This is a genomic window from Rhodococcoides kyotonense, assembly GCF_001645385.1.
Classification (GTDB): Bacteria; Actinomycetota; Actinomycetes; order Mycobacteriales; family Mycobacteriaceae; genus Rhodococcoides; species Rhodococcoides kyotonensis_B.
On record NZ_LVHI01000011.1, the window covers coordinates 1 to 102,716 of the forward strand.

Here is a 102,716-nt window from a genome sequence, read left to right on the forward strand (position 1 = left end):
CCCCCGAACCCGCGCCTACCGCGACAAACGACTCGCCCAAGGCAAAAGCAAACGCGACATCATCCGCTGCCTCAAACGAGCCGTCGCCCGCGAAATGTTCCAACTACTCACACAGAAAATCCGCAGTTGACACTCATAGGAGCATCACGGGTGGCGCAGCCGCACCAAGGAGAGACATGAGCACCGAAAAAATCGCCGACGCAATCAAATTCGCCTATTGGGTCCCGAACGTCAGTGGCGGACTGGTCACCAGCGACATCGAGCAGCGCACCAGCTGGGACTACGAATACAACAAGAAGCTGGCGCAGACCGCGGAGAACAACGGCTTCGAGTACGCGCTGAGTCAGGTGCGCTACGAGGCGAGTTACGGCGCCGAATATCAGCACGAATCGACGAGTTTCAGCCTCGCGCTGTTGCTCGCCACGGAACGGCTCAAGGTCATCGCCGCCGTCCATCCGGGACTGTGGCAGCCGGGCGTTCTCGCCAAGCTCGGTGCGACGGCGGACCATCTGTCCGGTGGGCGCTTCGCCGTGAACGTCGTGAGTGGCTGGTTCAAGGACGAATTCACTCACCTCGGCGAGCCCTGGCTCGAACACGACGAGCGGTACCGGCGCAGCGCCGAATTCCTCCAGGTGCTGCGCAAGATCTGGACCGAGGACGACGTCGACTTCCGCGGCGACTTCTACCGGATCCACGACTTCACGTTGAAGCCGAAACCGCTGAACACGCCGGAGCGGCCCAATCCCGAACTGTTCCAGGGCGGCAATTCGACTGCAGCGCAGGAGAACGCGGGACGCTACTCCGACTGGTACTTCAGCAACGGTAAGGATTTCGACGGCGTCACCGAGCAACTCGACAACATTCGACGCGTCGCTCGCGAACATGATCGCGAGGTCAAGTTCGGCCTCAACGGATTCATCATCGCTCGCGACACGGAGAAGGAAGCGAAGGACACTCTGCGGGAAATCGTCGACAAGGCGAACCGCCCCGCGGTCGAAGGCTTCAGAAATGCTGTGCAGCAAGCGGGTTCGTCGACGTCCGACGGCAAGGGGATGTGGTCGGACTCGTCGTTCGACGATCTCGTGCAGTACAACGACGGATTCCGCAGTCAGTTGATCGGGACGCCGGAACAGGTGGCGGAACGCATCGTCGAATATCGCCGACGCGGAGTCGACCTGATTCTGGGCGGTTTCCTGCACTTTCAGGAAGAGATCGAGTACTTCGGAGCGAAAGTTCTGCCGTTGGTACGAGAGTTGGAGAAGGCGTCGACCTTGGTGGATGCGCACTGACTTCTCGACGGCGATACACCGTGTCGGGTCCGTAGACTAGTTTGGTCTACGGACCCGATCTTTCGTTTTCGAGGAGTGTGTCATGACTTATTCACCCGAGGGCCCAGGCTCTGGTGGCGCCGGTTCACCCGGATACGGATCGGGTGGATACGGCGGCTACGGATCGACGCCGGGTTCGACGCCTCAGCAGAACACGCCGGAATCCCAGCACGGCCAGTCCCCGTACGGCCAGCAGTCCCCGTATTCACCGCCTTCCTACGGGCAGTCGCAGCAGCCCGGGCAGGGGCAGTACTCGCAGAACCCGTACGCGCAGGGTCAGTACCCGGGTCAGCCGGGGCAACAGAATCAGACCGGCCAGCCGTCGCAGCCGTCGCAGCCCGGGTCGTACAACCCAGTTCTCGCCGCAGCCAAGGCGTCGCCGCTGCCGCGCATCCTGACCCTCGTGGTCGTTGCGTTCGGCATCGTCAACCTGTTCGCGGGTCTCGCGGGGCAGTACTCGGCGTTCGACATCGCGAACAACTTCTTCCTTCCGGGCAACGGTGATCCGACGTCAATCGCGTTGCTGCTCGCGTCCGGCCTCGTCGCCGCCGTCGGACTGCTGCCGAAGCAGCCGAACACGCTGGGCATCGCGACGGCATTGGCATTCTCCGGGTGGCTCGTCCTGGTGTTCCAGGCCTTCAATGTCGACACCGGCAGTGGCGTCGGCAGCTCCATCGGTCTCGGGGCAGGCGCGATCACCGTGCTGGTGTTCGGCTTCCTGCAGACCGCCGCTGCTCTCGCCGCAACTCTGTTCGCGGCGGACATCCTGAAAGCGCCTGCGGCCAAGCCTGTTTCGTACGGCCAACAGAATCCGTTCCAGGGATACGGTCAGCAGAATCAAGGTCAGAACCCTCAGCCGCAGAATCCGCAGGGCTACGGCTACGGTCAGGCGCCTCAGTCCTACGGCTCGTCGAGCCAGGGTGGCGGGTACACCCCGCCGACCTACAGCGGTCCGTCCGGCACGCAGAACGCCACGGGCGGCCTCGGCTATCCGGTCGGCCAGTCGAAGAGCGAGTCCGGGTCAAGCGGGCTCACCGGACCTGCGGGACAGAATTCCCCGTACAGCCAATACCAGTACGGCCAGCCGCCGGTCGGCGCATCCGGCCAGGGTGCAGCTCAGCATGCGGTTCCGTCGGAGTCGCACACCGAGCGCGAGGAGGAGTCGTCCTCCGAGCAGGCTCCGTACAGTGCCCCGACTCAGGCATTCGGGACCACACCGGACAAGGACGACCAGAAGTAGGCGGGAGTGGAGCCTGCAGGAACGACCAGAAGTAGGCGGGAGTGGAGCCTGCAGAAACGACCAGAGGTGGGCGGCAGAACAGGTAGGTGTCGGCGCGCCTGAGTGACCGGCTCGTCGGTTGGTGCAACGCTCGTATGCGATGAGCGCTCTACTGAACGACGAGAAGCGGCGGGCCCCTCGTACGCCCCGCGCGCCCAAGCGGGCACCGCTGCTGACACCGGACGAATCCCGGCTGCTGGTGCGGATCGGCTTCCGAAAGCCCGGGGTACTGATCGCAGTGATCGCTGCGGTGGTTCTGATCACGCTGGTGTCCGCCAACAGCGAGTTGACGGGCACGTTCGGTGCCATTGCGGGCATGTGGTTCGCGGTCCACCAGGTTCCGATGACCATCGGAGGTACTGCGCTCGGGGTGCTGCCCCTGTTGCCGACGCTCGTGCTCATGACGACCGTGGCGCGCGGCGTCGCTGCGGCGGTCGGCGAGTCGACGTCGCGCCGGACACTGTCGATGATCGGCGGTGCCGCCGTTCTGGGGCCGGTGTCGGTCACGGCGGTAGCACTCGCCGTCGCAGCCGACGCGTCGAGAACCATCGGGCTGTCGAGCCCGAATGCGCTACTCGCGTTCGTCTGGGTCGCGGCCGTCCACGGAATCGCCGCGGGCATCGGCATCGCCATGGGAACGTGGCACCTCGACGTCACCGGCGCGCTTCCCGAATGGGTTCGAAGCACACTGCGCCCGATGCTGCGCGCGGCGATGGTTCTGGTCGCAGGCGCGGCCGGCATCGTGCTCGCGTCGATGCTGGCGTCGTGGTCGACGACCGAGATGCTGTTGACCGCGGGCAACGGATTCGTCGGTGTCCTCGGCCTGACCGTCCTGTCGATTCTCTATCTTCCGAACGTCGTACTGGGCGCGCTTGCCGTCGCGGTCGGATCCGAAGCGCAAGTCGGCGACGTCGTCGTCAGCTTCTTCGCCACGACCGGGGGACCGGTTCCGCCTTTGCCGGTGCTGTCCGTCCTGCCCGAGGGACCTGCGCAGAGCATCTGGTTCCTGATGCTGGTGGTGCCGCTGACGGCGGGAATTCTGCTCGGCAGGGATTGTGCGCACCGGACCGTCGACCTGCACTACGCACTGTCGTCAGTGTGGCTCGGGTCGGCGGTCGTCGGCGTCGCGACGCTTCTGCTCGGGGTTGCGGCGGGCGGCAGTCTCGGAACGTTCGGGACGGTGCAGGTCACCGTCTGGTCGCTCGGTTTGCTGACGTTCGCCTGGCTCGCCGTCGTCGGTTCGGTGTCCGCGGCGATCACCGCCTGGCGTGGCGGCTCGAAGCAGCCGGCCGTCGACGCCGAGCCCGAGCCGGCGCGCACGGACGAGCCGGTTGCCGCCATCGCCGCCCCCGTCGTCCACGAGGAACGCGCGGTCGATGCCGAGGTCGTTGCGGAAGCCGACGCAGTTCCGTCGAAGGACACCGCCTTGTCGAAAGACGCAGCCTCGTCGCAGGACGAGGAGAACGTCGTCGAAGCAGAGGTCGTCGAGGCCGAAGTCTTCGAAGAGCGGGCCGCGGAGGAGACTCCCGAGCAGGCTTCGGAGGACCCCGTTGCCGCCGATCCCGAGGTCGTGGAGGCGGAGACGACCGAGGATGTGGACGCGCCGTCGAGCTCGGACGTACCCGAGAAGTGAGCGTCGACGAAACCCGACCTGCCTGAGAACGCTGCATACCGCAGCGACTACGCTCCTGAGTGGCCCCGGTACCGACACGACCGGGCGTCCCCCGACGAAACCCAGGAGAACTGCGCTGACAGCCACACGCGTGCACCCAGCACGAGTCGTCGTCCTCGCCTCGGGGACGGGCTCGCTGTTGAAGGCACTCATCGACGCGGCGCAGGGCGACTACCCGGCACGGATCGTGGCCGTCGGCGTCGACCGTGATTGCGACGCGGCCCGGCACGCGCACACCGCTGGAATCGAGCATGTCCGCGTCGGCCTACGCGACTACGCGGACCGCGCCGAATGGGACGCGGCCCTCGCGGAGATCGTCGCGAAGTACGAGCCGGATCTGGTCGTCACCGCAGGTTTCATGAAGATTCTCGGACCGCGATTTCTCGACGCGTTCGCCGGCCGCATCGTCAACACGCACCCGGCGTTGCTGCCGTCGTTCCCGGGCGCGCACGCGGTACGTGACGCGCTGGAGCACGGCGTCAAACTGACCGGGTCGACGGTCCACCTGGTCGATGCCGGTGTCGATACCGGGCCCATCCTGGCTCAGGAAGCCGTGCCCGTGCAGGAGGGCGACGACGAAGCGTCGCTGCACGAGCGAATCAAGACTGTGGAACGCAGGTTGTTGGTCGAGGTGATCGCGGCCGTCGCTACCCGAGGTGTTGTCTCCGATGGACGAAAGGCTCAGATAAGGCGATGAGTGAACGTAAAGCAGTGCGGCGTGCGCTGGTCAGTGTCTACGACAAGACGGGACTGATCGAGCTCGCCACCGGCTTGCACGAGGCGGGCGTCGCTCTGGTCTCCACCGGATCGACGGCGTCGAAGATCGCCGACGCGGGCATCCCGGTCACCAAGGTCGAGGATCTCACCGGTTTCCCGGAGACGCTCGACGGCCGCGTCAAGACGCTGCACCCGCGCGTGCATGCGGGCGTGCTGGCGGACACGCGTCGTCCGGAGCATCTGCAGCAGCTCGAGGAGCTGGGTGTCGAGGCGTTCGAACTCGTCGTCGTCAACCTGTACCCGTTCACGGAGACGGTCGCCAGTGGCGCGACGCCCGACGAGTGCGTCGAGCAGATCGACATCGGCGGTCCGTCGATGGTGCGTGCCGCCGCGAAGAACCACCCGTCGGTGGCCGTCGTCGTCGACCCTGCTCGGTACGCCGATGTGCTGGACGCCGTCAAGGGTGGCGGTTTCACGCTGGCCGAGCGCACTTCGCTTGCGGCACAGGCTTTTCAGCACACCGCCTCCTACGACGTTGCCGTGGCCTCGTGGATGAGCAGCACTCTCGTCGAATCCGATTCGCAGTTCCCCGAGTGGCTCGGCGGAACCTGGGAGCGCTCGGCAGTGCTGCGGTACGGCGAGAACCCGCATCAGGCTGCCGCGCTGTACGTTTCACCGTCGAACGACGGCATCGCGCAGGCCGAGCAGTTGCACGGTAAAGAGATGTCGTACAACAACTTCACCGATGCCGACGCCGCATGGCGCGCCGCGTTCGATCACGACGCTCCCGCTGTCGCGATCATCAAGCACGCCAACCCCTGTGGCATCGCCGTCGGCGCGGACATCGCCGAGGCGCACCGCAAGGCGCACGCATGCGACCCCGTCAGTGCCTACGGCGGCGTCATCGCGGCCAACCGCGAGATCACCGTCGAGATGGCCGAACAGGTCGCCGAGATCTTCACCGAGGTCGTCGTCGCCCCGGCGTACGCCGACGGTGCACTCGGAGTTCTGCAGCGCAAGAAGAACGTTCGCGTTCTGCTGGCCACGCCGCCGTCCGCCGGTGGAGTCGAGCTCAAGCCGATCTCGGGTGGCACCCTGCTGCAGGAGCGGGACGCGATCGACGCCGACGGAGACAACCCCGCGAACTGGACCCTCGCTGCCGGCGAGCCCGCGGACGCCGAGACCCTGAAGGATCTCGAATTCGCTTGGCGCGCAGGACGAGCCGTCAAGTCGAACGCTATTCTGTTGGCGAAGGACGGCGCCTCGGTCGGCGTCGGTATGGGTCAGGTCAACCGCGTCGACGCCGCTCACCTGGCTGTCCAGCGCGCGGGTGATCGGGTGGCAGGCTCGGTTGCGTCGTCGGACGCGTTCTTCCCGTTCCCCGACGGCCTCCAGGTGCTGCTGACCGCAGGCGTCAAGGCCGTCGTTCAGCCCGGCGGATCCGTCCGCGACAACGAGGTCATCGCAGCAGCGCAGGATGCCGGTGTGACGCTGTACCTCACGGGTTCGCGGCACTTCGCGCACTAGGTTTCACGCCGAGTCCGCACTCATGCAGCCGAATACACCATATTCTTCTGCATAAGTGCGGATTCGCCTGTTTGTGGATAACTGATCGCGCTATCCACATTCTTTCTCCGGCGCGTTTTCGAGACCATTTCGTTGACATCGTCGGCGAGTGCAACTCGACCATCCATTCCGGGGATCCCAGGCTGTTCGCGACGGTCTCCTGACGCGTCACGCGCTCGCCGCCGACTTCCAGCGCGTCTACCGCGATGTGTACGTTCCGAAGGCAGTCGAGATCGACGCGGTCGTCAAAGCCCGTGCAGCACAGGTGTTCGCGGGCGACGACGCAATAATCTGCGGACTGTCGGCGTCTGCAGTGCACGGGGCGAAATGGATCGATGCGCGCGAACCGGCGGAACTGATCTGGCCCCGGCGAAAGCGGCAGCTCGACGGGATTCTCGTTCGCTACGATTCGCTCGCGGATGCCGACGTCACGTCACTCGGCGACATGACGCTGACCACCGTTCCTCGCACGATGTTCGATCTTGCACGTCGGTTGCCCCGACTCCGCGCTCTCCAGTCGGTCGACGCGTTGGCGAATGCGAGTGGTGTTTCGGTCGGCGAAGCACAAGAGCTGGTCCGGACGAATCCGGGAGTACGGGGCGTCACCCGCGCGGCGGAGGTGCTGAGCCTGGCCGACGGGGGTGCGGAGTCTCCCCAGGAGACCCGGGTCCGACTGTTGCTTCTCGATGCAGGACTCCCACGGCCGGAAACCCGTGTCCGCATTCGTGACGAGTTCGGTCACGTGTTCGCGTGCTGCGACCTGGGGTGGAGTCGGTGGAAGGTCGCGGTGGTGTACGACGGTTCACCCCACCGGACGCGGGAGCGGATCGACCGAATCGACGAGGTCGACTGGGCCGTCGTGCGCGTCGACTCCGATCAGCTGAAGTTGCGGCCGTTCGCCGTTGTCGAGCGGGTCCGGGCGACGCTGCGCGCAGCAGGGGCACCGGTATGACGACCGGCGTACTTTGAAGAAGTGACCTCTACCAAACCTGGCATCACTACCGTCGGCGAGTTGCGCGCGTCCGGACACGTGCAGCGTTCGGTCAAGGAAGAACTCCGGGACAATCTGCTCGAGGCGCTTCGGGAGGGCAAGAACGCGTGGCCGGGAATCCTCGGATTCGACAGGACGGTCCTGCCCCAGCTCGAGCGAGCCATTCTTGCTGGTCACGATGTCGTGCTGCTCGGTGAACGCGGGCAGGGCAAGACGAGGCTGCTCAGAACACTCAACCTTCTGCTCGACGAGTGGGCACCCGTCATCGCGGGCTCGGAACTCGGTGAGCATCCCTACGATCCCATCACCCCGGCCAGCATCCGCCGGGCGCGAGAGCTGGGCGACGACCTCGACGTCGAGTGGCGTCACCGCAGCGAGCGCTATGCCGAGAAATTGGCGACGCCCGACACGTCGGTGGCCGACCTGGTCGGCGACGTGGACCCGGTGAAGGTGGCGGAAGGCCGCAGCCTGGGTGATCCCGAGACCATCCACTTCGGCCTCGTGCCGCGCAGCCACCGTGGCATCGTGGCGATCAACGAGTTGCCCGACCTGGCCGAACGCATTCAGGTGTCGTTGCTCAACGTCATGGAGGAGCGCGACATCCAGGTCCGCGGCTACACGCTGCGACTTCCGCTCGACGTGGTTCTCGTCGCCAGCGCCAATCCCGAGGACTACACCAACCGCGGACGCATCATCACCCCGCTGAAGGATCGATTCGGCGCCGAGATCCGTACCCACTACCCACACGCGTTGGACGACGAGGTCTCCGTCATCGAGCAGGAGGCGAACCTCCCGGCGACCGTGCCGTCGTATCTGCTCGAGGTGTTGGCCCGATTCACCCGATTGGTGCGCGAGTCGCCGTCGGTCGATCAGCGGTCCGGTGTGTCGGCTCGCTTCGCGATCGCGGCCGCCGAGACCATCGCCGCCGCTGCCGTGCATCGCTCCGCAGTCCTCGGCGAAGCCGACGCCGTGGCGCGACCTGTCGACCTCGGCACCGTCATCGAGGTGTTGCGCGGCAAGGTCGAATTCGAATCCGGAGAAGAAGGCCGCGAGGTCGAGGTGCTCGAGCATCTGCTGCGACGCGCGACTGCGGATACCGTCCGCGACCGGCTCGGCGGAATCAATCTGGCGCCCTTGGTCACCGCGATCGAGGACGGTGAGCCCGTCGTCACCGGTGATCGCATCGCGGCCAAGACGTTGATCGCCGAACTGCCCGACCTCGAGGTGCTGCAGGAGATCGACGAGCGCCTCCACGCGAAATCCGACGGCGAACGGGCGTCGGCCACCGAATTGGCGTTGGAGGGGCTGTATTTGGCGCGCCGAATCGCGAAAGATCCCGACGACGACGGACAGACGGTGTACAGCTGATGCCCGCCAGCAGATACGGGAGATACCACGGGGGCCCTGATCCGCTGGCCCCACCGGTGGATCTACGCGAGGCGCTCGACGCGATCGGTAACGACGTGCTCGAGGGGTCGTCGCCGCGTCGGGCGATGCAGGAGATGCTCCGACGCGGCACTCAGAACATGCGCGGACTCGACGATCTCGCGGCAGATGCGCACCGTCGTCGACGAGATCTGTTGCGCAAGAACAATCTCGACGGAACCTTGCAGGAAGTCCGTGAGTTGCTCGACAAGGCGGTACTCGAAGAACGCAAGGCCCTCGCGCGGGCACTCGACGACGACGCACGGTTCCAGGAGATGCAGATCGGCGATCTGTCGCCGTCGACAGCGCAAGCGGTGCAGGAGCTTTCGGACTACGAGTGGCGGTCGTCGGAGGCTCGCGAGAACTACGAGAAGATCAAGGACCTGCTCGGACGCGAGATGCTGGACCAGCGCTTCGCGGGAATGAAGAAGGCGCTCGAAGGGGCGACGGACGAAGACCGTCAAGCCATCAGCGACATGCTGAAAGACTTGAATTCGCTTCTCGACGCGCACAATAGGGGCGAGGACACCGACCGGCAGTTCGACGATTTCATGCGCAAACACGGTCAGCATTTCCCGGAAAATCCATCGAGCATCGACGAGCTTCTCGACGCGTTGGCCCAGCGCGCGGCAGCAGCTCAGCGGCTGCGAAATTCCCTGAGCCCCGAGCAGCGGGCCGAGCTGGATGCGTTGGCGCAGCAGGCCTTCGGAGACGCCGACCTGCTGAGCCAGCTCGACCAATTGGATCAGAACCTGCAGCAGGCACGTCCCGGTGAGGACTGGGACGGTTCGCAGAACTTCCGCGGCGAGAACGGCATGGGACTCGGTGACGGCACCGGCGCACTGCAGGACATCGCGGAGCTCGAGAACCTCGGCAACCAGTTGTCGCAGCAGTACAACGGGGCCGCGCTCGACGACATCGACGCGGAGTCGCTCCTCCGTCAGCTGGGGCCGGAGGCCGCGGCCGATGCGAAGATGCTGTCCGATCTCGAAAAGGCGCTGCAGCAGCAGGGTTTCATGGACAAGGGCAGCGACGGTCAGTGGCGACTGTCCCCGAAGGCGATGCGTCAACTCGGCCAGTCCGCACTGCGTGACGTCGCCGGCAAGATTTCCCGACGCGGCGGCGAGCGAGACACACGCAAGGCCGGCGCGATGGGAGAGCCGACGGGGGCGTCGCGGACGTGGGAGTTCGGGGACACCGAACCGTGGGACGTGACGCGGACGGTGGGCAACGCGGTGCTCAGGACGGCCGCGGAGGGTTCGACGTTCCCGGTTCGGTTGCAGGTCACCGACGTCGAGATCAGCGAAACCGAGACGCGCACGCAGGCAGCCGTGGCGTTGCTCGTCGACACGTCGTTCTCGATGGTCATGGACGGACGTTGGGTGCCGATGAAGCGCACTGCGCTGGCATTGAATCACCTTGTCGGTACCCGCTTTCGGGGTGACGATCTTCAGCTGATCGGATTCGGCAGGCACGCGCAGAAGCTGACGGCGTCGGAGTTGGCCGGTCTCGACGGCGCCTATGACCAGGGCACAAATCTGCATCATGCCCTGCTGCTCGCGGGTAGGCATCTGCGTCGCCATCCGAATGCGCAACCCGTCGTGTTGATCGTGACCGACGGGGAGCCGACGGCCCACCTCGAGCCGGACGGTCACGCGTTCTTCGACTATCCGCCGCATCCACGGACGCTCGGGCTGACGGTGCGGGAGCTCGATACCATCGCGAAACTCGGTGCGCAGGTGACGATCTTCCGGCTCGGCGACGATCCGGGGCTCGCGCGAGTGGTCGACCGAATGGCCGAGCGCGTGGGCGGACGCGTCATCGCACCGGATCTCGACGGGCTCGGTGCCGCCGTGGTCAGCGACTACCTGAAGCGGCGGAGGAAGTCGTGACGCGTCAGTCCTCGACCTTGATCTCGACGCCACCCCAGAACGCGAAACCGGTGACGACGACGAGCGGCGCACCGGGCTGACCGACCTGGCTGAGGTGGTCGAAGCCGCCCATGATCCCAGCCCCGCGGACCTCGACGCGGATGGTCGACGGCACGGTGATCTCGATACCGCCCATGATGGCGATGCAGTTGATGGTCGCCTCGGGGGCGCTGAACCGCGCTCGTCGCAGGTCTATTTCACCGCCGCCCCAGAATGCGACGGCGTCGACGCGTCTCGCCACGGTCCATTCGCCCTTGCGGGTGAAGCCGCTCATGATGGCGATGGCGCGGTCGTTCTCGGGGCCGTCCACCGGGCTCGGCGTCGTCAACGCGAGGTCGCCCGTCAGTACGTCAAGCTCGCCGTATGTCTTGGCCTTGTACGCGGCCGCGGTGCGTGCGTCGTACTCGGACAGGGAGAGTTGACCGTCGGCCAAGGCGTCGCTCAGAAGCTTGGCGACCAGAGCTCGGTCGGCGTCGGCCGCACGAACAGTGGCTCGGTGGTTGTCCGGGAGCTCATCGGTCACGACGAGCAGTTTACTCAGGCTGCGTTGACCACCGCTCGGTCACCGAGTGGCGATTGCAGCGTCATCTGCATGGTTCCGTAGACGGCGACCATGATGCACGACTTGTCTGCTGCCTCTGGAAGGGTGCCGGTCCGCAGAGCGATGACCACATGTGAGTCGGTCTCGGTGACCTGGGCTTCGGCGCCGTAGCACTCGGGAGTGCCCGTGACGAAATGGATGGCGATGGTGTTGGGGGAGACCTGACTCCACGACTCGAACGGCGTGGCCGTCGCGCGCACCAGACCGGGCGTCGAATCGAACATCGTGCCCACCTCGCCGACGGGGACCTCGATCGGAACCGGTGGTGCACTGGGGCTGTGCATGAGTCCTGCGGGTGCATTCGTGGGCCCGTCGGCATCCGCGTCGTCGGAGACCGCCTGGCTGCTACAGCCGCCGAGCAGGACGCACAGCATCAGTCCTGCAGCCACTTTCCTCATGCCACCAAGGTAGCGCCGAGAGCTGAGTACAACCTTTGAGCATGCATAAAGTCTGCTCAGGCAAGCAGTGCCGTCACGAGCGCGATGACCGGGATGGAGACGAGCGTCGTGACGAAGGCGGTATCCCTGGCCAGTACGACACCGCGGTTGTAACGGTGAGCGAAGACGAACACGTTCTGCGCGGTGGGAAGTGCAGAAATGACGGTGATCGCGAACAGCTCGTGGCCTTCGAGGCCCATGGCCAGAGCCATCAGGAACCCGAGCAGCGGCTGCAGAATCATCTTGAGCGACGACGCGATCACGACGTCGCGCCTAGGGCTGCTGCCCTTCTCCAGCACTCGTGTTCCGTACAGCGACAGTCCGAACGCCAGGAGCGCTCCGGGCACCGCGGCACCGCCGACGAGATCGAACGGCTGCATCAGCGCTTCCGGCAGCTCGATTCCGAAGACGGACAGCAGCAGGCCGGCAGCGCCCGCGAGGACGATGGGGTTCTTGAACGGCGTGACCACGATGTTCCGGATCGACGCCTTCTTGCCCATCGTCGACAGATCCAGAATCGTCAACGCGAGCGGCGAATACACCATGATCTGGAACAGCAGCAGCGGCGCGACGAAATTCGCGTCGCCGAGCACGAAGACCGCGATCGGAATTCCGAGGTTCGCGGCATTGACGTACGACGACGCAAGCCCGCCGATCGTCGCCTCGGGCACGTCACGTTTCAACACGAACTTGGCGACGACGAAGTAGATCGCGCCGACGGCGAGAGCTGTCACGCCCGCGACGACGAGAATCGGCGACAGGATGACCGACAGGTCCGACGTGGCGAGCGTGACGAACAGCAGCGACGGAGTGGCGACGTAGAAGACGAGCCGGCTGAGCACGAACTGACCGTGTGGGCCGAGAACCCCGAGACGCGCGAGCAGGTAGCCGAGCGCGATGACGATGAAGATGACCGTGAAACCCTCGAGTACTCCGGACATGAGGGCTACGGATCTCGTTTCTTCGCTTCGTCTACAGTGCGAGCCAACTCTAGTGCTTACACAGAAAGGCCACGCACCCGAGGAGGGTGCGTGGCCTTTCCGGTGTGAACGATCTAGCGGCTGGTGAAGGGCAGCAGTGCCATCTCACGAGCATTCTTGACCGCGACGGCAACCTGACGCTGCTGCTGCGGGGTCAGGCCGGTGACGCGGCGGCTGCGGATCTTGCCGCGGTCGGAGATGAACTGACGAAGGAGGTTGATGTCCTTGTAGTCCACCGTGGTGACCTTGGCGGCGTTCAGCGGGTTCTTCTTGGGTCGACGGCCTGCCTCGGCGCGGACCTTCTTCGACGGTGCTCTCTTGACTGCCATCTCTACCTTTTCCCTTACCAGCTCGACTTGTGGACGCCTGGCAGCTCCCCCCGGTGAGCCATCTCGCGCACCTTCACGCGTGACAGTCCGAATTTCCGGAGGTGACCGCGCGGACGTCCATCCGCAGCGTCACGATTGCGCAATCGTACCGGACTCGCGTCGCGTGGTAGACGCTGCAGTGCCGCCTGGGCCTCCGCGCGCTCGGAATCGGGTGTCGACGGCTTCCTGATCAGCTCCTTGAGCTCGGCGCGTCGGGCCGCGTAGCGGGCGACGACGAGCTTGCGCTGCTCGTTCTTCTCGATCTTCGACTTCTTCGCCATCGCTATCGCTCTTCCCTGAAGTCGACGTGCTTGCGGACGACCGGGTCGTACTTCTTCAGCACGACGCGGTCGGGATCGTTGCGACGGTTCTTCCTGGTCACGTACGTGTATCCGGTCCCGGCCGTCGACTTGAGCTTGATGATCGGGCGGACGTCTGTGCTCTTGCCCATCAGAGTTTCTCCCCTCGTGCGACCAGCTTGGCGACGACCGCGTCGATGCCGTCACGGTCGATCGTCTTGATGCCTTTCGCCGACAACGTCAGCGTGACGCGTCGGCCCAGGCTCGGAACGAAGTACGTCTTCTTCTGGATGTTCGGGTCCCAGCGGCGGCTGGTCCTGACGTGGGAGTGCGAGACGGACTTACCGAATCCCGGCTTTCTCCCCGTCACCTGGCAGTGCGCGGACATGCGCGCTCCTCTCTTGCCGTTTATGACAATCGTTTTCGACAAAGCGTTGATTCGAATGTAGCGTGCAGCGAGAAGAAATGACAATCGTTGTCGAAAGAAGGGGTCTGCTCGTGGACGGTCGCACGCCACTCGTGCTCGTGTCCGGTTGGACGGGAGCCATGGAGGATGTGACGACGGCACTACTCGCGCCAGGAACCGTCGCCGTCCGTCACGACCTCGGCCGGGTCTACGAGGGCGTCGTCCGTCGCACTCTCTACGCGGCAGGGGAGGCTCCGCGTGAGACGATTCTCGAACTGGCACACGGCTGCGTGTCGTGCACGTTGCGCGAGGACCTGCTGCCGCTGCTGCGCGCCTTGTCCGCCCGCAGCTCGGTGCAGCGCATCGTGCTGGCGATGGATCCGGCGCTCGAACCGGAGGCGCTGTGCTGGGCGATCGAGAACGTCGTCGTCGCAGGCGTCGTCGGACAGATCGACGGACCTGCCGCGCGGGACGTGCGTATCTCCGCGGTCGTCGACTGTCTGGATGCCGCGACGTGGCTCGCCGACGCGACCGGTGACGACGCGCTGGCCGACCGGGGCATCGTCGCGAGCGGGGACGACGACCGTACCGTCGCGCAGGTGGTCGTCGGACAGGTCGATTACGCCGACGCGCTGGTCGTCTCGGCAGGCCCGGAGGTCGACGGCTGGGAACGCGCGAAACTGGCGGCCGTCCTCGCGCGTCTCGCACCCGGCGCACCGGTCGCGTGGGTCGGGCCGGGGGACACGCTCGACGTCGAAGCGCTCCTCACAGCGGTGCCGTTCGACGCGCGACGCGGAGAGATCACCGACGCCCATTCGCCGCTGCTACGCGGACAGCCGCCGCTGACGGCCGACTGCGGAGTCACGCTCGTCGAATTCGCTGCGACGCGCCCGTTCCATCCCGAACGTCTGCACGAGGCGATCGACGTTCTGCTCGACGGCGTCGTCACCGCCCGCGGGCGAGCCTGGGTCGCAACGCAACCCGACGAAGCGCTGTGGATCGAATCCGCGGGCGGGGGTCTGCGCGTCGCGAGTGCCGGAAAGTGGCTCGCCGCAATGACTCCCGAGGAACAGGAACAGGTCGGCACGATGCGTCGTGCGATGGCGGCGCTGCGGTGGGACGACGAGAACGGCGATCGCGACACCTCGCTCGTCGTGCTGGTGCATGCCGCCGACCCGTCGGAGATCGATCGAACTCTGCAGTGGGCTCTGGTGTCCGACGACGAGATGACCTCGCCCGACGAGTGGTCGTCCTGGACCGATCCGTTCGGGCAATTCCACGAGGACCCATGCGAGACAACAGAATCTCCGTACTCGGAGCAATCGAGAGAGGCGAAGGAATGAAGCAGGGAATTCACCCCGACTACCACCCGGTGGTCTTTCAGGACGCGGGCACGGGAAGTAAATTCCTGACCCGGTCCACCATCACGTCCACCCGCGAGATCGAATGGGAAGACGGCAACACCTACCCGCTCGTGATCGTCGACGTCACCAGCGAATCGCACCCCTTCTGGACCGGCGCCGCGCGCATCATGGACACCCAGGGTCGCGTCGAGAAGTTCGAGAAGCGCTACGGGCGCCGCACCCGAAAGGAAGCCTGAGCCATGGCCGTTCCGAAGAGAAAGATGTCCCGCTCCAACACGAGGAGCCGTCGGGCGCAGTGGAAAGCCGTCGCACCGGATCTCGTCACCGTCCGGGTAGGTGGGCAGGAGTTCAGGGTTCCTCGTCGATTGGTGAAGGCCGTGCAGACGGGTGTGTATACGCCGTAGTTTCGCCCGCCGGCCCCCCCTTTTTCGGCCCGCCCGCCCGCCCGGCCCGCCCCCTTTCGGACCGAAGGTGACATCTGGTCACTCCGAGTGACCGAGGGGCGCCCTCGCTGGAATCCGGGACCGGGCGCCGACCGGACCGAGGGCCTCCCTGGCTCACTTGGAGTGAGCAAGGGAGGCCTTCGGTCGTTCGCGGGTGTCCCGCCTGGGTACGTTGAGCGCTATGGCCGAACCTTCCGCGAAGGATGTCAAGAGGTGGCGACGCTATCTCGCCGACGAGCGTGCGGAGGCCGCCGTCTATCGCGACCTCGCGAGCCGACGCACCGGCGAGGAACGTGAGATCCTGCTCGCGCTGGCCGATGCCGAGGGTCGTCACGAGGAACATTGGCGACGGTTGCTCGGCGATCGCGTCGGGAAGTCGCAGCCGGGTAGTCGACGTACGCGACTTCTCGGCCTGCTGGCCAGGCGATTCGGTTCGGTGTTCGTGCTCGCGTTGGCGCAGCGCGCCGAGACACGGTCGCCGTACGCGTCGGATTCCGACGCCACCGACGCCATGACGGCCGACGAGCAGATTCACGCCGAGGTGGTGCGCGCGCTGGCGGCGCGTGGTCGCAACCGGCTGTCGGGAACGTTCCGCGCCGCGGTGTTCGGCGCGAACGACGGGCTCGTCAGCAACCTCGCGCTGGTGTTGGGCATCAGTGGAAGCGGAGTGTCGAACCATATCGTGCTGGTCACCGGCCTTGCCGGTCTGCTCGCCGGTGCACTGTCGATGGGCGCGGGCGAGTACGTATCCGTCCGCTCGCAGCGGGAGTTGTTGGAGGCGTCGTCGCCGGATCGGTCGGCGCGTGAAGCCGTCCAGCATCTCGACGTCGACGCGAACGAGCTCGCGCTGGTGTATCGCGCACGAGGAATGACGCCCGACGAGGCCGAAGCTCGCGCGTCCGAAGTGCTCAGGAATCTCGGTCCCGACGACGAGATGCAGTCGTCGGTCGATGCGCACGAAGCCGTCGGAACCGGCCTCGGGGCCGCGTCGGCCAGCTTCTGTTTCTTTGCATCGGGTGCAGTGATTCCGGTGCTTCCGTACCTGTTCGGCCTGGAAGGCTATGTGGCGCTGGTGGTTGCATCGGTGTTGGTGGGCATTGCTCTGTTGGGGACGGGAGCGGTGGTCGGTCTGTTGAGTGGAGGCCCGCCGGTCAAGCGTGCGTTGCGTCAGCTCGCGATCGGCTACGGAGCTGCTGGCGCGACCTATCTGCTGGGCATGGTGTTCGGCGGCGGTGCCGGATAACAAATCACGCGCCTTTTCGGGTCGACGCGCGTTACTGTCATTGCCATGTCGACTCTCTCTCGTTCGCTCGTCGCTGTCTGCGCGACCGCATCTCTGGTGTTCGCCGGGGCCACTACCGCATTCGCGGACGAGGTCGATCGGACGCCGGGCACCGTCGTCGCGGTCGAGGAGTTGGCACCGGAACTGTGGCTTCCCGGCACTGCCGAGGCCAAGCGCATCACGTACTGGACCGTCGGGTCGGACAATCGGCCCGCACTGAGCACCGGTGCGTTCTTCGTCCCCGAAGGCACTGCGCCCGAGGGTGGTTGGCCTGTCATCGGATGGGCGCATGGCACCTCGGGTGTCGACGACGCGTGCGCGCCCTCGTTGGTCGGCCCTGCCGATCCCGAGCGTGACCGACAGTACCTGGGGGCCTGGCTCGGACAGGGGTACGCCATCGCGGCGACGGATTACGTCGGCCTCGGGACACCGGGCATCATGCCGTATCTCGATGGCAAGGTCTCCGCGCACAGCGTCGTCGATTCGGTGAAGGCATCGCGAGCGGTCGACGCGTCCCTGTCCGACAAGTGGGTCGTCGTCGGCCAGTCGCAGGGCGGTGGCGCAGCGATCACAACGGCCCGCTACGCGACGGAATACGGTGGCCCCGAACTGGATTACCGCGGCGCCGTCGGCACCGGTGTTCCGGCGAACATCGAATTGGCATTGCTGCCACTGGGGCCCGGTGTGCTGCCGGTATCGGCCAGCAAAGCGCTGACGACGTATCTGCTGTACATCCTGTCCGGGCTGCGCGAGGCGCATCCGGAGGTCGACATCGACTCGTACCTCACCGAGGAAGGAAGGCGAGCAGTCGACAAGGCCGAAACGTTGTGCGTCATCGAGGCCGAGGAAGAGTTCGATGGCCTGGTGTCGGGTGATCTGTTCTCGAGACCGCTCAACCAGATTCCCAACTATTACGGCCTGCTCAACGACTACATGGGTGTGCCGACGAGTGGCTACGACCGACCGGTCTTCATCGGCCAAGGTCTGACCGACGTGGATGTGCCTGCGCCGGCGGCGCTTTCGCTTGTCGCCCAGATGAGACTGAACGGCCAAGACGTCCGTCTTCACACCTATCCCACCGACCACAGCGGTGCACTACTTCAGTCACAGGCGGATTCCATCCCGTTCGTGAAGCAACTGTTCGAATAGCGCCTCCTCCTCCGAGGGGGCTGAAAGGAAACATCATGCCCCCGAAGAAGGTGGGCTCGAAGCTGCTCAACTGGGCTTCCCACATCGAGGACAACACGCTTGCGCAGGCGCGGGAGACCGCGTCCATGCCCTTCGTGCATCCGCACGTCGCCCTGATGCCCGACGCGCACAGCGGTATGGGCAGTGCCGTCGGCACGGTCATCCCGACGCTCGGCGCGGTCATACCAGCGGCCGTCGGTGTCGACATCGGCTGCGGAATGATCGGTGTACGAACGGGATTCACCAAGTCAGACCTCGGGGACCGCAACCTCGCCGACCTCCGGGCGGCGATCGAGCGGGCTATCCCTGTGTCCATGGGCAACTACAACCGTGGATTCGACGTATGGGACTTCACCGCCTCGAAGCTCGCGGAGTTGGAGGGACTTGCCGAGGCCAACGGCGTCGATCTGTCGCACTCGCCGAAGTGGCGTGAGCAGCTTGGATCGTTGGGATCGGGCAACCACTTCCTCGAATTGTGTTTGGACACAACTGATTCTGTGTGGCTCTTTCTGCACAGCGGATCCAGGGGTGTCGGGAACAAGATCGCGAAGAAGCACATCGCGATTGCGCAGCGGTTGTGCAAGCAGTGGTGGATCGATCTGCCGAACAAGGACCTCGCCTACATTCCCGAGGGAGTGCCCGAATTCGGCCGGTACATCGAGGATTTGAAGTGGGCGCAGCGGTTCGCCTACCTCAACCGGGCCGAGATGATGGACCGGTTCGCTGTCGTCTTCGCCCAGTGGATGGGTGTCGACGATCACCACGAACTCGAGCGAATAAACTGCCATCACAACTACACCGTGAAGGAGAAGCACGGAAACAAGGACGTGTGGCTGACGCGTAAGGGCGCCGTCGATGCGCACGAGGGCGTCAAGGCGATGATCCCCGGCTCGATGGGGACGAGGTCGTACGTCGTCGTCGGCAAGGGGAGTGCCGCAGGTCTGTGCTCGGCGCCGCACGGCGCCGGACGGAGGTTCTCGCGGACCGAGGCGAGGAGGCGCTACACCGTCGAGGATCTGCGGAAGCGAATGGTAGGCATCGAATTTCGCGACGGCGAAGAGTTCGTTGACGAAATCCCCGACGCCTACAAGGACATCGACATCGTCATGGCCGACGCGGTCGATCTCGTCGACATCGAGCACGAGTTGCGGCAGATCCTGAATGTGAAGGGGACATAGCGCTTGAAAGCTCGGCGTCGGGCCGTCGCAAATTTACCCTCCTGTTGTGTGGCTTTCGGTGCTCGAACCGCACAATAGGAGGGTGAATTTTGCTCGGCGGGGCGTCACAACCATTTCTGACGCTTGAACACGAGGTACAGCACGCCGGAGCAGGCGAGCATCGTCAGCAATGCGAGCGGATAGCCGATGTGCCACTTCAGTTCTGGCATGTAGTCGAAGTTCATCCCGTAGATCGCAGCGATCAGCGACGGTGCGAACAATATCGCGCCCCACGACGAGATCTTCTTTGTCTGCTCCGTCTGATCTAAGCTGACCTGCGTCATCGCGCGCATCTCGTCGTTCTGTTGTTGCGCAACGAGAGTCGCGTTCGTCTGCAACGCATTTTGCAGGTTGACGCGGAACGCTTCCACACGTTCTGCGATGCGCACACAATGGTCGAGCACATCGCGGAGATTACGCTGGAGTTCGATGTCGACGTCGTACTTGTCTTCACCACGCTTGAGCGATTCGATCATGGCCACCAAGGGTGCGGCGGCGCGTTGGAATTCGGTTACCTCGCGCGAGAGGGTGTAGATGCGTCGGGATACCGAGGGATCGCGGGAGAAGAGCTGGTCCTCGATTTCGTCGATGTCGTTCTGCAGCCCCACCACGACGGGTTCGTACTCGTCGACGACCTGGTCGAGAATGGCGTAGAGGACGGCTTGCGTTCCCTGCCGTAACAGGTCGGGTGTCTCTTCGAGTCGTTTGCGGACCGTCCCCAGCTCGGGGGACTCGGCGTGGCGGATGGTGACGACGAAGTCCGGACCGAGGAACACATGGAGTTCGCCGAATTCGACCTTTTCGGTCTCGTCGATGTAGCGAGCGGGCCGCAGCACTACGAACAGCTGGTCGCCGTAGCGTTCGAGCTTGGGCCGCTGATGTGCTGCGATTGCGTCCTCGACAGCAAGGTGGTGCAGACCGAATTCGGCTGCGATGGAAGCGATCTCATCGTCGCCGGGTCGATAAAGGCCGATCCAGGCCATGCCGTTGCGCTCGCGCATCGCCTCGTAGGTGTGGTCGAGGCTGTCGGGGTCCGCGGTGCGCACGCCGTCGACGTAGACAGCGTTGTCGACGATCGGCAACGTTCCTCACTCTGGTCTGTGGGAGTTCGTACAGTGCAAAGCCTGCCAGACCGGTGCGTCAGCCGTCAGAATGGGTGGATGGATCAGCGCATTCACTTCACGACGCTTGCGACCCCTGACCTCGACGCTGCCCGCGCCTTCTACCGCGATGGCCTCGGCTGGACCGCCCTGTTGGACGTCCCCGGCGAAATCCTGTTCTTTCAGATCGGCCCAGGGCTGGTCATGGGGTTGTTCGACGCGCAGAGGTTCACGGAGGACCTCGGGCACGATGGCGGCCCGGCCAAGGTCAGCGGGTTGACGTTGTCGCATAACGTCGACGGTCCCGCCGAGGTCGACGAGATCGTCGACCGCGCTGTCAAGGCCGGCGCGACGCTGGTGAAGCCGCCCCAGCAAGCGGCATTCGGTGGGTATCACGGGCATTTTTCCGACCCGAACGGTGTGCTGTGGGAAATCTGCCACAACCCGGGCTTCTCCATCGCCGACGACGGGACCGTTCGGCTGCAAGAGCTGTAGCCGCCCCCCCAAGCGCGCAGGTTGCAGTGACTGCGCGGGTTGCAACGTGCGCGCCGGCTGGAAGGTGCGCGGGGGGTGGGGCGGGTCGAATCCTCACCCCGATTCCCAATCCTCAGCCCATGCATCGAGTGAGAATTCGAGTTTCGCATGAGCCTGCGGTGCCCCGGTCGTTCATAGCCGGGAGCGGAGCTACCTCGGGCCCTGCGCCGAGATTCCCGACGCGTTCTCCCGATCGGTATCTGCAGTGTCGGTAAAGAACTTCCTGAATACCGCTTGCATGGCCATGACAACGTCGATGTGACTTTGCAGCACGTCGACAAGGTTGTTCGGGCCGCCTGCTGCTTTCTCGGAGAAACGTGTCGCAAGACTAATTCCGGATGGAAGGCTGCCGAGCCCCTTCACGTCTGCTAGCAGACCCGCTTCAAGTTGGTGGTCGGAGAGCTTGGAGAGGAAGTCGGTGCACGCGTAATCACACTTTCGAGCCGCCTCTGGCGACAAGTACAGTTGCCCGGACTCCGCGGCTTCTGATAGCGAATTCCAATATGCGACAGCGGGACCCACTGAATTCATTGCGGCTCATCTCGTATGGGGCGGGAAGGAGGCCAACAGGTCAGTTGCATGCGCGAGCAGTACCGTGCATGGGTCGAGCTTTGCGCGCTCGCTGCCTATGACATCGACCGAGGTTTTGATTGTTCCGTCTACCGATGCCATTGCAAGGTTGCAGTTCTCAGGCTGACCACGGATGTTCGTTTGGTAGCGAACTGCCTGTCGCTCTTGCACAGCTACGTCGATAACGTCTGAGTATGTCGAGTCCGCACGGGCATCGTCGAGAGTGTAGTCATTTGAGAATCGCACACTGAAGAAGTACCAAGGTGTGCTAATCGGGCCCCGCCAAGCGCACATGGTCCAGTCGTCAACGACCACACCATCGGACCACGTTTTCTGGCTGGCCGGATCCAACCCCGTCCCCGCGATGGCGTCTGCGGGGATGCTGCAGGGATCCCAACGCTCCTGAGGGACCCCCGTGACCTCGACCCCATCTACGCCGCTCCCACATCCGGCGGTCAAAAAGGTAACAGCAGCGATCACCGCCCACTGTTTTCGCATCGGCCCCCCTCGTCGCTGTCGAGGGTTTAGACGCAGAGGCAGGCGGCGCGGTTCCATGACGTAGTCGGCCGATAAGCCGCATCCGGCCCTGAACGACCACTATGGCCAACGACGGCAGCTCTCAGTCGCTCGGTACCAACAAGATCACCGTCGTGTCCTCGTCGGCCAAGGTTCCAGCTCGGGGCGTCGTACCGGCGACCAGACCTGTCGCATCGGGGGAGCTGGCGATCACATTGTCGAAACCGGCCTCGCTGAGTCTTTCCGTCGCACCGAACACCGACATCCCCGTCACGTTGGGTACCCGGATCAGCTCACCAGCCTGTGCGACCCCGGCCGCACCGAACGATACGGCTCCCGCGACCACCACACCCGCCACTACCTTTCTCATCGAAGTTCTCATGTCCCCATCGTCATCTGCACCTGGGACGGCCGGCAGCGTTCGAGGTACCAAGCCCATACCGATCGACTCCCGGAGGTCACGGCCGAATCAAGTGCGACCATTACCCCGTGCTCGTAGATGTCCTCGGTTCTGTCGGTATCGCCGCGTTCGCGGCCTCCGGTGCGTTGATCGGTGTCCGGAAACGCCTGGACCTGTTCGGCGTGTGCGTCGTCGGCATCACGACGGGCATCGGCGGCGGCATCATCCGCGACCTTCTACTGGGCATTCATCCGCCGACGTCGCTCGACCAGTGGCCCAACATCGCGGTGGCGTTGGCGTCGTCGCTACTGGTGTTCGTCGCGCATCCCGCCATGAGCCGGGTACGTCGAGGCGTCCTGATCTTCGACGCATTCGGAATGGGCCTGTTCGCGTCGACGGGTGCAACGATCGCCCTCGACACCGGCGGCAGCTCACTGGCTGCCTGCCTCATCGGTGCGACGACGGCCGTCGCCGGTGGCGTCATCCGTGACGTCCTGGTCAACGAGGTTCCGTTGTTGCTTCGTCGCGACCTCTATGCGGTGCCCGCGTTGCTCGGCTCGACGACGGTAGCGGCCGTCGTGGGCTTCGGGTGGCCCGTGAACATCGGACTGATCGCGGGGACCGTCATCGCGACCGGCCTGCGCCTTCTTGCGCTGTGGCGACGCTGGAATCTACCCATTGCCCGACGTTTGCCCGCCGAAGACTAGGACCCTCTCAGACATATCTCAGTCCGTCGGGCCAAACTGTAACGATGCGCATCCTGGTTGTCGACGACGATCGAGCCGTCCGAGACTCGCTTCGGCGGTCCCTCACCTTCAACGGTTACACGGTCGAACTCGCTGTCGACGGCTTGGATGCACTCGAGAAGATCGCGGCGGCTCGCCCCGACGCGTTGGTTCTCGACGTCATGATGCCCCGCCTCGACGGCCTCGAAGTGTGCCGCCGGCTGCGCAGCACCGGCGACGACCTTCCGATCCTCGTCCTAACCGCCCGCGACTCGGTGTCCGAGCGCGTGGCAGGCCTCGACGCGGGTGCCGACGACTATCTGCCGAAGCCTTTCGCGCTCGAAGAACTTCTCGCGCGACTCCGCGCCCTTCTTCGTCGCACGGCGATGGAAGCAGGCGAAGAATCGGAAGCGATGGAATTCGCCGACCTCTCGCTGGACCCGGTGACGCGCGAAGTCACACGCGGCGGTCGGTCGATCAGCCTGACCCGCACCGAGTTCTCCCTGATGGAGATGCTCATGATGAACCCACGTCGGGTTCTGACGCGCAGCCGCATCCTCGAAGAGGTGTGGGGCTACGACTTCCCGACGTCGGGCAATGCGCTCGAGGTGTACGTGGGGTATCTGCGTCGCAAGACCGAGGCCGACGGTGAGCCGCGCCTGATCCACACTGTCCGTGGTGTCGGATACGTTCTCCGCGAAACGCCTCCGTGATGGTCGCTCCTTTCGCTCGACGGCCTCCTGGCCCACTCACCACCGACTCGTCGATGCGTCCCCCGATGCCGTTGACCCGGTCGGTGTCGCTGCGTTGGCGCGTGACGCTCCTCGCGGCGTCGGTGGTGGCCATCGCCGTCGCGGTGATGGCGATCGCGGCCTACGCGGTGGTGTCCCGCGCCCTGTACGGCGACGTCGACAACCAATTGCGGAGTCGCGCAGACGCGTTGATCAACAGCAACGTCGTCACGTTCGACCCGCGGTATGTGGCCGGTGCGACGCTGTACAGCACCGATGTGTCCGTCGCACTGATCTTCCCGGACCTCACCAAGTACGTCCCGCCTGGCTCGAAGGTGCCGATCGGCGAGGACGAGATCGCCGTCGCCGAGGGCAAGGTCGACAGTTCGCTGCGCACGGTCGACGGACAACGCGTTCTCAGTCAGCGTGCGATGGACGGCAGCGCGATCGTCATCGCCCAAAGACTCTCTCCCACAGGACAAGTGCTCGACCGGCTCGCGTGGGTTCTGCTCATCGTGGGTGGCTGCGGTGTCGTACTCGCAGCAGGGGCGGGAATGGCCGTCGGCAGAACAGGTCTGAGGCCGATCGCGCGACTGACCGCGGCCGCCGAACGCGTCGCGCGTACCGACGACTTGACGCCTATTCCAGTAACCGGCGACGACGAATTGGCCCGGCTCACCGAGAGTTTCAACACGATGCTTCGGGCTCTGGCCGAATCCCGCGGGAGGCAAAGCCGTCTCGTCGCCGACGCCGGTCACGAACTCCGGACGCCGTTGACGTCGCTGCGCACGAACATGGAGCTGCTGATCGCGTCGGGACGTCCTGGGGCGCCGTCGATTCCGGACGAAGACATGGCAGAACTGCGATCCGACGTCGTCGCACAGATTCAGGAATTGTCGACGCTCGTCGGCGATCTCGTCGACCTGGCCCGTGAGGATGCGCCCGAGACGGTGTTCGAGCGGGTCGATCTTGCCGACGCCGTCGAACGCAGTCTCGAGCGTGCGCGACGTCGCCGCAACGAGATCGAGTTCAAAGCCGTCCTCGAACCGTGGTTCGTGTACGGCGATCAGGCGGGACTGTCACGCGCCGTACTGAATATTCTGGACAATGCGGCCAAATGGAGTCCCAGTGGCGGTGAAGTGCGCGTCATCATGCGTCAGATCGGCAATGGGCTCATGGAATTGACCGTCGACGACGCGGGCCCGGGCATTCCGGAAGAAGACCGCGAGCTGGTGTTCGAGCGCTTCTACCGTTCGACGGCGTCTCGCTCGATGCCGGGCTCCGGGCTGGGACTCGCGATCGTGCGTCAGGTCGTCATCAAGCACGGTGGGACTATCGGCGTCGAGGTCTCGGACCGTGGTGGGGCTCTGATTCGGGTCGTCTTGCCTGGTGAAAGTGGTATCGACCCGTCTGGAACAGTCTCGGCAAACTGATAGCTCTGTCTCAGCGCGCTCTCAGTCCCGCACGGCAAAGTAGTCGTTAACAAGGCGGGCGACCTCGTTCTCAGGGCGAGGTTTCTACTGAAAGAAGCGACAAGCCGATGACCGACGATCGTAGAGACTCCGAGCAGAACGACTCCGAGTCGACGCAGCAGCATCCGACCCAACAGAATTCGGCACAGCAGAATTCGACCCAGCAGTTCCCGACGCAGCAGCACGCGCCGCAGGGTGGGTACGGCCAGCAGGCCGGACAATACGGTCATTCCGCCTACGGCCACAACGCTTATCAGCAGCCGAACTACGGCTACAACCAGCAACACGCTGCGCCGCAGAATCACCAGCCGTCGCAGCAGGCCCCGGCAGCCGTCAAGAGTCGGCCGGGCCGCACCACTCTCGTGGCCGGAGCAATCGCTCTGGTTCTCGTCGGTGGCGGAATCGGCGGTGCGGTAGGCGCTTTGGCGACCAATGGTGCCAATGGCACTGGCGCGGCCACCAATTCGCTGAACTCCACTGTCACTGCAGCGCAGCCGGCCGCAAACATTCCGGACGGCTCGATCCAGGCCGTCGCGAACAAGGTGCTGCCGAGCGTCGTGCAGATCCAGGTCAAGGGCAGCCAAGCAGAGGGCGAGGGCTCCGGCGTCATTCTGTCGTCCGACGGCCTGATCCTCACCAACAACCACGTGGCGACGGGTGCGGGTGCCAACGGCAAGTTGACCGTGGCCTTCTCGGACGGATCGATTGCCGACGCAACGCTCGTCGGCGCCGACGCGGTCTCCGACATGGCCGTCATCAAGGTCGAAGGCAAGACCGATCTGACGCCGATCGAGCTCGGGACGTCATCGAATCTGCAAGTGGGACAACAGGTCGTCGCGATCGGTTCTCCGCTCGGACTCGCCGGAACCGTCACCACGGGCATCGTCTCCTCGCTGAATCGTCCGGTGTCGACGAGTGGCGAGTCGGGCAACCAGAACTCGGTCATCGACGCGATCCAGACCGACGCAGCCATCAACCCGGGTAACTCGGGTGGTGCGCTCGTGAACACCGACGGTCAGTTGATCGGTATCAACACCGCCATCGCGACGCTCGGCGGCAGCGAGTCCTCTGGCACGCAGAGCGGTTCGATCGGCCTCGGCTTCGCGATCCCGGTCGATCAGGCCAAGCGGATCGCCGACGAGCTGAGCACGACCGGCAAGGCGACGCAGGCCATGATCGGCGTCCAGGTCCCGTCGCAGGACGACGCCAACGGCGCGACGGTCGTCGAGGTCACCGACGGCGGTCCGGCGGCGTCGGCAGGTATTCCGAAGGGCGCGGTCATCACCAAGGTCGATGACCGCGTGGTCTCGAGCGGTGACGCCCTCATTGCCGCCGTGCGGTCGCACGCACCCGGCGACTCGGTGAAGATCACCTACACCGAAGGTGGCAGCGAGAAGACCGTGGACGTGACGCTGGGAACTGCCGAGCCGCAGACCGCGTCGGTGCAGACGCCGTCCTCGGGCTCGCAGTCGCCGTTCGAGATCCCTGGCTTCCCCGGAGGCCGCTGATGCTGTCGGACATCGACCGCCTGGCGACCGTTGCAACGATTTACGCACAGCGTGAGACCGAGCAGAGGGCTACTACTACGGTGAGCAGTATGGAACTCGAGACCCCTCTGGCTGGCCGAGCGTTGGTCGTGATCGTCGACGACCGCACCGCGCACAGTAATGGACAGGATTCGACCGGCCCGCTGGTGACGGAACTCCTCACCGAAGCAGGTTTTCTGGTGGACGGAGTCGTGGCTGTCACGTCGGATGAGGTGGATGTTCGCAACGCTCTGAACACCGCGGTGATCGGCGGGGTCGACCTCGTCGTGTCGGTCGGAGGCACCGGTGTGTCTCCGCGCGACGTCACCCCGGACGTGACCGCCGAGATACTCGACCGTGAGATTCCTGGCATCAGCGAGGCGCTGCGTTCGTCCGGACTTGCCGCTGGAGCGATGGATGCCGGTCTGTCTCGGGGGCTCGTAGGAGTGTCGGGAAGCACCCTCGTCGTGAATCTCGCGTCGTCGCGCGCGGCGATTCGCGACGGGATGGCCACCCTGACCCCGCTGGCGAGCCAAGTGATCGCAGAACTGTCCGGGCTCGATGCTTGACCGCACCTGACATGACAGAGAAGAACAACGACGAGAGCCGGGCCCGTATCGATCGGGCCCGGCTCGCTCGCATCTTCGGGGACGTTCTGCCCGACACCACGAGCGATGAGCGCTCGCGCCGCGACGAGGGCACGACGGACGATTGGTTCGATCGAGAGCGTCCTCCGCACCACTTGTGATGTGATCCACAACACATTTGGGAATGTAAATCACATCCGTGTTGGGTGAACGTTTACCTGGTGTTAGCGGGACGTCGCCCGCGGTGCCGCGCTGTCGGGTTCGAATCACGATGAGCGGAAGTGCATCCCAGAAGACCGATTGATCCGCTTCCGGTTCGTCCGCTGCTATGTCTGCCCATTTCAGAGCCGTTTCAACTAACAGTGAGGTTTGTAACGGAACGGCAACGACGCCTTGTGTGTGACGTAGGTTACCCGCAAGTATGGTGTGAAAGCCGTTCACACACAGGAAACACATCACGATTCGGCCATGTTTGGCGCCCAATCGTAGGGATTGTCACGATCCGGCAACTCCTCTAATGTTCCCCTCAGCTTCGGCAGCAAGGGCGTGGAACACACGCTCCGAGCCCTTGTGTCGGGACTACTTACGAACGTGATCCCAGGATCTAGTTCTGCTCGGGAACCTTCGGCACCATGCCGACTGGCCTCGAGGGTGCAAGCCACAAGCTTCCCGTGCGAACGCGCTTGGGACTGAACATGATGAGGATTTAAATGACGGAGATCCAGAAGCCGCGGCGTAGCCGTGGACTGAAGTCCATTGCAGCAACGGTTGTCGCTGGCGCTTCGGTTGCCGGCCTGGTGCTCGGCACGGGTACCGCGTCCGCAGCAGTCGACAGCTCCAACACGGTCGTCGACGCCAACGGCAACACCATCACCGTGACGCTGTCCGACACGTTCCTCAACAGCGTTCCTCCGCTGGACGGCAACCCGCTCACCCGTGAGTGGTTCGCCAACGGCGTTGCAGGCTGGGAAGTTACCGGACCCGACGCTGACGACTTCGAGGGCACGGTTGCCATCGGTTACCAGGTTGGCTACCCGGCCAGCCTCGGCGGTTCTGTGTCCGTGTCGTGGGCGACGCCTAGCCTGTCGCTTGGTTTCGGTACCTCGCCCGACGCCGAGGATGTTACTGGCCTCATCGGCAACATCGACCTGATCCCGCAGGCAACTGCAGAGCTTGAGATCGCTCCGGGGCCTGGCATCGTTGACGCCACCGCTGCATCGGGCAACATTCAGGGAACTGAAGGCGACGCGGCTGGCGCTTCGGGCACCATCCAGGTTGCAAACGCTCACGGCACCGCAACCGGCATCCTCGGTAACGTTCGCGTTCGCCCGTACGTCTCGGTCACCAGCTCCACCGGTGATGTTGCTGTCACCTACGGTGTCCCGTGGACCTTCAACTGATCTCAATCGGTTGATCTGAGCTTCACCCCGCGCGTACGCGCTGGCTATGATCGGGCCCGTCCGGAATTCTCCGGGCGGGCCCGATTTGTTTGTTCCCCACTATTGTTCCGAAACCGCATGCCGACGCGGGTTGGCGTCGAGCATGCGAGAAATGGCTGAGACTTCATGCGCTTCACACTGATTCCTGTAGTAGCTGCTTCGGCTCTGCTCGCGCTCGCCGGTTGCAGCAGCGACTCGGGTAGTGGCTCGGGTTCGGGTGCCAATGCCGACGTGTGTACGCAGTTCGCTGCCGCACACGACGAATTGACCGAACTGGTCAAAGCCGGCCCGACCGGTGGCGAAGTCGACGCATGGACCGCGGACAAGAATGCTGCCGTCGCGAAGTTTGCGCCGTTGGGTGACCAGGCCGAAGGTGACGTCAAGGCGAAGATTCAGGCTTTGGTGACTGCTCTTCCGGCCGATTCACTCGCGCTGACCGAACCGGACAGCGAGTCGGGGCAGGCGTTTGTCGATAACTCAGCTGATGTTGCCTCAGCTTGCGAAGCGGATGGCACCGCAGTCGCTCTGGCTGAGTTTCCCCTGCAGAAGTTCTAAGGCATTAGCAAACGCGAGCTTCCCCTCCAGCGTGGTGTGATCCGCATTACACTTGATGGTTTCCCGAAGTTTGGAAGGCGGAAACCGACTATAGGGGGCGGCGATGTGGAAGAAAAGTGTTCTTGTGATCGGGGCGGCAGGGTTGCTGACGTTGGGCGCGACCGGGGTGGCACAGGCTGTGCCCACCGGGCCGCCGCCGTACGTCGTCGGTATGGAACTCGATGACGCAATCGGCGTGCTGGCGGTGGCCGACTACGAAGGCGTTGTGAGCACGCGAGTGGGCGGCGGTGATGAGTGCACGGTTTTGAGTCAGTCTCCGACGACGCGGCCCCCCGATTTCGAGAATAATTTCGAAGGCGAGTTCACCATTCTGCTGGGCGTTCGATGCGGCATCGAAGAGGACGACTGAACCCCGCAGCAAAGAATTCCGAACGAAAAGCCCGCTTTCCCGGTGATTACGGGAAAGCGGGCTTTTTGGATTCCGTCGAAAGTTATGGCTTCGCGTGCTGGCCGCTGGGTGCCGAACCGTCGGTGTCGCCGATTGCCTCGCCGCTGCCGCCGGTGTCGTCGGCGGGCGTCGACAGTTTCCGTCCGACGTCGGTGCCGCCGGCCAGGATGTCGCGGATCTGGACGAGGACGTCGACGTCACTCAGTTCCTTCTCGGGCTGGCTGACGAAGCGCTTCTTCGCGGTGTTGACCGGAAGGATGAGGACGAAGTAGACGACGGCGGCGATGATGATGAAGTTGATCGCCGCGGTCACGACTGCGCCGACGTTGATGAAAGTCTCTGGGCTGGAAGTGATCTGGAAGCCCCAGCCGTATTCGTTCGACCCGCCGATCGCTGCGACGAGCGGGTTGACGATGTTGTTGGTGAACGCGGTGACGATGGCCGTGAACGCTGCACCGACGACCACTGCGACGGCGAGGTCGACGACGTTTCCGCGAAGCAGAAAATCCTTGAACCCCTTGAGCATGAACCCTCCCGGATGTCGATGGTGCGGACGAGATGTTGACGCTCCCCACGAGGCTAGCCCACGTGAGGGTGCTTGAAAATGTATGTATTTCCCGGATACAGCAAAATTAATGGACTCTTGTCAATGACTGTGAGGCATTCGTCCCGTATCCTTCCCCGGGAGAATGTGCCTCGTTTCTCGGTTCGAGGTAGTCGGAGTCGTGCTTTTAAGGGGAACCATGGGAAAGTCTCGTTCGTCGGCGCTGCGCAGGTTCGGCCGCCTGGCCTCGATCGGTGCGGCAGCGGCAGTAGCCGTCGGATTGATGTCGCCGGGTGCGGCCAATGCCGAAACCTTCGTCCCGCTGCCGGGTGGTGAGAAGGTCGCGGGTCCGTACAAGATCGCCCGGTTCGACGAGTCCGCCAAGGTCGCCCCGCAGATCGCGTTCAACGGTCTGAACCGCAACGCATGGGCAACGGGCACCGCTCTCGCCGAGGTCCCCGCAGGCTCGACGGGCACGCTGAAGACCGGCTACCTCGTCGGCTGCCAGCTCGACATGACCGACCTCGAACTCGGCCTCGAAGCGGGCGCGGGCATCGAAGGCGGCAACACCAACATCGTCACGCTGTTCCCGATCCCGTTCCTCATCGGCGGCGCCGGCTGGACCGAGAACACCATCGAAGGCGGCGCGGAGTTCAACATCCCGCTGCAGGACCGTGAGGTCGCAGCCGTCGAGATCGCGTCGAAGGACGTCACCGGCCCCACGACGGCCATCCAGTACCAGGACGTCGGCATCTCCGTGCAGAACTGCGGCGGATACGCACAGGCTCGTGCGTACACCACGCTCGAGCTGACCGGAAACTACCGCTACAAGGGCACGCTGTACGGCCAGCCGTTCAGCATCGGCTGATCGATGCGCTCCCCAGACTTCGCACGAACCTCACGACGGGATGGAAAGACGTTGAAGAACAACAAGACTGCGGCTGTTCGTATGGCAGCCGTCGGTGCGGTGGGTGCCGTCGCTATCGGTTTCTGGTCCGCGGGTGCGGCCAGCGCCGACACGTTCGTACCGCTGCCGGACAACGAGATCAGCAAGACCCTGATCGACGGCACGACCGTCACGGTCAAGGGCTTCGGCCAGAGCGGACTCATCTCGCCGTCGATGAGCGCGACCCCGACACAGCGGAACGTCTGGGTCACGGGTAACTACACGGTCGAGACGTCCAACGCGACAGGCGGAAAGATCGAGCCGGGATTCCTCGTCGGATGCCAGGTCGACTTCGGTGCAGGCATCGGCGGCGGCGCCGGCGCATCGTTCGGACAGGGCAACACCGTGGAGATGGATCCCGGAAACCCGTTGTCGCTCAGCATCGACCGCACCCAGCCGAACACCTACAACATCGGTGCAGGCGTCTACCTCGACCTCGCTCCCGGTCAGCTGAACGACGTCAAACTGGTCGGCGACGAGACCACGGCCACGATCGACGGCGTCGACGTCGCCACCCAGGTCGACAACTCCTTCTCGTTCGACGGCAACGGCGGCGGATTCACCTACGCCGACGAGACGCTGAGCGTCGCAGGCTGTGCCGGGTTCGCCGAAGCCCGCTCGTACGTCGATGTCACCATCGAGACGCCGACCGTGACGTCGACCGTCACGCTGTGGGGACAGCCCTTCAGCATCGGCTGATCAGTGCAGTGTCACGGTCAGTGAGCTGACCAACGACGCGGCGGCCACGGTCGTCGCGTCGTCGGGACGCATCGCGATCAGCACGACGCGATCGCTGCCGCGTTCGCGGGCGTCCTTCGGTGACACGAGTACGACGACCGATCGCGTCGCCAGAATCCGTGCTGCCTGATCCTCGGTGCTGCCGACGGTCAGGACGTCGACGGTGTCGCCCTCACGCAGCAGATCCGTCACGCCTGCGTCGGTGAGTCGGATCGGAACGATCCTGGCGTCGGCTGTGCCCAGCGCGGCCCCGGCGAGCCGGGAACCGAGCAGTCGGACGTCGGTGAGTGGTTCGCCGGCACGAATGGGACCTGCGACGGTGTGATCCGTCGCGTCGGCGATGTTGCTGAGAGCGCCGGACGGCGTCGAACTCGGGTCGAATTCGGCGATACGGACGTCGGCTTCGGTCAGCGGCTCACCCGGCGCGAGATCGCGAGCGGCGACGACGACGGCCGCCCGATCGCTCGCGGACGCGTCTTTCACGAACAGGACAACCCCGACGAGCGCGAGTAATCCCGCGACGATGCGACGAGCCGTCGCAGTCCGAGTCCAGCCAGGTCGGAGCAGAAGCCGATCGAGCAGAGTGGCGTCGAGTCGCGATGATCGCTGAGGCATGGCGTCACGCTAGCGGGGGAGCGGACCCCCAAGAGCCGCCACAGGCCCCGGCTGTGGATAGCCGGGGCCTGTGGACAAAGCCGAAAATCTACGAGCTGGCAGCAGCTGTGGACGTCGTCGACGAGGACGAACTCGACGACGTGCTCGATGTCGAGGAAGTGCTGGTGGACGTCGTCGACTCGGTCTTGGTGCTCGACTTGTCGCTCTTGGACTCGCCTGCACTCTCGCTGGCCGTGCTCGATCCGCCGCGGCTGTCGGTCCGGTAGAAGCCGCTGCCCTTGAACACGATGCCGACCGAGTTGAAGAGCTTGCGCAGCTTGCCGCTGCACTGCGGGCAGACGGTCAGCGAGTCGTCGCTGAACGACTGCACGATGTCGAATCGGTTGTCGCACTCGGTGCAGGCGTACGAATAGGTGGGCATCGATGTTCCTCCGCGCTGGTCCACTGGTCACCAAGGAGACGTCGCCTTACTCGGTCGAGACCATGGTGTGCCGAAAAACTGCTGAAAACTGCAAGAGCATTAGCACTCTACAGTCAAGACTGCCAACACAGCGATTCGGTCGGCTATTCCTTGCTCAACGTCACGAGTCCACGCGACGGCGTGAGCGCATGCGTCGCGCGACGATCGTGCGGTTCCTCCGGCAATTCGTCGACCAACTCCCCGTCTCGGACTACCGCCACGATCGGAACGCCCGGTCCGACGAGGTCGAGCGTCCTGTCGTAGAACCCCGCGCCCCGGCCCAAGCGAACGCCCCGAAGATCGACCGCCAGAGCGGGCACGAACACGACATCGCACCTGCTCACCGACCCTGGGTCCAGTATTTCTCCGGTCGGTTCGAGCAATCCGTACCGAGCGGATCTGAGGCTGTCTCGGCCTGTGTACTCTGCCCAGTGAAGCGGCCCAGGTTCACGTGCGACCGGCACCAGAACCTCATTCGATTCCCGGCGCAACGCGTCGAGCAGATCGACTGAACCGGGCTCGCTGCCGACCGGCACGTAGGCCGCCACCGCGGTGGTTCGTCGCGCCGAATCGGCTGCGGCATGACAAAGTTTCAATGATTCTGCGACGCGAACGTCGGCTTCGACAGTGCGGCGAGAGGCCAGTATTCGGCTGCGCCATTCCTGTTTCGAAATCGGCGTCACGGGGTCTCCAGAGACATGGATTCGAGTTTAGGCAAGCAGGGAAGCGTCAGAACATGCGGAGCAGATCCGCAGGGACCATGGATAGGGTGGGCAGCATGACAGAAGCCGCGACAGCAGCAGCACGCCATTTTCGGACGGCGATCGTTCCCGCAGCAGGAATGGGAACTCGCTTTCTGCCTGCAACGAAAACGGTTCCGAAAGAATTGCTGCCGGTCGTCGACACACCGGGAATCGAACTCGTCGCCGGTGAAGCCGCCGACTCCGGTGCCGGACGCCTCGTGATCGTCACCTCGCCGGGCAAGGACGGCGTCGTCGCGCACTTCGTCGAAGACCTCGTTCTCGAAACCAAGCTCGAGGCCAGCGGCAAGCTCAAGATGCTCGAGAAGGTACGCGTCGCACCCGCGTTGCTCGACGTCCAATCCGTCGTGCAGAACGAGCCCCTCGGACTCGGTCACGCCGTCGCCTGCGCCGAGGAAGTCCTCGACGACGACGAGGATGCCGTCGCCGTTCTGCTTCCCGACGACCTGGTTCTCCCACGCGGCGTCCTCGACGTCATGTCGCGCGTGCGTGCCAAGCGCGGCGGAACTGTGCTGTGCGCGTTCGAGGTTCCCGAGGAGAACGTCTCGTCGTACGGCGTCTTCTCCGTCGAGACGGTTCCGGACGCCGTCAACCCCAACGTGCTCAAGGTCACCGGCATGGTCGAGAAGCCGAAGCGCGAGGAGGCGCCGTCGCTGTTCGCCGCAGCGGGTCGCTACCTGCTCGATCGAGCCATCTTCGACGCGTTGCGACGCATCGAGCCCGGCGCGGGCGGCGAGCTGCAGCTGACCGACGCCATCGCGCTGCTGATCTCCGAGGGCCACCCGGTTCACGTCGTCGTGCATCGAGGATCCCGACACGACCTCGGAAATCCCGGGGGATATCTTCGTGCTGCGGTTGACTTTGCTCTCGAACGTGACGATTACGGGCCTGCGTTGCGTGAGTGGCTGACCGAGCGTCTGAGCGACGATTGGGCGCCGCAGCTCACCAGCTACGAGTAGGCCCGACGTATGACCGGATAGAGGAAGGGCCACATTGCGCTCGGTTGAGGATCAGCAGACCCGGGTGACCGCTGCGGCGGTAGCTCCACGACCGGTTCGGGTGGCGATCTCCGAAGCGCAAGGTCTCCTCTGTGCGGAAGAAGTGGTCACCGAGCGGCCGCTGCCCGGGTTCGATCAGGCTGCAATCGACGGTTATGCGGTCCGCAGCGTCGACGTGTCGGCCGCAGGCACCGATCTGCGCAACGAGGACGACGAGCGCATCGACCTGACGTTGCCTGTCGTCGGCGAGGTCACCGCGGGTTCGCGGCAACCGATTCGGTTGCAGCCGCGTCAGGCAGTGCGCGTCGACACCGGCGCCCCGCTGCCCACGCTCGCCGACGCGGTTCTGCCGCTCGATCGGACCGACGGCGGCCATGCGCGCGTCAAGGTGTTCCGGCCGGTGCGATCGGGCGACTACGTCCGCAAGGTCGGTGACGACGTCCAGCCCGGCGACGTCGCAGTGCGGTCGGGAACCATCATCGGTGCGGCGCAGGTGGGTCTGCTCGCCGCCGTCGGCCGGGACAAGGTGCTCGTGCACCCGAGGCCGAGGCTGTCGGTCATCTCGGTGGGCGGCGAGCTCGTCGACATCGATCGCACGCCCGGCGCGGGCCAGGTCTACGACGTCAATTCCTATGCACTCGCCGCAGCAGCCCGTGACGCCGGTGCCGACGTCAACCGCGTCGGCATCGTCAGTACCGATCCGAAGCGGCTGCGCGAGGTCGTCGAAGGTCAGTTGATCCGGTCCGAGATCGTCGTCATCGCAGGCGCTGTCGGCGGAGGCGCGTCCGACGGTGTCCGAGAAGCACTCTCGGACCTCGGCGATCTCGAAGTCGAGCGCGTCGCGATGCATCCCGGATCCGTGCAGGGCTTCGGCCAACTGGGTCGCGACGAAGTGCCGACGTTTCTGTTGCCCGCGAACCCCGTCAGCGCGCTCGTCGTGTTCGAGGTGATGGTGCGTCCACTGATCCGAATCGCGCTCGGACGTCGACAGCCAATGCGCCGCATCGTCACTGCGCGAACCGTCGCGCCCATCACGTCGATCGAGGACCGCAAGGGCTTCCTCCGCGGACAGCTCATGCGCGACGAGGCCACCGGCGAATATCTCGTCCAAGCACTCGGCGGGGCGCCCGGGGCGTCGTCGCACCTGCTCGCGACGCTCGCCGAAGCGAACTGTCTCGTCGTCATCGACCCGGACGTCACCGAAGTGCGTACGGGCGAGGAAGTGGACGTGTCCTTCCTGGCGCAGCGGGGGTAGGCGACTGCGTCGCACGTGCGCGCGAATGTGTAGCGGGCTATACATTTCTGCGCACGTGGGCGGAACGCCTAATATCGACTGATGCCGCGCACGTGGTCGAGCCACCCTGGTTGGCCCGCGAAACTTGGACCCCTCACCGTTGCTGCGGGCGTCGTCACCGTGCGTCCCGTACGTCTGCGCGACGCGGCCGCCTGGAGTCGCCTGCGGCTCGGCGACCGCGAACACCTCGAGCCGTGGGAACCGACCGGCGAGGGCTCGTGGGAAGCGCGCCACCACATTTCGTCGTGGCCCGCATTGTGTTCCGGGCTGAAGTCCGAAGCACGTAAGGGACACATGATCCCGATGGCCATCGAGATCGACGGCGAGTTCTGCGGACAGATCACCGTCGGCAACATCGTGCGCGGCGCGTTACGTTCGGCGTGGATCGGGTACTGGGTCGCCAAGGAAGTCAACGGGCGCGGCGTTGCGACAGCAGCTTTGGCGCTCGGGCTCGACCATTGCTTCGGTGCCGTCGGACTGCACCGCGTCGAAGCGACGGTGCGTCCCGAGAACCTGGCCAGCCAGGCCGTACTGCGCAACGTGGGCTTTCGCGAGGAAGGACTGCTGCGCAGGTACCTCGACGTCGACGGCCAGTGGCGGGATCATCTTCTCGTCGCGATGACCGTCGACGAGGTTCAGGCCACCGTCGCGGATCGCTTGGTGCGCACGGGCAGAGCTGCCTGGGCCTGACGTCCCACCAGCGACCGCGTCGTCAGGAATTCCACCTCTGCGGCGCCCGAGTGGGACACGACGCCCACTGGGCGCCGCCTGACACTGCAGGCTCGAGACTGATGTGACTAAAGTGACGTGAGTGTAGTTCTGGTCGGCGCGTCTACCCGGTTCCGCCGGTGTAGCCGCCTAGCCTGATCAGGTCACCGTTGTCGCAGCCGACGAACAGGAAGGAACGCCGGAATGCCCAACTCGATCATCTGGATCGGTCTGGTCGCCATCTGGCTGTTCGTGCTGCTCCCGATGATGATGAGCAAGCGGCCGCGCATCATGCAGACGTCCGACGCGGCGCTCGCCACACGGGTTCTGCATCGCGGCGGCAGCAAGAAGCCCGCCCGCGGTCCCGCCGTAGGGCATGCGAGCGACCCAGATTGGCGACCCGAATACGACGAGCGAGTGTCGGCGCCCGCCAGCGTCGTCTTCGGGCGCACCGTACCGAGAATCGACGCGGAGGACCCGATGGACACTCACGCAGAAGCCGAGGACACCGATCGGGGCGACGTGGACGAGCGTGCCTACGTTCCGAACCGCCGCGGACGCGGTGGATTCGACCCCGAAGCCGACGCGATCGCCCGGGCCGCCAGATACTCGTTCCGCCAACGTGCCGTTCTCGGACTGGTTTTCGCGATCATCGCGTCGGGGGCCCTGGCCGTCATCGTCTCGTCGATGTTGTGGTGGGTGTGCGGATTGACCGTCGTCGCCCTCGCCGGATACATGTACTACCTCCGTCGCCAGGTGCAGATCGAACAGGAGATCCGCCGTCGACGTATGAACCGAATGGGTCGATCGCGCCTCGGCGTGGAGTCTCGCACCGACGAGGAACTCAGGCTCGTGCCGCAGCGTCTGCGTCGGCCAGGGGCCGTCGTTCTCGAAATCGACGACGAGGACCCGCAATTCGACCACCTCGATCACTACGAGGAGCCGTTCCAGCAGTCCGCTCCGGTGCACGACGACATCCGCCGCGCATCGGGGGCGTGATTCCGGTAGGAGTGCCGTCGCTACGTCGACGAAGGCAACCCCGGGTTTCGTGGATCGAGCAGTGCTTTGGTACTGTTGCGCAGCGCGGTTCACCGACCGCGAGGGGCTGTGGCGCAGTTGGTAGCGCGTCTCGTTCGCATCGAGAAGGTCAGGGGTTCGATTCCCCTCAGCTCCACCACACAGAACAAGGCCCGGTCGACACTGTCGACCGGGCCTTGTTTCGTTCGGTGTGCAGGATCAGGAAGCGGATCCCGATCCGAGGGCGCCGAGGAGCTCGATCAGAGGAATGTCGGAAGCGGAGCTTCCCGTGGTGCTTCCGGTGGACAGAATGCTGGAGATGAAGGTTGCGAGATCCATTTCGGAAAACCCCTTGTTTCGGTGGAGGGAGTGTGCAAACCGGTTGTGCCCGACAGTGCTGCTCAACCACAGGTATTGATACCGGACCGAAGAAGACTGCGTCAGAGGTTTTCGGGTGAATTCTTGACGATTGGGACATAGCACTACGTCCAAAGAAACCTCTGGTGGTGTATCCCAGGACTAGGGCGGCGCGCGACGAGCCAACGCCGACGGCCACCAGATCGCCCGGCCGATGTCGTAGGACAGCGCGGGCACCAGAATGCTGCGCACGACGATGGTGTCCAGCAGAACGCCGAACGCCACCGCGAACCCGATCTCGGCCAGGAAGACCAGCGGAAGTACCCCGAGCACGGCGAACGTCGCCGCCAGGACGACGCCCGCAGACGTGATCACCCCACCCGTCACTGCGAGTCCGCGAAGGATGCCGGGCCGCGTGCCGTGCCCGAGGGTCTCCTCGCGCACACGCGTCATCAGGAAGATGTTGTAGTCGATGCCGAGTGCGACGAGAAAGACGAACGCGAACAACGGGAACGACTGGTCCGCGCCCGCGAAGTGGAACACGTGCGAGAACATCCACCCGCTGACGCCGAGGGTCGCCGCGAACGACAGCACGACCGTCGCGATGAGAATCAGCGGAATCAGCAACGCGCGCAACAGGATCGACAGCACGACGAAGATGACGACGAGCACGATGGGAATGATCAGATTGCGGTCGTGCACCGACGCCGCCTGCACGTCGACCGTCGCAGCCGAATTGCCGCCCACGAGAGTCTCGTCGATCCCGTGGAGATTCGCCCGCAGTCGTTCGACGGTGTCCAAGGCCGCGGGGGAATCGGGCGCGTCGGCGAGCGTCGCGTTGATCAGAATTCGTCCGTCGACCGGTTGTACCTGCAGAGACGGGGGCGGACACCCCGTCTGGCCGGCCAGTGCCGCCGGACCGACCGTCGCGATCAGATCGGCCAGCTTCGCGAAATCGACTTGCACACAGACGGATCCGGGTTCCTGCGCAACGCCCTGAGTGCGTTCTGCGGCACGGATGACGTCGTCGGCCGAATCCTGGGAGGTGACGATCACTGCGGGCGCGCCGGTGCCTGGGTCGAACTTCGACGTGTACAGCTGCTGACCGACGACGGCCTCGGGCTCGTTGGTGAAGTTCTCGGTCGTCGTCAGGCCGTCGGTGTCGAGGCTGGTGATGCCCACGAGGCACAGTAGAAGCAGAACCGTCGCGCCGATCCAAGCCGGCCGGTGTCTGCGTTCGACCGCGGCGGCGACGCGTCCCCACAGCCCGTGCGTCGCGAGATCGGTCCTGTCGTCGACGTCGGGGCGGCGGGGCCAGAACACCCACCGGCCGCACAGGGACAGCGCGACCGGCAGGAACGTCATCATCACCAGGACGGTGCACGCGATGCCGATCGCCGCGACGGGTCCGAGGCTCTTGTTGGAGTTCAACTCGGAGAACATCAGGCACAGCAGGCCGATGATCACCGTTCCCGCCGACGCGAGAATCGCGGGCGCCGACTCCTTCCACGCCCTGGCCATCGCGTCGAACCTGCTCGGATACGCGTGTAGTTCTTCTCGATACCGCGCGATCAGCAGCAGCGCGTAGTCGGTCCCCGCGCCGATCACGAGGACGAAGAGAATGCCCTGGCTCTGGCCCGTCAGCGTCAGGACGTCGTGCTTGGCCAAGTAGTAGATGATCACCGACGCCAACCCGACCGCGAGCACAGCCGACAGGATCGGAAAGACCCAGAGCACGGGCGAGCGATAGACCACCAGCAGGATCAGCACAACGACCAGGAGAGCCGCACCGAGCAGGGCGCCGTCGAGCCCGGCGAACGCGTCGATGAACGCCACGAGCAGGCCACCGGGGCCGGCCGGAAGGACGTCGACGCCGTCGGGGACGGCCCCGCGGGCAGTGTCGACGACGGTTTCCTCGGTGGCGGCCAGGGCGTCGCCGCTGACGTCGACGCCGTCGGCCTTGGCCACCAGCGGCACGTAGAGCGCGGCGGTCTGTCCGTCCGCGGAGTACTGGGGAGGCGTCATGCCCTTGCCGTCGACCCCGTCGATGCCCGAGATCTGCCGACGCGCGTCCTCGATCGCGCGCTTGTCGTCGTCGGTCAGTCCGGAATCACGATCGAACAGGACGAATCCGGGGATGGATTGAACCGACAGGAATGCCGTCGACTCATTCGCGACGACGGTGGATTCGGCCGACCCCGGAAGGTACGACGCGTTGTCGTTCTTCTGTACCTCGCCGAGCTTGCCTTGGTAGGTGCCGCCGAATGCGCCGAGCAGCAGGGCCGCGACCGCGAGTGCGACGACGGTGAAGACCGGCCACCGGGAGAGAAGCTTCGCCGTCTGACCCATCGTCGTTCTCCTCGGATGCCTGATGCACACGAAAAAGTCGCTGGCCAAGTAGACCACGGTGACATCGCGCGGGTGATGGGAACGACGGGGTGAGCATCCCGGTAGCATTCGTGAGAAGTACGCAACTGGCCGCTACGTGGAGTGTGAATGGCTTTCGAGATTGTCGACCTCGAGGAAACGTGGGTCGCCGGTCTTCCGGTTCGTAGCCCCAAGCGGGCTCTGGGAAGACTCAACGATCCGAATTTGGATGCGGCGTGGTCGTCGGTGTTGAACCAGGAGATCCCGGGACCGCTGGCGTCGATCTACACGGACTTCGCGCCCGGAATCGGTTCGTACAACACGCAGATCGTCGGCTATCGATGTTCTGCGCTGAGCCAGGTGACGCGTGGGCATCTCGTCGCCAAGGTTCCGCGTGCCAAGTACGCAAAGTTCTCGTCGGTCGGCCACTTCCCCGACATCATGACGCGATTGTGGAAGCAGATCGATCACGCAGAGGAGGAGGGCGAGATCACCCGTACCTTCACCGCGGACTACGAGTACTACCCGCACGCGTACAAGATCGATCTGTACCTGTCGATCGAGCAGACAGGATTCAACGCGTGACGCACCGAGTGACCGCGCGGTCCGCGGAGTTGTTCGGCGGCCTGGTCGCGCCACGCATCACCCCCGGCGCCGAGGTGAGCAACAGCGAGTTGATCCGATTCCTCCGTGAGCGCATCCGCGAGCGTTCGGCCGACGACATCGTGGTCAGCACCGTCTTCGTGCCCGACGCACACGGCGTCTACAACGCGGTCGTGGCGGTCAAGCATCTGTCTCCCGGCGACGTGCCCATCGGTGACGTCTTCGTTGAGGTCCCGAGCGGCGTGTACGCCGTCTTCTCTCCGAGTGGCACCCTGCGCGACCCGATCCAGGACGTGTGGGCGCAGGCCGAGGAAGCGACGGAATCGGGTGCGATATTCCGCGCGTACAAAGAGGACATCGAGGTCGTTACAAATTCCGGCGAAGTGGAACTTTTTATTTCGATCGTTATGTGAAGCGGCGATTATGCCGACCGAATGTCACTTCTGGATCACGAAGAGTGGTTCGTTGCAGTTAGTATTATCTCGCGCAACCGGACAGACGGTAGGTGCGGCGAAGTTCGAGCCCACGGATTCGCCCAGGCCACCACTGATCACAGCTGGTCGGCGTCGGTGTCAAACAGGCAACTGAGCAGGGGTGAAGCTACATGGTTAGGCAATTGAGGGCAGAAGCGACACGTGCGGCAGCGCTGCGCGCGGCAGCCGATCTCTTTCTCGAAGTAGGTCATGCAAATGCGACATTGAGTCAGGTGTCCGCGCAGTCCGGTGTCACCAAGGGTGCGCTGTATTTCCATTTCGCGTCCAAGGAAGAACTGGCCAAGGCGATCGTCGACGAGGGACACGAGCGTGTCTCGACGGCATGCGCGGGCCTGGTCGACAGCCGCTCGCCTGCTCTCGAATCGGTCATCGGCATCTCGTACTCGGTGCTGGAACTGGCCGCCTCCGACCCCCTCGTGCGCGTCATGTACCGCTTGCAGATGGAGATCGACGGGTCCGAGACCGCGCGGGGCAGCGTGTTCGGAACGTGGGGGAACATCTTCGAGCACCTCTTCGACCGTGCCATCGAACACGGTGACGTCGCCGATCACCTCGACTCCTCCAATGCTGCACTGCTCGTCTGCGAGATGCTCGCCGGCGTGCTGATGGTGTCCGAGGCTCAGTCGACGCTCGAGACGGCTCCGTCGCGCATGGAGAAGGTCTGGCACACCGTGCTGCCGTCGCTCGTTCCGCCGAACAAGCTCGGATACTTCCGGGAATTCGCGGCTCGCAGCCTGTCCAGCTTCGTGCCCGCCGAGATGGCGACGTCGCCCGTCGACGCCTAGTTCTCACCCTCCTTGCGGGGAGTCGGCGTCGGGCGGACACTGTGTGACATGGAGCACACAGCAGTGAATCACAGGATGTCCGACGCCGAACTCCGCAAGGCAATCGGCACACTTCAGAGCCGTGCCGACGACGCCCGTAAGCGCGGCGCCGACCAGGATGCGGACAGCATCGAACGGACTGTCGCCGAGTATCGAGAAGAGATGAGCAGGCGGCTCTAGCGTGCGATTCCGACCGGGCCGAAACGCTCGGTCTTGACCCTGAACGGCATATGTCCCTGCGTGACGAGGACGTCGGCGACCATCTCGACGAACCCTGTCGGGCCGCAGACGAAACACCGCGGGGCGATGTCCGGTGACCAGCCGCCCGATGCGATCGCGTCGGGAGTGAGCCGTCCCGGATGGCCGTTCGGATCCTCACGCGTGTAGCGGACGGCTACCTCCACTCCCGCCTGCATCGATGCGAGTTCCGACGCGTACATCACCTCCGCGGGTGAGCGAACCGAGTAGATCAGTCGGAACGGTGCGGTGGAACCGCTCCGGCGACGCGCTCTGATCATCGCCATCAACGGCACGATGCCGGACCCGCCTGCGATCAACAGCACCGGTGCGTCGTCGGCCTCGTCCCAGACGAACCAGCCTCCGATCGGCCCCTTCAGTTCGACCTGTGCGCCGACCTCCAGCACGTCGGCGAGGTACGGCGAGACCTCGCCGTCGTCGACGGTCTGAACGGTGAGCACGACGGTACTGCCGTCGGCGGGTGTTGCCATCGAGTAGCTGCGCTGCGCGCTGTAGCCGTCCTCGGCGGTGAGGCGGACATCCACGTGCTGGCCGGGCCGATGGCCGGGCCACCCGTCGACATCGAACGTCAGTGTTGTCGAGGTGGGCGTTTCGGTCGTTCTGTCGGTCAGGGTAGCGACGAGCCAGTTCACGCGTTCAGTCTCCCTGATACCGCTGCTCCTGCCACGGATCGCCGTAGTCGTGATAGCCGTTGCGTTCCCAGAACCCGGGCTCGTCGCGCACCATCAGCGTCAGCGTGCTCACCCACTTGGCGGACTTCCAGAAGTACAGGTGTGGCACGAGAAGTCGTGCAGGACCGCCATGTTCGGGCCGCAGCGGCGCGCCGTCGTACTCGAACGCGAGCCATGCTCTGCCACCGCGTAATTCGGTCAACGGGAGGTTGGTGGTGTAACCGTCGTAGCTGCTTGCCATGACATGCGTTGCTGCAGTGTCGATTCCATCAAACAACGTATCGAGCGACACACCGCGCCAACGAGTGTCGAGCTTGGACCACGTCGTCACACAATGGATGTCCACCACCGGCTTCTCGTTCGGCAGCGCGCGCATCTGCTGCCAGTTCCACCGATGCGTCTCGCCACGCTCGGTGACGATCGCGAATTCCCAACGGTCCGTCGTGACCCGCGGCGTCGGACCGACCGACAACACAGGGAAATCCGTCGTCAGATGCTGACCGGGTGGGGTACGGCCGTCGTTGCCGCGGCGCTTGCCGTGGAACCCCTTCGAGACGATTGCCATGAAACCTCCGGTGGTGCCGCGTGACTGCCGCGTATCGTGCAGTAGGGAATCGATCTTCGAATGTGGGGGGACCAGCACCCGATGACCATCACGAATCTACGCGGAAAGAAGACGTTCATCACCGGGGCGGGCAGTGGGATCGGCCGTGCCACCGCGCTTGCCGCCGCGAACGAGGGCGCCGAGCTGTATCTGACCGATATCAACGAGGCGTCGCTGAAGGACACGGTCGCGGCCGTCGGCAACGCCGCAGCGATGTCGCAGGCGTTCGACGTCTCCGACTACGACGCCGTCACCGCGTTCGCGACCGAGGTGCACGACGCGGCAGGCAGCCTCGATGTCGTCATGAACATCGCGGGAGTGTCGGCGTGGGGGACTGTCGAAAATCTCGAGCATCGGCAGTGGAAGTCCATGGTCGACGTCAACCTCATGGGCCCGATCCACGTGATGGAGAACTTCCTGCCACCGATGATCCACGCCGGACGCGGTGGGCATCTGGTCAACGTGTCGTCGGCGGCCGGACTCATTCCGTTGCCGTGGCACGCGGCCTACAGTGCGAGCAAATACGGTCTGCGCGGTGCGTCGGAAGTGTTGCGGTACGACATGAAGCGGCACGGCATCGGCGTCAGCCTCGTCGTGCCGGGTGGAGTGAAGACCGGGCTCGTCGACACCGTCGAGATCGCGGGCGTGGACCGCGACGATCCGCGGGTGAAGAAGTTGCAGCACCGCTTCGAAAAGCGTGCTGTCACACCGGACAAGGTGGCCGAGGCCATTCTGAAGGGCATCTACAAGAACCGTTATCTCGTGTACTCGTCGAACGACATCAGGTTCGGGTACTGGTGGGCTCGGAAGTTCGCGCCGCCGTACGAGTTCGTGCTGCAGAAGGCGAACGATCAGTTCAGCAAACTGCTATAGATCCACATCGAGTCGACGTGCGCCCGGTCCGGATTGCGCCAACTCGTCCTGCGGATTCGCGAGAGTGCAGCTGGTCAGCGAGAGGCAGCCACAGCCGATGCAGCCGGTCAGGTCGTCGCGCAGCCGAATCAGTTGCGCGATGCGATGTTCGAGGTCGTCGTGCCAGCGGCCCGACAGCCGGGCCCAATCTCGCTTCGTCGGCGTGCGCTCCTCCGGAAGCTCGGCGAGGGCGTCGCGAATCTCGGCCAACGGAATGCCGACCTTCTGCGAGATGCGGATGAACGCGACACGCCGGAGCGTCTCGCGCGGGTAGCGACGCTGGTTGCCCGACGTCCGTCTGCTGCTGATCAACCCTTGCTTCTCGTAGAAATGCAGCGCCGACACGGCAACTCCGCTGCGATCGGAAAGCTGTCCCGGGGTGAGTTCGCGGACGTTCCATTCGGGCATCGGCATGGTGACGAGAGTACGCAGCGCGCCGAAGGCGCATCATTGAACGATGACTGATCGACTGGGCGCCGATTCCGAGGTCGGCACGCTGCGCACCGTCATGTTGCATCGACCGGGCGACGAGTTGCGCCGCCTCACCCCGCGCAACAACGACCAACTGCTGTTCGACGGTGTGCCGTGGGTCGACCGGGCGCAGGAGGAGCACGACGCGTTCGCGGAACTGCTGCGGGGCCGAGGCGTCGAGGTGCTGTTGTTGTCGGATCTGCTCACCGAGACGTTGACGGCGAGCGGTGCCGCGCGCATGCAGGGAATCTCTGCCGCGGTCGACGAGCGCAAACTGGGCCGGGCTCTTGCACAGGACCTCAGCGTTCACCTTCGCGGCGTCCCTGCACCCGAGCTGGCCAAGGTCCTGATGGCCGGCATGACGTTCGACGAACTGCTTGCCGCCGAGACCGGAGTGCCCGAGGTGGGCGGATCCTCGTTGGTGCGACGTATGCATCACGGCGCCGACTTCGTCATCGATCCGCTGCCGAATCTGTTGTTCACGCGGGACTCGTCGTTCTGGATCCGCAACCGGGTGGCCATCACGTCGCTCGCGCTGCCCGCTCGGTTGCGGGAGACGTCGCTGACGGATCTGATCTACGCGTTCCACCCGCGTTTTCTCGGGGTGCGTCAGGCGTACGAGTCGCGCACCGCGCCGGTCGAGGGCGGCGACGTGCTGCTGCTGGCGCCGGGTGTGGTGGCCGTCGGCGTCGGCGAGCGGACGACGCCTGCGGGCGCGGAAGCGTTGGCGCGCAGCCTCTTCGAGGACGATCTGGCGCACACGGTGCTGGTGGTGCCCATCGCGCAGGAGCGTGCGTCCATGCATCTGGACACCGTGTGCACGATGGTCGACACCGACGCCGTCGTCATGTACCCGGCTATCCGAGACACGTTGTCCGCGTTCACGATTCGAAAGGAAGGCCATGGCGTCCGCATCCGCGGCGCCGACCCGTTCCTCGCCGCCGCCGCCGACGCGATGGGCATCGAGAAGCTCCGCGTCATCGACACCGGACTAGACCACGTCACCGCCGAACGCGAGCAGTGGGACGACGGGAACAACACCCTCGCGCTCGCGCCGGGCGTCGTCGTCGCCTACGAGCGGAACGTGGAGACGAATGCCCGGCTGGCCGCGTCGGGAATCGAGGTGTTGACGATCAGCGGGTCGGAACTCGGGTCCGGTCGAGGTGGGCCGCGCTGTATGTCGTGCCCGATTGCGCGGGACAGTGCGGCTTCGCCGCCCGTGAGTGCGAATGTGTAGCCCGCTATACATTCGCACTCACAAGACGTCCTGCACCCTGTCCGCAGGCCGCGCGAGCACGGTCCCCTTGTCGGTCTTCACGATCGGACGCTCGATGAGGATGGGGTGATCGACCATGGCGGCAATCAGTTCGTCGTCCGACGCGTCGGCGAGACCCAGTTCTTTGTAGACGGCTTCCTTCGTGCGGATGGCCTGCGACGGCGTCAGGCCCGCGTCGTCGAGCAGCTTGCGTAGCCCGTCCTTCGTCGGCGGAGTCTCGAGGTACTTGACGACGGTCGGCTCGATACCTGCCTCCTGGATGGCCTTCAAAACCGTGCGGGACGTGTTGCAGCGAGGGTTGTGGTAAATGATCGCGCTGGTGGTCATGACAGTGGATCTTGCCACTGTTTGTCCACGGGGCCCGGCGGGTAGGCGTCGGGAATGACTGATCGACGAGTAGTGATTGCCGGAGGACACGGAAAAATCGCTCAGCAGTTGACCGAAGTGCTGACTGCGCAGGGCGATCGGGCGGTGGCGTTGATCCGAAATCCCGACCACAGCAACGCCGTCGCGGCCTTGGGCGCGTTGCCCGAGGTCATCGATCTCGAACAGGCATCAGTCGACGATGTCGCCGCACTGTTGCACGACGCCGACGCGGCCGTCTTCGCCGCGGGCGCGGGAGCGTCGGGAGGCGTCGAACGCAAGGACACCGTCGACCGGGCGGGCTCGGTGTTGCTGGCCGATGCGGCCGAGAAGGCAGGCGTGAAGCGGTTCGTCCAGGTCAGCTCGTTCGGTGCGGGCGAACCCGTCGCCGACGACGCCGAGGACACGTGGAAGGCCTACATTGCGGCCAAAACCGTGGCCGAAGAGGACTTGAAAGCGCGAACGAAGCTGGACTGGACCATCGTCCGACCGGGCGGATTGACCGACGACGACCCGACGGGGCACGTCACGCTGTCGAAACCACCGCTGGAGCGCGGAACCGTGCCGCGTGCCGACGTCGCGCACGTCATCGCCCTGATGCTCGAAACGCCGTCGACGATCGGGAAGACCGTGATGTTGACGTCGGGGGACACCCCGGTCGAGGACGCAGTCAAGGGCGTGTAGCCGGCGTAGGTTCTCCGTATGCACGTGCGTATCGACCCGGCGTCGAAGACCCCGCTGTACGAACAACTTCGCGCCGGGATCCTCGACCAGGTGCGTAGCGGAGAACTGATCGCGGAGACCAAGATTCCGACGGTGCGCGGTCTCGCCGAGGAATTGCAGATCGCGCCGCACACCGTTGCGAAGGCGTACAAGGAACTCGAAGCCCAGGGCGTCATCGAAGCACGCGGTCGGCTCGGAACCTTCATCGCGTCGGGTGGTGACCCCACCGAGGACAACGCCGCACGCGCAGCCGTCGCGTACGTGGCGGAGTTGCGCGCGTTGGGAATGGACGACGATCGCATCAGAGAACTCGTCGACACAGCACTCCGTCGAGGTTGACGCTTCAACAACGATGTGCCAGGGTGGTCGGGTCCCGTTGCCGTGCCCGAAGGAATTCTCATGAACTCGACCATCTTCCGCGACTTCGCCACCCTGGTTGCCCGGATCGGCCTGGGCATCGTCTTCATCGCCCACGGTTGGCAGAAGCTCAACACCAACGGTCTCGACGCCACCAAAGCCGGATTCGAAGGAATGGGCGTACCGCTACCTGCCGTGTCCGCCTACTTCGCGACGTTCGTCGAGCTGGTCGGCGGCATCGCGCTTCTGCTCGGCATCTTCACCCCGATCGTCGGCATCCTGCTGTTCCTCGACATGGTCGGTGCGTTCGCGTTCGTGCACTACGACCTCGGAGTCTTCGTGTCCGAGGGTGGCTACGAACTCGTCGTCGCGCTGGGCGTCGGCTCGCTGTTGCTCGCGGCTGTCGGTGCCGGACGCTTCAGCCTCGACGGTGTCTTCGGCGGTAAGACGAGCTTCTCGAAAGCTCGCGCATAACGCTTGCGGCACAGGCGCTTTGCACCCGTGCGCGCGAATGTACAGCCCGCTCTACATTCGCGCGCACGTGGCGCGCTAGCGCCAACTGGGCAGCCACAACTGCCGCTGCCACATCTCGGGCGTGATGGGCATGGCCGTCAGGATGGGCCACAACCAGATGAAGTTCGCGATGACGAGGCCGACGTAGAGGCACACCAACAGCAGTCCGGTGCCTCTCCGTTCGGCCGAGGCACGCGCCGATCCGATGATCTGCCCGAGTATCAGCGCGAAGCCCATCACCATGAACGGCGCGAGGGCGACGGCGTAGAAGTAATACATCTGACGATCGAGCGTCAGGAACCACGGCAGAAAACCCGCGGCGTAACCGGTGAGCACGACGGCGAAGCGCCAGTCGCGTCGCACGAACACCATCCACATGCACCAGAGCAGCATCGGGACGGCGAGCCACCACATGGCCGGGGTACCGATCAACATGATGGCTTTGACGCACGACCCCGCCGAGCAGCCCTGGACGGTGTCGCCGTCGGCGAAGTAGTACAGCATGGGCCGCAGACCCATCGGCCACGTCCACGGCTTCGATTCCCACGGGTGGTGATTGCCGGCCGAGTTCGTCAGACCGGAGTGGAAGTCCAGCACGTTGCCGCTGTAGTACCACAGTGACCGCAGCGCGCCCGGCACGAACGAGAAAGGCCCGTCCGTCCCGATCTGATTTCCGACGGCGTGACGATCGACGCCGTTCTCGCTCGCGAACCACCCTGCGTACGTGCACAAATAGACGAATACGGGGATCACGACGAGTGCGTAGAGGCCCGGACCGATGTCGCGCACGGCAGTGCCGAGCCAGGGGCGTCGAACACCGTTCGCGCGTCGGGCCGCGAGATCGAAAGCGACACACAGCAGTCCGAAGAAGGCAATGAAGTACACGCCGGACCACTTGGTGCCACATGCGAGTCCGAGCAGTATGCCCGCGCCGAACCTCCACCACCGCACGCCGAGTCGGGGGCCGAATTCGCTTGCGTCGATGCGTCCTTCGAGCCGGGCCTTGGCCATGCGCGCGCGTACGTCGTCGCGGTCCACGACGAGACATCCCATCGCCGCGGTGACGAAGAACGCCAGGAAGATGTCGAGCATCCCGATGCGCGACGACACGAACGTGACTCCGTCGACGATCAACAGGATTCCGGCGATCGCACCTACAAGAGTCGACCGTGCCAAGCGTCGCACCGTGCGAATCACGATCAGCACCAACAACGTTCCGAGCAGCGCGGCCGAGAAGCGCCACCCCCAGCCGTTGTAGCCGAAGATCGCCTCGCCGACCGCGATCAACTGTTTGCCGACGGGCGGGTGCACGACGAGCCCGTACGCCGGGTTGTCCTCGATTCCGCCGCCGGTGAGGACCTGCCATCCTTGCGGCGCGTAGTGCTTCTCGTCGAACACCGGAGTGCCGGCATCGGTCGGGTAGCGCAGCATCGCGAACCGTGTGACGGCGGCGATGGCCGTGATGACCAGTGTGACCATCCAACCCCGCATGCGGTCGACGTCGCGGTAGAGATCGGCAGCCCGAGACGTCGGACCGGGACTGACGACGTACCGCTCGGTCAACAAGGTCACATGCCGATGGTAGGCGGCGGGCCGCGATACGGGACGATGGAGGCATGCTGATCCTTGCCGCAACCCCCATGGGCGACGTCGGCGACGCGTCGCCACGACTGCGCGACGCGCTCGCGACGGCCGAGGTCGTCGCGGCCGAGGACACGCGTCGCACCAAGCAGTTGGCGTCGGCGCTCGGGGTGACGATCACCGGCAAGGTGGTCAGCTTCTACGACCAGGTCGAGTCCAACCGTCTGCCGATGCTCGTCGACGCCGTCCGCGAAGGGAAGAAAGTCCTTCTCGTCACCGATGCGGGCATGCCGTCGGTCAGCGATCCCGGCTATCGACTCGTCGCCGCGTGCGTCGAGAACGACCTGCCGGTCACGTGCCTCCCTGGCCCCTCCGCGGTGACGACGGCACTTGCGCTCTCCGGTCTGCCCGTCGAACGCTTCTGTTTCGACGGCTTCCCACCGCGCAAGCAGGGACAGCGTCGTGCGTTCTTCGAGACCCTGAAGACCGAACCGCGGGCGTGCGTGTTCTTCGAGGCGCCGCATCGTCTGGATGCGTGCCTGGCCGACGCGGTCGCCGTGCTCGGCTCCGAACGACGCGCCGCGGTCTGCCGAGAGCTCACCAAGACCTACGAAGAGGTCAAGCGTGGAACCCTCGGCGAACTCGCGACGTGGGCCGCCGACGGGGTCCGCGGCGAGATCACCGTGGTTCTCGCCGGCGCACAACGCGTCGTCGAGAACCCCGAGGACCTGATCGACGACGTCGAAGAGCTGGTCGCGTCGGGCATGCGGCTCAAGGACGCGTGCGCCCAGCTGGCGGTGAACGGCGTCGGCAAGCGGGAACTGTACGAGGCAGTCCTCGCATCGCGGGCGGGAGTGGAGCCTGCGGAATGACCAGATCTACACCAGGGCGGGAGTGGAGCCTGCGGAATGACCAGGACCTACGTCTAACCCACGACCTGCTGCCGTAGCCCCTCGGTCGCGGCTTCGAGCACCGTCTTGGTGCCCTTCTTGACGAGGAAACCGGGCACCGGGATCTTCGGGTCGACCGTCAGCGAGAACGCGACGTGCGTGCCCTTCTCGGTCGCCGTCAGCGTGTACTCGCCGTGCTGCGCCTTCTGCTGCGAGCTTTCGACGAGATCCCACGACACCTTGTCGTCCGACCAGGTGTATTCGACGACCTGATCGTCGTTGATACCGAGGATCGACACGGCCATCTTGACGTGGTGCGGCTTCCCGTCGTCGTACCGATCCACGACCTCGATCTTCTTGTGGACCGGCGACCACGACGGCAACCCTTCGACGTCGGCGAGAACCTCGAGCACAGCTGCGGGTTCGGCCGCGATGTCGACCTCTTTGTTTCCTGTTACTGCCATGGTTGCAACGTTACTCACGCAGTGCTCGGGGCGGCGTCGAATGCGCAGTGCGATCGCACGAACTCGCCGATCTCGATCATCGCCCGACGTGCCTCCGGCAGGAAATCGGCCGCCTGGAAGACGTGCACCTGCTCGTCCCACACCTGCAGTTCGCACTCGACGCCCGCCTCCTCGAGGCGGATGGCCATGAGTTCGGCGTCGGCGAGAACCATTTCGGTCGAACCGACCTGGATCAATACCGGCGGAAGACCGGTCAGATCGGCGTCGACCGGCGAGATGCGAGGCCCGCGCTTGCCCTCGACGACGATCTTCGCGTCGACCCGGTCGGCCATCACCGTCAGCGCCGGAACCGCACCGGCCGGGAACACGGCACACTTCCGCGCGTTCTCGTGCTCGATCTTGCGCGTCGGGTCCATGTCGGTCAGTGGTGACATGACGAAGATGCCCGCAGGTCTGGGCAGGTTCACGGTCCGCAAAGCCAACGCGACCATGAACGCCAGATAACCGCCGGCGGAGTCACCTGCGATGAAGATCTGATCGGGCCGATAGCCGGCCGCAAGCAGGTAACGGTAGCCGTCGACGCCGTCTTCGACCGCGTGTGAGATCGGGTTTCTCGGCATCATGCGGTAGTCCACCGACAGAACCGGCGCGTCGGCGCTCTGCGAGACACGGGAGACGAGTCGGCGGTGGGTGTTCATGCCGCAACAGACGAACGCGCCTCCGTGCAGGTAGAGCACGACGTTGTCCTCCGAGACGCCGTCGGCGGTGACCCATTCCGCCCCACAGTCGGCGAGTTCGACGCGTCGGCTCCTGGTGCCCTTGAGCTGGGGAACCAACCGTCCGGCGTAATCGATCACGTGAAACGGCCACGGAAGATGTGCCGTCCTGGCCCAGACGGACAGAAACGGACGGACCGTGTGCTGCAGATACGCGGCGAGTGCCTTCGACGCCAGGCTTCCGCTGGGCATGTCGGCCCGGCTCGACGTGTGGGTAGCCGGGGTGAATCCCGGCCTTGGCGTAGCGGTGAGCACCGTTGTCATGCGCTCGCCTCCGATCTGCAGTTGCGTAGGACCATCGGTAACGGACAATAACCAGAGACTTAGGTCCTTTAAACGTAGAGTCGTGTTCGACGTCACACCGTTATGCAAACTAGGTGTAAAGGTGATCGCACATGGCCCTGATGCCCGTTACCGAATCCATGTTCCTGATCGCGGAATCGCGGGAGCACCCGATGCACGTCGGGGGTCTCCAACTGTTCGTTCCCGCAGGTGAACCGCATGATCTCGCAGACGAGATCCACCGCAGGTTCACAGGCGGTGAGGTGCACGACTTGTTCCGCAAACGGCCAGGCAGGCCAGTCGACATCGTCGGCAAACTCGCGTGGTCTCGCGAGACCGACATCGACTTCGAATACCACGTACGACGCGTGGTTCTTCCGTCTCCCGGGAGGATTCGAGAATTGTTCCAATTCCTCTCTCTTCACCACAGTACGCCTCTTGACAGATACCGTCCGATGTGGGAGCTGCACATCGTCGAGGGGTTGGCCGACGGGAGGATCGCGCTCTACACCAAGGTGCACCACTCGCTCGTCGACGGCGTGTCCGCTCTGAAGCTGATGCTGAACACGCTGACCGAGGATCCGGACGACCGAAACGGCGTCGCGACGTGGGACCCGAGCCTGTTCGACGGCAAGCCGAAGCGTCGCAGTCCGTCGACTCTCGAACGGATCACCGGAGGTCTGTCGACGGGCCTCGGACTCGCGGGGGACATGTTCGATTTCGTCCCGGCCGCGGCGCGCATCGGACTGCGTGCGTTGCGTGACGAAGGTGCGCAGCTGCCGCTGCGCGCTCCGCGGACGATGTTCAACGTTCCGATCGGAGGTGCGAGACGATTCGCCGCCGATACGTGGTCGATCGAGCGAATGCGTTCGGTGGCAGAGGGATTGGACATCACGCTCAACGACGTGGTGCTGGCGATGTGTGCAGGCGCCCTACGTGCCTACCTGCTCGGCGAGAACGCGCTCCCCGAATCTCCTTTGATCGCAATGGTTCCCGTGTCGCTTCGCAAGCCGGGTGAGGGCGACGCGGCAGGCAACTCGGTGACGACCATTCTGTGCAATCTCGGCACGCACGAGTCGGACCCGATGACCCGATTGCAGTGCATCACCGAATCGACGACGCGCGGCAAGGACATGATGCGCGAGCTGAACACGTTGGAGTCCTTGGCATTCGGGGCCGTGACGATGCTGCCGTTGCTGTTCGGTCCGGTTCCGGGATTCGTGCGGAGTACCCCGCCGCCGTTCAACGTCATCATCTCCAACGTTCCGGGCTCGCCGAAGGAGCTGTACTGGAACGGAGCACGTCTCGACGGCATCTACCCGGCATCGATCGTGTGCGACGGCATGGCGCTCAACATCACCGTCGCCAGCAACGGGGATTCGCTCAACTTCGGGCTCGTCGGATGTCGTCGTAGCGTCCCGCATCTGCAGCGGATGTTGACGCATCTCGAGACGTCACTGCAGGAGTTGGAGAAGGCGGCGTAGCCGCACGTGCGCGCGAACGTATAGCCCGCTACACATTCGCACGCACGGCGCGTAGTGCCTACTCGTACTTCGGGAACACCGGCGACGGCGCGGGCAATGCCTCACCGGGCACGATGCGCGTCGCGATGTCGCTGAACTGGTGCGCCGGGTTACCGAGCTGTTCGAGGATCTTCGCCGCCGAACCGGGCATCACCGGCTGCACGAGAATGCCGACGATGCGCAGTACCTCGAGCGTCACGTACAGGACGGTCGCCATGCGGGCCGGATCGGTCTTGCGCAGCACCCACGGTTCCTGCTGCGAGAAGTACCGGTTGGTCTCGCCGAGCACCGACCAGATCGCCTCTAGTGCGGAATGCAGCGCCTGGACGTCGAACTCCTTGCGGCAGATGTCCAGTAGCGCGTCGGCGCGGGCCAGCAGAGCCTCGTCGTCCGCGGTGAACTCGCCGGGCGTCGGAACCTTGCCCTCGAGATTCTTCGCGACCATGGTCAGCGACCGCTGGGCCAAGTTGCCGAGTTCGTTGGACAGGTCCGCGTTCATCCGCGTCACAATGGCCTCGGGGCTGTAGCTGCCGTCCTGGCCGTAGGACACCTCGCGTAGCAGGAAGAAGCGCAGCGGGTCCAGACCGAACTCGGCGACCAGATCGAACGGGTCGACGACGTTGCCGACCGACTTGGACATCTTCTCGCCCTTGTTGTTCAGGAAGCCGTGCACGAACACACGCTGCGGCAACTCGATACCCGCCGACATCAGGAACGCAGGCCAGAACACGGTGTGGAACCGCGTGATGTCTTTGCCGATGATGTGCAGGCTCGCGGGCCAGAACTTTCGGAACTTCTCCGACGACGTATCGGGGTAGCCGACGCCGGTGAGGTAGTTGGTCAACGCGTCGACCCACACGTACATGACGTGGTCGGGGTCGTTCGGAACCTGGACGCCCCAGTCGAACGTCGTCCGCGAGATCGACAGATCCTTCAGTCCGCTCTTGACGAAGTTGACGATCTCGTTGCGACGCGTCGCAGGTGCGATGAACTCCGGCTGCGTCTCGTACAGCTCCAGCAGCTTGTCCTGATAGGCCGACAGCCGGAAGAAGTAGGTGGACTCCTCCGTCCACTCGACGGGCGTCTTCGTCTCGGTGGCGACACGCGATCCGTCGTCGACGACCGTCGTCTCACCCTCGGTGTAGAAGGCCTCGTCGCGCACCGAGTACCAGCCCGCGTACGTGTCGAGATAGATGTCTCCGCGCTCGACCATCTTGGTCCAGATGGCCTTGCTCGCCTCGAGATGATCGGCGTCCGTCGTACGGATGAACCGGTCGTAGGAGATGTCGAGCGTCTTGTCCAGCTCCTGGAACACATCCGAGTTACGTGCTGCCAGGTCGCGGACGTCGATGCCTTCCTTGACTGCGGTCTGCTGCATCTTCAGGCCGTGCTCGTCCGTGCCCGTCAGGAACATGACGTCGAATCCGTCGAGGCGCTTGAAGCGCGCGATGACGTCGGTCGAGATGTACTCGTACGCATGCCCGATGTGCGGGGCACCGTTCGGGTACGCGATCGCGGTCGTGACGTAGAAGGTGGGCCGTGAGGCATCAGCTGGCGCAGTCATGGTGGCGCCTACTCTATCGGCGTGAGAAGAGAACGTCCCGCGCCACCTTTGCCCGAGCCGCTGCACAGCCTCGTCGACGCGCACACACACCTCGACGCGTGCGGTGCCACCGATGCCGCGTCGACGGCCGAGATTCTCGATCGCGCCGAATCCGTCGGCGTCGGACGCGTGGTGACCGTGGCCGACGACCTGGCTGCCGCGCGTTTCGCCGTCGACGCAGCCCAGTGGGACCCGCGGGTGTGGGCGGCCGTCGCCATTCATCCCACCCGCGCCAACGTGCTCGACGACGCCGTGAAGGCCGAGATCGAGCGGTTGGCATCCGATCCTCGCGTCGTCGCTGTCGGGGAGACCGGCCTCGATTACTACTGGCCGGGCAAGCTGGACGGCTGCGCGACGATCGACGAGCAGCACGACGGCTTTCGCTGGCACATCGATCTCGCGAAGCGTCTCGGCAAGCCGCTGATGATCCACAACCGCGAGGCCGACGAGGATCTGCTGTCCGTGTTGAAGCACGAAGGCGCTCCCGAGACGGTGATCTTCCACTGCTTCTCGTCGGGACCCGAGATCGCGCGAGCCTGCATCGACGCGGGCTACGTGCTCAGTCTGTCGGGCACCGTCAGTTTCAAGAACGCGCACGCTCTGCGTGAGGCGGCAGTGCTGATTCCCGACGACCAACTGCTCGTCGAGACCGATGCGCCGTTCCTGACGCCGCACCCGTTCCGGGGTGCGCCCAACGAGTCGTACTGCCTGCCGTACACGGCGCGGGCACTGGCGGAGATTCGTGGCCAGGATCCTGTCGAGCTGGCGTCGCACGTCACCGAGAACGCCGAGCGGGTGTATGCGCTGCGCGCCCGTGCGTGAACAGTCGGACCCTGGGCCAACCAAGCGCGCACGGGTGGCGTAGCCGCACCTCGGTTGCGGGAACTCCACCTTTTCGTTACCGTACCGTGATCCCCCCGCCGGGCGTTTCGCGAAACGGTAACGCTCCCGAGTCCAGGAATTGCTTTGTCTGGTATTACCCGCCTGAATTCGACCAGGTCGCTCACGTTGTATCTGGTAGTCGCCGCTCTGCTGGCCACTCTCATCGTCGGCGGCGCTGTCGCGGTCGCACGTCACAAGACGGTGACGATCGACGTCGACGGTGAGCTGATCTCACTCAGCACGATGACGTCCGACGTCAACGGAGCGTTGGAAGCCGCCGGTTACGCCCCGGGTGACAAGGATCTCGTCGCCCCGGCCGGTGACACCGAGCTGTCCGACGGCGAAACCGTCGTCCTGCGTCGCGCGCGTGAGCTGAACGTGACCGTCGACGGCCAGGAAGAGCAGATCTGGACAACGGCGCTGACCGTCGACGAGGCGTTGTCACAGATGGATCTCGCCGAGGACGTGCACGTGTCCGCGTCGCGCGGTGAGCGTCTGCCGCTCGAGGGAACGAATCTCGACGTCGCGACGCCGAAGGAGGTCTCCGTCGTCGACGGTGCCGCGGCGCCGACGCCTCTGACCCTGGCCGCGCCGACCGTGCGCGAGTTCCTCGAGGAAGCGGGAATGCCGCTCGAGCAGGCCGACACCGTGACGCCGGGTCCCGACGAGAAGGTCACCGAGGGTGCCCAGATCGTCGTGACGCGCGACCGTACCGAGACCAAGTCGGAGACCACCGAGGTCGCAGCCCCCGAGCAGCGCATCGAGGATCCGACGATGAACATGAGCCGCACCGTCGTCGAGAATCCTGGTTCGCCGGGCGTCTCGGACATCACGTGGAACATCAACCTCGTCAACGGCCAGGAAGTCGGACGCGAGAAGGTCACCGAGGTCGTCAAGGTCCCCGCGCAGCCGAAGGTCGTCCGGGTCGGCGCGAAACCCGGCACCGAGGTCCCTCCCGTCGAGAACGGCGCCATCTGGGATGCGCTCGCACAGTGCGAGGCCACCGGTAACTGGGCCATCAACACCGGCAACGGTTTCTACGGCGGCGTGCAGTTCGACCAGAACACGTGGGAGCGCCAGGGCGGCCTCCGCTACGCGCCTCGTGCCGACCTCGCGACGCGCGAGGAGCAGATCGCGATTGCGTCGGTCACCCAGAAGTCGCAGGGCTGGGGCGCGTGGCCTGCCTGCACCAGCCGTCTCGGCTACCGGTAGCGGGTGCGTACAGTCTTCGAAGTGTCAGAACATGTGAGGGAACCCGCGGCGTTGCTCGGGCCCGCGGAAGTGCGATCTCTCGCCGCAGAATTGGACGTCCGTCCCACCAAGACGCTCGGACAGAACTTCGTGCACGACGCCAACACCGTGCGTCGCATCGTCGCGTCGGCAGGCGTCGGTGGCGCCGACACCGTTCTCGAAGTCGGCCCCGGTCTCGGATCGCTGACGCTTGCGCTCCTCGATGTCGCCGACGCGGTCGTCGCCGTCGAGATCGACCCGAAACTCGCCGCGCGGTTGCCGGTCACGGCCGCCGAACGTGCGCCGTCGCAGGCCGATCAGCTCACCGTCGTTCTGTCCGACGCGATGAAGGTGCGTGCGTCGGACATTCCGGGTGAGCCGTCCGCGCTGGTGGCCAACCTTCCGTACAACGTCGCGGTTCCCGTTCTGCTGCACCTGTTCTCGGAGTTGCCGTCGCTACGCACCGCGCTGGTGATGGTGCAGGCAGAGGTCGCCGACCGTCTCGCCGCGGACCCGGGCAGCAAGATCTACGGCATCCCGAGCGTCAAGGCCAACTTCTTCGGCACCGTCAAACGTGCAGGCTCCGTTGGTCGTTCGGTGTTCTGGCCGGTGCCCAAGGTCGAATCCGGGCTCGTGCGTATCGACCGGTACGAGAACCCGCCGTGGTCGATGGACGACGAACATCGCCGTCGCGTGTTCTCGGTCGTCGATGCGGCATTCGCGCAGCGGCGCAAGACGTTACGTGCGGCGTTGTCCGGTTGGGCGGGGTCGGCAGTCGAGGCCGAGCGTCGGCTGCGTGCGGCGGGCATCGACCCGTCGGCGCGTGGGGAGACTCTCGACGCGGCCGCGTACGTGCGTCTTGCCGGCGTCACCCCGTCTTCCTGATCGGCATCGATGTCACGCGGCATCCGATAGACAGTTGCTACGGACCATCGATGCCGACGGGGGAAGCGGTGCTCGCGCGGTACCGCTCACTCACCCTACTGTGCCACTCGGCGACCTTCAGGCACTCGTCGCGCAGTTCGGCGGGTTCGACGACGGTGAAATCGGTGTCGAAGGCGTACAGCCACCGCGCGATCGACTGCAGCGAATCGCCCGTCAACACGATCGTGCACGTGTCGTCGGTGCCGGATTCCAGTGTGCCCCAGTACTCGTCGACCATCGGCGCGATCGTCTCGATGGCCGCGTGCAACAAGATTCGCGCTTTCACCTGCGTGTACGCGTGGTCGATTCCTTTCGCGACGAACGCCGCGGCACCGCCGTCGGGAAGTTCGCGACGCGTGAACCGCGGACCCGTCGGGATCTTCGGGTCCATGCGGTCGACGCGGAAGGACCGCCAATCGTCGCGCATGATGTCCCACCCGAGCAGATACCAGCGGGCACCGGCACGCACGAGGCTGTACGGCTCGACCTCGCGCCTTGCTTCGGTGCCGTCGTGCCTGCGGTAGTCGAAGCGCAGGCGTTCACGGTTGTGACAGACGCCCGCCACGGTCGCGAGAACCGACGCGTCGACGGCCGAGCGCGCGGGCCGCTCGACGACGTCGATCCGCAACGCGTCGAGTCGATGTTGGATGCGCGACGGCATCACCTGGCGCAACTTGGTCAGCGCCCGCAGCGAGGCCTCTCCGATGCCCGCGACCGAGCCGCCGGCCGCGCTCTGCAGGCCGAACGCGACGGCGAGCGCTTCGTCGTCGTCGAGAAGCAGCGGGGGCATCTCGGCGCCTGCACCCAGCTGATATCCGCCGCCGACGCCCGAGGTGGCGTTGACCGGGTAGCCGATCTCGCGGAGCTTGTCGACGTCGCGGCGCACGGTCCGCGGCGTGACGTTCAGGCGCTCGGCGAGGTCCGCGCCCGCCCAGTCGCGACGCGTCTGGAGCAGCGACAACAATCTGAGCAGTCGTGCCGATGTTTCCCGCATAGCTCAGATGATGGCACCGATCGCGGACGAATGCCGTCCTCGATGAGCGGGCAGGAGGAGCGTCGTCGCATTTCTCCACTACTGTTGACTCTCGTGCTCTCAGTCGTTCCCAGCCCCGTCGTCGTTCGGGCGCCGTCGAAGGTCAACCTCCACCTGTCGGTCGGTGACCAGCGCGCCGACGGCTATCACGAGCTGACGACGGTGTTCCAGGCGCTGTCGCTGTCCGACGAGGTCTCGGTGGTGCCCGCGAAAGCTCTGAGGGTGTCCGTGCGGGGCGAGAACGCGTCGTCCGTTCCGACCGACGAGCGCAACCTCGTGTGGAAGGCCGCGGTCCTGCTTGCCGACGCGGTCGGCCGCGAGCCGCTCGTCGACATCACCATCGACAAGGGCATCCCCGTCGCCGGTGGCATGGCGGGTGGCAGCACCGACGCGGCGGCGACGTTGGTCGCATTGAACGCGCTGTGGGAGCTCGATCTGTCGCGTGAGGAACTGACCGACCTGGCCGCCCAGCTCGGCAGCGACGTGCCGTTCGTTCTGCACGGCGGCACCGCCGTCGGAACCGGACGCGGTGAGAAACTGCTTCCCGTGTTGTCGCGCAACACGTTCCACTGGGTGCTCGCGCTCGCCAAGGGCGGCTTGCAGACTCCCGCCGTGTTCCGCGAACTGGACGAACTGCGCGAGAAGGGTTCACCGCCGCGCATCGGTGAACCCGAAGAGCTGATGCATGCCCTCGCATCCGGGGATGCGACGGCGTTGGCGCCGTTGCTCGGCAACGATCTGCAAGCCGCCGCGGTGTCGTTGCTCCCGCAATTGCGTCGTACCTTGCGCGCGGGCGTCACGGCAGGCGCGTTGGCGGGCATCGTGTCGGGTTCGGGCCCGACGTGTGCGTTCCTGTGTGCCGACTCCGACACTGCCGTCGCGGTCGGTGCCGAACTGTCCGGTGCAGGCGTGTGCCGCACCGTGCGTGTTGCGAGCGGTCCGGTTCCCGGCGCTCGTGTCGTTACTAGTGAATCGATTGGTTTTTCCTGATGGTCAATCTCGTCAACCTCGAAAACGTCTCGAAGTCCTTCGGCGTCAAGCCACTTCTCGACGGTGTCTCCCTCGGCGTGCAGGAGGGCGAACGCATCGGAATGGTCGGCCTCAACGGTGGTGGGAAGACGACGACGCTCGAGGTGCTCGCCGGGCTCGAACCGCCGGACTCGGGACGCGTCAGCCGCGTCGGGGGACTGCGGATGGCCGTCGTCACGCAGCGCGGTGTCCTGCCGCCCGGGTCGACCGTCGGACAGGTGGTTCTGGATCCGCTCGGCATGGCAGAACACGAGTGGGCCGGTGACGCGCGCGTCCGAAACATATTGACGGGCATCGGAATCGCCGATCTCGGTCCCGAGGGCAGTTCGGGTCTCGACGCGTCGATCGACAACCTGTCCGGAGGCGAGCGCCGACGCGTCGCACTGGCGGCGGCTCTCGTACAGGATCTCGACCTTCTCGTACTCGACGAGCCCACCAACCACCTCGACGTCGAAGGTGTGCAATGGCTTGCGGCGCACTTGGTTTCGCGACGCAGTGCACTCGTCGTCGTCACGCACGACCGCTGGTTCCTCGACACCGTCGCGACGCGGACGTGGGAGGTCGTCGGCGGCCGCGTCGAAGCGTACGAGGGTGGCTACAACGACTGGATCTTCGCGCGGGCCGAACGCGCTCGTCAGGCCGACGCGTCGGAGGAACGTCGACGCAACCTGGCGCGCAAGGAACTCGCATGGCTGCGCCGCGGTGCGCCCGCTCGAACGTCGAAGCCGAAGTACCGCATCGAAGCCGCCGAGGCGCTGATCGCCGACGTCCCCGCGCCCCGTGACTCCGTGGCGCTGGCGTCGTTCGCGACCCGCAGGCTGGGGCGTGTCGTCATCGAACTCGAGGATGCGCGTCTGGAGACGCCCGACGGCCGGGTCCTGGTGCGGGACTTCACGTGGCGTCTCGCGCCGGGAGAACGCGTCGGCCTCGTCGGCGTCAACGGCTCGGGCAAGACTACTCTGCTGCGCACGCTGGCCGGCGAACTGGAACCGGCGGCGGGCAAGCGAATTCAGGGCCAGACCGTCAAGATCGGCTGGCTGAAGCAGGAATTGGACGACCTGCCGAAGACCCTGCGGGTACTCGAAGCCGTCAAGGAGGTCGCCGAGCGAATCACGCTGGGCGACAAGGAAATTTCGGCAGGCCAGCTCGCGGAGCGGCTGGGGTTCACGCCTGCGCGTCAGCGCACTCCTGTCGGCGATCTGTCCGGTGGAGAACGACGCCGCCTGCAGCTCACCCGTGTGCTGATGGCCGAGCCCAACGTGCTGCTGCTCGACGAGCCGACCAACGACCTCGACATCGACACGCTGCAGCAGCTCGAAGATCTGCTCGACGGCTGGGCAGGCACGCTCGTCGTCATCAGTCACGACCGGTACCTGATCGAGCGCATCTGTGACTCGACGTGGGCACTGTTCGGCGACGGCAAGCTGACCAACCTTCCGGGCGGCATCGAGGAGTACCTGCGCAGGCGCGCGGTGCTGGCGGCGGACGCGGCCCCGGATTCCCTGACGACCGGTGGCCCGGCGAAGAAGGCCGTGCGCGACGCGGCATCGGAACGCGCGGCGCGCAAGGAACTGAGCAAGCTGGAAAAGCTCGTCGTACGGCTGTCCGATCGGGAAGTGGCGCTGCACGCCGAACTCGCTGCGGCCGCGACGGATCCGGGCAAGCTCGTCGAGCTGGACACGGAACTGAAGAAAGTCGTCGCCGACAAGGACGTCGCCGAGGAGCGATGGATGGAGCTCGCCGCCGAACTCGACTGACGTGCGTGGTCGCATCGTTGCGTACGGTGTGAAGATGGGATCTGGCGAATCGCACACACCGGCCGCGACGGCCCGAGCAACGACGTCGGTCGTCCGGACCGCCCTGGGAGATGCCTTCGACGAACTTCACCCGAAGGTGCAGTGGCGCTTCGGTTTGTCGGCGTCCGACGAGCGTTGCCAGGTCGGGGTCGGCGTCATGGAGGAGATGACGCACTCGGCGCTGATTCCGCCTCCGATGTTGTGGCTGGGGGCGCGACGGGGTCTGTTCCCCGGAGGCAAGGCCCGCGACGTTCCGTTCACGATCGTCAACTACGCCTACGTGGACGAGCTCGGGCGTGACACCCTCTCGTTCGTGCGTCGCTTCTCGTTCGCCGGTTCGCCACAGGGGATGAATTCGGTGATGGTGACGCCGACCGTATCCACGAGTCCTGGTCATGCTTTGGACTACCTGGGATTTCACTCGGACATGATCGTGCGCACGACGTGCAGCGTCGACGACGACGGTGGCCTGGTTCTGGAGAGCGGCGCCCCGAAAGTGCTGGGCGTGCCCACTCCACACCTCGCGTCGGCGACGACCATCGGTCGCGAATGGTGGGACGAACACGAGCAGCGACACCGCATCCAGATCGAGGTGACGTCACCGGTGATGGGTCGGCTGTTCCTCTACCGCGGGTGGTTCACGGCCGAGGAGCGGCCGTGCCCGGCGGGCGACATTCCCGCGTCCGCCAAGCCGACGCGGCTCGAACGCAGGGAGTAGCTTCCACGCGGGTGTGGACCTTCCGGCCCCCTCGGACGGAAGGTCCACACCCGTTCAGGGGGAGGGTCAGCGATATCCCTTGGCGGGGTTGAGCAGATCCAGCACGATGGTCTGGCCGTTGGAGCGGACGTGGATTTCCGGGTTCTGAAGTCCGCCGGAGACGAGGTACTCACCGAGGAGCTGCAGCAGCTCGTCGGGGCCGACGGAGGTGTCGGGAGTGCGGATGTCGCCGGTGCGGCTGCCCAACTCGTTCTGCGTCAAGCGTCCGGCGATACGGACCGATGCGACGCCCATGGCGGTGCGACGGTCGGGTGCACCGCTGCGGCCGATGCTCGACGAGGAGCTCGTGCTGTTCGATGCATGCGTGTTCGACCGGCCGTTGGTGGGCAGGCCGTGCTCGGAGATCTGCTCGCTACTGGTCACTTCAACCTCGTTCGATTCCTGGGATGGCTGCTCGGTCTTGGTGGTGTCGACATGCTTCTTCGCGTCGGACGTGCGGGAACTCGACTCCGACGCCTGGGGCTTCACCTTGTCGAGCGATGCTTCTGCGGGCGCCGAAGTGCTCGTGCGATCCACCGATTCCGGAGTGTCGGACTTGGCCGCGGAGACTCCCGGAGCCAGTGTGGGAGTGGGCGTGGTCAACCGGTGAGCCGGCGCTTGGCCGATCTTGATACCCGCCAGCGGATAGCTGGATCCCTGTGTCATCTTCAACCCCGAGTCGTCGGCATGAACCCTTCGGCTTCGAGCTCTAAACAAACTCGAAGCCCGTTCGGACCTCGGAAGAATAACACTTCGTCTGTTTAAGGGGTGATCTTCTCGCGTTCTTTCCGATTCTGAATGCGAAACCATGCTGTGAAGCCCCACAGAACGAATGCGGCGTACACGAGATACAGCACAGCCGACGGGTAGAAACCGGCGCTGAACAGGAGCGGAACGCCCACGGCGTCGACGGCGATCCAGATCAGCCAGAACTCGGTGACCCCACGCGCCATCCCGAACGTGGCCAGCAGCGAGCCGGTGAAGATCCAGGCGTCGGCCCACTTTCCGTAGGAGCCGAGGTAGTCGAAGAGTTGCGCGAAGCCGACGGTACCCACCACCATGACGGCGATCATCGCCACGCGTTCCCGCGTCGACGCCCAGTGGGGTATCACCGGCCGCGCGTGGGTTCGTGCGGTTCGCGCCCAGCGCCACCAGCCGTAGACGCTGACCGTGATGAACAGCAGCTGCCTGCCGGCCTGGCCGTACAGGTCGAGTGCCTGCGGAGTGTGGAACACGCCGCCGAGAAACACCGTGAACAGCAGGGCATTGCCGACGATGCCCACCGGCCACGCCCAGACGACGCGTCGCATCCCGCCGATCGCTGACGCCAACCCGAACCCGTTTCCGATGATTTCCCGCCAGAGAATTGCATGACCCGCGATGGATACCTGCGCGTCGAGCAGCTGGATGAGCACTATTCGCCTGCGGCGACCAGTGGCTCTAGCGTCAGTTCCGGCATTTCCTTCTCGAGATACTGCAGACGCCACTTGTCGCTGACGAGCGCGAGCAACGCCCCGTCGGTGCGCGTGAAGACCTCGACGCCGCGCTGACGGCCCAACTCGGTGGCCGACTCGGCGTCGGTGCGGCGCGCGACGGAGTATCCGAGCGGCTCGAGTCGGGCGTCGACGCCGAATTCGGTCTTCATGCGGGCCGTGACGACCTCGAACTGCATCGGGCCGACGGCAGCGAGCACGGGGGAGGCGTCGCCGCGAATGTCGTTGCGCAACACCTGTACGACGCCTTCCGAGTCCATCTGCTCGACGGCACGTCGGAACTTCTTGTACTTGTCCGCGCTGTCGACGCGCAGGGCCGCGAAGTGCTCGGGCGCGAAAGACGGGATCGGCGGGTACTCGACCTTCTTGTCGGTGAACAGCGTGTGCCCGGGCGCCAGAGCGGTCGCGTTGACGAGGCCGACGACGTCGCCCGGGTAGGCGTTCTCGACGGTGGAGCGTTCGCGGCCGAACACCGTCAGCGCGTACTTGGTGGTGAACGGCTTCCCGGTCTGTGCGTGGGTGACGACCATGCCGCGTTCGAACACGCCGGAGACGACGCGCATGAACGCGAGACGGTCGCGGTGTGCGGTGTCCATGCCCGCCTGCACCTTGAAGACGACGGCGCTGAACGGGTCGGTGACCTCGCGCGTGCCGCCCTTGATGTCCTCGCGGGCGCCGGGCGCGGGTGCGAGGGCGACCAACGTGTCGAGGATCTGGCGGACACCGAAGTTCAGCATCGCGGAGCCAAAGATGACCGGTGACGTCTGGCCGGCGAGGAACAATTCCTGATCGTGAGCCTGTCCGCTCGAGACGAGCAGCTCGCTCTCCTCGAGCGCGGTCTCCCACTCCGAGCCCTCACGGGCGAGGGCGGCGTCGGCGTCGAGCAGTTCCTCGGGGGCGATGGTCGCGCCACCTGCCGTGCGCGTGAAGCGAATGTAGTTGCCTGCCCGGACGTCGAGAAGCCCGCGGAAGTCGCCCGCGATACCGACGGGCCAGTACAGCGGCGTGGGCGTCAGGCCGATGCGCTGCTCGATCTCGTCGAGCAGTTCCAACGGCGACTGGCCGGGGCGGTCCCACTTGTTGATCACGGTGATGACCGGGATACCGAACTGGCGGCAGACCTGGAACAGCTTGAGGGTCTGCGGTTCGAGGCCCTTCGCGGCGTCGATGAGCATGACGGCCGCGTCGACGGCCGTCAGCACGCGGTAGGTGTCCTCGGAGAAGTCGGCGTGACCAGGGGTGTCGACGAGGTTGATGACGTTGGTGTCGTCCACGGTCGGATCGACCTGATAGTTGAACTGCAGCGCCGTGGAACTGACGGAGATACCGCGGGCCTTCTCCATCTCCATCCAGTCGGACACCGTCGAACGACGACCGGCCTTGCCGTGAATGGCACCGGCCTCGGAGATCACACGGGCGTGCAGTGCGAGCGCTTCGGTGAGCGTCGACTTACCGGCGTCCGGGTGCGAGATGACGGCGAAGGTGCGACGACGGGCGACTTCGGACGCGAGTTCCTTGTGCGCGTTCTTCGGCTGGCTCGGTGCCGACTCGGTGGGGGTAGTGCCGACGTCTACCGAATCGGGCGTACTCAAGCGAACCTCTTTTGGGTGGAGTGGGGTTTGTTGCCGGTACCAGGGTACTCGGAGCCAGGAGCGGTAACGGTTCCCGCACGGAGCTTCGATGGAATACCCGTAAGCGCGACGCTGGACGAGCGAGGAGACGCCCATGAGTAAGTTCACGGAAGAAATGTTCGCCACGGCGGCGAGCAGTCCCCGCGGGCTCGTCACGGGTGAACCCGACGAGGCTCTCCGACAGTCGTGGGGCGAGATCCATCGGGTGGCGCGCAAGATGGCGGGAGCGCTTGCCGACGCGGGCATCGGCCACGGTGACGCCATCGGCATTCTCGCCGGTCAACCCGTCGACATCGCCCCTGCGTGTCAGGCGGCGTGGATGCGCGGTGGTTCGGTCACCATGCTGCATCAGCCGACGCCGCGCACCGATCTGGCGGTGTGGGGTGAGGACACCGAGACGGTCGTGACCATGATCGAGGCCAAAGCGGTGATCCTCGGTGCCCCGTTCGACATCGCCGCGCCGGTGCTCGAGGAGCGCGGCATCACGGTGCTGAAGATCGAGGACATGCGGGGCGGTCGCGACGTCGACCCGATTCCGACCGACGAGTCCGATATCGCGTTGCAGCAGTTGACCTCCGGATCCACCGGGTCGCCGAAGGCCGTGCGGATCACGCACGAGAACTTCTACGTCAACGCCTACGCGATGATCGATCGCATCAAGTTCGACGTCGACTCCGACGTCATGATCAGCTGGCTCCCGCTGTTCCACGACATGGGGATGGTCGGGTTCCTGACCGTGCCGATGCAGGTCGGTGCCGAGGTCGTCAGCGTGACGCCACTCGACTTTCTGCGTTCACCTCTGTTGTGGGCCAAGCTGATTCACAAGTATCGCGGGACCGTCACGGCCGCACCGAATTTCGCGTACTCGCTGTTGGCTCGCCGGCTTCGTCAGGCCGAGGACGGTATGGATCTCGACCTCAGCACGCTGCGGTACGCGTGGAACGGTGCCGAGCCGGTCGACCCCGACACCATGATCGCGTTGGCGGAGGCCGGTGCGCCGTACGGGCTCGATCCACATGCCCTTGCTCCGGTGTACGGAATGGCGGAAACGACGCTGGCAGTGTCCATTCCGGATCCGGGGCAGGGGCAGGTTCTCGACGTCGTCGACGCGGACCTGCTCGAAGCCATGGGCCGTGCCGTTCCCGCGACGAAGGGCAACGTCCGACGGCTCGCGACGCTCGGCAAGATGGTTCCAGGGCTCGAGGGACGCGTCGTCGACAAGGAGGGGCAGGTTCTCACCCCGCGCGGTGTCGGCATCATCGAGGTCCGCGGCAAGGCCGTCACGCCGGGGTACATCACCGTCGACGGTCCGGTGCCCACCCAGGATTCCGACGGGTGGCTCGATACCGGCGACGTCGGCTACTTCACCGAAGAAGGACTCGTCGTGGTGTGCGGTCGCATCAAGGACGTCATCATCATGGGCGGCCGCAACATCTATCCGACCGACATCGAGCGAGCCGCCGCGTCGGTCGAGGGAGTGCGGCCGGGTAACGCCGTCGCGATCCGGCTCGACGCGGGGGAGAAGCGCGAAAGCTTCGCCGTCGCAGTCGAAACGAACGACTATCAGAATCCCGACGAGGTCAAGCGCATCGAACGCGAACTCGTGCACGCGGTGTACTCGGAGGTCGGAGTGCGCCCGCGTACCGTCGCCGTGCTCGGGCCGGGTTCGATTCCGAAGACGTCGTCGGGCAAGCTGCGTCGCGCGAATTCGGCTGCGTTGCTGGGCTAGTCGTGCGTGCGAATGTATAGAGGGCTACACATTCGCACGCACGAGCGCGTCAGCGCATGTGCAGTTGATTCTGCGCGGCCTCCAGTCCGACGCGCAGGATCAGTTCGGCCGCGTCGGCGGCTTCCTCGCAGATGACGCCGAGGTCCTTGCGTTCCGCGGCCGAGAACGGTTTGAGAACGTAGGAGGCCGGATCCATCCGGCCAGGCGGGCGGCCGACGCCGACGCGCACGCGCTGGTAGTCCTTCGTCGACAGGTGCTGCGAGATCGACCGCAATCCGTTGTGGCCGCCCTCGCCGCCGCCGACCTTGAGTCGAATGGTGCCGAAGTCGATGTCCAGCTCGTCGTGAATCACGATGATGTTCGCCGGTTCGACGGAGAAGAAGCGCGCCAGCGCCGCGACGGGTTGGCCGGACAGGTTCATGAACGTCCGAGGCTTCGCGACGACGACGGGACGATCGTTCGAACGTGCTTGCACGACATCGGAATTCGACTTCTTGTGCGACGAGAACTTCGCGCCGATGCGTGCCGCGAGTACGTCCGCGACCATGAAGCCCACGTTGTGGCGAGTTGTCTCGTACTGCGGGCCCGGATTGCCGAGGCCGACGATCAGCGCGGTGTCGTTCACGGTGTTCATACTTTCTCATCGAGCGGCGAAACGAAAAACGCGCCGCTCCCGACCATGGGGAGCGGCGCGTTTCGAGCAGGTGAGATCAGCTCTCGTCGGAGCTTTCCTCGGATGCCCCTTCTTCGTCGACGACGTCGCCGGTCGGAGCCTCGTCGCCTTCGGCCTCTGCCTCGAGTGCAGCTTCGGACGGAGCCTCGACGACGTTGACGAGCAGCGTCTCCGGGTCGGACACCAGGGTGACGCCGGACGGCAGCGTCAGGTCGGCTGCGGTGATCTGGGTGCCGATCTCGGCGCCCTCGACCGAGACCTCGAGGGACTCGGGGATGGACAGCGCGTCTGCCTCGATCTCGACGGCTGCGGTGTCGGTGGTGACGAGTGCGCCCGGAGCTGCATCGCCCTCGACGACGATGTTGACCTCGACGGTGACGCGCTCGCCCTTCTTCAGGACGAGGAGGTCGGCGTGCTCGATGGTGCGCTTGATCGGGTGAACGACGACCGACTTGGTCAGAGCCAGCTGATCCTTGCCGTCGATGTCGAGCGACAGAACGGCGTTGGTGCCGTCCTTACGCAGGATGGCGGCGAATGCGCGGTAGTCGACCGCGAGGTGCTGGGGGTCGGTGCCGTGTCCGTACAGAACTGCGGGGACCTGGCCGTCGCGACGCGTGCGACGAGCTGCGCCCTTGCCGAATTCGGTGCGGACGATCGCCTTGAGGTTGTTGGTGTCAGACATGAAGAACGGCTCCTGCATTCACTGGGTGGACTTGGCTTCGTCGGGGCAGACACGAACGAGCAAGGCCCAGGGGCCGAGCCGCGTCGATCACGGTAGTTCCTGTCGGGGACCTACCCTCGCCGAGACAACCCGGAGTACTTTACACCATGGGCGCCTGCGGCGCACGTGCACGAAAAATGCTCAGTGGCTACATATTTTCGTGCACGAGTCGCGTCGCGACATCGCGCGCCACGTGGACGGCGTCGTCGCGTGCTCCCGCGGTGCTCATGACGACGGCACCCTCGTGGATCAGGGACAGTCGCACCGAGAGTTCGTGGGGCGACGCCAGGCCTGCTTCGGTGGCCAAGCGCTCGAACAGTGCCCGCGTCCACTCCTTCTCCGAGCGGATGACGTCGAGTGCCGGGTGGTCCGTGCCGCCGTACTCGGCGAACGCGTTGACGAACCCGCATCCGCGGTGGTTGTCGCGCATCCACGCGGCCAACGCGTCGTAGACGCCGAGGATGCGCTCGGATCCCGCGGGCAGTGGCTCCAGGTAGTCGAGGACGAAAGCGCACCACCGTTCGAAGCGCCGCTGCAGGTAGTGCATGACCAGCCCGTCCTTGGATCCGAACCGGTCGTAAAGGGTCTTCTTCGTCGTGCCTGCCTCGTCGGCGATGAGGTCGACGCCGACAGCACGAATTCCGCGGTCGTAGAACAGCGCGCTGGCGACGGTCAGGATGCGTTCGCCGGCAGGCGTGAGCGCCTTCGTCATGTGGTCTCCTTCACAGGTCCACTGCAAGTATACAGACCTGTATGGTTACCTCGCTGGTATGACTCGAACGGACGTTGTTGCCTCGATCTCTCTCGTGATCCTGTGGAGCTCCGGGTTCATCGGCGCGGAACTGGGGACGGCCTACACGTCGGCGAACACGCTGTTGGGCTGGCGCTACGTGGTCGCCGTCGTGATCCTGGGGCTGTGGTGCTGGTTCAGGGGACTGCGCCCGACGTGGACGAGCGTTCGCAGACAGGTGGTGCTCGGCTTCTTCTGTCAGTTCCTCTACCTCGCGTGCATCTTCGCGGGTGTCGCGGCCGGGGTCCCCGCCGGCACGTCCGCACTGATCGCCGCGATGCAGCCCCTCGTCGTCGCCGCGTTGTCGACGCGTCTGCTCGGCGAGCGGTTCGGGCGAGAGCGTGCGGTCGCGATGGCCGTCGGCTTCGGCGGGGTGATTCTCGTCGTCGCGGGTGACCTCGGTGGCGGCAGCGCGGCGTGGCCGGCGTATCTGCTCCCGGTCGTCGGGATGCTCTCGTTGTCCGTCGGCACCGTGCTCGAGCGCAGGATGCAGACGAACGATCCGATCCCCCTCGCGATGTTCGTTCAGGGTGCAGTCGCGGCGACGTTGTTCATGGCGTGGAACGTCGTCACCGACGACGTGGCGCCTCCCATGACGTCGGGATTCTGGGTGGCCGTCGGGTGGCTGGTCGTGTTGTCGACGTTCGGCGCGTACGGCGTCTACCTGTTCGTGGTGCGACGCCGCGGCGCGACCACCGCGAGCAGTCTGCTGCTTCTGACGCCCGCGACGACGATGGTGTGGGCCTTCCTGATGTTCGACGCGCCGATCACGTGGTTGGCGGTGATCGGCGCCTCCGTCGTCTGTGCGCGCGAATATATAGCCCGCTGTACATTCGCGCTCACGAGGCGCGAAGCGCCGCGACCATCTCGTCCAATTGCTCGACGGTGACGAAGTAGTGCGGCGACGCCCGGACGACGGCGTCGAGTCCACGCTGTGTCATGTCGACGAGCGTCGAACGCCGATGGCTGACGGTGACCGTCACGTTTCGCTGAGCGAGGGCATCGCGTACGTCGATCGGCGCCTTGCCGTCGACGGTGAACGAGACGATGCCGCTCTTGCGCTCACCGAGGTCGTGCACGGTCACCCCGCCCACACCACGCAGCGCCGCGCGCAGATACTCGGCGCGTTCGACGACGGCTTCCTGGACGTCGTCGATGCCGATGTCGAGCAGATAGTCGACGGCAGTACCCAACGCCAGCCGGGCCGCGACGTCGCATTCCCAGAACTCGAAGCGCGTCACGTCGGGCGCGAGCCGGAAGTCGTTCTCGCCCGTCCACTGCGCGCTGTGCAGGTCGAGAGCGGGCGGTTCGAGGGTCGTCGCCAACTCGGGACGCATGTACAGAAATCCGGTGCCGCGCGGTCCTCGCAACCACTTTCGACCGGTCGCGCTGAGTGCGTCGACGCCGAGTTCGTCGACGTCGACGCGTATCTGGCCGATCGACTGGCACGCATCGAGCAGTACGAGCGCGTCGTGGCGGTGAGCCAGTTCGGCGACCTCACGCGCCGGATTGACCAATCCACCGTTGGTCGGTGCATGCACGAGCGAGACGACGCGGACGGAATCGTCGAGCATCTTCTCGAACGCGTCGAGGTCGATCTGCCCGCTCGGATCGCTCGGCACGAACTCGACGACGGCTCCGACAGCCTCGGCCCGCTGCAGCGCCGCGATCGCGTTGCTCGCGTACTCGACCTCGCACAGCAGCACGCGGTCGCCCTCGGCCAGCGGGATCGAATAGAAGAAATCGCTCCACGCGCGAGTTGCGCTGTCGCTCAACGCAATGTCCGACGCGTGTGCTCCGATCAACGTCGCGATCGAACTCTTGACGCCCGCGAGATCGGACATGCGTTCGTTCGCTGCCCGGTAGCCGCCGACCTCCGCTTCCCGACGCAGATGCGCGACGGCGGTCTCGACGACCGGTGTCGGTGGGAGCGAGGATCCTGCGCTGTCGAGGAACACGGTGGTCTCCGCGGCAGGGGTATCGCGACGGATTCGGTCCAGGTCGAACATCTCGGCGCCTTCCGGAGACGGTATTTGTCGGTGCGCTGTGGTGAACTCGTGGCTAGTGTCGAAGACAGGCTTTCACACGGGAAGCCGTTCGGGCGCCAACGGCCCGCGCGTTTTCGGTGATACCACCCGGGGTAGTGGGGACGAGAGCTAGGAGGCTCCCATGTCGTCCAACGAGAAGTCCCTCGAATTGAGTTCGCGCCCAGCGGCAGAAGCATATGTCGCAAGTGTCTGTTTCAAACTCGGTCCACCGCAGCTCATCGGTGCCGAATTGGAATTTCTGACGCACACTGCCGACGGCGACAGGCCGTCTCTCGACCATCTCGCGACCGCTCTGGGAGAGTTCGCGCCGCGCAGCATCTCACCTGATTCACCCGCCTCGCCTCTGCCGGGCGGAAGCGCCGTCACCATCGAACCGGGCGGCCAGATAGAACTTTCCAGCTCGCCGTTCGCTTCGGTGCGCGAACTACAGGACGCAGTCGATTCCGACGCCCTCCACGTCGAGGACCTGCTCCGCACTCACGGCGTCGCCCTCTCGTCGATTCCCGCGGACACCGAGCGTGCCGCGAGGCGCCTTCTGGTTCTGCCGCGTTACTGCGCGATGGAGAACCGCTTCACCACCATCGGCCCGTTCGGCAAACTGATGATGTGCAACACCGCCGCGACGCAGATCAGCGTCGACGCCGGGGCGGACCGCGCCGACGTCACGCGCAGGTGGCAGATGCTCGAGGCCATCGGTCCTGCATTCGTCGCGGCCTTCGCGTGTTCGCCGCAGCTGCACGGCGCGCCGGACGACGGGTGGGCGTCGCAACGCATGCGCACGTGGCTGGAATTGGACGGCTCGCGCACCGACGTCCCGAGCACCGGTGACCCCATGACCGACTACGCAGCCTGGGCCGTCGACGTGCCGTTGCTGTGTATTCGCGGGGAGACCGAGAACTGGGAGGCCCCGGAGGGAATGTCGTTCGCGGACTGGATCGCCGACGAAGCACCGATCGGCCGCCGTCCCACCGAAGCCGACCTGGACTACCACCTCACGACGCTGTTTCCGCACGTACGGGCATGCGGGCATCTCGAGATCCGATATCTCGACGCGCAGCCGGACAACCAGTGGGTCGTTCCCGCCGCCGCGTTCGACGCGTTGTTGTCCAGCCCGGCCGTCACCGACGCGGCCTGTTCGATTGCAGGTCCGACGTCGGGCCGGTGGACGGACGCAGCCCGGGTCGGCCTCGCCGACGCCGAATTCCGGCACGGGGCCGAGGATGTGCTGCGCCTCGCCGCCGAACATTCCGTCGAGTACGGCGAGATGCTCATGCTCACCGCCGAGCGATGTCGCCGCGGCGAAACACCGACGTCGACCGTTCCGAGACGTTCGACCGACAGGGAGCCGGTATGACCGAGACCGAGCAGCTGAGAAGTGCCGTCGAGAAGGTCCTGACGCGCAGCCGGGCCCGCAGCGAAGCCCTCACTCAGTGCGTCGACGAGACGGATCTGATCGCACAGCATTCGCCGCTGATGAGCCCACTGGTGTGGGACCTCGCGCATATCGGCAACCAGGAAGAGCTCTGGCTGGTTCGCGACGTCGGTGGCCGTGAGCCGGTGCGCCGCGACATCGACGAACTGTACGACGCGTTCAAGCACTCCAGGTCGAGCCGGCCGTCGCTACCGCTTCTGACGCCCGACGAAGCGCGCGCGTACGTCTCGACGGTGCGCGACAAGGTGTGGGACGTGCTCGACACCAGCCCGCTGGACGGCCGTCGACTCGAACGCGACGGGTTCGCGTTCGGCATGGTCGCGCAGCACGAACAGCAGCACGACGAGACGATGTTGGCGACGCATCAGTTGCGCGTCGGCCCTGCGGTGCTGACGGCGCCTCCGCCCCCGCCGGCCCGTGTGCCCGCGTCGGGGGAGGTCGTCGTCGCAGGTGGGGAGTTCACGATGGGGACCTCGCTCGACCCGTGGGCGCTCGACAACGAACGGCCTGCACATTCGACTTACGTGCCGTCGTTCGCGATCGACGTCGCCCCTGTCACCAACGCTCAGTACGCCGCGTTCATCGATGCGGGCGGCTACGAACGGCCCGAACTGTGGAGCGAACGCGGCTGGGCGCATCGGACTGCCGAGAAGCTGCAGGCACCGCAGTTCTGGGAGCGCGACTCGGGCGGTGCGTGGTGGCGTCGGGCGTTCGGTGTCTCGGCGCAGGTACGTCCGGATCAGCCCGTCGTGCACGTGTGCTTCTTCGAGGCCGAGGCGTATGCGCGCTGGGCAGGCAAGCGTCTGCCCACCGAGGCCGAGTGGGAGAAGGCCGCGCGGTTCGACCCGACGACGGGGACAGTGCGCAAGTACCCGTGGGGCGACGCCGAACCCAGCGAGGCGCACGCCAACCTCGGTCAACGACATCTCGAGCCGGCCGACGTCGGCGCCTACCCGGCAGGGGCGTCGGCGCAGGGCGTGCAGCAGCTGATCGGCGACGTCTGGGAGTGGACGTCGTCGAGCTTCGAGCCGTATCCGGGATTCGAGGCGTTCCCGTACGCGGAGTACTCCGAGGTGTTCTGGAGTGGGGACTATCGCGTGCTGCGCGGTGGTTCCTTCGGCACCGACGAGGTCGCCTGCCGCGGCACGTTCCGCAACTGGGACCACCCGATTCGCAGGCAGATATTCTCCGGAATCCGCTGTGCGCGAGACGTCGTCGATGTGTAGGCATCTGGGCTATCTCGGGCCCCTCCGTGGGGTCGGTGACGTACTGACGGCCGGTTCCCATTCTCTGCGTGTGCAGTCCTACGCACCGAAGGACATGCGCGGCGGGGGAACCATCAATGCCGACGGTTTCGGTGCCGCGTGGTGGGGTCGAGGTGGTGTGTCCTCCTACCGCAATGCGATGCCGATCTGGTCCGATCCTGCCGTCGACGACGTTCTGGCCGGCGTCGAATCCACGGCGGTCGTCGCCGCAGTACGGTCCGCGACGGTCGGCATGCCGGTCGAACGCAGCGCCTGCGCGCCGTTCACCGACGACACCTGGGCCTTCAGCCACAACGGGGTCGTGTTCGGGTTTCCCGAGGTACTGGTCGAACTCGCGTCCGAGGTCCCGACGCTCGATCTGTTGACGCTGCCCGCTCCGACGGATTCCGCCGCATTGTGGGTCATCCTGAGGCACCTCCTGCGCGACCACGAACCCGAGAAGGCCCTGCGTGAGTTGGCATCCCGGGTTCAGGCCGCGTCGCCGAAACCTCGGCTCAATCTCCTTCTCGGCGACGGCCGAACCCTGTACGCCACCACCATGTATCACTCGCTCGCGGTGTTGGACACCGGCGACTCCGTCACCGTGGCGTCCGAACCGCTCGACGACAACCCCGCGTGGACCCCGATCGGCGATCACCAATTCGTGTGCGCTCGACCGGGTCACATCGACATCACCGATCTTTGACCGAAGGAGACCCATGTCCGACACCGCGCTCGACGTCCACATCTCGCCGGAACGGCTGCTCGACGATCTACGCGCCGATGTGCGGCAGGGTCTGACGGCGTCGCCGAAGTGGTTGTCGCCCAAATGGTTCTACGATGCCGCGGGCAGCGAGCTGTTCGAGCAGATCACCGAACTCCCCGAATACTTCCCGACCCGCACCGAGCGTGCTCTCATCAAAGCGCACGCGTACGACATCGCCGAGCGCACCGACGCCGCGATTCTCGTCGAGCTCGGTTCCGGCTCGTCGGACAAGACCCGTCTGCTGCTTGCCGCCGGAACGAAGCACGGCTCGCTGCGCAAGTACGTTCCGCAGGACGTGTCTCCGTCCGCGTTGACGGGAGCGATCGAGCAGCTCTCGCAGGAGTTTCCCGCGCTCGAGATACAGGGGATCGTCAGCGATTTCACCGACACGCTGCACAACCTGCCTGCCGACGGACGTCGGACCATCGCATTCCTGGGCGGCACGCTCGGCAATCTCGTGCCCGACGAGAGAGCGATCTTTCTCGCCGACATCGCGCAGGCACTCGTCGCCGACGAATTCCTCGTTCTGGGAGTGGGTTTGGTGATCGATCCCGACGTTCTCGTTCCGGCGTACGACGACTCGATCGGCACCACGGCCGAATTCAATCGGAACGTGTTGTCGGTACTCAACTCTCGCCTGGGTGCCGACTTCGATCCCGAGAAGTTCGAGCACGTCGCTCTGTGGAACTCCGAGGCCGAGTGGATCGAGATGCGCCTTCGTGCCAAGGGAACACAGCACGTCCGGATCGACGATCTCGATCTGGACGTCACCTTCGAGGACGGCGAAGAGCTGCGGACGGAGATCTCGGCGAAGTTCAGGCGCGACGGTATCGAGCAGGAACTCGTCGACGCGGGCTTCCGCATCGACGAGTTCTGGACCGATCCGCAGGATCGATTCGCGTTGATCCTTGCGCGAAGGGCGCCTTCGGCGCCTGTGCGCGGATAGCTGGCCTGGGCTACGACTTTCCATGCACGGGTGGCTATGCCTCACTCAGCGCGACAACCGGCGAGATCCTGGTGGCTCGACGCGACGGGACCAGCGATGCGACGAGGGCGAGCACTGCGGCGCACAGCACCGTCCCCGCGATGACGGCCCACGGGAGTGTCGGCACCGTGATGCCCGACTGCGCGATCGACCCCAGCAGCGACTGCGCCGCGGCCCACCCGTAGACGATGCCGAGCAGCAGCCCGAACCCCATCGATGCGATCACCATCTGCGCGCTCTCGGACACGATCATGCTGCGAATCTGCTTGCGCGTGAAGCCGAGTGCGCGCAACAGCCCCAGCTCGCGGGTCCGCTGCATGACGCTGAGCGACAAGTTGTTCACCATTCCGACCGCGGCGATCACACCGGAGAACCCGATCAAGCCGGTCATGATACCGACGGTCACGGTCAGAACCTGATCGAGCGACTCGGCACTGAACTCGTTCTCGAGCATCGAACGGTAGCTGTACATCGCGACGGAGAACGTCACCACCAGCGTCACCCCGATCAGCAGACCCAGCGCGGTGCGCGTACTCCGTTCGGGGTACCGCGTGGCGTTGGCTGACGCCAGCCGCGCCGACGGCGAGGCTCCGAACAGTCGACCCACCACCCGCAGCAACCACGGCACGATCCGACGCGCACCCACCATGACTCCCGTGAACGACGCGGCCCCGCCGGCGAACGCAACGAGAACACCTGCGGGCGTGACGGTTCCGACGACGACACCCAGGCCGAGCAGAATCACGCCTCCCGCGATCAGGACGATCGCCGACGCCGTACGCGCGGTGCGTCGTGGCGCACTGCCTCCTGGCACGTCGACGACGGCCCCGGTGGCCTGGATCGGCGTGACGTCCAGTACCCGTTTCGCCCCGATGTACGACGCGGCCCACGTGGTTCCGACGACGATGACGACGGGCGTCGCAACAAGGGGCTGAACCGTCGTGTAGGCGACGTCGGGCAGCTTGCCGGAAGACACGGCAATCGCCCGCGCGAGGTGGCTGGATGCGACGCCCACCACGAGTCCGACTGCCGCTCCGAAGAATCCGACGGACAGTCCTTCGCGCGACACCGAACGGCGTAGCTCGCGGCCGGACGCGCCCAGAAGTCGGAGCAACGCAATGGTTTTGGTGCGTCCCGCCACGATGGTCCCGAAGGTGTTGGCCGTGACGACCGCAGCAACGTACAACGCCAGCAGAATGAAGACCATGGCGACGCAGTACAGTGCGATCGCGACCGAGCCCTCGCCGTCGTCCCCGAAGATGTCGAGCAGGAACGCCGTCGCCTGGATCAGGACGACACCGAAGAACGACGCCAACGCCGTCACCAGAATGCTCGCACCGTGCTCTCGTCGTCCGGACGAGTTCGTCATCGCCCTCATGCCGCCGTCTCCATCGCGAGCATGTAGCTGGAGATCTGTTCGGGTGTCGATCGGCGACGCTCGTCGACGATGTGTCCGTCGGCGAGAAACACGATGCGATCGGCGTACCCGGCCGCGACGGGGTCGTGGGTGACCATGACGATCGACTGTCCGTACTCGCGCACGGCTGCGGCAAGCAGCGACAGCACTTCGCGCCCGGTGCGGGAATCGAGATTCCCGGTGGGCTCATCGGCGAAGATCAGGTGTGGACGCGACCCGAGTGCCCGAGCGATCGCGACGCGTTGCTGTTGGCCGCCGGACAATTGATGTGGCCGATGACCCGTCCGTGCACCGAGACCGAGCGTCGAGATCAGATGCTCGACCCAGGCCGCTTCCGCATCGCTGGGCGCGCGGCCGTCGAGCTCGAACGGCAACATGATGTTCGCCCGGACATTCAGCGTCGGAACGAGATTGAACGACTGGAAGATGAACCCGATCTGCCGACGCCGCAGTTCGGTGAGGGCGTCGTCGCCGAGATCGGTGATGTCGGTGTCGGCGAGCGCGACGCGGCCCGACGAGACCGAATCCAAGCCGGCCATGACATGCATCAGCGTCGACTTGCCGGAGCCCGACGGCCCCATGATCGCGGTGAATTCGCCGCGATGGATGTCGAGGGACACGCCGTCGAGAGCGTGGACGGTGTTCGTCGTGTCCCCGTAGCTTTTGCGAACCTGGTGTACCCGAGCGACGGGCGGATGTGTTGTGGTCATGCCTGAAACGCTAGAAGCGCGCGGCCGCAGAAGAATCAGGCTGCAGGCCAGTCGTCGTACATCTCGGGGATGATGTGTGGCTAAGGGTGCGTCAGCTCACCAACCCGTGCTCGAACGCGTACACCACCAACTGCACTCGGTCACGCACGTCGAGTTTGGTGAAGATTCGGCTGATGTGGGTCTTGACCGTCGCCTCGCTGAGGTACTCGCTCGTCGCGATCTCGGAGTTGCTCATGCCTTTCGCCGCGAGCCGGAAGATCTCCTGTTCGCGGGCGGTCAAGCGAGTGAACGGCTCCGGAACGACCGGGTCGGCAGGTGTCTCGGTGAAGTGGTTCAGCAGCGCCGTCGTCGCCGACGCGGCGATCACCGAATTTCCTGCATGCACCGTGCGGATGGCGGCCAGTAGGAACTCGGGGTCCGCGTCCTTGAGCACGAATCCGCTCGCGCCCGCCTTGATGGCGCGCGCTGCGCTTTCGTCGAGGTCGAAGGTCGTCAGCACCACGATCTTCGGGGGAGTCGCCGACGCGGCGACGATCTCCTCGGTGGCCGCGATACCGTCCAGCACGGGCATGCGGATATCCATCAGCACGACGTCGGGGGATGCTGTCGTCGCCAAGTCGACTCCCTCACGGCCGTTTCCGGCCTCGCCGACGAACTCGAGATCGGGTTGCGACGACACGAGCATCCTGATGCCTGCTCGAAACAGTTGCTGGTCGTCGACGAGCGCGACGCGGATCCGTGTCATCGGGCTACCGGGATTCGTGCCACGAGTGTCCATACTCCTTCGTCGAGACCGGTCGTCAACGTTCCCCCGGACAGTGCTGCCCGCTCACGCATTCCTACCAGGCCGTGTCCGCCCGAACCTTCGGTGCTGCGCACGCGGTTGCGCACGGTCATGGTCGTGCCTGCGTCGTCGGACTCCAGGTGTACCGAGACCGGGTGCGACGAATCCCCGTGGCGGAGGGCATTGGTCAACGCCTCCTGCGCGATGCGATACAACGTGAGCTGTCCACTCGCACCGAGCGCGTCGACGTCCTCTGCGCCGGTGAGGTCGATTCGCAGCCCCGCCGTGCGCATGCGATCCACGAGTGTGCCGAGGTCCTGCGACTCGGTAGCGGGGACGTCGTCGGCGCTGTGACGGAGTTGGGCGAGCACTCCGCGGACGTCGCGCAACGCATCGCGCGCGGTGGCCCCGATGGTGCCGAGGGCCTTGTCGACCGACTCGGGATCCGAGGCGCGTGCGTAGCGGGCGCCGTCGGCCTGTGCGATGACGACGGCGAGGGAGTGCGCGACGATGTCGTGCATGTCGCGGGCGATGCGGTTGCGCTCGTGCTCGACGGCCATGTCCTGCAACGCCTGTGCCTGTTCCATCTCGGCCAGGGCCCGCTGATGTTTCTCCTCGATCGTGGTGCGATTCGCCAGCGCGATGCGGCCGAGCGACCACGACAGCCCGAGTATCGCCCACGATCCGACGAGCACGATGACGAGTTGGCGGACGTACTCGCCCGCGGTGCGCGTGCCCTCGTACAGGAAGTCTGCGTCGCCGCCGACGAACGTGAGGAACAGTGCGGCGACGACACCGCCCACCACCACCGACGCCAGGCCGAGCTGACGGATACGAGTGGATCCGTACGCGGCCGTCGCGAAGAGCACGAACAGGATGGCGATGTTGGCTGCCTGGGTGCCGAGGCCCGCGGCCATCTGACCGATCGCGCAGATCCACGACAGACCGAGCGCCGACGCCGGGGACAGCCTCCGCAACGCAAGTGCCACACCGTATCCGACGAGGACGACGATGGCGGCGACACCGTTGTGTGCGATCGCCGCGCTGGACAGAAGCACCATGAAGACGACGGCGAAACCGACGTCGAGGGCGATCTGAAAGCGCGTGAGCGACCTGAACACCCGATCCACCCTAGTGCGGCTGCGCCACCCGCGCGTGCATAGTCGGACTCCAGTCCAACTAATCACGCACGGGCCGCGCAGCGGCATCAGTTGGTGCGGCGACGAGCCTTCTCGAGCGCGGCGAGGGTCGTCAGTACCGTCGTGCGCTGCTTGTCGAGATCCTTCAGACGCGCACGAGCGGGCAGGCTCTGCTGGCCGTCGAGCGCGGCGATCTGCTCGTCGATTCCGGTGAGCTGACCGAGCAGCTTCTGAACGCGCGACTGCAGCTCGATCAGGTCGATGCCGGTGACACCGGCCTGCGCCTTCTTCGGTGCGGGTGCCTTCGCGGGAGCCGAGGACGAAGACGACGAGGTGCTCGGAGCCACACGCGGGGCAGCGACGGCCGCAGCGGCCCTGGGGCGCAACGCTTTGCGGACGGCGGCCGGGTCCGGCAGCTTCTCGAGGCGGATGCTGTTCAGGACGGCGCGGGCGTCACGAGCGGTGACGCGGTACTCACGCTCTTCCTCGTCGTCCGATGCGAGCGTGCCGCCGAGGGGGCGGAGGCCGTACATGCCGATGAAGTGCTTGGCCTCGTCGATGATGGCTTCTTTTTCACGGCACAGGCCGCAGCGAGGCTCGTTGCGATAGTCCTCGATCGAGTCGGTGCTGCCGCACCAGACGCACCCACCCGGGGTCCAACGAGCGATTCGGACGGTAGAAGTTGCAGCCGGGCTGTCCAGAGTTTGTGCGTCGATCACGACGAACCATCTTAGGGCACAACGCAAGCCGTCCCGCACACCCCCTCCCGGCCGAACTGCGCTTTTCGATCACCGTAGTGATCAAGCTCATTCGACCAGGGGGGATGTGCGGGACGGTGCGAAAAGATACCGAGCGGACTGCTGAAGCCTATGCAGATCCGTTGAACAGGCTTGTGACGGAACCGTTTTCGAAGACCTCGCGGATGGTGCGGGCGAGGAGCGGCGCGATGGACAGCTCGGTGAGCGTGTCGAAGCGCTTGTCCTCGGTGATCGGCAGGGTGTTGGTGACGACGACTTCCTTGGCACCGCATGCAGCCAGACGCTCTGCGGCCGGGTTGCTCAGGACGCCGTGGGTGGCGGCGATGACGACGTCGCCTGCGCCGGCTTCCTTGAGGACCTTGACGGCTCCGGCGATGGTGCCGCCGGTGTCGATCATGTCGTCGATCAGGATGCAGGTGCGGCCTTCGACGTCACCGACGACGCGGTTGGACTTGACCTGGTTGGGCACCAACGGATCACGCGTCTTGTGGATGAAGGCGAGCGGTGCGCCGTCGAAGCTGTCGGCCCACTTCTCGGCGACGCGGACGCGGCCCGAGTCGGGGGAGACCACGGTGATGTGCTCGAGGCTGTACTTGTCGCGGATGTGCTCGGCGAGCTGGCTGTGCGCGTGCATGTGATCGACGGGGCCGTCGAAGAAGCCCTGGATCTGATCGGTGTGCAGGTCGACGGTGATGATGCGGTCGGCGCCTGCGGTCTTCAGCAGGTCGGCGACGAGGCGAGCCGAAATCGGTTCGCGGCCACGGTGCTTCTTGTCCTGGCGGGCGTACGGGTAGAACGGCAGGATCGCGGTGATGCGCTTGGCCGAACCACGCTTCAAAGCGTCGATCATGATGAGCTGTTCCATCAACCAGGTGTTGAGTGGGAACGGGTGGCTCTGCAGCACGAATGCGTCGGAGCCGCGAACCGACTCCTCGAAGCGGACGAAGATCTCGCCGTTGGCGAAGTCCCGCGCCGTCTGAGGGGTGACTTCGATCCCCAGTTCTTTCGCCACCTGCTGTGCGAGTTCCGGATGGGCTCGACCCGAGAAGAGCATGAGGTTCTTCTGGTTGTCGATCCAATTAGGGGTGGTCACTACTGTTCGCCGTCCTTCGATTCATGCGACTCGGCGGCCAGTGCGCGTGCTGCAGCTTCCGCTGCGGCCGTGCCTGGACGCTTCTTCTCGACCCAGCCCTCTATGTTGCGCTGGGAACCAGCGGAAACGGCGAGCGTCCCCGGTGGTACATCGTTGCGGAGCACTGTTCCTGCTCCGGTGTAGGCGCCGTCGCCCACGCGGACGGGAGCGACGAACATGTTGTCCGATCCCGTGCGTACGTGAGAGCCGACCACGGTCCGCGACTTGTTGACGCCGTCGTAGTTCACGAAGACCGACGACGCTCCGATGTTGGAGTGTTCGCCGATCGTCGCATCGCCGACGTAGGTCAGGTGCGGGACCTTGGAATGGTTGCCGATGGTGGAGTTCTTCGTCTCGACGAACGTGCCCACCTTGGAGCCGGTGCCGATCTCCGACCCCGGACGGAGATATGCGAAGGGCCCGACGGTGGCGCCGGGCCCGATGTGTGCCAGCTCTGCCTGCGTGCGAACGACGCAGGCGCGATCGCCGACGACGACGTCGCGCAGCGTGGTCTCCGGGCCGACGACGGCGTCCTCGCCGACGTGCGTGTTGCCGAGCAACTGCACTCCCGGCTCGAGACGCACGTCCGCGCCGAGAGTGACGTCGATGTCGATCCACGTCGTCGACGGGTCGACGACGGTCACGCCCGCCCGCATGTGCTTCTCGACGATGTGGCGGTTCAGCACGGCCGTCACGCGCGCGAGCTGAACGCGGTCGTTGACGCCCATGACGAGGTCGGGGTCGGCGAGCTGCGTGCCGTAGACGGACAGGCCGCTGCTCTTGCTGATCTTGACCACGTCGGTCAGGTACAGCTCCTGTTGCGCGTTCTGCGTACTGATCCGTCCGAGTGCCGTACGCAGTGCGGCCGCGTCGAACGCGTAGACACCGGAGTTGACCTCGGTGATCGAGATCTGCTCGGGGGTGGCGTCGGAGTGCTCGACGATCTCGCCGACCTCACCGTCGTCGGTACGCACGATGCGCCCGTATCCGTTGGCGTCGGCGGGGACGAACGTCAGGATCGTCGCGGCGGCCTTGGTCGGAGCACTCAGGTGCTCGTCGAGCAGAGCCTTGAGGGTGTGGCCGTCGAGAAGGGGCACGTCCGCGGCGGTGACGACGACGGTGCCCTCGAAGTCCTCGGGCAGTGCCTGCAGTCCGCACTGCACCGCATGGCCGGTACCGAGCTGCTTGTCCTGGACGGCCGTGTGGATGGTGCGTCCGAGTTCGACGCCGAGCTCGTCGACGGCCTCGGTGACGCGCTCGCGGTCGTGGCCGACGACGGTGACGAGGTAGTCCGGCCCCAGGTCGGCGGCTGCGTGCAGCGCGTGGGCGAGCATCGTGCGGCCGGCGAGTGCGTGGAGAACCTTCGGAGTCTTCGACCGCATTCGGGTGCCTGCACCCGCTGCGAGAACGACCACGGCGGTGTGCACTGGCAACTGAGCTCCTCGGCGAAAATCGCGCATAACTGATCCAAAGGCTTCTTCGCTCCGCCGCCAGGACTCGAACCTGAACTATCTGAACCAAAATCAGAGGTGCTGCCATTACACCACGGCGGATCATGACCAGCGGTTTCGTAGTGACCCCGCGACCCAATCACCCAGGTTACGCAGCCACGGCTCCACCGCCGAGCGCAACGAGTCTCGCATGAGATGTGGTTGTCAGTCGAACCGCTGCCGTAAAACGTGTCCGACGCACCATTAGGCTCGTGACCGAGGCTCCGCGACGGTCGGGGGACGAGCGAGAACCGTGGGAGGCTGTCATGTCCGAACCCGAGCGTCCGCCGCGCGTACGCATGACCGGGACGCAGCGCCGCGAGCAGTTGATCGAGATCGGTCGCTCGTTGTTCGCCGAGCGCGGGTACGAGGCGACGTCGGTCGAGGAGATCGCCGGTCGCGCGCACGTGTCCAAGCCCGTCGTCTACGAACATTTCGGTGGCAAGGAAGGCCTCTACGCCGTCATCGTCGACCGCGAGATGTCCACTCTGTTGTGGATGATCACGTCGTCGCTCGAGAACAACAGGTCGCGCATCCGCGTCGAACGTGTCGCGTTGGCCCTGCTCACGTACGTCGAGGAGCGCACCGACGGCTTCCGCATCCTGGTGCGAGACTCTCCCGTCGCCGCTGCCGACGGCAAGTACTCGTCCCTGCTCAACGACGCCGTCAGCAAGGTCGGGCACATACTCGCGGGCGACTTCACGCGTCGCGGATTCGATGCCGGTTTCGCGCCCCTGTACGCGCAGGCACTCGTCGGCATGGTGTCGATGACGGCACAGTGGTGGCTCGACGTCCGTGAACCGTCCAAGGAAGTGGTAGCGGCTCACGTTGTCAATCTGTGTTGGAACGGTCTCACCAATCTGGAGGCTGCACCGCAATTGGGCGAGGAATGAGCGGTCCATTTTCACTCTCGTGAGCAAAAGAGCGAGTACAGTCGCTTTCACTGCGGTGAGATGCACGTCACACGTGCAGGTGATAATTGTTCGGACCGGAAGCAAGTTGAGAGAGGCCGTAAAGCCACCGGGTGGTACCGTTCGTTCGTAATTTGCGCAGTGGCGGCCCAGTATTGCGAAGGCGGAATCAATGGTCAGACAGGCCCGCGCCGAGATAACTCGCGACACCGTCTTGGCGGGCGCAGCGAACGTATTCCTGCGTCTCGGCTACGCGAATGCGAGTCTCAGCGAGATCATTTCTCAGTCTCAGGTCACCAAGGGTGCTCTGTACTTCCACTTCGGGTCGAAGGAAGAGCTGGCCCGCGCGGTCATCGACGAGGGAAACACGCGACTGACGACGGCGTGCAGGCAGTTCAACGACGGCCGCATCCCCGCTCTCGAAGCAGCGATCGGTATCTCGTACATCGTGGTGGATCTGTCGGTCAGCGATCCCATGGTGTCGGCCATGCTGCGGCTCAGCCACCAGATCGGCGACTACCGCGGAACCCAGGGCAACGTCATGGCCGGGTGGGCGGATGCGTTCGACACCCTGGCGGCCAAGGCCATCAAGCAGGGCGACATCGATTCGACCGCAGACTCCAGGACCATCGGCTCGCTGGTCCTCGAGATCCTGACCGGCGTGCACATGGTGGCCGTGGCCACGGCCAACACTGCCGAGTTGCCGTCGCGCATGGAACGTCTGTGGTACTACCTGCTCCCGTCTCTCGTGACGCCGGGCAAGCTCGAGTACTTCCGTGAGTTCGCAGCACGACGGGTCATCCGGCACTAGGGCTTCCGCTTCGCCCGGTAGGGCCGGATAGGATCGAGCGCGATCGCCGGTTTTCCGCCCCGTCCTGCGGGGTAGATGCCGGACTGACAGTCGTGCCGATCTTGCTCAGGAGCCCCGCAGTTGCCTTCCGATTCTTCGCTTCATCTGTCGGGTCTCGCGCGCGTCGCTCTCGCCGACGCGACGCTGCAGTCCGTCGCCGAGGCGGTGGGTGCCGCCGAACGCACTCTGGTCGGCCCCAACGCGTCGAGGCCGTTCGTCGCGGCAGCGATGGCCGAGCGGACGCAGGTTCTGGTGGTCACCGCGACCGGGCGTGAAGCCGACGAGCTGACCGCCGAACTCGAGCAGATCCTCGGTGACTCGGTGGTGCAGTTCCCGTCGTGGGAGACGCTGCCGCACGAGCGTCTCTCGCCCAGCGCGGACACCGTCGGCAAGCGACTGCAGGTGCTGCGCCGCCTCGCGCGTCCCGACGACGCCGATTACGGCCCGCCCATCCAGGTCATCGTCACGACGGTCCGCTCACTCGTGCAACCGATGTCTCCGGGGCTGGGGGAGATCGAGCCGGTCACGTTGAAGGTCGGCGTCGAGACCGACTTCGACGGCCTGATCCACCGTCTCGTCGAGCTCGCCTACACCCGCGTGGACATGGTCGGCAAACGTGGAGAGTTCGCCGTCCGCGGCGGCATCCTCGACATCTTCTCGCCGACGGCCGATCACCCGGTGCGCGTCGAGTTCTGGGGTGACGAGGTCACCGAGCTCCGCGCGTTCTCCGTCGCCGATCAGCGATCTCTGGCCGACGTCCAGGTCGATTCGGTCATCGCCCCGCCGTGTCGGGAACTGATCCTGACGCAGGAAGTCCGCGATCGTGCCGCGGCGCTGAGCGCGGACAACCAGGCCGACGCGGCTCTCGTCGAGATGCTCGACAAATTGTCCGGTGGCGTTCCGGTCGAAGGCATGGAGGCGCTGCTGCCGTTGCTTCAGCCCGGCGAACTCCAGCTGCTCGCCGACATCCTTCCGCGTGGTGCTCACGTCCTGCTCTGCGATCCCGAGCGAATCCGTACGCGCGCAACCGATTTGGTGCGCACCGGGCAGGAATTTCTCGAAGCGTCGTGGACGGCGGCGTCCGTCGGCGGCGCGGCCCCACTCGACGCGTCGACACTCGATACGTCCAGCCTGGGCGGTGTCGGCCTCGATCTCGGTGCATCCGCCTATCGCTCGCTGCGGCAGGTTCGGGAATCCGCCGAGGCACACGGTCGCCCGTGGTGGACCATCAGTCCGCTGGCTTCCGGCAGTGACGACGAGGTCGAACTCGCCATCGAAGGTGTCCCCGAGGTCCGCGGCTCCGAGGAACTACTGGCCGGTGTCTTCGCGATGTTGCGCGGACATGTGTCGACGGGCGGTCGCGCCGTCATCGCCGTCGCCGGGGCGGGCACCGCTACGCGCATCATCGAGCGACTCGGCGAGGCGGATGTGCCTGCGGCGCACATCGACTCGGGTGCCGAGCCGCTGCCCGACGTCGTCAGCGTCCTGTGCGGTTCGCTGCACGAGGGACTGATTCTGCCCGACGCTGGACTCGTCGTCGTCACCGAAAGCGACCTCACCGGCAACCGCGTCACCGCGGCCGAAGGCCGAAAGATGCCCGCCAAGAGGCGGAATCAGGTCGACCCGCTCGCACTGGTCGCGGGCGACAGCGTCGTACACGATCAGCACGGCATCGGCCGGTTCGTCGAGATGATCGAGCGGACGGTCGGCGGTGCGCGTCGGGAATACCTCGTCATCGAATACGCACCGAGCAAGCGCGGTCATCCCGGTGACCGGTTGTTCGTGCCGATGGACTCGCTCGACCAGCTCTCGCGCTACGTCGGCGGTGAGCTGCCTGCGCTGAGCAAGCTCGGCGGATCCGACTGGGCCAATACGAAACGCAAGGCGCGCAAGGCCGTTCGCGAAATCGCAGGCGAGCTCGTGCAGCTGTACGCCGCACGCCAGGCCGCGCCAGGTCACGCATTCGGCCCGGATACGCCGTGGCAGCGCGAGATGGAAGACGCGTTCGGGTTCACCGAGACGATGGACCAGATGACGGCCATCACCGAAGTCAAGGCCGACATGGAGAAGGCGGTTCCGATGGACCGCGTCATCCTCGGCGACGTCGGATACGGCAAGACCGAGATCGCGGTGCGCGCGGCGTTCAAGGCGGTGCAGGACGGGAAACAGGTCGCCGTGCTCGTGCCGACAACCCTTCTGGCGCAACAGCACCTGCAGACGTTCCAGGCCCGCATGGCGTCGTTCCCGGTGACAGTGAAGGGTCTGTCCCGCTTCACCCACGGCGCCGACGCCAAAGAGGTGATGACCGGTCTCGCCGACGGGACCGTCGACATCGTCGTCGGAACGCACCGCCTGTTGCAGACCGGCGTCACGTGGAAGGACCTCGGTCTCGTCATCGTCGACGAGGAGCAGCGATTCGGCGTCGAGCACAAGGAGCACATCAAGTCGCTGCGGACGCACGTCGACGTCCTGACGATGTCGGCGACGCCTATTCCTCGTACGTTGGAGATGAGTCTTGCCGGCATCCGGGAGATGTCGACCATCCTCACCCCGCCCGAGGAGCGCCACCCGATCCTCACGTACGTCGGTGCGTACAACGACAAGCAGGTGGCCGCGGCTATCCGACGCGAACTCCTGCGCGACGGCCAGGTGTTCTTCGTCCACAACCGTGTCAGCTCGATCGACAAGGCAGCCAAGCGTATTCGTGACCTGGTGCCCGAGGCGCGCGTCGCGACGGCTCACGGCCAGATGAACGAGGAGACGCTGGAGAAGACGGTGCAGGGCTTCTGGCAGCGCGAGACCGATGTGCTGGTGTGTACCACCATCATCGAGACCGGCCTCGACATCTCCAATGCCAACACACTCATCGTCGAACGCAGTGATTCTCTCGGTCTGTCGCAGCTGCATCAGCTGCGAGGACGCGTCGGGCGAAGCCGCGAACGGGGATACGCGTACTTCCTGTACCCGGCCGAGAAGCCGTTGACCGAGACCGCGTACGACAGGCTCGCGACCATTTCGCAGAACTCCGATCTCGGTGCCGGTATGGCCGTCGCGATGAAGGACCTCGAAATCCGCGGCGCCGGTAACGTTCTCGGCGCCGAGCAGTCCGGTCACGTGGCGGGCGTCGGATTCGATCTGTACGTGCGGCTCGTCGGTGAGGCCGTCGAGGCCTACCGCGCGGCGGCCGACGGCAAGCCGATCACGACGGACGAGGCGCCCAAGGAGGTGCGTATCGATCTTCCGGTCGACGCGCACATTCCGCCCGACTACGTCACCAGCGATCGGCTTCGGCTGGAGGCGTACCGAAAGCTCGCTGCCGCATCGGATTCCGACGAGATCAAGGCTGTCGTCGACGAGCTGACCGACCGATACGGTCCGCTGCCCGAGGAAGTCGGACGGTTGGTGTCGGTCGCGAAACTTCGGCTCATCGCGAAGGAGTACGCCCTCACCGACATCACTGTCGCGGGAACCCAGGTCAAGCTGGCTCCGATGGATCTTCCCGACTCCAAACAGATTCGCCTCAAGCGGCTCTACCCGAACGCGCAGTACCGTGCCACCACCGGCGTCGTGCAGCTGCCGCTGCCGCGCGTCGAGGGTGGTGGCGTCGGCGCCGCCCGTGTACGCGACGTCGAACTGGTCCAGTTCATCGCCGATCTGATCTTGTCCTTGGACGGCAAGCCGTCTCGATCGGTGCTGCTGGAGCAGACTGTGGGGGTGTGATGACGGTAGTGCTGCTCGATCCGGCCCGGCCGACGATGGTCCCGGCCGAGGCGATCGAATTCCTCAGCGGGGTAGTGGAATTCACCGAGGAAGTACCGGTGCGGACCAGATGGCTCTTCTCCGGGACCGCGCGCGCCGACGGGTCCGCGGCCGTGCTCGTCAGCACCGATCCCCGTAATCCCGATGTGCTGGATCGGATCAGGCGCGGTGACCGCGTCGTCGAGTCGCCCAAGCTACCCGGCGACGACCTCATCGCAGCTGTGGTACTGATGGATCGCCTCCGCACGATCGGGGGATGGGAAGCGCAGCAGACACATGCGTCGCTCAGTGGCTACCTCCTCGAAGAGACCTACGAGCTGCTCGACGCCATCCACAGCGGCAACCTCGTCGATCTGAAGGAGGAACTCGGCGACATTCTGCTGCAGGTACTCTTCCACTCACGCATCGCGCAGGACGCCGAGGAGAACGCGTTCGACGTCGACGACGTCGCCGCCGGTCTGGTCACCAAACTGACCCACCGGACACCCCATCTGACCGACGGTTCGACGGGTCCGATCGACGTCGCCACGCAGGAGAAGGCGTGGGAAGAACGCAAGGCGGCCGAGAAGGCGCGTGGATCCTGCCTCGACGGCATCGCGATGGCCCAGCCCGCACTTGCGTTGGCGCAGAAGGTCGTTGCGCGCGCTACCAAGGCCGGGCTGCCCGATGAACTCGTACCCGACGACCTGCGCACCGTCCACATCGGGGTCGACCACAGTCACGGCGGCGAGAGCGCCGAGGACCTGTTGCGTCGGAACGTCCTCGACTTCGCCCGGCGCGTCCGAGGTGCCGAGGAATCCGCCAAGCTCCACGGCGCGCAGCCGGGAAAGCTCACCGCCATCGAGTGGATCGAGAATTGGGGCCGGAAGTAGGGGCTTTTGTTTTCCCCCGCGCTTTCCGGAGCGAGGGTGACATTCGGTCACTCGGAGTGACCGAGGGACGCCCTCGCTCCAGCCGGGCGCGCGGCCACCCCGCATGAATGACGCTTTCAAGCCATCAGATCGTATGGATGAACCATTCAAGCGATCGCGGCCCCGACTACCTACGCCAGAACAGATGGTGCGTCACGCCGCTGGGGCTGGGGACAACTTCGTGTTCGAAGCGGTCGTTCAGCTCGTCGGGCGATTCCCAGAGCTTCAGGCCGTCCCCGAGCTCCAAGTCGGAGACGGCTACATGCATGGTGTCGACGAGGTCCGCGTCGAGGAACTCGCGGATGGTGGTGACGCCACCACCCAATCGCACGTCCCGGCCGTCGGCTGCTTTCTTCGCCTGGTCGAGCACGGTTGCGGCGTCGGCGTCGACGAAATGGAAGGTCGTCTCGCCGAGCGTGATCGACGGGCGTTCGTGGTGCGTCAGAACGAAAACGGGTGTGTGGAAGGGCGGTTCGTCACCCCACCAGCCCTCCCACTCGAGGTTCTCCCACGGCCCCCGTTGCGGCCCGAACTTGTTGCGGCCCATGATCTCGGCGCCGATGTTGTGCGCGAAGTCCCGCGTGAAGTAGTCGTCGAGACCGCGGGTGCCGCCCGGATCGGTGCGGTTCGGCCAACTCGCGGTGGCGCCGGCCCACGCGAACATGCCGGAGTGATCGAATCCGAACGGGCTCTCGAAGCTCTGATTCACCCCCGCCGCGACGCCGTCGCTGGAGACGTTGAAATTCTGGACTCGTACTAGCTGTGGCACGTGCGCTCCCGTCGTAGATGATTGAAGTACGGGAAATGGACCGAGCAGGCACCCGAAACTCATCGCATGAATGGCGCGCCCAAGCTATCTGATCGTATGAATGTGACATTCAAGCGATCAGCCGAACAGCGTCGAACCCCAGTACTCCGATTCGCCCAACCCTGGGGGACAGGCGAACACAGCCGATCCGACGTGCTGGATGTACTCGTTCATCGCGTCGTGGCGAGCGAGGTTCAACTGCATGGGAACGAACTGAGTCAGCGGGTCGCGGCAGTACGCGATGAAGAACAGTCCGGCGTCGAGGTGGCCGAAGCCGTCGGATCCGTCGGTGAAGTTGTAGCCGCGGCGCAGCAGTTGCACCCCACCCAGTTCTTCCTTCGACGCCAGCCGTACGTGCGCGTCCTTGTCGATCAGGAACCCTTGCGGCCCTTTCGATTCCAGATCCAGGTCGTCGAACTCGTCGCGAAGACCCAGCGGTGCACCGGTTCCCTTGCTGCGGCCGATCACTCGTTCCTGCTCGTTCAGCACCGTGCGGTCCCAGGATTCGATCAGCATGCGAATGCGTCGTGCCACGAGGAACGACCCGCCGCGCATCCATTCCTGATCGCTGTCGCCGACCCACACGAATTCGTCCAGGGCGCCGGGGTCCTCGGCTTTCAGGTTGGCCGTTCCGTCCTTGAAACCGAACAGGTTTCGCGGGGTCGCCTGTGACGTCGAGGTCGACGACGTCCGCCCGAATCCGAGCTGCGACCACTTGACCGACACGGTGCCGAAGCCCACCCGAGCCAGATTTCGAATTGCGTGGACAGCAACTTGGGGATCATCAGCGCAGGCCTGGATACACAGATCGCCGCCGGACCTGAGAGGATCCAAGTTGTCGCCGGGGAAATGCTGCAGGTCGGCCAACGACGCCGGTCGCGAACCCTCCAGGCCGAACCGCGTGAACAATCCCGGCCCGAACCCGATCGTCAAGGTCAACGACGAGGCCGAAAGCCCCAGTGCCTCACCGGTGTCCGTCGGCGGCTTGTATTCGCCCGCGTCGACTGCGCCGCCGTCGAATGTCTCTTCGCCCCGCGTCAATCTCTCGGCCATGAGTGTCCACTCACGGAGCATCGCAACGAAGTCGTCGCGCGAATCCGTCGTGACGTCGAAGGCGACGAAGTGCATGCGGTCCTGTGCAGGCGTGACGATGCCTGCCTGGTGGTCGCCGCGAAAGGCGACGACGTCCGACGCCGCGTCTTCCTCACGAGACCCGGCACAACCGCCGGCGATGGCCCCGGCTCCGACGAGAGCTGCCCCCGCCCCGACGGCGCCGAAGAGGCGCCGTCGGGAAAAGCCGTTGTTCCTAGGTTCCTGCGACGACACCTTGCACCTGGCTCACTTCTGCGGACAGGGCGTCGATCTTGTTCGACAGTTCCTGACGCTGGGGTTCGGTGACGGTGTCGTAGGAGACGAAGCCGTCACCCTGGCGGTACTGGGCGAGTTCTGCATCGAGCTCGGCGAACCGGGCGTCGATCTGCGTTCCCAATGCGGCGTCACGCTGATCGATGATCGGACGCACCGCGGCGACGGCAGCCTGCGAACCGTCGACATTGGCCTGGAAGTCCCACAGGTCGGTGTGCGAGAAGAAGTCCTCTTCACCGCTGATCTTGGTCTTCGCGACCTCGTCGAGCAGGCCCTGTGCACCACCGGCGACCTGGATCGGATCGACCGTGAAGTCGTCGGCCTTCACCTTCTCGGCGAGTTCGGCGATGTCGGCCTGCAGCTGATCGGCCATGGCGTTCGTGTCGGGCTGAATTCCCTGCTGCCACAAGTCTTTTTCGATCCGGTGGAAGCCGGTCCACGTGTCTCCGGGCTCGACGTCGGGTTCACGCAGATCGATGCGGGGATCGAGGTCGTCGGGGAAGCTCTCGGCGACAGGCTCGATGCGTTCGTAGTAGCTACGGGTGACGGGGAACTGAGCTTTCGCGGCGTCGATGTCACCGGCCTTGACCGAGGTCACGAACTGAGCGACGGTCTCCTGCAGTGCGTCGACCTGGCTGACGACGTAGCGCTTGTATCCCGACGCGGCCTCCTCGAGCAGACCGTCGTCGTCGGCCTGGCGGACCGCATCGCCGGTGACGACGAAGTCGCCGCGGATGCCGTCGCCGACCATGCCTGCCTTGCATGCCGTGTGGTACGTGCCCGGGTCGGGCAGCGACACGATGAGTTGACGCGTCAGCCCGGGGCCGATGTTCTCGATTTCGCCCATGACGCGGTCGCCCTCGCCGTAGACGTAGAACTCGGTGACCTTCGTTCCGTTGTTGGTGATCTGGAACGTCGAGTTGCCCGTCGTGCCTTCGGTATTCGCGACGTCACACGTGGTGTCGGTCGCTGCTACCTCGATGTCTCCTGCGCTGGCTTCGGACGACGACTTCTCCGTACAGCCGGCGAGCGCCAGGGGAAGAACCGCGACAGCGGCGAGAGCGTAGGTGGTACGACGCATCGAGACGACGCCTTTCATGAGGTGAGTGCGGGTTCGGGAACACGAACCGGACGCAGGAAGAGGAACAGAACGACACCGAGGTAGAGCGCCCAGCCGACGACCTGCAACAGGGTCGGTTCGGGACGGAAATTGAAGATGCCTGCGAGCACGGTGCCGTACCAGCTCGAGGCGTCGAAGTGCGACGTGATGTCGAATGCGACTGTGCCGCCACCGGGGAGTAGCCCGCCGATCTGCACTGCGCGAATGCCGTACGCGAGGATGCCCGCGGCGACGACGATGAGGAAGATGCCGGTGTACCGGAAGAATTTGGCGAAATCGATGCGGATAGCACCGAAGTAGAGCAGTACCGTCAGGACTGCGGCGGCGACGATGCCGAGCAGCAGTCCGAGCAACGGCCACGAGCTGCCGTGTGAGTTCTCGGCGTACCCGACCATCAGCAACGCAGTTTCGACGCCTTCACGTCCGACGGCGAAGAACGACAGCGTCAGCACCGCGATCGGTCCGACGGACAATGCGCGTTCCATTCCGCTGCGCAGTTCCCCGGACATGTCCTTGGCGGCCGTCCTCATCCACAGCACCATCGTCGTGACGATCGCGACGGCGACCAGCGAGGCGAGGCCCGCGATGACCTCCGCGGTCAGACCGGTGACGGTCGAGGTGCCGTAGTGGATGACGAAGAAGATGACCACAACCATCGCCACCGCGATGCCCACGCCCATCCAGACCCACTTCAGGGCGTCGCGACGCTTGGCTTTCACGAGAAACGCCACGAGGATCATGACGACGATGCCCGTCTCCAGTCCTTCACGGAGTCCGATGAGTCCGCTGCCGAACATCTGCGTGGCGATCGACGGAGCGGATCCTGAGGCGGCGAGTACGGACAACGTCTGATGCTCCTGAACGACGAAACAAGGGTAGGCGACCCTACATGCGGTTGTGAGCAACATACACCCTCTTTCGGCCGAGAAAACCCCCTTGAACTGCGCATTCTCCCCGCTTTAGGTTTCTATTACTTTTGATGTGCAGGATGGATCGAGTGAAGAACCGTCTGGGCTGGGTCGCCGCCGTCGTGTCGGTGGGATTCGTGGCCGCCTCCTGTGGGTCTACCGAGCCGCCGCGTCAGATCCCCGAGGGCATCCCGCCCGGTCCCGGCACCCCCGTGCCGATGATCGACTTCAATGCGCCCGGCCGGACCGCCGACCTGCTGCTCGCGTGGGCAGAACCGCAGTCGGCGGAATTGAACATCTCGGCTCCGGCCCTCGCCGCGTATGCGCATGCCGCGGCCATCATGGAGGCGACGTCACCGGACTGCGGCATCGCGTGGACGACGCTCGCCGGCATCGGATACATCGAGAGCAGGCACGGCACCTATCAGGGATCGTCGGTCGCACCCGACGGGACCGTGTCCCCGCCGATCCGTGGAATCCCGCTCGACGGCGCACCGGGCGTCGCCGAGATCCCCGATACCGACGGCGGTCTCATGGACGGCGACCCCGAACACGACCGAGCGATGGGCCCGATGCAGTTCATCCCCGAGACCTGGCGCAAGTGGGGCGTCGACGCCAACGGCGACGGCGTGGCCAACCCGGACAATCTCGACGACGCGGCCCTGACCGCGGCTCGTTACCTGTGTGCGCGCGGCGGCGACCTCCGCACTCCGGAGGGATGGGAGCGAGCCCTCATGGCCTACAACCAGTCCGGGGTCTATCTGCGCGACGTGCGCGACGCGGCCGCCGCCTACTCGGTCGGGACGCGGGCCTAGCTCCGCTTTGCTCGCAGGCACAGCTCTGGTCGCTCCTGCAGGCTCCGCTCCTGCCGTGGCATGCGGGCGTCGTCGGCGAGCGGCTAGTCTGACACCCGGCAGACATCAGCCCGCCCCCGTTACAAGGAGATGCATTCGTGGCCATCATTGAGCAGGTCGGAGCTCGCGAGATTCTCGACTCCCGTGGCAACCCCACGGTCGAGGTCGAGGTCGCACTGGACGACGGAACTCTGACCCGCGCGGCAGTTCCGTCCGGTGCATCCACCGGTGAGCACGAAGCCGTCGAGCTGCGCGACGGTGGCGACCGCTACCTGGGCAAGGGCGTCGAGAAGGCCGTCAACGCTGTTCTCGACGAGGTCGCACCGGCCGTCATCGGCCTTGACGCGATCGAGCAGCGTGCCGTCGACCAGGCTCTTCTCGATCTCGACGGAACCCCGAACAAGTCCCGCCTCGGCGCGAACTCGCTTCTCGGTGTGTCCCTGGCCGTCGCCAAGGCTGCTGCCGAGTCGGCTGGACTCGAGCTGTTCCGTTACCTCGGTGGACCGAACGCGCACATCCTGCCCGTCCCGATGATGAACATCATCAACGGCGGCGCGCACGCGGACAGCGGCGTCGACGTCCAGGAGTTCATGATCGCGCCGCTCGGTGCGCCGACGTTCAAGGAGTCCCTGCGCTGGGGCGCCGAGGTCTACCACTCGCTCAAGTCCGTGCTGAAGGCCAAGGGCCTGTCGACGGGTCTCGGTGACGAGGGCGGTTTCGCTCCCGACCTGGCCGGCACCAAGGCAGCACTCGACCTCATCCTCGAAGCAATCCAGAAGGCCGGACTCGAGCCGGGCCGCGACATCGCGCTCGCTCTCGACGTCGCCGCGACCGAGTTCTACACCGCTGGCACCGGCTACGCCTTCGAGCGTGAGACCAAGTCGGCCGAGGAGATGTCGGCGTTCTACGCACAGCTGGTCGACGCGTACCCGCTGGTGTCGATCGAGGATCCGCTCGACGAGAACGACTGGGACGGTTGGGTCGCCCTGACCGACACCATCGGTGACAAGGTGCAGCTCGTCGGCGACGACCTGTTCGTCACCAACCCGGAGCGTCTCGAGGACGGCATCGTCAAGGGTGCGGCCAACGCGCTGCTGGTCAAGGTCAACCAGATCGGAACGCTGACCGAAACCCTCGACGCCGTCGACCTCGCGCACCGCAACGGCTACAAGACGATGATGAGCCACCGGTCCGGTGAGACCGAGGACGTCACCATCGCCGACCTCGCGGTTGCTGTCGGCAGCGGCCAGATCAAGACCGGTGCCCCGGCTCGTTCCGAGCGCGTCGCCAAGTACAACCAGTTGCTGCGAATCGAAGAAGCTCTCGGTGACGCGGCGCGTTACGCGGGCGAGCTGGCTTTCCCCCGGTTCAATTACGAGGGATAGTTTTCGGCTCGACAGTGAAGGTGGGACATGGCGGCACGACGAGGAAGACCGGGGACCAGTCCGGGTGGACGGGATCCCAGGCCTCGTGGCCGCACGTCGACCGCCCGTAATCGGCAGGCCGGAGCTGCGTCGGGAGACCAGCGCAGCTCCGGTGCACCCGCGCCGGAAACATCCGAGCAGGCGCGCGACGCCGTCGTTGCCGGTAGGGCAGCGCCGAAACGCGTCGGCGCCCGGAAGTCGACACGAAGTGACCGCACGTTTCTGGGATTGTCGACGGGGCGGGCCGTCGTTCTCGCCGTCGTCGTCTGTGCGTTGGCGTTGACGCTCGCGATGCCGCTGCGCACGTATTTCTCGCAGCGCGCCGAGCTTCAGCAGGTGCTCGCCGAACGCGAGAATCTGGAGAACGACGTCAGAAATCTGGAGCTCGAGAAGTCTCAGCTGAACGAGCCTGCGCGCATCGCTGCCGCAGCTCGTACCCGGCTGTTCTGGGTCATGCCGGGGGAGACGCCGTACACGGTGCAGCTGCCCGGCGACGTCGCGAAGTCGGATCGAGAAGAAGAAGCAAACAAGCAATCCGCGGGTCCGTGGTATCGAGACCTGTGGGAATCGGCAGTGCAGCCGCAACCGACCGACGAGCCGGAAACCCCTCCGCTCCCGGCGCTCGCGCCTGCACCTGCTCCAGCAGCAGAAGGAGGACCGGTCGGGTGAGTCCGGCAGTCTCGCAAGAAGATCTCGACGCAGTCGCAGCCCAGCTCGGGCGTGAACCGCGCGGCGTCCTGGAGATCGCGTACAGGTCGCCGGATGGAAAGCCCGGCGTCGTCAAGACTGCGCCGAAGCTTCCCGACGGCACTCCGTTCCCCACTCTGTACTACCTGACCGATCCGCGGCTCACCGCAGAGGCGAGTCGACAGGAGTCGGCGGGAGTGATGCGGGAGATGACTGAACGTCTCGGCACCGACTCCGATTTGGCCGCGGGCTACCGGCGCGCCCACGAGTCCTACCTCGCCGAGCGCAACGAGATCGAGTCTCTCGGAACGGATTTCACCGGCGGCGGAATGCCCGACCGGGTGAAGTGTCTGCACGTGCTTATCGCGCATTCTCTGGCCAAAGGCCTAGGATTGAATCCCCTCGGCGACGAGGCTGTGGCGCTCGCTGCCGAATCGTCGTTGCGCGGCACCGCGATTCCAGCCGACTGGCCCACCGTCGCCGAACTACGCGGAGATACAGCATGACTCGCGTCGCCGCCATCGACTGCGGTACCAACTCCATCAGGCTTCTGGTCGCCGATATCGACGACGGTGTCCTGACGGACGTCGCCCGCGAGATGCGCGTCGTCCGGCTCGGACAGGGCGTCGACGCAACGGGATCCTTTGCGCCGGAAGCCATCGAACGCACCCGGGTTGCGTTGGCCGAGTACGCCGAGATCATCCGTTCCTCCGGTGCTTCCGCATTGCGGATGGTGGCGACTTCAGCGACGCGCGACGCGTCCAACCGCGAGGACTTCTTTGCGATGACGCGCGAGATCCTCGACCCCATCGTGCCTGGATCCGTCGCCGAGGTCATCACCGGCGACGAGGAAGCGCGTCTGTCGTTCGCGGGTGCTGTCGGTGAATTGAGTTCGGGCGATGCGCCTTTCGTGGTGGTGGATCTCGGTGGTGGGTCGACCGAACTCGTCCTGGGCGACGCCGACGGTGTCGAGGCGGCGTACTCCGCGGACATCGGTTGTGTTCGACTGACCGAGCGGTGCCTTCCGTCTGATCCTCCGACCGACGAAGAGATCGCTGCCGCAAGGGCTTTCGCTGGTGAGCGACTGCAGGTCGCATTCGACGCCGTGCCCGTCGAGAAGGCGAGGACGTGGGTGGGCGTCGCGGGCACGATGACGACGTTGGCCGCGCTGGGCCTCGAACTCGAGCAGTACGATCCGAACGCAATTCATCTGTCCCGCATCTCTTTCGCGAAGTTGCGTCAGGTCTGCGACGGACTGTTGCACATGACGCACGACGAACGTGCCGCGCTCGGTCCGATGCATCCGGGACGGGTCGACGTCATCGGCGGCGGATCGTTGGTCACGTTGGCGCTTGCCGACGAATTCGCCCGGCGCGCAGGTATCGACGAACTCGTCGTCAGTGAGCACGACATTCTCGACGGCATCGCTCTCAGTGTGGCTCCGCCACCCGTGCGTGCGTAGGCGCCTCCGGCGCTCGTGCGCGCGAATGTAGTCCAGGGACTACATTTCTGCTCACAACGGGTGACCAGCGACCCTGCATTTCTGCAGTTCGCGTCTGCGGCGGTGTTCCTTGCATCGCATGACGTTTCGGTGTTCTCTGTGCTGGGGGTCACAACTTCCGAAGCGAGGATTATCGATGACGACGACGCAGGCTCCGTCCGAAAAGGGTTTGGCGCGTGCGGCGCAGGCTCTTGCCCGCGCCACCGAGAAATGGTTCCCCGACGCTTACATCTTTGCCCTGGCCGGGGTGGTCGTCGTCGCCGTGGCGGCGTTCGTCAACGGGTCGTCGCCGCAGAATGTCGTCGATGCCTTCGGTAACGGCTTCTGGGATCTGACGGCGTTCACGCTGCAGATGGCGATGGTGGTACTGACCGGGTACGTGGTGGCGACGTCGCCGCCCGTTGCTCGGCTCATCACGCGCCTCGCGCGGATTCCCAGTTCTCCCAGCAGCGCAGTCAGTTTCGTGGCACTGCTGTCGTGTTCGGTGTCGTTCCTCAACTGGGGACTCAGTTTGGTGTTCGGTGGTCTGCTGGCGCGAGCGATCGCCCGCCGGGACGATCTCCGGGTCGACTACCGGGCCCTCGGCGCGGCCGCATTCATGGGTCTCGGAGCGGTCTGGGCGCTCGGCATGTCGTCGTCGGCCGCGCAGTTGCAGGCCACCGCGAGCTCGCTGCCCGCGTCGTTGCTGCAGATCACCGGCGTCCTCGATTTCGGCAAGACGATCTTCACGTGGCAGTCGCTGCTGACGTGTTTCATCATTACCGTGCTGACCGTCGTCATCGCGCATTTCTCCGCGCCGAAGGGTGCGGCGATCAAGACCGCGGAGTCGATGAATGTCGATCTCGACGACACCGTTGCCGAACCTGCACCGCGCAGTCGCCCCGGTGAGTGGCTGGAATACAGTCGCATTCTGCCGTGGTTCGCCGGTGCGATGACGCTGGGTTGGCTTGTGTCGCAGCTGTTGACGCTGCCGGTACTCACTGTGGTGTCGTCGTTGAACGGATACCTGTTGGTGTTCCTGATGCTCGGCCTCGTGCTGCACGGGACTCCGCGACGCTTCCTCGATTCCGTTGCGCAGGCAGTTCCGGCGACGGCAGGCATCCTGGTGCAGTTCCCGCTGTACGCCGCAATGGCCGCGATTCTGACGGAGGCCGAGGGCAGGGGAGGCGTCACGATCTCCGAACACCTTGCGCACTTCTTCACCGACGTCGGCAGCGGCGGGGGATTCGCCGTGGTCATCGCGATCTACACCGTCGTGCTCGGGTTGTTCGTGCCGTCGGGTGGCGGCAAATGGCTCGTCGAGGCGCCCTACGTCATGCAGTCCGCGACGGACGTGCAGATGAACCTCGGCTGGACCGTCCAGATCTACAACGTCGCCGAGGCTCTGCCGAACCTGATCAACCCGTTCTTCATGCTGCCGTTGCTCGCCGTACTGGGCCTGCGGGCACGTGATTTGATCGGGTTCACGTTCCTACAGTTCATCTTTCACTTCCCGGTGGTGCTGCTGCTCGTCTGGCTGTTGGGTACGACATTCCAGTTCGTGCCGCCGGTGATCCCGGGGTAGGGCTGGGCCGATATGATCGTCACCGCTGGAGCCCAGGTTCCAGCGGTGGCCCCTATAGCCCAATTGGCAGAGGCAGCGGACTTAAAATCCGCACAGTGTCGGTTCGAGTCCGACTGGGGGCACTGTTTGGCCGCAGGTCAGAGGTGGTGTCGGACGTGAATGGACGTTCGAACACGTGCGAGAGCGACACAGATTGACACAACTCAAAATAACCGACGTAGCTAGACGTCGATGATCGTAGGTGGATCACTATGGTCACACACCTGCATGCCTCGGCCGTTGGTGCGCGGTCGCGCACCGTGACGCAGCGAGCGGCCCTGTGTATGTCAAGACCCGCGTCGACCCAGGGGGCCTAGTCCGCGACGACAAGACGGGCGTGACGGTCAGGTCAATTAAGTTCGGTGTGAACCGATTCGTCTGTATCTATTTGATCATCAGACAGTAATTCCTTGAATCTGTAGACCGTCTTCTTCTTGGGTGCGGTCTGTTCTGAGACTCTAATTCTGACGTAACGACCATATGTGAGCTCTCCGCTGTCCAGAAGTTCAGCTGGTACTTCCTTGATCTTTCGCTTTCCTCGCCGTCCCGGGCTCACCAGTTCGATCCAACCGGCGTCGCTCAAGCCGCGAACGTTGCCTGCAATCACTTGGTTTTCGACCAGTTCTTCGCGATACGCGAAGAAGCGCATGGCATCTGCTCGTCCGCGCTCCGTTAGCGTTGAGCGCAAACGCTCACCGATGGTGACAAACGCGTCGACTTGGACGTCGGCGTGGAAATCGTTGAGAGCGACCACGAACTTTCGAACAGAATCGAGCAGGGCATCAGGCCTTTTCGAAAGTAGATCCCACGCGTCACCGCGCTCGAACTCGTTGTGCATATCCAGAATCGTGCTCAAGGCACCCTCAAACGCGTCCGGTACTAGGTGTGGAGCAAGGGAACCATCAGCGGGTCCAGCAACGTAGGGCTTCAGGTGCACGATGACGCTGCCCTCGCTGACTGAAGTACCCCAGGTTTTGTTCCTATGCGGTTACGAGGGCCGGGGTGGCTGACTCGCTGGGTTGTGAGATGTCGATCAGGGTGGTCTCGTATTCAGCCGGGGGCATGGAGCCGAGCGCTTCGTGCAGACGCTGATGGTTGTACCACCACACGTATTCGAGCGTCGCGAACTCGACGTCGTCGACCGTTCGCCACGGTCCACGCCGGCGGATCAGCTCGGTCTTGAAGCTCGCGTTGACGCTTTCGGCGAGGGCGTTGTCGTAGGAGTCGCCAACCGTGCCCACCGACGGTGTGATGCCCAGCTCGATCAAACGATCGGTGTAGGTCACAGACAGGTACTGCGACCCGTGGTCGGAATGATGTGTCAACCCGGAT

General features: G+C 65.1%; 108 protein-coding genes and 3 tRNA genes. 65 read left to right on the forward strand and 46 right to left on the reverse strand.

The features are described from left to right. Positions 1-176 precede the first annotated feature (176 nt). The 8 genes from sfnG to A3K89_RS07665 all read left to right on the forward strand — a co-directional run bounded on the left by sfnG (position 177) and on the right by A3K89_RS07665 (position 10,870). Complete coding sequence (gene sfnG / locus A3K89_RS07630) at positions 177-1,289, forward strand: dimethylsulfone monooxygenase SfnG (RefSeq protein ID WP_068423862.1); 1,113 nt, start codon at positions 177-179, stop codon at positions 1,287-1,289. A gap of 82 nt (positions 1,290-1,371) precedes the next feature. After that, the gene (locus A3K89_RS07635; RefSeq protein ID WP_068423864.1) at positions 1,372-2,568 is read left to right on the forward strand and encodes a DUF5336 domain-containing protein; all 1,197 of its coding nucleotides are present in this window, start codon (positions 1,372-1,374) and stop codon (positions 2,566-2,568) included. A gap of 139 nt (positions 2,569-2,707) precedes the next feature. After that, positions 2,708-4,240 carry a cell division protein PerM gene (locus tag A3K89_RS07640; RefSeq protein ID WP_068423865.1) on the forward strand — a complete coding sequence of 511 codons (1,533 nt, stop codon included), beginning with the start codon at positions 2,708-2,710 and terminating at the stop codon, positions 4,238-4,240. Positions 4,241-4,355: 115 nt separating this feature from the next. Then, positions 4,356-4,976: a phosphoribosylglycinamide formyltransferase gene (purN, locus tag A3K89_RS07645; protein WP_068424015.1), complete on the forward strand. Its 621-nt coding sequence runs from the start codon at positions 4,356-4,358 to the stop codon at positions 4,974-4,976. Further along, a complete protein-coding gene (gene purH, locus A3K89_RS07650; protein ID WP_068423867.1) occupies positions 4,973-6,523 on the forward strand; it encodes a bifunctional phosphoribosylaminoimidazolecarboxamide formyltransferase/IMP cyclohydrolase in 1,551 nt (516 codons plus the stop codon). The genes purN and purH overlap by 4 nt, the downstream gene beginning before the upstream one ends. Before the next feature lie 148 nt (positions 6,524-6,671). Then, positions 6,672-7,514: a hypothetical protein gene (locus A3K89_RS07655; protein ID WP_068423868.1), complete on the forward strand. Its 843-nt coding sequence runs from the start codon at positions 6,672-6,674 to the stop codon at positions 7,512-7,514. Positions 7,515-7,535: 21 nt separating this feature from the next. Next, positions 7,536-8,921, forward strand: a complete 1,386-nt coding sequence (locus A3K89_RS07660) for a sigma 54-interacting transcriptional regulator (RefSeq protein ID WP_068423869.1) — start codon at positions 7,536-7,538, stop codon at positions 8,919-8,921. Next, positions 8,921-10,870 carry a vWA domain-containing protein gene (locus A3K89_RS07665; protein ID WP_068423870.1) on the forward strand — a complete coding sequence of 650 codons (1,950 nt, stop codon included), beginning with the start codon at positions 8,921-8,923 and terminating at the stop codon, positions 10,868-10,870. Before A3K89_RS07660 ends, A3K89_RS07665 begins: the two co-directional genes overlap by 1 nt. Positions 10,871-10,874: 4 nt before the next feature. Here the strand turns inward: A3K89_RS07665 and A3K89_RS07670 are convergent, their stop codons facing one another. The 7 genes from A3K89_RS07670 to rpmB form a co-directional block, all read right to left on the reverse strand. After that, entirely contained in the window at positions 10,875-11,432 is a 558-nt protein-coding gene (locus tag A3K89_RS07670) for a DUF1707 SHOCT-like domain-containing protein (protein WP_068423872.1), read from the reverse strand. Positions 11,433-11,446: 14 nt separating this feature from the next. Continuing rightward, positions 11,447-11,908 (reverse strand): hypothetical protein, encoded by a 462-nt coding sequence (locus A3K89_RS07675; protein ID WP_068423873.1) that lies wholly within the window; start codon positions 11,906-11,908, stop codon positions 11,447-11,449. Positions 11,909-11,964: 56 nt separating this feature from the next. Then, positions 11,965-12,888 (reverse strand): AEC family transporter, encoded by a 924-nt coding sequence (locus A3K89_RS07680; RefSeq protein WP_068423874.1) that lies wholly within the window; start codon positions 12,886-12,888, stop codon positions 11,965-11,967. 113 nt (positions 12,889-13,001) lie between these two features. Beyond that, on the reverse strand, positions 13,002-13,256 hold the full coding sequence (gene rpsR / locus A3K89_RS07685; RefSeq protein WP_008719028.1) for a 30S ribosomal protein S18: 255 nt from the start codon (positions 13,254-13,256) through the stop codon (positions 13,002-13,004). Between the two features lie 14 nt (positions 13,257-13,270). After that, positions 13,271-13,576 carry a 30S ribosomal protein S14 gene (gene rpsN, locus A3K89_RS07690; RefSeq protein ID WP_068423876.1) on the reverse strand — a complete coding sequence of 102 codons (306 nt, stop codon included), beginning with the start codon at positions 13,574-13,576 and terminating at the stop codon, positions 13,271-13,273. Positions 13,577-13,578: 2 nt separating this feature from the next. After that, positions 13,579-13,749, reverse strand: coding sequence for a 50S ribosomal protein L33 (gene rpmG / locus A3K89_RS07695; protein WP_174551391.1), 171 nt, complete (start codon positions 13,747-13,749; stop codon positions 13,579-13,581). Next, entirely contained in the window at positions 13,746-13,982 is a 237-nt protein-coding gene (gene rpmB / locus A3K89_RS07700; protein ID WP_019664486.1) for a 50S ribosomal protein L28, read from the reverse strand. Before rpmB ends, rpmG begins: the two co-directional genes overlap by 4 nt. A 110-nt stretch (positions 13,983-14,092) precedes the next feature. Between rpmB and mrf the strand changes: the two genes are divergently transcribed. The 6 genes from mrf to A3K89_RS07725 all read left to right on the forward strand — a co-directional run bounded on the left by mrf (position 14,093) and on the right by A3K89_RS07725 (position 19,455). Beyond that, the gene (gene mrf / locus A3K89_RS07705) at positions 14,093-15,343 is read left to right on the forward strand and encodes a ribosome hibernation factor-recruiting GTPase MRF (RefSeq protein WP_068424017.1); all 1,251 of its coding nucleotides are present in this window, start codon (positions 14,093-14,095) and stop codon (positions 15,341-15,343) included. Beyond that, positions 15,340-15,600 carry a type B 50S ribosomal protein L31 gene (locus tag A3K89_RS07710; protein ID WP_068423879.1) on the forward strand — a complete coding sequence of 87 codons (261 nt, stop codon included), beginning with the start codon at positions 15,340-15,342 and terminating at the stop codon, positions 15,598-15,600. The genes mrf and A3K89_RS07710 overlap by 4 nt, the downstream gene beginning before the upstream one ends. 3 nt (positions 15,601-15,603) lie before the next feature. Further along, entirely contained in the window at positions 15,604-15,768 is a 165-nt protein-coding gene (gene rpmF, locus A3K89_RS25350) for a 50S ribosomal protein L32 (protein WP_084423653.1), read from the forward strand. A gap of 220 nt (positions 15,769-15,988) precedes the next feature. Next, positions 15,989-17,050 (forward strand): VIT1/CCC1 transporter family protein, encoded by a 1,062-nt coding sequence (locus A3K89_RS07715; RefSeq protein ID WP_068423880.1) that lies wholly within the window; start codon positions 15,989-15,991, stop codon positions 17,048-17,050. Positions 17,051-17,095: 45 nt separating this feature from the next. Next, positions 17,096-18,238 (forward strand): lipase family protein, encoded by a 1,143-nt coding sequence (locus A3K89_RS07720; RefSeq protein ID WP_068423881.1) that lies wholly within the window; start codon positions 17,096-17,098, stop codon positions 18,236-18,238. Between the two features lie 35 nt (positions 18,239-18,273). Next, on the forward strand, positions 18,274-19,455 hold the full coding sequence (locus tag A3K89_RS07725; protein ID WP_068423882.1) for an RtcB family protein: 1,182 nt from the start codon (positions 18,274-18,276) through the stop codon (positions 19,453-19,455). A gap of 104 nt (positions 19,456-19,559) precedes the next feature. Here A3K89_RS07725 and corA read toward each other — a convergent pair whose 3' ends face one another. Then, a complete protein-coding gene (corA, locus tag A3K89_RS07730) occupies positions 19,560-20,576 on the reverse strand; it encodes a magnesium/cobalt transporter CorA (RefSeq protein WP_068423884.1) in 1,017 nt (338 codons plus the stop codon). 78 nt (positions 20,577-20,654) lie between these two features. Here corA and A3K89_RS07735 point away from each other — a divergent pair, with 78 nt between their 5' ends. Continuing rightward, positions 20,655-21,089 (forward strand): VOC family protein, encoded by a 435-nt coding sequence (locus A3K89_RS07735; RefSeq protein ID WP_068424019.1) that lies wholly within the window; start codon positions 20,655-20,657, stop codon positions 21,087-21,089. A gap of 189 nt (positions 21,090-21,278) precedes the next feature. On the opposite strand, the gene A3K89_RS07740 is transcribed toward A3K89_RS07735, so the two are convergent. The 3 genes from A3K89_RS07740 to A3K89_RS07750 all read right to left on the reverse strand — a co-directional run bounded on the left by A3K89_RS07740 (position 21,279) and on the right by A3K89_RS07750 (position 22,584). Next, positions 21,279-21,659, reverse strand: a complete 381-nt coding sequence (locus A3K89_RS07740; RefSeq protein WP_068423886.1) for a hypothetical protein — start codon at positions 21,657-21,659, stop codon at positions 21,279-21,281. Between the two features lie 6 nt (positions 21,660-21,665). After that, the gene (locus tag A3K89_RS26695; RefSeq protein ID WP_084423654.1) at positions 21,666-22,253 is read right to left on the reverse strand and encodes a DUF3558 family protein; all 588 of its coding nucleotides are present in this window, start codon (positions 22,251-22,253) and stop codon (positions 21,666-21,668) included. Positions 22,254-22,317: 64 nt separating this feature from the next. Beyond that, positions 22,318-22,584 (reverse strand): PASTA domain-containing protein, encoded by a 267-nt coding sequence (locus A3K89_RS07750; protein ID WP_167674251.1) that lies wholly within the window; start codon positions 22,582-22,584, stop codon positions 22,318-22,320. 119 nt (positions 22,585-22,703) lie between these two features. On the opposite strand from A3K89_RS07750, the gene A3K89_RS07755 reads away from it, so the two are divergent. The 9 genes from A3K89_RS07755 to A3K89_RS07790 all read left to right on the forward strand — a co-directional run bounded on the left by A3K89_RS07755 (position 22,704) and on the right by A3K89_RS07790 (position 30,058). Further along, positions 22,704-23,321, forward strand: a complete 618-nt coding sequence (locus A3K89_RS07755) for a trimeric intracellular cation channel family protein (protein ID WP_068423892.1) — start codon at positions 22,704-22,706, stop codon at positions 23,319-23,321. A 44-nt stretch (positions 23,322-23,365) separates the two neighbouring features. Continuing rightward, the gene (locus A3K89_RS07760; protein ID WP_068423894.1) at positions 23,366-24,052 is read left to right on the forward strand and encodes a response regulator transcription factor; all 687 of its coding nucleotides are present in this window, start codon (positions 23,366-23,368) and stop codon (positions 24,050-24,052) included. Further along, a complete protein-coding gene (locus tag A3K89_RS07765) occupies positions 24,052-25,503 on the forward strand; it encodes a HAMP domain-containing sensor histidine kinase (protein WP_068423896.1) in 1,452 nt (483 codons plus the stop codon). Before A3K89_RS07760 ends, A3K89_RS07765 begins: the two co-directional genes overlap by 1 nt. Positions 25,504-25,610: 107 nt before the next feature. After that, entirely contained in the window at positions 25,611-27,050 is a 1,440-nt protein-coding gene (locus tag A3K89_RS07770) for a S1C family serine protease (protein WP_084423656.1), read from the forward strand. Between the two features lie 89 nt (positions 27,051-27,139). Beyond that, complete coding sequence (locus tag A3K89_RS07775) at positions 27,140-27,637, forward strand: MogA/MoaB family molybdenum cofactor biosynthesis protein (RefSeq protein WP_206031301.1); 498 nt, start codon at positions 27,140-27,142, stop codon at positions 27,635-27,637. A gap of 11 nt (positions 27,638-27,648) precedes the next feature. Continuing rightward, a complete protein-coding gene (locus tag A3K89_RS25950) occupies positions 27,649-27,816 on the forward strand; it encodes a hypothetical protein (RefSeq protein ID WP_167674253.1) in 168 nt (55 codons plus the stop codon). A gap of 549 nt (positions 27,817-28,365) precedes the next feature. Continuing rightward, positions 28,366-29,055: an MspA family porin gene (locus A3K89_RS07780; protein ID WP_084423657.1), complete on the forward strand. Its 690-nt coding sequence runs from the start codon at positions 28,366-28,368 to the stop codon at positions 29,053-29,055. 165 nt (positions 29,056-29,220) lie between these two features. Continuing rightward, positions 29,221-29,649 carry a hypothetical protein gene (locus A3K89_RS07785; protein WP_068423898.1) on the forward strand — a complete coding sequence of 143 codons (429 nt, stop codon included), beginning with the start codon at positions 29,221-29,223 and terminating at the stop codon, positions 29,647-29,649. A gap of 124 nt (positions 29,650-29,773) precedes the next feature. Further along, a complete protein-coding gene (locus A3K89_RS07790; protein ID WP_157105270.1) occupies positions 29,774-30,058 on the forward strand; it encodes a hypothetical protein in 285 nt (94 codons plus the stop codon). Between the two features lie 82 nt (positions 30,059-30,140). Here the strand turns inward: A3K89_RS07790 and mscL are convergent, their stop codons facing one another. Then, positions 30,141-30,623 (reverse strand): large conductance mechanosensitive channel protein MscL, encoded by a 483-nt coding sequence (gene mscL / locus A3K89_RS07795; protein WP_068423902.1) that lies wholly within the window; start codon positions 30,621-30,623, stop codon positions 30,141-30,143. Between the two features lie 217 nt (positions 30,624-30,840). Between mscL and A3K89_RS07800 the strand changes: the two genes are divergently transcribed. Both A3K89_RS07800 and A3K89_RS07805 read left to right on the forward strand, forming a co-directional pair. Continuing rightward, entirely contained in the window at positions 30,841-31,509 is a 669-nt protein-coding gene (locus A3K89_RS07800) for an MspA family porin (protein ID WP_068423904.1), read from the forward strand. Positions 31,510-31,560: 51 nt separating this feature from the next. Next, the gene (locus tag A3K89_RS07805; protein WP_084423658.1) at positions 31,561-32,286 is read left to right on the forward strand and encodes an MspA family porin; all 726 of its coding nucleotides are present in this window, start codon (positions 31,561-31,563) and stop codon (positions 32,284-32,286) included. Here A3K89_RS07805 and A3K89_RS07810 read toward each other — a convergent pair whose 3' ends face one another. From A3K89_RS07810 to A3K89_RS07815, 3 genes are all read right to left on the reverse strand, one after another. Further along, entirely contained in the window at positions 32,287-32,940 is a 654-nt protein-coding gene (locus A3K89_RS07810) for an SAF domain-containing protein (RefSeq protein ID WP_068423908.1), read from the reverse strand. It abuts the gene before it with no gap. Between the two features lie 88 nt (positions 32,941-33,028). Continuing rightward, a complete protein-coding gene (locus A3K89_RS25355; protein WP_084423665.1) occupies positions 33,029-33,361 on the reverse strand; it encodes an FmdB family zinc ribbon protein in 333 nt (110 codons plus the stop codon). A gap of 143 nt (positions 33,362-33,504) precedes the next feature. After that, positions 33,505-34,074, reverse strand: coding sequence for a 5-formyltetrahydrofolate cyclo-ligase (locus tag A3K89_RS07815; RefSeq protein ID WP_068424027.1), 570 nt, complete (start codon positions 34,072-34,074; stop codon positions 33,505-33,507). Positions 34,075-34,178: 104 nt separating this feature from the next. On the opposite strand from A3K89_RS07815, the gene A3K89_RS07820 reads away from it, so the two are divergent. The 5 genes from A3K89_RS07820 (at position 34,179) to A3K89_RS07840 (ending at position 38,338) form a co-directional block, all read left to right on the forward strand. Continuing rightward, positions 34,179-35,120, forward strand: coding sequence for a UTP--glucose-1-phosphate uridylyltransferase (locus tag A3K89_RS07820; RefSeq protein WP_068424029.1), 942 nt, complete (start codon positions 34,179-34,181; stop codon positions 35,118-35,120). Positions 35,121-35,154: 34 nt separating this feature from the next. Then, positions 35,155-36,414: a molybdotransferase-like divisome protein Glp gene (gene glp / locus A3K89_RS07825; protein ID WP_068423910.1), complete on the forward strand. Its 1,260-nt coding sequence runs from the start codon at positions 35,155-35,157 to the stop codon at positions 36,412-36,414. Positions 36,415-36,495: 81 nt separating this feature from the next. Further along, a complete protein-coding gene (locus A3K89_RS07830) occupies positions 36,496-37,143 on the forward strand; it encodes a GNAT family N-acetyltransferase (protein ID WP_068423912.1) in 648 nt (215 codons plus the stop codon). 222 nt (positions 37,144-37,365) lie between these two features. Then, complete coding sequence (gene sepX, locus A3K89_RS07835) at positions 37,366-38,160, forward strand: divisome protein SepX/GlpR (RefSeq protein ID WP_068423914.1); 795 nt, start codon at positions 37,366-37,368, stop codon at positions 38,158-38,160. A 102-nt stretch (positions 38,161-38,262) separates the two neighbouring features. Beyond that, a tRNA-Ala gene (locus A3K89_RS07840) sits at positions 38,263-38,338 on the forward strand. 359 nt (positions 38,339-38,697) lie between these two features. Here the strand turns inward: A3K89_RS07840 and A3K89_RS07845 are convergent. Continuing rightward, entirely contained in the window at positions 38,698-40,884 is a 2,187-nt protein-coding gene (locus tag A3K89_RS07845) for an MMPL family transporter (RefSeq protein WP_068423916.1), read from the reverse strand. 147 nt (positions 40,885-41,031) lie between these two features. On the opposite strand from A3K89_RS07845, the gene A3K89_RS07850 reads away from it, so the two are divergent. From A3K89_RS07850 to A3K89_RS25955, 4 genes are all read left to right on the forward strand, one after another. Then, a complete protein-coding gene (locus A3K89_RS07850) occupies positions 41,032-41,487 on the forward strand; it encodes an effector binding domain-containing protein (RefSeq protein WP_068423918.1) in 456 nt (151 codons plus the stop codon). Further along, positions 41,484-41,918: an effector binding domain-containing protein gene (locus A3K89_RS07855; RefSeq protein ID WP_068423920.1), complete on the forward strand. Its 435-nt coding sequence runs from the start codon at positions 41,484-41,486 to the stop codon at positions 41,916-41,918. The genes A3K89_RS07850 and A3K89_RS07855 overlap by 4 nt, the downstream gene beginning before the upstream one ends. A gap of 191 nt (positions 41,919-42,109) precedes the next feature. Further along, positions 42,110-42,784: a ScbR family autoregulator-binding transcription factor gene (locus A3K89_RS07860; protein WP_068423922.1), complete on the forward strand. Its 675-nt coding sequence runs from the start codon at positions 42,110-42,112 to the stop codon at positions 42,782-42,784. A gap of 48 nt (positions 42,785-42,832) precedes the next feature. Then, positions 42,833-43,003, forward strand: coding sequence for a hypothetical protein (locus A3K89_RS25955; RefSeq protein ID WP_165839545.1), 171 nt, complete (start codon positions 42,833-42,835; stop codon positions 43,001-43,003). Here the strand turns inward: A3K89_RS25955 and A3K89_RS07865 are convergent. Together A3K89_RS07865 and A3K89_RS07870 are read right to left on the reverse strand one after the other, a co-directional pair. Further along, a complete protein-coding gene (locus tag A3K89_RS07865) occupies positions 43,000-43,713 on the reverse strand; it encodes a ferredoxin reductase (RefSeq protein ID WP_068423925.1) in 714 nt (237 codons plus the stop codon). The genes A3K89_RS25955 and A3K89_RS07865 overlap by 4 nt on opposite strands. A 4-nt stretch (positions 43,714-43,717) precedes the next feature. Beyond that, positions 43,718-44,317: a sulfite oxidase-like oxidoreductase gene (locus A3K89_RS07870; protein WP_068424031.1), complete on the reverse strand. Its 600-nt coding sequence runs from the start codon at positions 44,315-44,317 to the stop codon at positions 43,718-43,720. Between the two features lie 81 nt (positions 44,318-44,398). Here A3K89_RS07870 and A3K89_RS07875 point away from each other — a divergent pair, with 81 nt between their 5' ends. After that, positions 44,399-45,229, forward strand: a complete 831-nt coding sequence (locus A3K89_RS07875; RefSeq protein WP_068423927.1) for an SDR family oxidoreductase — start codon at positions 44,399-44,401, stop codon at positions 45,227-45,229. Here the strand turns inward: A3K89_RS07875 and soxR are convergent. Continuing rightward, positions 45,224-45,682: a redox-sensitive transcriptional activator SoxR gene (gene soxR, locus A3K89_RS07880; RefSeq protein ID WP_068423929.1), complete on the reverse strand. Its 459-nt coding sequence runs from the start codon at positions 45,680-45,682 to the stop codon at positions 45,224-45,226. The genes A3K89_RS07875 and soxR overlap by 6 nt on opposite strands. Positions 45,683-45,725: 43 nt before the next feature. On the opposite strand from soxR, the gene arcA reads away from it, so the two are divergent. Next, the gene (gene arcA / locus A3K89_RS07885; protein ID WP_068423931.1) at positions 45,726-46,976 is read left to right on the forward strand and encodes an arginine deiminase; all 1,251 of its coding nucleotides are present in this window, start codon (positions 45,726-45,728) and stop codon (positions 46,974-46,976) included. Positions 46,977-46,994: 18 nt separating this feature from the next. Here the strand turns inward: arcA and arsC are convergent, their stop codons facing one another. After that, positions 46,995-47,342: an arsenate reductase (glutaredoxin) gene (arsC, locus tag A3K89_RS07890; RefSeq protein ID WP_068423933.1), complete on the reverse strand. Its 348-nt coding sequence runs from the start codon at positions 47,340-47,342 to the stop codon at positions 46,995-46,997. A 54-nt stretch (positions 47,343-47,396) separates the two neighbouring features. On the opposite strand from arsC, the gene A3K89_RS07895 reads away from it, so the two are divergent. From A3K89_RS07895 to A3K89_RS07905, 3 genes are read left to right on the forward strand one after another with little or no spacing between them, the layout of a single operon-like run. Continuing rightward, positions 47,397-48,062, forward strand: a complete 666-nt coding sequence (locus tag A3K89_RS07895; RefSeq protein ID WP_068423935.1) for an NAD(P)H-binding protein — start codon at positions 47,397-47,399, stop codon at positions 48,060-48,062. An 18-nt stretch (positions 48,063-48,080) separates the two neighbouring features. After that, positions 48,081-48,440: a GntR family transcriptional regulator gene (locus A3K89_RS07900; RefSeq protein WP_068423937.1), complete on the forward strand. Its 360-nt coding sequence runs from the start codon at positions 48,081-48,083 to the stop codon at positions 48,438-48,440. Between the two features lie 60 nt (positions 48,441-48,500). Next, positions 48,501-48,932, forward strand: a complete 432-nt coding sequence (locus A3K89_RS07905) for a DoxX family protein (RefSeq protein ID WP_068424033.1) — start codon at positions 48,501-48,503, stop codon at positions 48,930-48,932. Between the two features lie 75 nt (positions 48,933-49,007). Here the strand turns inward: A3K89_RS07905 and A3K89_RS07910 are convergent, their stop codons facing one another. Then, entirely contained in the window at positions 49,008-50,543 is a 1,536-nt protein-coding gene (locus tag A3K89_RS07910; protein WP_068423939.1) for a dolichyl-phosphate-mannose--protein mannosyltransferase, read from the reverse strand. 44 nt (positions 50,544-50,587) lie between these two features. On the opposite strand from A3K89_RS07910, the gene rsmI reads away from it, so the two are divergent. Then, the gene (rsmI, locus tag A3K89_RS07915) at positions 50,588-51,424 is read left to right on the forward strand and encodes a 16S rRNA (cytidine(1402)-2'-O)-methyltransferase (RefSeq protein WP_068423941.1); all 837 of its coding nucleotides are present in this window, start codon (positions 50,588-50,590) and stop codon (positions 51,422-51,424) included. Positions 51,425-51,477: 53 nt separating this feature from the next. Here the strand turns inward: rsmI and A3K89_RS07920 are convergent, their stop codons facing one another. Together A3K89_RS07920 and A3K89_RS07925 are read right to left on the reverse strand one after the other, a co-directional pair. Continuing rightward, positions 51,478-51,906, reverse strand: coding sequence for an SRPBCC family protein (locus A3K89_RS07920; RefSeq protein ID WP_068424035.1), 429 nt, complete (start codon positions 51,904-51,906; stop codon positions 51,478-51,480). 14 nt (positions 51,907-51,920) lie between these two features. Next, entirely contained in the window at positions 51,921-52,946 is a 1,026-nt protein-coding gene (locus tag A3K89_RS07925) for an alpha/beta hydrolase (protein ID WP_068423943.1), read from the reverse strand. Positions 52,947-53,077: 131 nt separating this feature from the next. On the opposite strand from A3K89_RS07925, the gene A3K89_RS07930 reads away from it, so the two are divergent. Then, a complete protein-coding gene (locus A3K89_RS07930; RefSeq protein ID WP_068423945.1) occupies positions 53,078-54,448 on the forward strand; it encodes a WS/DGAT/MGAT family O-acyltransferase in 1,371 nt (456 codons plus the stop codon). A gap of 58 nt (positions 54,449-54,506) precedes the next feature. Here the strand turns inward: A3K89_RS07930 and metG are convergent, their stop codons facing one another. Continuing rightward, positions 54,507-56,051, reverse strand: coding sequence for a methionine--tRNA ligase (gene metG, locus A3K89_RS07935; protein ID WP_068423947.1), 1,545 nt, complete (start codon positions 56,049-56,051; stop codon positions 54,507-54,509). A 21-nt stretch (positions 56,052-56,072) separates the two neighbouring features. Here metG and A3K89_RS07940 point away from each other — a divergent pair, with 21 nt between their 5' ends. From A3K89_RS07940 to rsmA, 3 genes are all read left to right on the forward strand, one after another. Further along, a complete protein-coding gene (locus tag A3K89_RS07940; RefSeq protein ID WP_068423949.1) occupies positions 56,073-56,912 on the forward strand; it encodes a TatD family hydrolase in 840 nt (279 codons plus the stop codon). Positions 56,913-57,056: 144 nt separating this feature from the next. After that, the gene (locus A3K89_RS07945) at positions 57,057-58,184 is read left to right on the forward strand and encodes a resuscitation-promoting factor (protein WP_068423951.1); all 1,128 of its coding nucleotides are present in this window, start codon (positions 57,057-57,059) and stop codon (positions 58,182-58,184) included. 21 nt (positions 58,185-58,205) lie between these two features. Further along, entirely contained in the window at positions 58,206-59,087 is an 882-nt protein-coding gene (gene rsmA, locus A3K89_RS07950; RefSeq protein WP_068423953.1) for a 16S rRNA (adenine(1518)-N(6)/adenine(1519)-N(6))-dimethyltransferase RsmA, read from the forward strand. A 37-nt stretch (positions 59,088-59,124) separates the two neighbouring features. Here rsmA and A3K89_RS07955 read toward each other — a convergent pair whose 3' ends face one another. After that, positions 59,125-60,120: a helix-turn-helix transcriptional regulator gene (locus A3K89_RS07955; RefSeq protein WP_068423955.1), complete on the reverse strand. Its 996-nt coding sequence runs from the start codon at positions 60,118-60,120 to the stop codon at positions 59,125-59,127. 93 nt (positions 60,121-60,213) lie between these two features. Here A3K89_RS07955 and A3K89_RS07960 point away from each other — a divergent pair, with 93 nt between their 5' ends. From A3K89_RS07960 to A3K89_RS07970, 3 genes are read left to right on the forward strand one after another with little or no spacing between them, the layout of a single operon-like run. After that, positions 60,214-61,149, forward strand: coding sequence for a 4-(cytidine 5'-diphospho)-2-C-methyl-D-erythritol kinase (locus A3K89_RS07960; RefSeq protein WP_068424037.1), 936 nt, complete (start codon positions 60,214-60,216; stop codon positions 61,147-61,149). Then, entirely contained in the window at positions 61,149-62,945 is a 1,797-nt protein-coding gene (locus A3K89_RS07965; protein ID WP_068423957.1) for an ABC-F family ATP-binding cassette domain-containing protein, read from the forward strand. Before A3K89_RS07960 ends, A3K89_RS07965 begins: the two co-directional genes overlap by 1 nt. A 34-nt stretch (positions 62,946-62,979) precedes the next feature. Continuing rightward, on the forward strand, positions 62,980-63,702 hold the full coding sequence (locus tag A3K89_RS07970) for a DUF4166 domain-containing protein (protein WP_068424038.1): 723 nt from the start codon (positions 62,980-62,982) through the stop codon (positions 63,700-63,702). A 66-nt stretch (positions 63,703-63,768) separates the two neighbouring features. Here A3K89_RS07970 and A3K89_RS07975 read toward each other — a convergent pair whose 3' ends face one another. The 3 genes from A3K89_RS07975 to A3K89_RS07985 all read right to left on the reverse strand — a co-directional run bounded on the left by A3K89_RS07975 (position 63,769) and on the right by A3K89_RS07985 (position 66,826). Next, positions 63,769-64,407 (reverse strand): hypothetical protein, encoded by a 639-nt coding sequence (locus tag A3K89_RS07975; RefSeq protein ID WP_068424040.1) that lies wholly within the window; start codon positions 64,405-64,407, stop codon positions 63,769-63,771. 95 nt (positions 64,408-64,502) lie between these two features. Next, complete coding sequence (gene pnuC, locus A3K89_RS07980) at positions 64,503-65,156, reverse strand: nicotinamide riboside transporter PnuC (protein WP_068423959.1); 654 nt, start codon at positions 65,154-65,156, stop codon at positions 64,503-64,505. Next, positions 65,156-66,826, reverse strand: a complete 1,671-nt coding sequence (locus A3K89_RS07985; protein WP_068423961.1) for a peptide chain release factor 3 — start codon at positions 66,824-66,826, stop codon at positions 65,156-65,158. Before A3K89_RS07985 ends, pnuC begins: the two co-directional genes overlap by 1 nt. Positions 66,827-66,959: 133 nt before the next feature. On the opposite strand from A3K89_RS07985, the gene A3K89_RS07990 reads away from it, so the two are divergent. Next, entirely contained in the window at positions 66,960-68,594 is a 1,635-nt protein-coding gene (locus tag A3K89_RS07990; protein WP_068423963.1) for a fatty acyl-AMP ligase, read from the forward strand. A gap of 49 nt (positions 68,595-68,643) precedes the next feature. Here A3K89_RS07990 and pth read toward each other — a convergent pair whose 3' ends face one another. From pth to A3K89_RS08005, 3 genes are all read right to left on the reverse strand, one after another. Next, a complete protein-coding gene (gene pth / locus A3K89_RS07995; RefSeq protein WP_068423965.1) occupies positions 68,644-69,228 on the reverse strand; it encodes an aminoacyl-tRNA hydrolase in 585 nt (194 codons plus the stop codon). 76 nt (positions 69,229-69,304) lie between these two features. After that, a complete protein-coding gene (locus A3K89_RS08000) occupies positions 69,305-69,949 on the reverse strand; it encodes a 50S ribosomal protein L25/general stress protein Ctc (RefSeq protein ID WP_174551389.1) in 645 nt (214 codons plus the stop codon). Positions 69,950-70,136: 187 nt separating this feature from the next. Beyond that, a complete protein-coding gene (locus tag A3K89_RS08005; RefSeq protein WP_068423969.1) occupies positions 70,137-70,700 on the reverse strand; it encodes a TetR/AcrR family transcriptional regulator in 564 nt (187 codons plus the stop codon). 58 nt (positions 70,701-70,758) lie between these two features. Here A3K89_RS08005 and A3K89_RS08010 point away from each other — a divergent pair, with 58 nt between their 5' ends. After that, positions 70,759-71,667: a DMT family transporter gene (locus A3K89_RS08010; protein WP_084423661.1), complete on the forward strand. Its 909-nt coding sequence runs from the start codon at positions 70,759-70,761 to the stop codon at positions 71,665-71,667. On the opposite strand, the gene A3K89_RS08015 is transcribed toward A3K89_RS08010, so the two are convergent. Then, a complete protein-coding gene (locus tag A3K89_RS08015) occupies positions 71,618-72,787 on the reverse strand; it encodes an aminotransferase class V-fold PLP-dependent enzyme (protein ID WP_068423974.1) in 1,170 nt (389 codons plus the stop codon). The two genes, A3K89_RS08010 and A3K89_RS08015, sit on opposite strands and share 50 nt — an antisense overlap. A gap of 160 nt (positions 72,788-72,947) precedes the next feature. Between A3K89_RS08015 and egtA the strand changes: the two genes are divergently transcribed. Genes egtA through egtD form a run of 4 tightly spaced genes read left to right on the forward strand, consistent with a single transcriptional unit; the run spans position 72,948 to position 77,214 of the window. After that, entirely contained in the window at positions 72,948-74,180 is a 1,233-nt protein-coding gene (gene egtA, locus A3K89_RS08020) for an ergothioneine biosynthesis glutamate--cysteine ligase EgtA (protein ID WP_068423976.1), read from the forward strand. Beyond that, complete coding sequence (egtB, locus tag A3K89_RS08025) at positions 74,177-75,484, forward strand: ergothioneine biosynthesis protein EgtB (RefSeq protein WP_167674255.1); 1,308 nt, start codon at positions 74,177-74,179, stop codon at positions 75,482-75,484. Before egtA ends, egtB begins: the two co-directional genes overlap by 4 nt. Continuing rightward, a complete protein-coding gene (egtC, locus tag A3K89_RS08030; RefSeq protein WP_068424042.1) occupies positions 75,477-76,208 on the forward strand; it encodes an ergothioneine biosynthesis protein EgtC in 732 nt (243 codons plus the stop codon). Before egtB ends, egtC begins: the two co-directional genes overlap by 8 nt. A gap of 13 nt (positions 76,209-76,221) precedes the next feature. Continuing rightward, positions 76,222-77,214, forward strand: coding sequence for an L-histidine N(alpha)-methyltransferase (gene egtD, locus A3K89_RS08035; protein WP_068423980.1), 993 nt, complete (start codon positions 76,222-76,224; stop codon positions 77,212-77,214). A gap of 34 nt (positions 77,215-77,248) precedes the next feature. On the opposite strand, the gene A3K89_RS08040 is transcribed toward egtD, so the two are convergent. The 8 genes from A3K89_RS08040 to A3K89_RS08075 all read right to left on the reverse strand — a co-directional run bounded on the left by A3K89_RS08040 (position 77,249) and on the right by A3K89_RS08075 (position 84,746). Further along, positions 77,249-78,631 (reverse strand): ABC transporter permease, encoded by a 1,383-nt coding sequence (locus tag A3K89_RS08040; RefSeq protein WP_068423983.1) that lies wholly within the window; start codon positions 78,629-78,631, stop codon positions 77,249-77,251. Beyond that, positions 78,628-79,380, reverse strand: a complete 753-nt coding sequence (locus tag A3K89_RS08045) for an ABC transporter ATP-binding protein (protein WP_068423985.1) — start codon at positions 79,378-79,380, stop codon at positions 78,628-78,630. The genes A3K89_RS08040 and A3K89_RS08045 overlap by 4 nt, the downstream gene beginning before the upstream one ends. Before the next feature lie 91 nt (positions 79,381-79,471). Next, positions 79,472-80,125 carry a response regulator gene (locus A3K89_RS08050; protein WP_068423987.1) on the reverse strand — a complete coding sequence of 218 codons (654 nt, stop codon included), beginning with the start codon at positions 80,123-80,125 and terminating at the stop codon, positions 79,472-79,474. Further along, positions 80,122-81,285 (reverse strand): sensor histidine kinase, encoded by a 1,164-nt coding sequence (locus A3K89_RS08055; protein ID WP_068424044.1) that lies wholly within the window; start codon positions 81,283-81,285, stop codon positions 80,122-80,124. The genes A3K89_RS08050 and A3K89_RS08055 overlap by 4 nt, the downstream gene beginning before the upstream one ends. Positions 81,286-81,371: 86 nt before the next feature. Continuing rightward, positions 81,372-82,022: a hypothetical protein gene (locus A3K89_RS08060; RefSeq protein WP_174551390.1), complete on the reverse strand. Its 651-nt coding sequence runs from the start codon at positions 82,020-82,022 to the stop codon at positions 81,372-81,374. Between the two features lie 148 nt (positions 82,023-82,170). Then, positions 82,171-83,154 carry a ribose-phosphate diphosphokinase gene (locus A3K89_RS08065; protein WP_084423662.1) on the reverse strand — a complete coding sequence of 328 codons (984 nt, stop codon included), beginning with the start codon at positions 83,152-83,154 and terminating at the stop codon, positions 82,171-82,173. Beyond that, a complete protein-coding gene (gene glmU, locus A3K89_RS08070) occupies positions 83,154-84,626 on the reverse strand; it encodes a bifunctional UDP-N-acetylglucosamine diphosphorylase/glucosamine-1-phosphate N-acetyltransferase GlmU (protein WP_068424049.1) in 1,473 nt (490 codons plus the stop codon). Before glmU ends, A3K89_RS08065 begins: the two co-directional genes overlap by 1 nt. Before the next feature lie 49 nt (positions 84,627-84,675). Beyond that, a tRNA-Gln gene (locus A3K89_RS08075) sits at positions 84,676-84,746 on the reverse strand. A 203-nt stretch (positions 84,747-84,949) separates the two neighbouring features. On the opposite strand from A3K89_RS08075, the gene A3K89_RS08080 reads away from it, so the two are divergent. From A3K89_RS08080 to A3K89_RS08095, 4 genes are all read left to right on the forward strand, one after another. Next, the gene (locus A3K89_RS08080; protein ID WP_084423669.1) at positions 84,950-85,576 is read left to right on the forward strand and encodes a TetR/AcrR family transcriptional regulator; all 627 of its coding nucleotides are present in this window, start codon (positions 84,950-84,952) and stop codon (positions 85,574-85,576) included. A gap of 190 nt (positions 85,577-85,766) precedes the next feature. Beyond that, positions 85,767-86,405 carry a ScbR family autoregulator-binding transcription factor gene (locus A3K89_RS08085; RefSeq protein ID WP_068423989.1) on the forward strand — a complete coding sequence of 213 codons (639 nt, stop codon included), beginning with the start codon at positions 85,767-85,769 and terminating at the stop codon, positions 86,403-86,405. Between the two features lie 120 nt (positions 86,406-86,525). Further along, a complete protein-coding gene (mfd, locus tag A3K89_RS08090) occupies positions 86,526-90,164 on the forward strand; it encodes a transcription-repair coupling factor (protein ID WP_068423991.1) in 3,639 nt (1,212 codons plus the stop codon). After that, positions 90,164-91,075, forward strand: a complete 912-nt coding sequence (locus tag A3K89_RS08095) for a MazG family protein (protein ID WP_068423993.1) — start codon at positions 90,164-90,166, stop codon at positions 91,073-91,075. The genes mfd and A3K89_RS08095 overlap by 1 nt, the downstream gene beginning before the upstream one ends. 166 nt (positions 91,076-91,241) lie before the next feature. Here A3K89_RS08095 and A3K89_RS08100 read toward each other — a convergent pair whose 3' ends face one another. The 4 genes from A3K89_RS08100 to efeU all read right to left on the reverse strand — a co-directional run bounded on the left by A3K89_RS08100 (position 91,242) and on the right by efeU (position 95,252). Next, entirely contained in the window at positions 91,242-91,883 is a 642-nt protein-coding gene (locus A3K89_RS08100) for a dihydrofolate reductase family protein (RefSeq protein ID WP_068423995.1), read from the reverse strand. Positions 91,884-92,000: 117 nt separating this feature from the next. After that, the gene (efeB, locus tag A3K89_RS08105; RefSeq protein WP_068423997.1) at positions 92,001-93,248 is read right to left on the reverse strand and encodes an iron uptake transporter deferrochelatase/peroxidase subunit; all 1,248 of its coding nucleotides are present in this window, start codon (positions 93,246-93,248) and stop codon (positions 92,001-92,003) included. After that, complete coding sequence (gene efeO, locus A3K89_RS08110; RefSeq protein WP_068424054.1) at positions 93,229-94,368, reverse strand: iron uptake system protein EfeO; 1,140 nt, start codon at positions 94,366-94,368, stop codon at positions 93,229-93,231. The genes efeB and efeO overlap by 20 nt, the downstream gene beginning before the upstream one ends. Before the next feature lie 14 nt (positions 94,369-94,382). Beyond that, entirely contained in the window at positions 94,383-95,252 is an 870-nt protein-coding gene (efeU, locus tag A3K89_RS08115) for an iron uptake transporter permease EfeU (protein WP_068424056.1), read from the reverse strand. A 143-nt stretch (positions 95,253-95,395) separates the two neighbouring features. Here efeU and A3K89_RS08120 point away from each other — a divergent pair, with 143 nt between their 5' ends. The 7 genes from A3K89_RS08120 to A3K89_RS08150 all read left to right on the forward strand — a co-directional run bounded on the left by A3K89_RS08120 (position 95,396) and on the right by A3K89_RS08150 (position 101,467). Then, complete coding sequence (locus A3K89_RS08120; protein WP_068423999.1) at positions 95,396-96,130, forward strand: lytic transglycosylase domain-containing protein; 735 nt, start codon at positions 95,396-95,398, stop codon at positions 96,128-96,130. Positions 96,131-96,267: 137 nt separating this feature from the next. Then, positions 96,268-97,554, forward strand: coding sequence for a phosphopyruvate hydratase (gene eno, locus A3K89_RS08125; protein ID WP_068424000.1), 1,287 nt, complete (start codon positions 96,268-96,270; stop codon positions 97,552-97,554). Between the two features lie 27 nt (positions 97,555-97,581). After that, the gene (locus A3K89_RS08130) at positions 97,582-98,262 is read left to right on the forward strand and encodes a cell division protein FtsL (protein WP_068424003.1); all 681 of its coding nucleotides are present in this window, start codon (positions 97,582-97,584) and stop codon (positions 98,260-98,262) included. After that, the gene (locus A3K89_RS08135; RefSeq protein WP_068424007.1) at positions 98,259-98,786 is read left to right on the forward strand and encodes a DUF501 domain-containing protein; all 528 of its coding nucleotides are present in this window, start codon (positions 98,259-98,261) and stop codon (positions 98,784-98,786) included. The genes A3K89_RS08130 and A3K89_RS08135 overlap by 4 nt, the downstream gene beginning before the upstream one ends. Continuing rightward, positions 98,783-99,742: a Ppx/GppA phosphatase family protein gene (locus A3K89_RS08140; RefSeq protein ID WP_068424008.1), complete on the forward strand. Its 960-nt coding sequence runs from the start codon at positions 98,783-98,785 to the stop codon at positions 99,740-99,742. Before A3K89_RS08135 ends, A3K89_RS08140 begins: the two co-directional genes overlap by 4 nt. A 175-nt stretch (positions 99,743-99,917) precedes the next feature. Beyond that, a complete protein-coding gene (locus A3K89_RS08145; RefSeq protein ID WP_068424009.1) occupies positions 99,918-101,345 on the forward strand; it encodes a short-chain fatty acid transporter in 1,428 nt (475 codons plus the stop codon). A gap of 48 nt (positions 101,346-101,393) precedes the next feature. Further along, positions 101,394-101,467 (forward strand) — tRNA-Leu (locus A3K89_RS08150). Between the two features lie 266 nt (positions 101,468-101,733). Here A3K89_RS08150 and A3K89_RS08155 read toward each other — a convergent pair. After that, positions 101,734-102,240, reverse strand: a complete 507-nt coding sequence (locus tag A3K89_RS08155; protein ID WP_157105271.1) for a hypothetical protein — start codon at positions 102,238-102,240, stop codon at positions 101,734-101,736. Positions 102,241-102,364: 124 nt separating this feature from the next. Then, a partial coding sequence (locus A3K89_RS08160) for an integrase core domain-containing protein (RefSeq protein ID WP_157105272.1) occupies positions 102,365-102,716 on the reverse strand: 352 nt, incomplete at its 5' end.

Excerpts from the sequence above, each read along its gene's own strand:
- A3K89_RS07900 (WP_068423937.1), top strand. The coding sequence starts at position 48,081 with ATGCACGTGCGTATCGACCCGGCGTCGAAGACCCCGCTGTACGAACAA.
- A3K89_RS08080 (WP_084423669.1), top strand. The coding sequence starts at position 84,950 with ATGTCCGAACCCGAGCGTCCGCCGCGCGTACGCATGACCGGGACGCAG.
- egtB (WP_167674255.1), top strand. The coding sequence starts at position 74,177 with ATGACCGAGACCGAGCAGCTGAGAAGTGCCGTCGAGAAGGTCCTGACG.
- purH (WP_068423867.1), top strand. The coding sequence starts at position 4,973 with ATGAGTGAACGTAAAGCAGTGCGGCGTGCGCTGGTCAGTGTCTACGAC.
- pth (WP_068423965.1), bottom strand. The coding sequence starts at position 69,228 with ATGAACACCGTGAACGACACCGCGCTGATCGTCGGCCTCGGCAATCCG.
- A3K89_RS07770 (WP_084423656.1), top strand. The coding sequence starts at position 25,611 with ATGACCGACGATCGTAGAGACTCCGAGCAGAACGACTCCGAGTCGACG.
- A3K89_RS07925 (WP_068423943.1), bottom strand. The coding sequence starts at position 52,946 with ATGACAACGGTGCTCACCGCTACGCCAAGGCCGGGATTCACCCCGGCT.
- A3K89_RS07715 (WP_068423880.1), top strand. The coding sequence starts at position 15,989 with ATGGCCGAACCTTCCGCGAAGGATGTCAAGAGGTGGCGACGCTATCTC.
- A3K89_RS07965 (WP_068423957.1), top strand. The coding sequence starts at position 61,149 with ATGGTCAATCTCGTCAACCTCGAAAACGTCTCGAAGTCCTTCGGCGTC.
- A3K89_RS26695 (WP_084423654.1), bottom strand. The coding sequence starts at position 22,253 with ATGGAACCGCGCCGCCTGCCTCTGCGTCTAAACCCTCGACAGCGACGA.
- arcA (WP_068423931.1), top strand. The coding sequence starts at position 45,726 with ATGACTGATCGACTGGGCGCCGATTCCGAGGTCGGCACGCTGCGCACC.
- A3K89_RS07820 (WP_068424029.1), top strand. The coding sequence starts at position 34,179 with ATGACAGAAGCCGCGACAGCAGCAGCACGCCATTTTCGGACGGCGATC.
- rsmI (WP_068423941.1), top strand. The coding sequence starts at position 50,588 with ATGCTGATCCTTGCCGCAACCCCCATGGGCGACGTCGGCGACGCGTCG.
- A3K89_RS07810 (WP_068423908.1), bottom strand. The coding sequence starts at position 32,940 with ATGCCTCAGCGATCATCGCGACTCGACGCCACTCTGCTCGATCGGCTT.
- A3K89_RS07765 (WP_068423896.1), top strand. The coding sequence starts at position 24,052 with ATGGTCGCTCCTTTCGCTCGACGGCCTCCTGGCCCACTCACCACCGAC.
- A3K89_RS07775 (WP_206031301.1), top strand. The coding sequence starts at position 27,140 with ATGGAACTCGAGACCCCTCTGGCTGGCCGAGCGTTGGTCGTGATCGTC.
- sfnG (WP_068423862.1), top strand. The coding sequence starts at position 177 with ATGAGCACCGAAAAAATCGCCGACGCAATCAAATTCGCCTATTGGGTC.
- A3K89_RS07750 (WP_167674251.1), bottom strand. The coding sequence starts at position 22,584 with ATGAGAAAGGTAGTGGCGGGTGTGGTGGTCGCGGGAGCCGTATCGTTC.
- rpmF (WP_084423653.1), top strand. The coding sequence starts at position 15,604 with ATGGCCGTTCCGAAGAGAAAGATGTCCCGCTCCAACACGAGGAGCCGT.
- A3K89_RS25955 (WP_165839545.1), top strand. The coding sequence starts at position 42,833 with ATGGAGCACACAGCAGTGAATCACAGGATGTCCGACGCCGAACTCCGC.
- rpmB (WP_019664486.1), bottom strand. The coding sequence starts at position 13,982 with ATGTCCGCGCACTGCCAGGTGACGGGGAGAAAGCCGGGATTCGGTAAG.
- A3K89_RS08145 (WP_068424009.1), top strand. The coding sequence starts at position 99,918 with ATGACGACGACGCAGGCTCCGTCCGAAAAGGGTTTGGCGCGTGCGGCG.
- A3K89_RS07955 (WP_068423955.1), bottom strand. The coding sequence starts at position 60,120 with ATGCGGGAAACATCGGCACGACTGCTCAGATTGTTGTCGCTGCTCCAG.
- A3K89_RS07780 (WP_084423657.1), top strand. The coding sequence starts at position 28,366 with ATGACGGAGATCCAGAAGCCGCGGCGTAGCCGTGGACTGAAGTCCATT.
- A3K89_RS07735 (WP_068424019.1), top strand. The coding sequence starts at position 20,655 with ATGGATCAGCGCATTCACTTCACGACGCTTGCGACCCCTGACCTCGAC.
- efeO (WP_068424054.1), bottom strand. The coding sequence starts at position 94,368 with ATGCGTCGTACCACCTACGCTCTCGCCGCTGTCGCGGTTCTTCCCCTG.
- A3K89_RS07640 (WP_068423865.1), top strand. The coding sequence starts at position 2,708 with ATGAGCGCTCTACTGAACGACGAGAAGCGGCGGGCCCCTCGTACGCCC.
- A3K89_RS08130 (WP_068424003.1), top strand. The coding sequence starts at position 97,582 with ATGGCGGCACGACGAGGAAGACCGGGGACCAGTCCGGGTGGACGGGAT.
- egtA (WP_068423976.1), top strand. The coding sequence starts at position 72,948 with ATGTCGTCCAACGAGAAGTCCCTCGAATTGAGTTCGCGCCCAGCGGCA.
- rpsN (WP_068423876.1), bottom strand. The coding sequence starts at position 13,576 with ATGGCGAAGAAGTCGAAGATCGAGAAGAACGAGCAGCGCAAGCTCGTC.
- A3K89_RS07860 (WP_068423922.1), top strand. The coding sequence starts at position 42,110 with ATGGTTAGGCAATTGAGGGCAGAAGCGACACGTGCGGCAGCGCTGCGC.
- A3K89_RS07800 (WP_068423904.1), top strand. The coding sequence starts at position 30,841 with ATGGGAAAGTCTCGTTCGTCGGCGCTGCGCAGGTTCGGCCGCCTGGCC.
- A3K89_RS08010 (WP_084423661.1), top strand. The coding sequence starts at position 70,759 with ATGACTCGAACGGACGTTGTTGCCTCGATCTCTCTCGTGATCCTGTGG.
- A3K89_RS08045 (WP_068423985.1), bottom strand. The coding sequence starts at position 79,380 with ATGACCACAACACATCCGCCCGTCGCTCGGGTACACCAGGTTCGCAAA.
- egtD (WP_068423980.1), top strand. The coding sequence starts at position 76,222 with ATGTCCGACACCGCGCTCGACGTCCACATCTCGCCGGAACGGCTGCTC.
- A3K89_RS07870 (WP_068424031.1), bottom strand. The coding sequence starts at position 44,317 with ATGGCAATCGTCTCGAAGGGGTTCCACGGCAAGCGCCGCGGCAACGAC.
- A3K89_RS07990 (WP_068423963.1), top strand. The coding sequence starts at position 66,960 with ATGAGTAAGTTCACGGAAGAAATGTTCGCCACGGCGGCGAGCAGTCCC.
- A3K89_RS07830 (WP_068423912.1), top strand. The coding sequence starts at position 36,496 with ATGCCGCGCACGTGGTCGAGCCACCCTGGTTGGCCCGCGAAACTTGGA.
- A3K89_RS08005 (WP_068423969.1), bottom strand. The coding sequence starts at position 70,700 with ATGACGAAGGCGCTCACGCCTGCCGGCGAACGCATCCTGACCGTCGCC.
- egtC (WP_068424042.1), top strand. The coding sequence starts at position 75,477 with ATGTGTAGGCATCTGGGCTATCTCGGGCCCCTCCGTGGGGTCGGTGAC.
- A3K89_RS25950 (WP_167674253.1), top strand. The coding sequence starts at position 27,649 with ATGACAGAGAAGAACAACGACGAGAGCCGGGCCCGTATCGATCGGGCC.
- A3K89_RS07930 (WP_068423945.1), top strand. The coding sequence starts at position 53,078 with ATGGCCCTGATGCCCGTTACCGAATCCATGTTCCTGATCGCGGAATCG.
- A3K89_RS08040 (WP_068423983.1), bottom strand. The coding sequence starts at position 78,631 with ATGAGGGCGATGACGAACTCGTCCGGACGACGAGAGCACGGTGCGAGC.
- A3K89_RS08050 (WP_068423987.1), bottom strand. The coding sequence starts at position 80,125 with ATGACACGGATCCGCGTCGCGCTCGTCGACGACCAGCAACTGTTTCGA.
- A3K89_RS07710 (WP_068423879.1), top strand. The coding sequence starts at position 15,340 with ATGAAGCAGGGAATTCACCCCGACTACCACCCGGTGGTCTTTCAGGAC.
- A3K89_RS07680 (WP_068423874.1), bottom strand. The coding sequence starts at position 12,888 with ATGTCCGGAGTACTCGAGGGTTTCACGGTCATCTTCATCGTCATCGCG.
- A3K89_RS07725 (WP_068423882.1), top strand. The coding sequence starts at position 18,274 with ATGCCCCCGAAGAAGGTGGGCTCGAAGCTGCTCAACTGGGCTTCCCAC.
- A3K89_RS07760 (WP_068423894.1), top strand. The coding sequence starts at position 23,366 with ATGCGCATCCTGGTTGTCGACGACGATCGAGCCGTCCGAGACTCGCTT.
- A3K89_RS07920 (WP_068424035.1), bottom strand. The coding sequence starts at position 51,906 with ATGGCAGTAACAGGAAACAAAGAGGTCGACATCGCGGCCGAACCCGCA.
- sepX (WP_068423914.1), top strand. The coding sequence starts at position 37,366 with ATGCCCAACTCGATCATCTGGATCGGTCTGGTCGCCATCTGGCTGTTC.
- A3K89_RS08140 (WP_068424008.1), top strand. The coding sequence starts at position 98,783 with ATGACTCGCGTCGCCGCCATCGACTGCGGTACCAACTCCATCAGGCTT.
- A3K89_RS07845 (WP_068423916.1), bottom strand. The coding sequence starts at position 40,884 with ATGGGTCAGACGGCGAAGCTTCTCTCCCGGTGGCCGGTCTTCACCGTC.
- A3K89_RS25355 (WP_084423665.1), bottom strand. The coding sequence starts at position 33,361 with ATGCCCACCTATTCGTACGCCTGCACCGAGTGCGACAACCGATTCGAC.
- rpsR (WP_008719028.1), bottom strand. The coding sequence starts at position 13,256 with ATGGCAGTCAAGAGAGCACCGTCGAAGAAGGTCCGCGCCGAGGCAGGC.
- A3K89_RS08085 (WP_068423989.1), top strand. The coding sequence starts at position 85,767 with ATGGTCAGACAGGCCCGCGCCGAGATAACTCGCGACACCGTCTTGGCG.
- A3K89_RS07665 (WP_068423870.1), top strand. The coding sequence starts at position 8,921 with ATGCCCGCCAGCAGATACGGGAGATACCACGGGGGCCCTGATCCGCTG.
- A3K89_RS07720 (WP_068423881.1), top strand. The coding sequence starts at position 17,096 with ATGTCGACTCTCTCTCGTTCGCTCGTCGCTGTCTGCGCGACCGCATCT.
- metG (WP_068423947.1), bottom strand. The coding sequence starts at position 56,051 with ATGACTGCGCCAGCTGATGCCTCACGGCCCACCTTCTACGTCACGACC.
- A3K89_RS07970 (WP_068424038.1), top strand. The coding sequence starts at position 62,980 with ATGGGATCTGGCGAATCGCACACACCGGCCGCGACGGCCCGAGCAACG.
- A3K89_RS07875 (WP_068423927.1), top strand. The coding sequence starts at position 44,399 with ATGACCATCACGAATCTACGCGGAAAGAAGACGTTCATCACCGGGGCG.
- A3K89_RS07895 (WP_068423935.1), top strand. The coding sequence starts at position 47,397 with ATGACTGATCGACGAGTAGTGATTGCCGGAGGACACGGAAAAATCGCT.
- mscL (WP_068423902.1), bottom strand. The coding sequence starts at position 30,623 with ATGCTCAAGGGGTTCAAGGATTTTCTGCTTCGCGGAAACGTCGTCGAC.
- A3K89_RS08095 (WP_068423993.1), top strand. The coding sequence starts at position 90,164 with ATGACGGTAGTGCTGCTCGATCCGGCCCGGCCGACGATGGTCCCGGCC.
- A3K89_RS07635 (WP_068423864.1), top strand. The coding sequence starts at position 1,372 with ATGACTTATTCACCCGAGGGCCCAGGCTCTGGTGGCGCCGGTTCACCC.
- A3K89_RS07785 (WP_068423898.1), top strand. The coding sequence starts at position 29,221 with ATGCGCTTCACACTGATTCCTGTAGTAGCTGCTTCGGCTCTGCTCGCG.
- A3K89_RS08000 (WP_174551389.1), bottom strand. The coding sequence starts at position 69,949 with ATGTCTGACACCAACAACCTCAAGGCGATCGTCCGCACCGAATTCGGC.
- A3K89_RS08120 (WP_068423999.1), top strand. The coding sequence starts at position 95,396 with ATGGATCGAGTGAAGAACCGTCTGGGCTGGGTCGCCGCCGTCGTGTCG.
- A3K89_RS07850 (WP_068423918.1), top strand. The coding sequence starts at position 41,032 with ATGGCTTTCGAGATTGTCGACCTCGAGGAAACGTGGGTCGCCGGTCTT.
- A3K89_RS07675 (WP_068423873.1), bottom strand. The coding sequence starts at position 11,908 with ATGAGGAAAGTGGCTGCAGGACTGATGCTGTGCGTCCTGCTCGGCGGC.
- A3K89_RS07905 (WP_068424033.1), top strand. The coding sequence starts at position 48,501 with ATGAACTCGACCATCTTCCGCGACTTCGCCACCCTGGTTGCCCGGATC.
- A3K89_RS07740 (WP_068423886.1), bottom strand. The coding sequence starts at position 21,659 with ATGAATTCAGTGGGTCCCGCTGTCGCATATTGGAATTCGCTATCAGAA.
- A3K89_RS07975 (WP_068424040.1), bottom strand. The coding sequence starts at position 64,407 with ATGACACAGGGATCCAGCTATCCGCTGGCGGGTATCAAGATCGGCCAA.
- A3K89_RS08015 (WP_068423974.1), bottom strand. The coding sequence starts at position 72,787 with ATGTTCGACCTGGACCGAATCCGTCGCGATACCCCTGCCGCGGAGACC.
- soxR (WP_068423929.1), bottom strand. The coding sequence starts at position 45,682 with ATGCCGATGCCCGAATGGAACGTCCGCGAACTCACCCCGGGACAGCTT.
- arsC (WP_068423933.1), bottom strand. The coding sequence starts at position 47,342 with ATGACCACCAGCGCGATCATTTACCACAACCCTCGCTGCAACACGTCC.